The organism is Pseudoalteromonas sp. CF6-2 (genome assembly GCF_021729425.1).
In the GTDB taxonomy this organism is placed as follows: domain Bacteria; phylum Pseudomonadota; class Gammaproteobacteria; order Enterobacterales; family Alteromonadaceae; genus Pseudoalteromonas; species Pseudoalteromonas arabiensis.
The window spans coordinates 57,672-173,014 of sequence record NZ_CP091443.1; the positions used below are offsets into that span (position 1 = coordinate 57,672).

Here is a 115,343-nt window from a genome sequence, read left to right on the forward strand (position 1 = left end):
AATACCAATCGACACATTAATACAACCCACGGGTTCTATATAATATTCAGACACTTGCATTCTTAAGCGTTCAGCAAGCTGATAGGCACGTTTTGCCGTAACCTTTGGCATAATAACGATAAACTCTTCCCCACCTGTGCGAGCGACAACATCCCCTTCTCGCGTTGCATCAACCAATAACTTAGCCAGTGATTGCAGCACTAAATCTCCAATATCATGACCAAACTCATCATTGACGCGCTTGAAATGATCTATATCGATTGCTAATACTGCAAATGGGCATCGCTGTGCCATCAAATGGCTTAATCTGATATCCAAACTTCTTCGATTGTGTAGGCAAGTCAAAGGATCCGTCTGTGCTTCATGCCTCAGTAGGCCTATTTTACTTTGCAAAAGCCCCACTCCCTTGAGCATCGCATTTCTTAACTCGTTACTTTCATAGTACCAAGAGCGAAGTTGCTTAAGTTCTTGCGATGTTGTTGGTCTATCTAATGTGCTCGCTGTTTCTGCCAGCTGTTTAAGTGGCTGCGAAATAAGTCTTGCTAATACCCAGATGAGTAGAAAAGTAAACAAACCGATTGGAGCAGTACGTAAAAAGACCTGCCACATAAGCGTATCAAGCGGCGCAAGTGTACTTTGGAGGGGTCTTTGCGTGACGACTCCCCAGGGAGCCACCGACAAAGGTGCGTACCCAGCAAGCATTTCAATACCCTGACTATTTTTAACGACCTGTGTGCCAGCGTGACCACTTAAAACCGATTCAATAACTTCATTATCAAATACTTGCTCGCCTATACGATGTTTATTCGGGTGGTAAAGTAAACGATTATTCTCATCCACGACATACAAGTACGAGCCATCTTGATAGTAGTGAACTTGCAATAATTCATTCAAAATACTGGCACGTTTTAAATATAAAGTACCGCCAACATAGCCGATAAACTCCCCTGTTTTATCAAACAATGGCTGTGACATAAAAATAAGCAGATTACCAGCCATGGAAATGTATGGCTCACTTATCATTGGCCTACGGTATGATAACGCGGCTTTAGTACCAAAACTGTCGACCTTGAGGTTTTGTAAGTTTAATGAGGCTGGAGAAACGCCTAAAATATTGCCTTTTTTATTTACAATAATCGTAGAATTAAAACTATTGGTTTGTAACCTTAAGCGTTCGGTTTCAGCATTAATTAACCCTTGATTATTAAAATCTGCCTCTAATATTTTACCAACATAAGCAAGTTGTTGTTGAGCAGCTAGTAAAAAGTTATCTGTAGCTGACACCAGTTTAGCTGCATAAGCTTTATGGTTATTTAGAGTTTCATTGATAAGTTGCTGTTTTTGAACTTGGTAACTTGAATAATAACTGTTAAGGAAAGTAATCAGCGTTGCCGAAAACGCTAGCAACAAAATTAAACGATGCAGGTTTAAACCTGTTCTAAGACTATTAAGCACGGTATTTTTCTCACATTAAACCCAATATCCGTATCGGGTACATCTAATACCTTTATATTAGCAACTACTACTTTGTACCTCTATAGGACTTTTGTCATAATTTGATTTAGCGCAAGAAAAAGAGCAAATACTCTACTCGTTACTTTGCTGATCTAACAAATACAAAATTGACTGATAACTAACGCCACTGTGCTCAGTTAAACCAATTTCACAGCTACGACTATTTGACACGCCGCGACGACAGTTCTTTGGTACTTGTTGTTTAAGGGTTTTTAAGGCGTTGCTATTTAGTTCAGGCAAGTTAAAGCCCTTATCACCAGCAAATCCACAACACTCTATATCTGCTGGAATAATCACCTCATTACTACATGCCTTGGCAAGTGATACTAGGCTTTGTTCTTTACCTAATCGCTTTGAACTACAGGTAACATGAAGCATCACAGGCTCATTTACGGGCGTAACCTGTAAATTAGGCAATAAATGTAGAGCCGCAAAATCGGCACTTTCGTAAATTGTGAGTGCCGTATTTTGTGCGGCATTAAGAGTGGTGAGCGCACAAGGGCTGGCATCAAAAACGATTGGATATTGGCCCTTATTTGAAAGTGCCTCAAGCTCAGTAAGTAACTGCTCACTCTTATTTTTAGACTCTTTGTTAAAGCCTTTACTAGCAAATGGCATACCGCAGCAAAGTGAATCAGCGTGCTTCGGTAGCACCACATCATAGCCTGCTTTTGCAGCGAGTGAACAGATTACATCAAGCAGTGAACGCTTATCATCGGCAAGTTTATCAGCCGCAAAAACCCGACTTGCGCAGCTTGGCATATACACCAACTTTTTTGCTTGTTGGGATTGTTGAAACTGCCTATTAATTGGCTGCTCTGCTCTTGGCCATGCCGAGTAATACAGCGGCGTACTAAGCAACTTATTAGCAGATTTGCTCAGGCTTATTAGGTTACTACTGCCAATTGCTTTTTCAAGCACCTGCGTGACGGTTAAGCCAAACCGTGTACCAGAGGCAACAACCGCAAAATGCTTGCTGGCAAAACGTGATAATGACCGCGCAATCTTGTTTGATGAGGCTTGCTCAGCTCTGAGTGATTTTATAAATTCGCCCGTGTTTATCCCCACGGGGCATTTAAGGCCGCAAAGACCGGTTGCCGCGCACGAATCAATACCAAGGTATTTAAAATCGGCCTCAATAACACTAAGCTTTTGATTTAACTTCTGCTTGTTCGCTACATCGTCGGTTGTTAGTAATTGATTGTGTAGCTCGGTGCGATGTCGCCATAAAGTAATACGCTGCCTAGGTGTTAAGGTAAGTCCTTTTGATGGGCAAACAACTTCGCAAAAACCACACTCAATACAGGTATCAATAATATCATCACTTTTAGGCATAACTTTTAAATGCTGAGTGTGGGCATTTTTGTCGTGATTAATAATAACCCCAGGATTAAGAATATTCTGCTTATCGAATAATGCTTTAAGTGCAACCATCACCGCAAAGCCATCGTCTCCCCATTCAGTGGCAACAAACGGCGCCATGTTGCGGCCTGTGCCATGCTCTGCTTTTAATGACCCTTTTAGTTCAACCGCCACTAAGTTCGCCACATCAGCCATAAATTGCTCATATCGGTTTACTTGCTCGTGTGTGTCGAAGGCTTGGGTGAATACAAAATGCAGGTTTCCGGCCAATGCATGACCAAAAATAATGGCTTCATCATAATCATATTTGATAAATAATTGATGCAGCGCATTCACACCTTCAGCTAATTTATCAAGGGTAAAGGCAACATCTTCAATAATCACTGTGGTGCCTGTTTCGCGCACCGCACCAACCGCAGGAAACGTGCCTTTACGGATATTCCAAAGTGCCGCATTACGGGCAGTGTCTGCAGAAAACTCAATCACTGCCAGTTGGCTTTGCTTAAACTCGGCAAGAAGTTGCTCGGTGATCTTAGTGAGCGCATCAAGAGCCTGTGCATTTTCAGCTCTTAACTCAATTAAAAGTGCCGCTGACTGCTCTGGGTAACTGGCCACTTCTTTTGGCATTATGGCATGCTCAGACACCGACATCAGGGCGCGTTTATCTAGTAGCTCAACCGCAGCAACATCAAGTTCACTCAGCCTTTGTACCAGCTCACACACCTTGCTTATATCGTTAAAAATAAAGAAGCCTGTGTGCTTGTACTTATGCTCAACCACGGTGTGGTAGGTGATATCTGCAATAAAAGCTAACGTACCTTCAGAGCCAATAATTAAGTGCTTAATGATTTCGATTGGCTCAGCAAAATCCAGCAGCGCATTTAAACCATAACCTGTGGTATTTTTTAAACGGTATTTATGGGCAATGCGCTCACTCAAGTCTGGGTTTTGCTTCACACTGTCAACCAAACTCATTAACTCATCAACAAAGCGACTATGGCTTTGCAAGAAGGCATTACAGCTTTGACTATCAGCCGTATTAAGCACAGTGCCATCAGCAAAAATTAGGGTCATATCTTTTACTGTGTGGTAGCTGTTTTGCGCCACCCCACAGCACATACCCGATGAATTATTTGCCGCCATACCCGCTATTTTACAGCTATTAATTGAAGCGGGATCAGGGCCAATTTTTTTACCAAATGGGGCTAACACTTGATTTACTCGAGCGCCAATGATCGCCGGTTGTAAGCGTATTGCATCGGCATCATCAATAATCTCAAACTCGCTCCAACTATCGCACAATAAAACCAATACCGAATCGGTAATTGCTTGCCCAGATAAACTCGTTCCGGCGGCCCGAAACGTGATGGGGACTTGTTGCTCGTTGGCAGCCATGATCACGTGTCGTGCTTGATTCTGATTGCTAACTAATACAATTAACTCAGGGATTAATCGATAAAAGCTCGCGTCTGTGCCATACGCATACCGGCGCGAGTAATCTTCTATTAATGCAGACTCTGGTAAAAAAGGTTTAATTTGCTGTTTAAATGCGTGCAATCGAGCTAAAGCCATCTCGCCCCCGAGCTTGTCATATTTACGCTGATGAATATGGAATATATTATTACTTTAAATTGACCTAAAAAGCGACCCATTAAATTGATAAATTATCAACTTGCCAAGGTTTTTATCGGTATAAAGGGTTGGTTATTTAAGCCTATTAGCCCAATTTGGTGATCTAACTTAGCTTTTTGCAGTCGGACAGAAAAACCGCTAGGGTAGCAAAAAAATACTGTATTTATATTTAAAAACCCATTAATATCAAGAATAATTTATTCTAAAAACTAAATAAGCGTTTTGCTTTGGAGCTTGCTGTGTTAAATAAGTTTGCACTATCGTCACTGGTTATCGGATTAGGATGTTTCATGCCATTACAATCATCATTTGCTGAGTCTGCATTAACTTTAAAACAACAGTTAGGGCAAAAGCTCATGCTTGACCTGCGCTATTACTGTAAACAAGACCCAGGTGAGCAAAAATGCCGTACACCGGTGACAGAGCTGCCGGCCGATTTAGCGAATATCATCACTAAGCATAACATTGGTGGGGTGATTTTATTTGCAGAAAATATCGATACCGTGCCGCAGGTGATCAAACTTAATAATGATCTACAAAAAGCCGCTGCCAAGTCTGAGTTAGGCTTACCGCTGTTTATTTCAATAGACCAAGAAGGTGGTCGAGTCGCCCGTATTCCGCGTGATGTAGGCACGTCGTTTACCGGTAACATGTCGATTGGTGCAACCTATAAAGAACATGGTACATACTTCGCGACAGAGTCTGCACGTATTATCGCCGACGAGCTATTGGCACTGGGTGTGAATGTTAACTATGCACCGACGGTCGATGTAAACATGAATCCAGACAATCCAGTTATTAACGTGCGCTCTTACGGTGAAGACCCGCAATTGGTTGCAAAACTAGGTGCTGCACAAGTCGCAGGGTTCGAGAACAACGGCGTTATTTCATCACTAAAGCACTTTCCAGGGCATGGCGATACCAACGTAGATAGCCACACTGGCCTGCCAAAAGTAATGCATGATAAAGAAACTATTTGGCAGCAAGACCTACCTCCTTTTAAAGAAATTATTAAAAACCAACAACCGGGTATGATCATGACGGCACATATCCAATACCCAGCCCTCGATGACAGTACGTTTGTCAGTAAAGAAGGCAAAACCATGATCAAACCTGCGACGATGTCGCGCAAAATCATCACCGACTTACTGCGTGATGAACTCGGTTATCAAGGTGTTGTAATCACTGATGCATTGGATATGGCGGGGATCAGTCACTTCTTTGAACCAATTGAAGCGGTAGTAAATACCTTTGCAGCGGGTGTTGATATTGCCCTTATGCCAATCGAAATCAGAAGCCCAAAAGACTTAGCTGTACTTGAAGCCCTTATTGAGCGATTAGAGCAAGAAGTACAGCACGGCACTTTAAATGCCGACGAAATGAGTGCTTCTGCAACGCGTATTTTAAAACTTAAAGAGAAATTTAAACTCAGCTCTTCACTTGATGACGAAGCAGCCACCAAAAAAGCGCAGCTGTTACTTGGCGATCAAAGCCATAGAAAAGTAGAAGCAGAGTTAGCATTGGCTGCGATTACCGAAGTTAAAAACGAAAATAATACCCTGCCGCTTAGCATTAAGTCGGGTAGTAAAGTGCATATTATTATGCCAGATACACGCAAATGTTATGCCTTACAGCAGGCGTTAGTTGATAACACCAATAAGTTAATCAGCTTTAGTTGCACCAGTTTGCAAGGCTATGAAAAGCTTGCAACATTAAAAGAAATTAACGAAGCCGATATCATTATTGCTGCAAATGCGTCACCAAAACAAAGTGCTGTTGAAGTGGGCGGGATGGATGATTTAGCCGATAATCCAGAGTTTGCGATTGCTAAGGCTGATCAATCAGCCGCATTAGAATCATTGCTCAAACAAGCGAGGTTAGCTCATAAAAAGACCGTATTTGTAAGCTTGCGTGCCCCTTACGATATTGCTCAATTTGGACAATTTGGCGATGCAGTACTTGCCACTTATGCTTACAATATCGATGTAGACACTAATGAAAAGATTGCTGGCCCTGCTTTCACTGCACTGGCAAAAGTATTACTAGGAAAAGCCCCTGCAAAAGGACAGTTACCCGTTACTATAAATGATCTAAACTGAGTGTTATTGTAATAGCCTCAGCTAGGTTTTAATTTTCAAGGAGAGGCACTTGCAAAAAGATGCATCATTAACCACCCCAGCAGCTATCCGTAAAATGGTACGCGCGGGTGACTACAGTGGTAATACGTCTGGGTTTGCATCTGGGTTTGTACAAGCAAACTTAGTGATTTTACCTAAACAATACGCGTTTGACTTTTTGCAGTTTAGCCAAGCCAATCCTAAATCATGCCCGATTATAGCAACCAGCCGTTTACCAGGCGTTACCGATATGCCAACTGTTGGCGAAGACATTGATATTCGTAGTGATTTGCCGCGTTATCGTGTTTTTAAAAACGGACAAATGATTGAAGAAGTGACTGATATCAGCAACCATTGGCGCGACGATTTGGTTACTTTCTTAATTGGTTGCTCATTTTCATTTGAAGAAGCATTGATTGCCGCTGGCCTTGAAATTAGAAATATCAGCGAGCAAAAAAATGTGCCTATGTATGTGACCAATATAGCGTGTCAGCGTGCGGGGATTTTCCATGCTAATATGGTTGTTAGCATGCGCCCAATGAAACCCGCTGATGCTATTCGTGCAATCCAAATTTGCAGCCGTTTTCCAAGCGTACATGGTGCGCCAGTGCATTTTGGCGACCCTGCAGCAATCGGCATTAAAGACATCAACAAACCTGAGTTTGGCGATGCAGTGACCATTAAAGAAGGCGAAGTGCCGGTATTTTGGGCCTGTGGTGTTACTCCACAAGTTGCGATTGCCAATGCTGCACCTGATTTTTGTATTACCCATAGCCCAGGGCATATGCTGGTAACCGATATTCCTAATAGTAAAATGGCAGCTTTTTAAATGACGATGAAACTAAACTGCGACTTAGGCGAAAGCTTTGGTATGTGGAAAATGGGCCTAGACGAACAAGTGATGCCACATATTGATATGGCCAATATCGCTTGTGGCTTTCATGCGGGTGATGCCGATGTAATGGCAAGCACCCTCTCTCTTGCAAAGAAGCACAAGGTCACTATAGGCGCACACCCAAGCTATCCAGATAAACAAGGTTTTGGTCGTCGCTCGATGGCAATGAGTGAAAAAGAACTCACTAACTGCCTTCATTATCAAATTGCTGCAATTGATGGTATGGCTGCTGTGCATGGCTTAACACTGGAATACGTTAAACCACATGGTGCCCTTTATAACGATATGATGCGCGAAGAACATACGTTAAATATCGTTATGCAAGCAGTTGCTCGTTATCCTAAACCACTAAAGTTAATGATTTTAGCCACCAATCAAGCAGCCAAACACAAAGCGCTAGCAACTGAATTAGGTATCGAACTCATTTTAGAAGCGTTTGCCGATCGCCAATATACCGATGAAGGAAAGCTGGTCTCACGCGCTCTTGCGGGGAGTGTTTTAGAAAAGCCCGCTCTTTTGAAGCAAGTAAAACAATTAATTGAACATGGTACTGTTACCACTCAAAGTGGCCAGCAGCTCACACTCCATGCCGACAGCCTTTGTGTTCACGGCGATAATGATGCAGGCATTGCCCTGATTCAAGAGATCAACGCATTATGCCAAGTCTAAGTGATGAAGCACTCAGTCTAAAAATAGAAAGCATGATGGTCGAACTAAATCCACGAGGTATGCAGTCTTTATATGCCAAGCAAACCAAGGGCACTTATTTACGAGCCGCACAGTCACTTCACAACGCGCAACATACTATTCTGATTGGTACAGGCTTTGCGGTTAATAACACCTTTGAAACTGACGGTCCTGTTGGCGCTATAGCACTTTACAAAGTACTTGAAAAGCTCGGTAAACAGCCAATTTTGGTCACTGGCAACCCCCTTTACAGTATCCTAAAAAAAGACTTTAACTGTTTTGAGCTGCCAATTAACAATATTGATAATGCGCGCACTTTTAGCATTAAAGCCCTTGAGCAGTTAAAGCCTGATTGTGTTTTATCAATAGAGCGCCCAGGGCTTAATCAGCATCAACGTTATTACAATATGCGCGGCATTGATATTTCTGAACATTGTGGCTGCTTTGATTTTTTTGTGACAGAAGCACGTTGCCCCACTATTGCAATTGGTGATGGCGGTAATGAAATAGGCATGGGTAACCTTGCACAACATATGCAAGATCTTAGCATCACACCCTGTTTAACACCCTGTGATGAGTTGTTGTTGGCAGATGTGTCTAATTGGGCCGCTTATGGTCTCATTGGATTCTTAAGCCGCTGGCACAACACAGACTTATTGGCAGCTATTGAGCCTCTAGACATTCTACATTACCTAAGTGAGCGCGGTAGTGTTGATGGCGTCACCCATAAAAATGAGCTCACCGAAGATGGCTTGCATGCTATGCATGGTCAACAATTAATAACTCGGCTTCGCCAACTTGGCGGCTTTATTACACAGAATGAGGTTTAACAATGGGCACGGTATACCTAAACGGTGACTACCTTAGCGCTGATGAAGCAAAGATTTCACCAATGGATCGCGGCTTTTTATTTGGCGATGGCATCTATGAAGTGATCCCATCTTATAACGGTAAAATGCTAGGCTTTGGCGCACATATTGAGCGTATGAATAACGGTTTAAACGAGCTTGAAATTAAGCTCGATTACAATGCCGATACGTGGCGAAAAATCTGTAACGACTTATGCGAGAAAAACCAAGGTGACAACTTAGGGATTTATTTACACGTGAGCCGTGGTGCCGACACTAAACGCGCCCATGGCTACCCAACTAACATTACCCCTACGGTATTTGCATTTGCTTTCGAAATTCCAGCAGAACCTGTTAGTGACATCGATAATGCGACAGCATATACCGTATCACTTGAGCAAGATCGCCGCTGGCAACGTTGCCATATTAAATCAACTGCACTACTTGGTAACGTTATTCATTACCAACATGGTGCCGTAGCAGGTAACAAAGAAACGATTCTATTTAACCGCTTGGAAGAAATTACCGAAGCCAGTTCAAGCAATGTGTTTATTGTAAAAGAGGGTGTGATAAGCACGCCACCACTCGATAATCAAATTTTACCTGGGATCACCCGCTGGTTAATCCTCAATATTCTACACAGCTACAGTGACTTCAAAGTGCAAGAACGTATTATTAGTAAAGATGAGTTACTTGATGCCGACGAAGTATGGATCACCAGCGCCACTAAAGAAGTTGGCCCTGTCGTAAAAGTAAATGGCAAGTTAGTTGGTGATGGTAAGCCTGGTGCTGTTTGGCAACAAGTGCAAAGCTTGTTTACTAAACATAAGTTTGATTACTAGTTAAAATTAGAAATCTAAAAAACGCCTACTTAAAGTAGGCGTTTTTGTTTTATCTGCTTTTTGCTGCTATTTGTTGCTTTTCATCTCAAACGGCCAAGCCTGCAATAGACCGTCACTGGTTTGTGAATATAACTGCGTACCATCGTAAGCCACACTCAGTACTGACGTGCGCTGACGCTGCTGTTTAGCTTCGTATTCAGCGATTAATTCACCATCAGCAACGCGGTATAAACGCATCTTCATTTTTGGCGAGCCGGTTAATAGCCATTTGTCTTGGTTGATAAATTGCGATGCGGTGAACTCAATAAAGTTAGCGTATGAGTCCACTTCTGATAGCTCTTTTTTATTGACCAAATCAAAGAATACACGATCATCAACCGAATCAATTGCAAAAGCCAAGCTTGCTGATTTATTTAAAGTAACGTGATTCACTCTGGTCGCTAAACGCTCTTCAAAGCGAATGCTGCCATCACTCGTTGACCAAAGCTTAACGTACTTGTCGCTGGAGCCAGTAAACGCCCACTGACCATCAGCCGATAGCGCCACGCTATTAATATCTAAACGATGAATATCAAAACGCTTAGTATCACCTGTTCGGGTATTTATCACCTCAGCCTTGCCGCTACGATAAGCAATAACCAAGGTATCACCAGAGGCTGATATAGCGATGTCTCTGGCGATTTCCTGCCCGGTGAGCCAAGTGCCGATACTACGCCCCGTGCGAGTATCGTATAAAGTCACCGATAACCGATTTGAAATAAAAAAATGAGATTTGTTAGCACTAAAACCCACAAGCTCGACATGCTCAGCGCCCTGCCCTGTTATACAATCGTATAAACGCGCTTTTAACTGATTATCCCAAATACACACTTTAGATTGAGTTGCCACTAAAGCGTGACTCGCATCTTCGGTTAGCGCAGTGGCACTTAATAGCTCATCGCCATGAGCAAACTCATTGCTAGCAGATGCTGTAAACACCTCATTTGTGCCACATCCAACCAACGCTAATGTAACAACACATGAAAGTGACTTAAACAGTTTCGACATTATTCTAACTCGCTTATTTTTATAGTTATTTTTTATAGCTGTAGTTTAATGAAAATAGAGAGAAGTTGGTAGGTGTGCTTAAGAGCCTAATAAGACTTTCTATTCACTGATAATGCTTTCTTTGAGGGATGCATGTAGGCGCGAAATTATTTCGCGCGGGACTGCCTAGATATTGTGCGATGTTGCAGACGCGCCACGCAAGCATGACGCCAGCAATAAGCTACTGCTTGTCTGTTCTGCTAACAATTTCGTAGCCTTGGGCTTCATAATCGTTAATACATTTTTGAAATTTATTCTGAAGTTTTATTTCATCAAAAAAGCCAAACGAGTATGCATCACACTTTACTTTCATATGTTCACTGTTTTCCAATACTGCATTAAGTTTAAGCTCAGCAAAGCCAAATTTATAAGCTAATTCTGAAAATTGAGAGTACAAAACCAAAAGCAGTACAGCAAGAAGGGTAAGCGTTAAGGTATTTTTCATTTTTTATTTCCTTTAAAAGAGTTGTAAAAATAAAAAAAGCAATTAATGAACCAACAATATAACTTTATATAAATCAAAACAATGAGTAACTCACACAAAAGCAAGGTTAATATTTTCGCCAAAAAATAGTGAAAAAGGCAGTTTTTTTGAAAACAAATACAACTTTGGAATGTTGTGTATTTATGATGGGGCATGGTTCGAGAAAAGAAATAGGAAGGGCAAGATGCTAGATTTGAGAAGCAAGGGTTTAAAGTCAGATGCGAGTTAGGAGATGCTTTAGCTTCGAACAAGAATCTCCCGATTCACCACTTGAGTAAATTAATAGCATTCATGTAGGTGTGAAATTTATTTCGCGCGAGACTACCACATATTACGAGGTGTAGCAGGTGCAGCACTTGCTAACTTCCCTCACCCATGGGTAAAACAAAACACATTAAGTTTGTTACCGTCTAGGTCTCTGAAGTATCCCGCATAGAAGCCAGGCATTTCACGTGGGCCGGGTGCACCTTCGTCTGTGCCGCCAAGCTCTATGGCTTTTTTATAAAAAGCATCTACTTGGGCTGGGGTTTCGACTGCCAACGCAATCATGGTGCCGTTACCTACGGTCGCTTTTTCATCATTATAAGGTTTGGTTATCGCAAAACCAGGTTTATCTTGCCCAGTGTTCCATGCGACAAAGCGGTCAGTTTCTAAAAAGCGCTCGGCGTTTAGGGTGGCGAATAATTCATCGTAATACTTTACTGCTTTAGCTAGGTTGTTAGTGCCTAACATGATGTAACCTATCATTGTGTGTTCCTTACGTTTAAAAGTGTCTGTACTCAACATAAAAGGGAAATGACCATCTGTCTATTGATTTCTCCATTCATCGCAATGGACTGTATTTCGGGTGGTTGTTACTTTATAACAGGATAACAGGTTAAACACCGCTCACTAACAAGGAAATAAAATGAAGTTTAAAACGTCTTTAGCGCTGCTTGCAGCAGCTAGCTTTTACGGCCACGCCGAAGCTAGCAATACCTTTGAGCTTGAAAATGTTTTTGATCTTGAATACGCCAACCAAATAGAAATGACAAAAAATGGCGACACAATTTATTTTGTGCGTAACCGAATGGATATCAAAAGCGACCGTAAAGTTAGCAATATTTGGTCAGTAAACCCAGATGGCAAAACCATGCTACCGCTTACGTCTGGTGTACATATGGATTACTCACCAGTACTGTCGCCGGATGAAACTCGCCTAGCATTTATCTCGACTCGTGATGGTAGCAGCCAAATCTATGTAAAATGGTTAAAAACCGGTAATGTAGCGAAAATCAGTAACCTAACGCAAAGCCCTAGCGGATTAACTTGGACGCCAGATGGCAAACAATTGGTGTTCAGCCAGTTTGTGCCAGCTAAATCAGCAAGCCCAGTGTCTTTACCAGGTAAACCTGAGGGCGCAAAATGGGCGGAGCCAGCTACCTATATTGATGATACCTATTATCGCGCCGATGGCGGTGGCTACTCTGAAAAAGGTTATCGTCACTTTTTCATCATGAGTGCAACGGGCGGCAATGCCCGCCAATTAAGCTCAGGTGATTTTGATCACGGCGGTGCTATTAGCTTTAATGAACAGGGTGATGCGTTTTATTTTTCAGCTAATCGATATGAAAACAACGAGTTACACCCAACTGAATCTGAAATCTATAAACTTAGCTTAGCGGATCGTTCAATCAGCCAAATAACAGACCGTAAAGGCCCTGATTCAAGTCCTAAAGTCTCTCCAAATGGTCGTTATCTCGCTTACACTGGCTATGATGACAAAAAGACTAACTATGAAAATAACGATATTTATTTACTTGATTTAAAATCAGGTAAAAGCTCGGTACTCACTGCTGATTTAGATCGCAGTGTCGAAAGCATTAAATGGGATGATAGCGGCCAAGGCCTTTATTTTAGTTACGATAGCGAAGGTAAAACACACCTAGCTTACCAACCGCGTAGTGGTAAACATAAAGTGATCACCTCAGAGATTGGTAGTGTCGCCTTTGGCCGTCCCTATTCAGGTGGTGACTTTGACGTGAGCGAAGATGGTGAAGTTGCATTCACACTCGCTGATACACAACGCCCAGCTGATGTAGCATTAATTAAGCGCGGTAAAACGGCTCGTTTAACGCAATTAAACGAAGATGCACTGGGCGACAAAGAACTTGCCAAAGTTGAAGAAATTTGGGTTAAATCAAGCCATGACGGCTTAGCCGTTCAGGGTTGGATTGCATACCCACCGGGTTTTGATAAAAACAAGAAGTACCCTCTTGTTTTAGAGATCCACGGTGGCCCTGTTGCAAACTACGGCCCTCACTTTAGCCCTGAAGTGCAATTATACGCAGCCAAAGGTAATGTTGTACTTTATATGAATCCGCGCGGCAGTGACTCGTACGGTAAAGAATTTGCGCAAACAATTCATCATAACTACCCAAGTAATGACTTTGATGATTTGATGACAGGTGTTGATGCTGTCATCAATAAGGGCTTTATTGATGAGAGTAAACTGTTTGTTACCGGCGGCTCAGGTGGCGGTGTATTAACAGCATGGATTGTGGGTCATACAGACCGCTTTGCAGCAGCTGTTGTTGCTAAACCAGTCATCAATTGGATCAGCTTTGTACTAACTGCTGACTTCTATCCTTTCTTTGCTGATTATTGGTTCCCAGGTAAACCATGGGACAACATTGAGCATTATATGAAGCGCTCACCAATTAGCTATGTGGGCAATGTAAAAACACCAACTATGCTGTTAACTGGTGAATCAGACTATCGCACGCCGATTTCTGAAACTGAGCAATTTTACCAAGCGTTAAAGCTACAAGGTGTTGATACGGCTATGGTGCGTATTCCTAATGCCTCGCATGGTATTACTGCTCGCCCATCAAACCTGATGACCAAAGTAGCCTATATTCAATGGTGGTTTGATAAAAACAGTGGAAATGATTAACGACATCGAGCGAAGCGAGAACGTTTCATTTGCGCAAGGTGAACGGATTTCGTGACGCAGTTTCGTTTAACTTATCTCACATCGTATTTGGCGCGATTTTATATCGCGCCTAATCCGAAACATCATTTAATAAAACCATAACGCGGGGCAAACCCGCTGCTACTTGCTAACTTTACTCTTTCTTACTTCCCCCTTGCTAGCTCCCTCTCTGTAAACCCCCTTTACAGTTTAAATGTGAGTAACTCCTTACATATTTCTAGTAAATATCGGACATTAAATAAAAAGCAGTTAGTAAAAAATCGGTTTATAGCCAAAATCAGTAACTTGAGTTAGTAAAAAATCGGTTTGTGCCGCTAAAAACCTAGCTTCAGTTAGTAAAATTTTGGTTTGTAAGGATGTTGAGTTGGTAAAAAATCGGTTTATGGCTTAGGTGAGTTAATAAAAAATCGGTTTGTAAATCGCAATATTCTACAAAACAGCCCTAAATTACCGTTTGTATGACCTAATTTTAGCCATTCTAAAGGTGGTTTTTAGTCAATGAGTGCATATTTTCTGCTTATAAGACGAAGCTAGTTAAATCCTGATCTAAAATTCTGAGGCTGGTAAATGCGTGATCTGTATTTTTACAAAGCTAGTAAATGGCTGATCCAAAACTTAGTTAAACTCTGATCCAAATATCTAAGCCCGCACTCAAAAAATGAAAAAGGGCCCGAAGGCCCCTAACAACATTATTGAATAGCTATAAAGGTGTTACATCATTACTTGGTTAGAACTGATTCATAGTATTTGCTTCACCACCGGCTTTAAGCGCATTTTCACCAGAGAAGTACTCTTTATGAGTATCACCAATGTTAGAACCTGCTAGGTCTTGGTGTTTCACTGATGCTTGCTCACGGCGAATTTCTTGACGTTGTACGTCACGAACATACGCCAGCATACCTAGGTCGCCGAAATAGCCTTCTGATAGAATATCAGTACTTAGCGCCGCTGTATGGTAAGTTGGTAACGTGATTAGGTGGTGGAAGATACCCGCTTCACGTGCACCATCTTTTTGGAAGTTTTGTACAAGTACGTCTGCTGCCGCTGCAAGCTCTGTGTCATCCATTTCTGGTGCCATTAATGCTTTATTATCATCGATGCTTGGGTAAGCTGATAAGTCTTTACCTTGTTCTTGCCACTCAGCGTATACTTGCTCACGGAATTTAAGTGTCCAGTTGAACGACGGTGAGTTGTTATATACCAACTTAGCATTGGGTACTTGCTCTTTAACGCGATTCACAAGCTCAGCGATTTGTTTAACATTTGGTTTTTCTGTTTCAATCCACAGTAAGTCTGCGCCAGACTGTAAGCTAGTAACACAGTCTAGCACTACACGGTCTTTCTCTGTGCCTTCACGGAACTGATATAAACCATTATCTAAACGTGTTGGCTTGCAAAGCTGACCGTTGAGCTTCATTGCTGTGTCGCCTTCGTTTAAGTCATCAACACTGTTTACTGGTGTTGTTTCAAGGAACGACGTGTATTGGCTCGCAAGGTCACCTGGTGTTTTAGATACAGGCACTTTTTGAGTAAGGCTTGCACCTAATGAATCAGTACGCGCAACGATAATGCCGTTATCAATACCAAGCTCTAAGAATGCGTAACGAACTGCGTTAATTTTTGCTAGGAAATCCTCATGCGGTACAGTTACTTTACCCGCTTGGTGACCACATTGTTTTGCGTCAGATACTTGGTTCTCGATTTGGATAGCACATGCGCCTGCTTCAATCATCTTTTTAGCAAGTAGGTAAGTGGCTTCTTCGTTACCGAAACCCGCATCAATATCAGCAATAATTGGCACAACATGACTCTCGAAGTTATCGATTTTATTTAGTACGGCTTGAACATCACCGCCGTTTGCTTTCGCTGCATCTAGGTCTTTGTAAAGGTGGTCAAGTTCACGTGCATCTGCTTGCTTTAAGAAAGTGTAGATTTCTTCGATTAGCGCTGGAACAGACGTTTTTTCATGCATACTTTGGTCAGGTAATGGACCGAACTCAGAACGAAGTGCCGCAACCATCCAGCCGCTTAGGTATACATAGCTGCGTTTAGTTGTTTTGTTATGACGTTTAATTGCCATCATCATTTGTTGTGCAGTGAAACCATGCCAACAACCTAATGATTGTGTGTATTGGCTGTGGTCAGCATCGTAGGCTGCCATGTCTGCACGCATGATGTCTGCAGTGTATTGAGCAATGTCTAAACCCGTACGAAAACGGTTTTGTAAGCGCATACGGCTTGCGTATTCTGGGTTGATTGACTGCCACGTTTTGCCTTGTGTTTGACATAAAGTAGCTAGGTTATCTGTTTCGCGTTGATATGTTGTCATAATAAAAATCCTTCGAACGGGTTATCTATTTTTTGTTAGTGAGAGTGGCTACTTGGCGTTCGCTTCGTAGCGCTTAATCCAACATTAGGCGGATTTTTTGGATTTAGTAAATTTATAGTTGTTATTGCCACTATATTTTTAGTGAATGGTAAATAACCTGCTTATTAGCTTTTTTTACGATATGGTTAGGCCATGAATGATCACATTAAGCTCGTTTAAAGGACATTACTATGACCACTCTCTCACTTAACGGTTTAAGCGTTGATCAACAACTAGCACAGTTTGTTGAACAGCAACTTTTACCAGGAACAGGTATTAGCACAGACACTTTTTGGCAAGGTTTTGCTGATATCGTCACTGAGTTAACGCCAATCAATCGTGCGCTTTTAGAAAAACGCGAACAACTGCAAGCAAAGATTGATGACTATCACAAGCAACAACCGGTATGGGATGCAGCTAACTATCAAGCATTCCTAAAAGACATTGGCTATCTCGTTCCTGAGCCAGCTAGCTTCAGCATAGAAACAGAGCAAGTTGAGCCTGAAATCGCAAGCACTGCGGGGCCGCAGCTCGTTGTGCCAGTGAGCAATGCACGATTTGCCTTAAACGCAGCGAATGCCCGCTGGGGCTCACTGTATGATGCGCTATACGGCACTGATGTATTAAGTGAAGATGACGGCGCTGAGAAAGGCGCTACATACAACCCTGTACGTGGCTTTAAAGTCATGGCTTATGCCCGCCAGTTCCTAGATAAAGCATTGCCTTTAGCAAATGGCTCGCATATCGAAAGTACCAGCTATTCAGTGGTTAACAATGAACTTTTAATCACATTACGTGACAGCAGCCAGGTTCGTTTAGCTAATCCTGAACAACTTATTGGTTACCAAGGTGAAGCGCAAAATCCGAGCGCTATCTTACTGAAAAATAATGGCTTACATATCGAACTGCAAATCGACCATCATCATCCAATAGGTCAAGCAGATAAAGCAGGCCTTAAAGATGTGCTACTTGAAGCAGCCCTCACAACGATTATGGACTGTGAAGATTCCGTTGCTGCTGTTGATGCACAAGACAAAGTAAACGTCTATCAAAACTGGCTTGGTTTAATGCAAGGTAACCTAGTAGAAGCATTTAACAAAGGCGGTAAAACCATTGAGCGTCGTTTAGCACAGGACCGCCAATATCAAGGTGTGAATGGTGAAACACTGACGCTAAAAGGCCGTAGCATGATGTTTGTGCGTAACGTTGGCCACTTAATGACAAATCCAGCTATCCAAGATAGTGAAGGCAATGACGTGTTTGAAGGTATTATGGATGCCATTATCACCAGCACCGCAGCACTTCATGACTTAAAAGGTACAAGCAGCCTTAAAAATTCAACGGCCAATAGCATTAATATTGTTAAACCAAAAATGCATGGCCCAGAAGAAGTGGCCTTCACCAATACCCTATTTACCCGCGTTGAGCAGCTATTAAGCTTACCTGAAAACACCATTAAAATGGGGATTATGGATGAAGAGCGCCGCACTTCAGCTAACTTAAAAGCGTGTATTTTCGAGGCTAAAAAGCGTGTTGTATTCATTAACACAGGCTTCTTAGACCGTACCGGTGACGAAATTCATACTTCAATGCAAGCAGGTGTTGTACTACCAAAAGGCGCTATCAAACTTGAGCCTTGGATCAGCGCATACGAAGACCGCAACGTAGATATTGGTCTTGCTACAGGACTCAGTGGCAAAGCACAAATTGGTAAAGGTATGTGGCCAATGCCAGATAAAATGGCGTTAATGATGGAACAAAAAAGTGGTCACCCGAAAAGTGGTGCAAATACCGCGTGGGTGCCCTCTCCTACTGCTGCAACGCTACATGCAATGCATTATCACGATATTGATGTATTTGCTTGTCAAAAAGCGCTGATGGACCGCAAAGAAGCAAGCCTTACTAGCTTACTCACTCCACCGCTTATGAAAGATGCCAGCAGCTTAAGCAAGGAAGATATTCAAGCCGAACTTGATAACAATGCACAGGGTATTTTAGGCTATGTTGTGCGTTGGATTGACCAAGGTATTGGTTGCTCAAAAGTACCTGACATCAACCATGTCGGTTTAATGGAAGATCGTGCCACACTGCGTATTTCAAGCCAGCACATGGCCAACTGGCTGTATCATGGTGTTTGTTCTGAAGAGCAAATTAGAAAAACCATGGCGCGAATGGCAAAGGTTGTCGATGGTCAAAATGAAGGGGATCCGGCCTACAAGAATATGGCTGATTCAGCCGAAACCTTAGCACAAAGTATTGCTTATCAAGCTGCGCTAGCCCTTGTATTAGAAGGAGTTAAACAACCTAGTGGCTATACTGAACCATTACTGCATGCGTTCCGTATAAAACATAAGTCGTTAAATTAAGCACAATTTAACTCCCTTCGAGTTTGATGTGTCGTTCCTAGCAGCCTTTGGCTGCTTTTTTTTAACTAATATCAATTGATACCAATCCGCAATAATTCTTAATTATTTTGAGGGATTAAACCTGTCGCTACCTGCGTTAAAAATTTCTGATTTAGAACAACTAAATAACGAAATTTTTGCCTTGTTATCAACGAGGTTTTATTGCCTCAAAATAGACCACTAAATTAAGCGTATTGGTATAAACTCATAACGACAGTGAATACTCATCATTCACAGCATAATAAAAATCTATTAAAAAAGGGCATTTGTTACCAAATGCCCCTTTTTACAAATTAGCTTTTGACAATCGCATTGTGATAAACGTTTTGAACGTCATCACAGTCATCAAGCATAGAAATAAACTTTTCAAAGTTTGCTATGTCATCTGGATCAGTGATGTCTGTATGAACTTGTGGAACAAACGTAATCTCGTCTACTTCAAAGTTAATACCTTCAAATGCTTCTTCAAGTGCTGTTTTTGCTTTGTAGTACTCAGTGTGAGGAGCGAATACTGATACTTTGCCGTCTTCGACTTCTACATCAGTTACGTCTACATCAGCCATCATTAGCGCTTCAAGTACGACTTCGTCGTCATCACCTTCAAAGCCTAAAACAGCTAAGTGATCGAACATATGCGCTACGCAACCGGGTGTGCCAATTTTTGAATCTGTTTTTGTAAACGGTAAACGTACATCTTTAATAGTACGGTTAGGGTTATCAGTTAAACAGTCAACAATAACCATACAGTTACCTGGGCCGTAGCCTTCGTAACGTGCTGGAGAGTAGTCTTCCCCTGCCCCACCGGCAGCCTTTTTGATTGCATTATCAATTACATGTGCTGGAACTTGATCTTTTTTTGCACGCTCAATAATACGTTTTAGCGCTTGGTTAACTTCTGGATCTGGTTCGCCATTTTTAGCAACAACGTAGATTTCTTTACCGTACTTAGAATTTACTTTTGTTTTTGCATTGGCTGTTTTAGCCATGGCGTTTTTGCGGACTTCAAATGCTCTGCCCATCTTATGCCTCTATGAATACATTTGATAATTGCCGATATTTTAACAAGTCATGACCGCTTGGGCTAGTACTAGGGCGTGTTAACCTTCAGGATTAAAATTTGTTCACTCTAGGGACGATTTTATTAACACCTTGGGATGTATAACCGATTAGGTAAAGTAAAAAATGAGCAAAGATCAAATCGTCCCTAGGAAACTTAAAAAAATAAAAAGCTAACAATTAATATCAGGAAAAATAAAAAACAAGGCTATTTAACATAACACCTTACTTTCTTGGAATGAATCAACCAAAATTGGCAGTTCTGAAAAATGATGCAGTACATAGTCTGCTTGATTTGCATATTCAGGAATTTCATGTGGTGCGTATAAACAAGCTCGCATGTTAGCGTTGTGGGCTGCTTGTATGTCAAATAAATAATCACCAACATAAAGTAACTCTGACTGGTCAAGTTCCCAGAGTGTGGCAATGGCATTTAAAGCACTTGGGTCAGGCTTGGCTGGCGCATCTGAGCGAGTCAAAACCGTTTCTATCGGCAGAGGATTATTTTTTAGCTTAATGGCAGCTGCACGGTCGTAATTACGAGTCACAATGGCCATTGGAATATTACTTTCTTTTAGCTTGGTAATCGCATCAGCCACACCAGGCAATAAATGTGCGTGCTGCGCATCAATAAGCTCATGTTGATGGACAATATTCATCGCCTCTTCGCGCATGTAAGGCGAGGGAAGCGTGGCAATATACGCCAACAAATCCTCCTCAAGAGGACAACCCACTTGTGCTTTGATCAGTGAGAAATCCAGCTCTGACGATACCAAAGTGCCGTCTAAGTCAAAAATCACACCACGAATATTGTTATCATAAATACTCATATAAATCCTTGTATATGGCGATTGGGAAATGTTTATACCCACTAATAAGATAGTGTACGATATAGCTTTATTAAAGGATCAAAGGATTAAAAAGCCAAGTTTTTTAATCCTTTTGTATAAGTCTATTGAGGTTCTAACGCCTCAAACTTAGCTTCAAGCCAGGTATCATCTTGGCTAAAGGTCAGTGTTTTTACTTTCCCTTTACCCTCAATATTTACCATATTCACTTGTGCAGGCCAAAGGTCGCGAAGTGCTCCGTTGCTCATACGAATGCCATGAATTCCCTCTGGGATCGTGACTTCCTGATAAACCCAAAAGAATTTACCATCAACTTGTGCACCCACTTTTTTAAGTTCAAGTGGCTTACCATCTAAAGTTTGCAGGGCAATATGTGACTCAACATAATCAGCAAAACGCTTTTGGTCGTCTTTATTACTTAAGATATCAGCATTACCGTCGAACAAATATTCAACAGCATGCTCCGTATCATGCAAATAAAAGCGATGCATAAGCTCTATGTTGTTTGTACGTTTATTAAACAGCACAGTTGTCACAGACGCTTTTAACTGGTGCGCCATACTAGGCGCACTCAGTAATAAAGCAAAAACAATGGCTACAAAGCGCATTATTGTTGCTCCTGGGCATCTTTTTCATCCCCCTTTTTCAGCTCTGTTTTAATATCTTGCATGATATCGCGGCTGACTTTCGCTTTACTCTTCTCACGCTTATACACTTCAATACGTGATGGAATAATACGACGCGGGTAGTTATTGTTTTCTACATCTACATCCGCAGTTTCCCAACGAGGGTCAACCGCAACAGACACTAGGTTTTTACCCTTCTCAGTTACAATTAGCTTTTGAACATGCTTATGGTTACGACGCCAAATTTCAGCCGGAATGTACTGCTCTTCTTTCGTACCATCTTCATAAGTAAGCTCTAGTAAGATAGGCATTACTAAGCCCCCCAAGTTTGAGAACTCAAGTACGTAGTAGTTCTTATCTTCTTTGATTGCACGCTCAAATGTTTTACGTTCCCAAGGCTCTAGGCCTTTTAGGAATTTATTGTACGCGTTGCGCTCTTTATTAGTTACCGTAAAGCGGTCGTTTTCATCATAGAAGTCAGTGACATCTGGGTTTTCTTCAACCCACAGTTTTTTACCTTCTTCTTTATTACGTTGTACGAATAATGGCATTGGCTTGTCAGCTTCGATGTCACGCAAACGGTTAAAGTCGATATCAGGGTTTTTGGTGTCTAAACGTAACTGATAAACTTTATCTAACGAGATATCAACGTGATCTGTGGTGTAGAACCAACCACGCCAGAACCAATCAAGGTCAACGCCAGACGCTTCTTCCATTGTACGGAAAAAATCAGCTGGAGTAGGGCGTTTGTATTTCCAACGCTGCGCATACTCTTTAAATGCAAAGTCAAATAACTCACGACCAAGGATCACTTCACGTAATATGTTAAGTGCGGCAGCAGGCTTAGTATAAGCATTAGGGCCTAAACGTAATACACTGTCTGACTGTGTCATAACCGGCACTTGGTTTTCTGACTTCATGTATTCAACGATATCGCGAGGCTCAACACCCCAAGGAATTGTGTGGTCCCACTCACGACCAGCAACACCATCTAAGAAGCTGTTAAGACCTTCATCCATCCACGTCCATTGACGCTCATCAGAATTCACCACCATTGGGAAATAAATATGCCCAACTTCATGGATAACAACGCCGATTAAGAAGCGTTTTTCTGCTTGAGAGTAGGTACGTGTTCCGTCATCTTGCAAGTCTGTGCGCGGACCATTGAAGGTGATCATGGGGTATTCCATACCACCGACAGGGCCATTAACTGACTGTGCCACAGGGTAAGGGTAGTCAAATGAGAAGCGCGAATACACTTCCATCGTATGAACAACAGCTTCTGTAGAGTATTTCTTCCAGAGATCGCCACCCTCTTTCGGGTAGAAAGACATCGCCATCACTAACGGCTGGTCTTTACCACCTTGATGGTAGCCCTTAGCATCCCACATAAATTTACGTGATGAGGCCCATGCAAAGTCACGGACATTTTCAGCTTTAAAATGCCATGTTTTAGTTTTGTCTGTGCCTTCTTTTTCGTTTTCGAGTGCCTCTTCTTCAGTCACGATAAAAACAGGGCGTTTGGCATCTTCAGCTTGCTCTAAGCGTTTACGCTGCGTACTAGTTAGAACGCTGCTCGGGTTATCCAGCTTACCTGTTGCAGATACAATGTGGTCTGCAGGAACCGTTAATTCAACGTCGTAGTTACCAAATTCAAGGGTAAATTCACCACTCCCTAAGAACGCTTTGTTCGTCCAAGCTTCATAGTCAGTATACGCAGCAAGACGAGGGAACCACTGCGCTAATAAGAAGATATCGTTACCATCTTCTTCAAAATGCTCATAACCCGAGCGTGCACCAACGGCATCTTCTTCAACAATGTTAAAGGCGAAGTCCATGCTGAACTCAACGTCTTTACCCGGTTTAAGCGGTTCGTTTAAGTCGATACGCATTAATGTATCTACTACAGTAACTTTAAGCTCTTTTCCGTCTTCGTCTTTAACATTGGCGATTTGATAACCCAGCTCGTTGTCGGCCATGAATTGCTGACGACGTAACTGTCCTAAACTCAATTTAGTTGATTTTGGCTGAGGGTCACCTTGCAATGTTTTACCATTAAAAGTCGATGTCATTTCAGCAATTGAGTCAGATTTAAAGATATTTTGGTCTAGTTGTAACCAAAGGTACTTTAAAGTGTGAGGCGAGTTATTTTTATATTCAATTGTTTGGCTTGCTGTTAAACGGCGTTTCTTTTCATCAAGCTTAGCATCAATATCGTAGTTTACCTGTTGCTGCCAGTAGTTTTCGGCAGGGGCACCCGCCGCACTTCTATATACATTTGGGGTAGGGAGTGCTTCATCTAACTGACGAAACTTATCAACAAACGAGCCTTTAGTTTGCTCTACCGATGACGCCATGACTGCTGAAGACACTGCCAAAGGCAATACCAAAGCACTCAAATGGAGAACTGCTTTTTTCATTGTTAATCCTGTAAATTAAGTGTAAGCCTACCATCTCAAACAGCTAACAAGGTTGCAATAAAATCACGATAAAATGCTAGTTTTTCAGGTTAGTATTCACCTTTGTGCAATGAACTATTTTTGCAGCTACATATCCCTACTTTCAGGCAATGTAAAGGGGGTTTACAGACGCATTGGTTATTTTTAATTCAGCACGAATTCATTACAAAGTATTACAGTTAATTTTAAGCCAACTTGGTCAAATTTTGTTTAACAGTAATAAAGGTGATTAGATGAAGTTTTATATTGTAAAAAAAGACTCTCGTTTAGCCGCTATTCCTGCGCAAGAATCAATTTTAAACGAGTACAAAGAACGTGGCTTTGAATATATTGAAGTGATCAACGCATGTGATGAAGACGATGCGTTAGCACGTACATCTCCCAGTTCAAAATGGACTAAAAAAGGACTGTTTTTAGGCTCATCTTTAGTAATTTTGACTCTAATTTTCATTATTTTCGCAATAAATTAATTTTTGCGGCATTTTCTATTGAAATTTACTGCCATTTGTATTTAAAATCGCCCACTTTTTTGATTTTGGGTCAATGCAGAAGCTGTATTTATCCCAAAAATGTGTCGGTAAACAGCTTAGAATTCGGTGGGCTTATGGATTTCTATATCCTAAAAAAACAACAAGAACTAATTGCAATTCCAGCGGACGAACAAAATTGTAAACAGTACCTAGATTCAGGGTATTTTTATATTGATAAAGTAGCGGCATGTAACGAAACGAATGCCCTAAAGATTTTACAAGCAAAACAAACTAAAGCGCTTAAAGTTCCATTGATTATGGCGTTGCTAGCTCTACCTATGGTGTTTTTTGCTTGGTATAGCTTAAGTTAACAAACCAAGCTGGGCATCTTGGCTCAGCTTAGGTATATTGGCGCTCTTAATAAATAATAAGAGCGTTTAATGAAAGTCCTTCATACATCTGATTGGCATTTAGGCCAACAATTCTACGAGCACTCCCGATTCGATGAGCATCAAGCATTTCTAGCTTGGTTAACCGATACGCTTGTCTCAGAACAGATCGACTTATTACTGGTTGCGGGTGACATTTATCATACGGCAACGCCACCTACCAGCGCAGAAAACCAACTCTACCAATTTATTAAAACCACTAAGCATCATTGCCCTGACTTACACATAGTGATTATTGCTGGTAACCATGATTCAGCAAATCGAATTATGGCGGCAAAGCCTTTATTGGCTCAGTTTGATACGCATGTTGTTGGCCGCTTTGATAGCAATGCTCCTCATGAAGTAGTCCTGGCAATCAGCACAAAAAACGGCGATGCGAATGTTGTTGCCATGCCATTTTTACGTAACAGTGATTTAAGCAGTTATAACCGCCAACAAAAGCAACCGTTAAGTTACAACCAAGCCGTTGCCCTTGCCTACAAAGATGCATTACAAGCAGCAAGCGAATTACCAAACGCGCCATTAATTGCCATGGGCCACCTGCATGCAAAAGGCGGAGACATCTCATCTGATTCTGAACGTAACTTAGTGATTGGTGGTGAAGATGCGATATCGGCAAGCATATTTACTGATCAACCCGATTATGTCGCGCTAGGGCATCTTCATAAGGCTCAAACCGTCGCGAAGAAAGAGACCATTCGCTACAGTGGCACGCCAATGCCAATGTCATTTTCTGAAAGACGCTATCAGCATCAAGTTGTGCTAGTCGAGCTTAGTGACTCAGGAACTTCTGTAAACCCCCTTTACATTCCTAGCTTTTGTAAAGTCATGTTGCTACCGGAAAAAGACTGTGTGCCACTAAACGAACTCTGTGAGCTTATAAAACAGCTCGATTTAACAGATGAAGATTTAGCGCCATACCTGCGGGTTAAATTGAGCGCCCATGACACTGACACCACTTTCAGAGAGCAAATAGAACAAGCCCTTGAAGGTAAGCAGGTTAAGTTCTGCGGCATTGAAAGGGTGAGACAGCAGAGTAATCAGCAAGACGATGAGCAAACCCTATTTGAAGATGTCTCGCAAATTGAAGCGCTAAACCCACATTCACTTTTAGAGCAAGCATTTGCAAACAATAAAGATATGGCAGGGCAGGCGGTGCCAAAAGAACTAGAAAGCTTATTAAGCCAAGTGATCGATGAATTGAATGCGGAGGATCTACTATGAAAATTTTAGCAATTCGTGTTCATCAACTCGCCTCTATCTTAGACGCCGAAGTCGACTTTAGCACTTCGCCTTTAAAAGAGGCGGGACTATTTGCCATCACAGGTGATACTGGCGCGGGTAAAAGTACTTTACTCGATGCCGTTTGCTTAGCACTGTACAACAAAACCGCACGACTACGAGGTGATACAGGCAATAAAATTGACTTTAATGGCGACAACATCAAACTCAATGACTCGCGAAACTTATTACGCCGCGGGGCAGGGCAGGGGTTTGCCGAAGTCGACTTTATAGGCCAAGACAAACAGCTTTACCGTGCAAGGTTAAGCTTTAGCCGCGCTCGTAATAAAGCTGATGGTAAATTACAGCCCGCACAACATAGCCTCTATTTATTACCTGATGAAGCCCTCATCGCTGATAGAAGCGCAGCAGGTAAAGAAATTGAACGTATTATTGGTTTGAGCTTTGAACAGTTCTCACGAGCTGTACTGCTTGCACAACATGAATTTGCCGCCTTTTTAAAAGCAACCGGTGATGAACGTGCGCAATTACTTGAATGTTTGACAGGCACCGATAAATTTAGCCGTATTGGTCAGCGAATTTTTGAACGCCATCGTGAGCAGCTGCAAGCATTAGAGCAGTTAAAGTTAAGTTTAAGTAATTATCAGGTTTTAAGCCCTGAAGAGGTCGAAACTAAACAAGCAGAACACAAAGCGCTTGAGGCTAAACTTGCTGAGTTACAAAAACAAATAAAACAATTTGAACAGTTCCAAGCGTGGTATAAACAAGCATTGCAGCAGCAACAACAGCTAAACCAAGCTGAGCAAGCAAAGCAAGAGTTACAGCAACAAATGCACGCGCTTGCTGAAAAAGCCACTGAAGCAAAACAAGCCCAGCAATGCTTAGAAATAAAGGATAACCGTGAACGCGTCACTTCGATTACAGCTCAACATGGGCAACTTATTAAAAACCGGGAGCAGCTTTTAAACGTTGACCATAAAACACTAATCAAAGACGCTGAGCAAACGCTTGAGAAGCAAACTGCGCAACTAAACCAAGCAAAGCAAGCACAAAAAGACGCGCAACCTATTATTAGCCAGGCCCGTGAGTTAGATAAACAACTTGCGGTTTTAAATCAGCAAGCAGCGGTGCAAAAAGTACAAGCAGAAAAAGCAAAGCACCATTATCAAGAGCTGACTAATACACTAAATAGCCATAAAGCCGAGCAGCAAAAACAGCTTAAGCAGCAAGCGCAAATCAATGGCTATTTAGAAACACATGCACAATGGCAACCATTAGCAAAAGACTGGTCATTCTATAAAAGTGAGTTAAGCCGCTTTAGCCAGCAACAGCACACAATTAGCCAATCACAGCAAAACGTAAAAGCTCTTCAGCCTAAGATTGATGAGCAGCAAACGGCCGCGCAGCAGTGCAAAACTCAATACCAAGCCCTTGAGCAAGAAATTAAGCGCTTAAATGAACAAGATGCCGCCTTTAAATCGAGTTTAAATACCCAATCAATGGCGGATATTGATGCGGGGCTTGAGGCGATTAAGCACCTGATTGAAAAGCGCCAAGTGTGGCAAACTAATCATCAGCAGTTAAAAAATTGGCAAACCCAGCTAAAGGCATTAAGCCAAACTGAGCAGCAACTACAAACCGCACTAAAAGATGCGCAGCAAGGGGCAGAACAAGCACAGCAACAGGTTTCGCTTTGTGAGCAAAACTTACAGCAAGTGCAATTAAGAGCCAGTGAAGGAGTCAGCCAGTTACGTGCCACCTTAAAAGCAGGGGAGCCGTGCGCGGTATGTGGCTCAAAAGAGCACCCATTTATGCATGAAGAAATGGTGAACGAGCAATTTAGCCAGCTTATTAACGACTTTACCAAGGAGCTAACTAACGCCAAACAGCATTTAAAAGCTCAGCAAATATTACAGCAAGCTAAAAGTAATGAGCTGGCGGCATGCAGCCAACAGATAAGCTCATTAAACGGGCAAATCTCAGAACTGAGTGCTCAACAACAGAGCCTCAAAGAAACTATGGCAGCAAGCCGTACTGAGCTAAATGATTTAACCGAAGCTCAGTTAAACGAGCGTCAGCAACAACTGAGTCAGCAAAAACAGCAATACTATAAAACCCTTGAGCAGCAACAACAGCTGCAAAATACGCTTGCGACTAAGCAAGCTGAGTACAATAAGCAAGGGCAAACGCTGCATAGTAAAGAGCAGCAACTAAACGAATTGCAGCAACAGCTAAATAATCTGCAAACACGCTTAAATGAGCTCAATGATGAGCATCAGCAGCTACATGCCACACTGAATCAACAGTTCACCAGTGCACCTTGGTGGCAGGCACTCAATACACAAAACATTTCTTTAGAGGTCATTGCAGAGCACGTTGAGGCTTATCAGGCGTCGCTGCAAACTGCGGATGAGCTTAAAGCTAGTTTAAAAGCCATTGAGCAGCACCTTGCGCATGTAACACCGCAGCTTAACGAAGCACATACCTCTTTAACTCAGTGCAACGAGCAACTAAGCCAAACTCAAACCGAATTAACGCAGATACAATCAAAGCGCGAGGGCTTATTGAGTAACGCAGCAATATCGGTAGATGAGTTTATAGCAGAGCTTGAAAAGGCGGTAGATTCCGCGCAGCAGGCACTGCAACTTGCCCTGACAACCCATAGTAATGCGGTGAAGGCGCGTGACGAACAAGCCATTCAAATAGCAAATCTTGACGAACGTGAAAAAGAACTAAACGCTGAACATGCGGCACTTAATGAACGCTTTAGCCATTGGTTTAGCGATTTTAAAGCGCAGCACCCAAGTTTGGATGAACAAGCAGTTAGTCAGCTATTAACGATAAACCCAACTGAGATCAAGAAAACATTGGCTGATCACCACACTGCCGAGAGTAGCTTAAAAGACGCTGAGGCACTGTTAAAACAGTTACAAAAAGCTCAAGCTCAGCACCAAAAAGATAAACCTGCACTGAGTGAAGATGAGCTGCAAATACAGCTTAATCAAACAACAGAGCAACAAGTGCAAGCTAATAACGCATTATTGCAAGTTGCGACGGAGCTTAAAACCCATCAACAAAATAGCCAAGCGCTGGCAGATAAACAAAAGCAATTAGTAGAGCAGCAAAAAAGCTATGAACACTGGCATCTACTCAATAAGGTATTGGGGGATGCCAGCGGCAAAACGATGCGTAATTTAGCGCAAACGCAAACCTTAAAAATACTGTTGCACTACGCGAATAGTCACTTACAGACACTAAATAAACGCTACAAATTAACCGCTATAGGACTAACCCTCGATATCGCAATTATCGATAGAGATATGGCCGATGAGCAGCGCTCTGTTAATACGTTATCGGGTGGTGAGTCATTTTTGGTGTCGTTAGCCCTCGCATTAGGGCTTGCCTCCTTATCGTCAAATAAAGTGCAAATAAACTCTTTGTTTATCGACGAAGGTTTTGGTACGTTGGACAGTGAAACGTTAAGCATCGCGATGGATGCTCTTGATTCTCTGCAAGCACAGGGCCGCAAAGTCGGGGTGATTTCTCACGTCTCAGAAATGACCGAACGCGTTGCCACCCAAGTGCATGTGGCGAAAAAACCAGGTGGTTATTCGACCATCTCAGTTATTTAAAGGATTAGCATGCCAACTTTTAATCATGAAGAAGCAAGTCACTACGACGAACGTATTTTGCGACTAGTTCCAGGTTATGAGCTATTACATCAAGCAACCGCAGCCCAATTAGCAACAACGCTGAACGATAATGCGTGCATTTTAGTGGTTGGTGCCGGAACAGGTAAAGAAATCATTGAATTAGCGGCGTTAAAACCAGGCTGGCAGTTTATTGCTCAAGATATCTCACAAGACATGCTCGATATTGCCGAGCAGCAGTTTGGCCAGCATAACATCAGCGACCGAGTAACAGTGCATTGCGGTGATATCAACGGCATCGACAGCCAGTGTGACGCCGCACTGTGTTTACTAGTCATGCACTTTGTTGAAGATAACGGCGATAAAAAAGCACTATTAAAAGCGATTCACAGCAAGCTCAAAAAATCGAGCAACTTATACATTGCCGATTTAATGCGCCCAGAATCTGCTTTTGAGCGCGAGTCACAACTACAGCTTTGTTCACAGTTAGGTTTGACTGAAGCCGGCACAGAGCGCATGCGCCACAACCTAGAGCACGAGTTTTACCCATTAGACCGAATTCGTTTTTCTGAATTAGTAAATGAAACTGGATTCAGCACCCCTAAACAGTATTTTAAAGTGCTTGGTTTTACAGGGTATGTGGTTGGGAGTTAATAGCTGTAGGCGCGATTTTGCATCGCGCCACATGCCAAGCAGCATATCAATAATTACACGGTAAACCCGCTGCTACCACGTCGAAATTTGCTCTCTTAAGGGGTTCAATCTTAGAGCTCAAAGCTTGTAACTTTACTTGATCTGCCACATTTGATTATTAGAGTTGAATCTTACCGAGAATAACAGCTTTGTGCCTTGAGTCGACGAACTCATTTCTGGACAAAATGTTTCAGAGCCGAATGACGGCTCTATACCAGACATTGGTAACGTCCATAGTTGTTTGGGGTCGGTTGCCTTTGCTTGTTAGTGGTTATCCAGCTTTTGCATCAGTACTAAAAGCTCATTTAAAACCAGTTCTGGCTCATCAATCTGCACAAAATGACCACTTTTTCCAGTCAACACAGATTTACCCTGTGGGAAAGCACTCGCCCACTCCTGCCATAGTTCACCCCACATTTTTCTGCCCTGATCCGTGAAAAACAAATTGGCTGGTCTTTCTACTTTTCTTACAGAGGTAATCACTGTTACGGGCATATCTTTGATTTGTGGGTAATCAGGTAGCGGTCTTTTACTCCAGAAATCTAGATATTGGTTCGACATACCATCGGCCATGTCATCCAGTTTGATCTGAGCAATTTCTCGATTAGCTTTTTCTAAATCAATAGCACGCAATATATCAACATCATGTTCGGAAGACGGGTCTAACATTAACAGTGCTTTTATTTGTTTTGGGTAAGCTGCGGCGAACTCTCTCGCAACGCTGCCACCATATGAATGAGCAACTAAAATGACCGGCTGGTTAACATCTAATGCAACTAAAAACTCGCTGGCGTATTCTGCATAATCACTTGATGTAAAATGCCTCTTAATAGCTGTGGAGTTGCCATTTCCAACTCTAGAATAACGAATAACCGTGGCATGCTCAGCTATTTGGTTAAAAACGGGCTCCCAGTCAGACATGCCAGCACTACCACCGGCCTCCAAAAGAACTATATGCTTACCATTACCTGCAACTTCATACTCAAGTTCAAATTCATTGACGTTGATAAGTGTCGGTTGAGCTGAAACAGTAAAAGATAATGCGATACCAATAAACGTGATTAACTTCAAAACTACTCCTTAAAACATTAACATTTTAGCTTTTATGCGGCACGCAGTTTGTGTTGCATAATCGCTTGTTGGATTGAGGCGCTACCTGCTCGGTGTGTGAGAATTGGTGTTTTTATGCTATGGGAATTTGCTTTTATGACCTAAGCTACACCAAGCCTGCTTAATCGGCGCGCCTGTCGCATCTATGCTGTCCCTATATTGCTCAGTGTTTGTCATGTTGTTATTACAACTAAATTAGGCTTTATAAGCAACCACTATAGGCTATTTCAGTATTAACTTATTTAATGAGTTTATTCATGACTTGCCTTCCAGTAATGGAATAACCCTTAGGTAAGTGTGGCTCAAATGTCCTGAGTAGGCTCTCCACATAGCGGCTAAGTTCAACAACTCTCTTAAATGACTGGTTCTCGCTCAGAGCCGACCTATAGAGTAATTACGCTAACGCACTTTGGGGCAAAATGCGTTACAAGAACGTCCGCTTTATAAAATAAAGTCATTAGCACTAACTAGCTGTGACCGCCTTTTATCCGCTCATAGCCGCCTGTTAGACGAGGTTTATACCTTCTCACCTAAACTGTAAGATCTGATACGAGCTAAGACACTTAATTCACAACCTACTAACTTGTTGGGTATCACTCCTCTCTACCCAACCCACGAGCTATGAATCATCGCGCGAAATAAATTTCACGCCTACGCGATGTAAAATCGCTGCGACCTCAAAGCTCGTAATATTACTCTTTATCTTTATAACTCGCTAACTTGCGAGCCTAATACCCAGCTGCTTGACCATCTTTACGGGTTTCAGATGCACCATAATAAACACCGGTTTTAGGGTCTTTCAATATAGCTTGATAACCACCATAGGGGCCAACGGCGTCTTGCAAAGTGTGGCCTTTCTTTATTAGCTCACGGCGGGTTTCCATTGAAAAACCTGACTCTAAGCTAACAAAACCACCATCCTCCATGATTTCACCAGTTGGTTGCGATGACCCCGTATGCAGAATACGTGGCGCATCACCGGCTTCTTGCAGATTCATGCCAAAATCAATCATGTTGATAAGTATTTGAGCATGCATTTGTGGCTGCGTCGCACCGCCCATCACGCCATAACTCATATATGGCTTACCATCTTTGGTGACAAACGCAGGAATGATTGTATGAAATGGTCGTTTACCTGGCTCATATTGGTTCATGTGCCCTTTTTTAAGCGCGAACATTTCGCCCCGGTTTTGCAATACAAAGCCTAATTTAGCAGGTGTCATACCAGAGCCCATACCACGGTAATTACTTTGAATAAGCGAAACCATGTTGCCGTCTTTATCGGCGGTCGTCATATAAATAGTATCGCCTTCTACTGGGCCTGCATGGTCACGTTTTGCGGCCTTGTTAGGGTCTATCAGTTTGCGTCTTTGGTCAGCATACTGCTGCGAAATAAGTGTTTGTACAGGAATCGTGTTAAACGCTGGATCCGCGTAATATTTTGCACGATCTGCAAAAGCGAGCTTTTTCGCCTCAACAAAGGTATGGACGTATTCTGGGCTATCAAAGCCCATTGCTTTGATATCGTAACCCTCAAGAATATTAAGAATTTGCTGTGCAGCAATACCTTGGCCATTTGGTGGCAATTCCCAGAGCGTATACCCTCTATAATCAGCGTTCACAGGTTTGACCCACTCGCTATGGTGCGCAGCTAAATCTTCATAGGATAAGTAGCCGCCGTTTTCTTGCATGTAGCGACCAATTTCTTTAGCAATATCGCCTTTATAAAAGGCATCGCGGCCGTCTTTGGCAATTTTGCGATAGGTGCTTGCAAGGGCTGGGTTCTTAAAGATTTCCCCTTTTTCAGGCATGGCCCCATTTGGCATATACACATCTTTAAAGCCCGGATATTTGCCACGAGCAGCAACACTTTTTTGCATGTAATAGGCAATCAGTTCAGACACTGGGAAGCCATTTTCAGCGTAGTCGATAGCAGGTTGGAGTAAGGCTTTCATTGGTGTTTTGCCAAACTTTTTATGTAACTCAAACCAACCATCGACAGCACCAGGAACCGACACTGGTAACGGCCCATAAGCAGGAATGGTGTCGCCTTGTGCTTTTAAGGTATCGAAAGACAAGCTTTGTGGTGAACGACCAGAGGCATTTAAGCCGTATAGTTGCTTGCTTTTATTATCCCAAACAATGGCAAATAAATCCCCACCAACTCCACATCCAGTCGGTTCAACAAGGCCAAGCACTGCGTTTGCCGCAATCGCCGCATCAATGGCATTACCACCATCTTTGAGTACTTGTAAGCCAACCTGCGTAGCTAACGGCTGTGATGTTGCAACCATACCTGATTGTGCGATGACTTCTGAACGGCTAGCAAAGTTATGGCCTGTGATGCGATCGTAAGCTTGGGTAGAGCCTGCTGTAGCTAAGCATAGAGCTAACACTATCCTTTTAATGAGTGGAGTTGGTTTCATCGTTATTGCCCTTTTATTGTTTTATTCACTATAAAAAGCAATTTAAAGCTAAGCAAAAGCTTTGCGTCCGAAGACCAAAAAATACGACTATTGCCAACAACCGAGCTAAATTAGACTTTCATTAAGAAAAACTAATAAATAACGTTACCGGTAAAACACTCTTTTAACATAGCGGATGCATAAGGGTGGCTTTGCTGAGCCGAAGGTATAAACTGACTAACAATATCGTCAACTTGCTCGGTTGCTTTTAACTGCTTTAAATGACTTTGTAACTCTTTTACGGTTTCAATTGATGTGCTTTTATTCAGAGCTAAGTAGTTTCCAGCCAGTGCAGGATGGTTAAGCGCAAATACGGGGGCTAGCTGTTCGGGACTTAACCCCACTTTTTCTAATTGAGAAGCCAGTGTTAAGGCCGAGCCAATTAATAAGTCGTGCTCGCCTCTTTTAAACATTTTTAGCTCTTCAAATTTTTTTGAGTAAGTTAAAAAATGCTGACCTTCTTCCAGATTTAAATCCATTAAAACTGAGTGATATACATCTCCCCGTGCCACACCTACGGTGTAATTTCGTAAAGACGCCATACTATTCACAGTTATATCTGAGCGAGTCGCTAACTTATAAAAACATGTTTGCCCAGAAGCTAATGGACCAACCCAATAAAACTTCGATTCTCTTTGTGCTGTGCGTGAAGTTGAAAAGATGCCACTATTGGCTCTCGTTGAAACTAGTTGCATCGCTCTTTTCCAAGGGTATAAGTCAATAGTACAGTGTAAATTTGCGTTTTCGCAAAGAAGCCGAACAATCTCTGTGTTGATTCCCGTAATTTGGTCTTCTTTTTCGAAATTATAGGGAGGGAAAGACTCAGTATACAGTGTCAGTGTTTTTTGTTTAGCAAGCACATCCCCTACAAACATAAAAAACAACACGCTTAGCAGACGTATTAACATAGTCAACTCCACACGAAACCTATCACTTTAGTCATGCTTAACAATGCGGCTCAGCTGTTTATTTAGGGTATTCAGGCAAAATGGTTTAATAATAAAGCCATCAACTTTAGCACTAATCATATCTGTCACGGTCTCTTTACTGTCTTCGCATGTGACCATTAAAACAGGGATACTCTTAAAATCAGGTGTATCTCGCATTTGCATAAGTAAGCATTTACCATCCATTTTTGGCATATGCAAATCAGTAATGACTAGGTCAAAATGTTGCTTTCCTAATAACTCAATAGCTTGATTGCCATCTGTTGCTTCTGTGATGTCATCATAATCAAGGCGGCGCAACATGTTTATTAAAACATGGCGCATTAAAGGCATATCATCGACAACAAGAATTTTCATACTAAGCACACTAGCTTTTATAATATCTTAAGCTTAGTTTGCATACTCAATAACGCAATGGAGTATTCAAGCTAAGATATCAGCCACTAATTGGCTTAGTCGAGCAATCTTACTATTACTCAATTGCCGATAATCGAAGTAAGGGCATACGATAACCTTATCACTCTTGCTAATGGCAAACTCATCATCTATCCAAGTTAGTGGTGAATTAAGCTGCCCTGATTGAATCAGTTTTTTAGCATGAGTACGACCCGCAATAATATGCAATTGGTTACTTACATCTAAAAGTGGCGGACTAAACAAAAGCGCAGTGCAACTGTTAGCTTGCAGTAATAAATCATCTCGGAAGGTTTGCCAGTCACACGCTTGCTTTGCAAATTTAAAATGCTCACTAGGCAGAGCAAATAACACCTTAGCATATACGTTAAAAACTTTTCTCCAGCCATTGCCGCAAGCTTGATTTATGCTATTAATTTCGCCTGCTTGCATTGCATGCAAAAAATTGAGTGTTTGCCACGGCGCCATGGGTGGGCGCTTTTCAATATATACTGCAACAGTGAATTTGCTGTCTCCAAAACCCTGTAGCCGTTTCTTTGTGTCCATCATAATTTTTTTGCAAGAATGCGATCTAAATTATTGGCAAAGTTTTGCCTGTCGGCTTGGCTAAGAGGCGGTGGCCCTCCCGACATTTCAACTCCACTAGAACGCATTGTTTCCATAAAATCTCGTACGTTTAATCTAGAGCGAATATTCTCCGTGGTATACAGCTCTCCACGAGGATTCAGCGCTTGTGCATTTTTTTCTATTACTTCTGCAGCAAGTGGAATATCACCCGTGATAACCAAATCACCCGCTTCAACACGTTTCACAATCTCGTTATCAGCAATATCAAACCCTGATGAAACCTGTATACGCGAAATAAACTTTGAAGGTGGGATACGCATCGCATGATTAGCAACCAGCGTTGTAACTGTTTGCGTGCGCTCTGCTGCGCGAAATAATATCTCTTTAATAACAGTAGGACAGGCATCCGCATCAACCCAAATTTTCATAGCACTCTCGACAGAATTTTTAAGTATGAGATAGTTTACCGTAATTGAACTTATTTACCGCTATTAACGTATTAAAATATTTGATTTTAAAAGGAGCTTTACGTGCGCAACTTCCATAAACTTCTCATTATAGCAATTACCTCTACGATACTCTCTGCGTGTACTGGCACTCCAGAGAACATAAAACCTGTTGAGAACTTTGAACTCAATAAATACACAGGTACTTGGTATGAAATTGCGCGGCTAGATCACTCTTTTGAACGTGGCTTAGAAGGAATAACAGCTCAATATTCAGTAAACCCTGATGGCAGTGTAAAAGTAATTAACAGAGGCTACAATCTTGAGGAACAAGCATGGGAGCAAGCCCAAGGCAAAGCTAAATTTGCGAGCAAACCTAACATAGGTCATTTAGAGGTTTCTTTCTTTGGCCCATTCTACAGCTCATATGTGATTTTTGAATTAGATAAAGAAAATTATCAATATGCATATATCACCGGCTACAACAAAGAATATTTATGGTTCCTATCAAGAACACCCAAGGTGAGCGAAGCACAATTAAAAGACTTTAAAGACACAGCTAAAAAATATGGCTTTAAAACCGAAGAATTAATTTTCGTTGAGCATGACAACCTGTAAAGGGGATTTACAGGTTGTCTTTAAAACATCATGGATGTGTAACACAACTGTCATTGAACCAAGGCAAACTCTGCTTTATTAAATTGAAGCAACATGTGATCCCCCAATTTAATTCCCTGCTCGGGTAGGCTATGCCTACCCATTTTTTTCAGATCAGTTTTTTACTAACTAAGCTAGAAAATCATTACCGAAAAGCAACTTAACAGTAAAATTGATAAATTGAGTATACTGATATGCTTTACCCATGAAACAGTAAAACTATATAAAATCATGAGCATAAGTACACTTAGCGCCATATAACCGCAAAACAATAATGCACCATATCCACCTTCGCTCAGTACAGATAACACTAAACTTAGTAAAATAGTGATCCAGCCTGTAGCTAAAAAGCTATGTCGTTGTTTATCCGTTAGCTTCTTTTTAAAAACTTCACGAAAATGGTTAAACTTTGCTAAAGCAAAACAATTAAATGCCATAAAGCACAAACTAAACTGCAGTAATTCCATCATCCTTGTTGCTCCTTAAGGTCCTTGGGCTTTTGAAAACGGCGAGTACTTACTTTTTTGCTAGCAGTACGTAATTTTTTGCCCTGTAAAATAAACAGGCTTCCCGCAATAATGAAACCAAAATCAACGCAAAACAGCGTCCATTTTTGAGTTAGTAAATAACTGATCCAATTTCCCTCGGTTGTCATAGCATTTACTAAAGGAACAGCAAAACATACCAATGCGTTAAGCCACGCTGCTAATTGCCATTGACGTTTAGAGCTACTTATTATTGCCAACACAGTCATTGCTAACCATGCGAGGAAGAACACGAGTATTTCTTTATCGGCACGCGCTACCATCTCTAAAGGTAATAATCGATTAGCAATAAAAAATGATGCCGTTGCAAATGGTAACCCCATCAGGGTAGCTAGATTTAACGTTTCTACTAATTTCAAGCCAACCCCAGCTTGCTGCTGCGGCTTTAAACGCTCCCTTAAACGTTTAGCCCACATAATGCAGCCTGTAGCAATCATTGCGCAGCCAGCGATACCACATAAGAAATATAGCCAGCGTAATAATGGGCTAGCTAGTCGCCCTGCGTGTAATGCTGTCATCGAATCATAAAAGCGTGCTGATGCCGACCAATCTTTACCTTGCTCAGCGAGTAGTTCGCCAGTACTACCTGAAAATAAAAATGCCGCCCCATTATCCACGACCTCTTTACCTGTGTTCAAATACACACTCACGCGTGATGACTCTTTGTTTGCATCGCGAATAAAGAAGAAACCTATATCGGCATCAGGTGACTTAGTATAAACCTGATCTAAAATAGTATTCATGCTAACCAGTGGCGCAGGAACATCACTCGATTCGACACGAGCCCTGATAGGACTTGCCTCATTAAACATTTGTTGTAGCCCCTTCTCATACACCGTTTGAGCAGGGTAGGGGAAAACCATAAATATTAAGGTTATCAAGCCTGTATACGTAATCATAATATGAAATGGTAAGGCTAATACCGATGATACATTATGAGCATCAAGCCAACTGCGACTTCCTTTGTTTTTTCTAAAGCTAAACATATCTTTAAAAATACGCTTGTGAATAACAACACCAGTAATCAAGGCAATCAGCATAAATAATGATGCTAGACACACTAGCCAACGTGCCGTTCTGACATCGATGTAATGCAAATCAAAATGCAGTCGATAGAAAAAATACCCGCCTTTGGTCTCTCTAGGCGGCGCAATTTCCTCATTGGTAGTAGGGTCTAAATAAGTCTCAGTAAATTTAGCGCGTCGTTGCCCTGACTGCTTAGGCTCAGCATAACTATAGGTATATAAAGGGTTACGAGGCTCAGGTAAATAAATACGCCATGATGATGAGTCTGCTGCTTTATTTTGCAACTGCTCTACAGCATAGTTAATTTGCTGTCTTTGCTTAGCTAGGCGGTTATCTTGATGAGTAACAGTGTGCGTTTCTGGCTCGAACCAATAAGTAATCTCGTCTTTAAAAAAACTGATGGTGCCAGCAAAAAAAATTAAAAATAATAACCAACATACTAACAAACCAACCCAAGTATGTAGCCAGGTCATTGAACGAAAAAAGTTCTCTTTCATAACCAACCCTTAATCAACGAAAGAATTACAAACTGGACACCTGTAGTTAGTAAAATAGTGATCCAGACACGCTTTAATGACTTAACTGCAAACACCCAAATAAAAACACAACTATAAAAAAATACCGACAACGTAGTGGTTAATAACACACTGTCTAACTGATTCAAGGGAAGCAAGATGGCTAACAAAGAGATAAGTACACTGGTAAATACATAGCCCCCAAAGATGGCAGCAACAAACCGAAAGAATACCGATATTCGGTAAGATATGCTCACAGAGCGCTTTTTAAACACATTTTTAGGACGCTGCGAAGACACTGCATCAATGGATTGTGAATGCATGATAATCCTTTAAATAAACACGAATAGAAAGCGCACTATTATAAACTGACAAAATAAAAAAGATAGTGATTATCATTTGCGTAACCATGAAGAATAAGTAAATTTATCGAGTACTCTCTAGTTAGTAAAATAATGATCTACTGGCTTTGCGAAGCCTAATATCATAAGGTGATATAAAAACCGAATGGGGTGCTTGGATGCGAACAATAGGATTAATTGGCGGTATGAGCTGGGAGTCAACGCAAAGTTATTACCAGCTTTTAAATCAAGGTGTTAAAGAAAGCCTTGGTGGACTTCATAGTGCAAAAATAGTACTGGTAAGCTTAGATTTTGCCGAAATAGCAAGATTACAACAGCAACAAGATTGGCCACAGATGGCAGAGATACTGATCAAAGCAGCCAAGCAAGTGGAGGCTGCAGGTGCGAATTATTTATTAATTTGTACCAATACAATGCACAAATTAGCTGAGCAAGTACAAGCTGCGATTTCAATTCCTTTATTACACATTGCTGATGCAGTTGGTGAAAACCTGATCCAAAATAATCATAAAAAGGTCGCTTTACTTGGAACCCAGTTCACTATGGAACAGGATTTCTATAAACAACGACTAGCAGATAAATTTTCTATTGATGTGTTAGTCCCAGCAGCACAGGAGCGAGCCATCATTCATAATGTTATTTATAATGAATTATGCAAAGGGATTATAAAATCAGAGTCTAAAGCTGCGTACTTAGCAATTATTGATAAACTAAAACAGCAAGGAGCTGAGGCAGTAATTCTAGGTTGTACAGAAATCGCATTACTAGTACAGCAAGCTGATACTTCAATGCCGCTGCTTGATAGCACTACGCTACATTGTGAAATGGCCCTTGAGCATAGCCTTAATGAGGAATAAATAATGTCAAACCATCATACTTTAAATTACGTTGAATTTGCTGCGAGCGATTTAACAGCAACTAAAGCTTTCTTCCAGCATGTGTTTAAATGGCAGTTTACTGACTATGGACCTCAATACACCGCATTTAGCTGTGAATCTGCAGGCCTAGACGGGGGCTTTTATCAAGCACCATTAAAATGTCTATCAACGAATGGTGGGGCGTTGTTAGTGCTTTACTCAAACAACATTAAGGAAACTCAATCACAGGTTGAGAGCCATGGCGGTAAAATAATAAAACCTCTTTTTAATTTTCCGGGTGGTTATCGCTTTCATTTCACAGAGCCAAGCGGTAATGAACTAGCTGTTTGGTCAAAACAAGCCTAGATCATATTTTTACTAACTCATGAATACAAAACTTTTACTAGAGCAAGTTAGTAAATGCGTGATCTGTGAACCTCATTTACCACTTGGCGCACACCCTGTTATCCAGTTTAACAGTAACGCTCGTATTTTAATTGCAGGCCAAGCGCCCGGAGTTAAAGTTCATCAAACAGGTCAGCCGTTCAATGATGCAAGTGGCGATAGACTTCGAGAGTGGCTTAATGTAAGTACTGATGAATTCTACGATGAACAGAATTTTGCTATTTTACCTATGGGTTTTTGTTATCCAGGAAAAGGCAAATCAGGTGATTTACCGCCAAGAAAAGAATGCGCTATTGCATGGCGAGAGAAGCTTCTGGCGCAATTAAATAATATTCAGCTTACTATTGTGCTTGGCAAGTATGCGCAAGCTTATCATTTACCACAAACAAAGAAGCAGCCATTAACAGAGTTAGTAAAATCATGGCGTGACTATTGGCCAAGCCATCTTCCGTTACCTCACCCAAGCCCCCGCAACAATATATGGCTAAAGAAAAATCCTTGGTTTGAACAACAAGTACTGCCTGAGCTTGGCACAAAAGTACGCTCCATACTTAAAGGCTAATAATGCAAAACCGCTATTATCAACAATATGGTTATTACCATGTAAAGGGCCTTTACAATGACAAGAGCCTATCAAAGGTTCGCCCAATTCTAGATAAGTTTCATAATAACTGGTTACAGGAAAACCAACATTTTTACAAAACTAAAGGTATCAATAGTTCAGGGCTGACCGCAGCACGATGTTTAACGGATGACGAAAAATTAATTTTATTTAAGTTCATTAATTCAGATACTTTGCTCAACCATGTAAGACCAATTATTGCTGCACCATGCTTTATGAATACCCAACTTTTCTTTAACCCTTACAAAAAAGAACAGCGTAATTATTGGCACAGAGATATGCAGTACCATTTAAACCTAACTGAGCAAAAAGAAGCGCTTAAGGGCCCAGAGGTTTTGCATTGTCGAGTGGCTTTTGAAGATGAACTTGGTATTGAAGTCATTCCTGCAAGCCATAAACACTGGGACTCAAAAGAGGAGTTAACAGTTCGGCTAGAGGAACAGGGGGCTTCAAATAGTAACGCACTAAAGAATGGAAAAACGATTGCTCTTAAAAAAGGGGACTTACTAATTTTTTCTGCAAATATGATTCATAGAGGCCTATATGGCTTAAATCGGTTTGCTTTTGATATTTTATACTTTGATCGTCATCCCAGTATTGAGCAATTTTTACAAACCGATTTTTTACCAACTGAAAATCAGAAGCTGCAACTCGACAACCCAGATGCCTTTATTTGGCCACAAAAAAACGGCTAGTTAGCCGTTTTTTATTGAATGACAAGATTACTGTAACATCGCAAATAGTTGTTTTAGTTGTGGCATATATTCCTTAACCAAATTCACATTGCCTTCGTTCACGTTAGTGCTTGATTTTGCCCCTTCTAATGCACCTGCCAACGAGCGTGTGCCCGAATTAGCCGAAGAAGCGCCGAAACTTTGTAAGCCTGTTACAGCTTGATCAACACGCTTTTGATTGTCACTAGACAAGCTACCTTTTAAATTAGCTAAATAGGCCATTGATACTTCAGAACCAACGACAATTAACTGCTCTGGCGTAAAACCATATTGCTCAGTTAAGCCCGCAAACTCAGTATATAGCTCGTGTTGTTTTATTTGATCAAGAAACCCCATCATTGATGAGGTATTCGTTGCCTCAGAACCACTTAACATACTTCCTAAGTCAACGTTTTTAAGCTCAGGCTGATTCTGCGACCAATTAGCCACTGCAGGTAACGCTTTAATATAACTTTGAAGTTGGTTTTCCGTAATATCTTCTGCGAAGCTTGAAAAACTCATTATGAGTAAACTCAATGATATAAGTAACGCTTTCATCAGATTCTCCTTGTGTACAAGTTTTAGCCACCAGTTAGTTTTAACGGGTTATTATGATCAGCTAATTACAAATGTTAGAATATAGTTTTTATCACAGCTAACTGAACCTAATGTTAATTATTTCCAATACTGTAACAATCGATGAATGGGAGCTCGATATAAGCGCTATCCGTTCTCAAGGAGCGGGTGGGCAAAATGTGAACAAAGTGGCGAGTGCTATCCATTTACGCTTTGATATTAATCGTTCCAAACTTCCTGACTTTTACAAACAACGACTGTTAAATTTAAATGACTCTCGAATCACAAAAGAGGGTGTTGTTGTAATAAAGTCGCAAAACCACCGTACTCAAGAACTTAATAAAGAGGATGCACTTAACCGCTTAAAAGAACTTATTATAAGTGCGACACAGGTTCAAAAGAAACGCAGACCAACCAAACCAAGTAAAAACTCTCAACGCAAGAGGATGGACAGCAAAACAAAAAGAGGACAAACAAAAGAGCTAAGGAAAAACATAAAATTATAACTTTATAATTACGACTTAGTATCAAAATTAAGCAGAACTGTAAAGAAGTGTAACTTGTTAACAAAGTTAATTGATGGTTAATCTAGCAAATACTATAATAATAATACTATCTCACTTTTGAAGGAGCCGTATATGGGCTACAAAACACGCTGTTTTGCAATTGCAATGATAACGCTGTCAGTTTTACCTATGTCTAGTTTTGCGGTTGACTCTTGGCAAGCTGGTAGCGCGTACCCGCAAGGGAGTGAAACCTGCTACAACGAGATTTTATACAAGGCTCGATGGTGGGCCACCCCTGGTGAAGAACCTGGTAGCTCACAGTGGGGAGCATGGGTTGCAGATGTTGTCTCAAAAACCTGTGTGCAAAATGTGGTGAAACAAGATGAATTATTGAAATCATTACCCACTATTTTTGAAGCGAACAATAAAAAAGGGAGTTCATCAGATTAACTCCCTTTTTATTAATCAAATGTATGATGCCGTGTTACAGCAAAACGATTAAGTATATGATGCATAATATACACAGCACATAAACTAACAAGAATCGCTACTGATACTGACGAAAACCGATATAAGGCACTGTAAACCAAGTCCTGCCCAGGTCCTAACGATTGACCAAACAAAATACCAAACGTAGTAATAATACCGAAGCCAACCCCCGGAATGCCGCCAGAAATTATATGATATCGACTAAAGATGAACGTCAAAATCCATAAGATAAGCGCAGGAAAAATCAATATATCAGTGTGATTGTATAAAAAGAGCTGTGCAACTAACGCTAAATTACAGCCAATTAATGTGCCAACTGCACGCTGCCACGCCGCCATACCAGCCGCTTTCCAGCACAATGAAAATAAGATCAATACAGATGCCGCTTGTGCGGAGATAGAATCTTGTAAATCAAATACCTGAAATACCACAAACGATAAGGTTGCCACTGTTGAACAAAGTAATACTTCATGGCGTACACTTTCTTTCGCTTTTTCGGGCATTACACGTGCTTGACGCGGTGCAACATCAGGAAACAAACCATGCATGAGCATCGAAAAAACAACAGTAACCACAACAGCAACAGCGTTACTAATTATCAGAGGATAGATACTTACTCCTCCACCTGTGTAGGTCGAAAAGTGCAATTGAATTGACAAACTCACAACCGTAGTGGCACCAAATAAGAAATTAGCGCCACGGCTCATTTGATAAAACAAAAAAGCAAATGCGACAAAACTCATCATTGTCATAACAACGGGTAAGTGGGAAAACAATCCTTGTACCACAAGCACAAACAATGCACTGAATACAGCACCAGCGTAAAACTGACGAATAATATGCATATTAAGTACAGGGACTAAACCGAGCAATAACATAGGGTAAACAGTAAAAAAGATGCCATTAGGCCAGTTCATCAATTTTGCCAGTGCGAACCCTAATGCTGAGCCCGTGGCAATGCGTAGCGCTTGGCGCAAGCCATTACCATCGAGTTGCAATACTGACATAACTTACCCTGCCTTAGTAAATGAAGTGCAGAACACTGATAAAGCGAATTTGCATGCTCGCAAACCAACTGCCAACGCTCGAATCAGGCAAAAGCTGAACTGTAGCACGAGCTCCGCTTGGAAATTTAGCTAACATTTGGTGCTCATCCAATTGAATATGAATACGTTGACGCTGCGCATCTCGTACCCAGCGATTGCTACTTTCAGTGGCACTGAGTAAACCGTTAGCATTAAGCTGGCCATCACTGACTCCCGCTTCAAAGCTAACAATTTTGCCAGTAAATACTTTGCCGGGTAGCGCATCAAAGCTTACTTTCGCAGTACTGCCAATTTGCACGTGTACCAATGACTTTTCACGAAAATCAGCAACAAGGTCAGCTTTATTAGCAACAATCGCCATTAAAGGTTGCCCCTTATTCGCATATGTACCTGCTGTCACTTGTAAATTTGCAGTTTTACCATCGGTATCGGCCGTTACTGTTGTATAAGACAAGTTGAGTTTAGCCTGTTCAAGCTGGTTCAGGGCATGGCGTAATGCTAAGTTATCATCCCCCATTTTACCGCGAGCAAGTTTAGCTTCGCTAAGCTGAGCTTCAATTGCCGCTACATTTGCCTTACTTGATTGGTAATTTGCATTAATTGTTTCGTATTCCTGCTCTGAAATAGAACGTTTTTTTAGTAACGATTCACCACGTTCAAACAATAATGTTTGCTCATGCAGTTTTGCTTTCGCTGCCGCGAGCTGCGCCTCAATTGCTTTCACACTGCTATCTAAACGTTGGTTTTGAAGTTTAGCATCATCATAAGCAAGCTCAGCCTGTTGAACAGCCAACTCAAACGGTTCATCATTAATCTTAAACAATGCTTGGCGCTTTTCGACAGCTTGATTGTTCGTTACTAAAACCTCCGTCACGCGGCCGCTTACCTGTGGTGTCACTTGCACAACTGGGTGGTATACACGGGCCTGTGGCGTCACTGGCATATAAAGGTCAGCAATTACAAAATACAGAAATAGAACAATGAAACCCACTAAGGAAATTTTTACATAACGGGCAAATTTTTGATCCGGTGTCATAAAGTTATTTATCTCCTGAGTAGTGATTAATACATTGACGGGCATTTTTTTCCATCTGAACAAGGCCATGTGCCATAGTATCTAGCTGGTTTGTCGTTAAATCTGCATAAAGGTTTTGTTTTACATCAGCAATGATCACACGCAAGGTCTCCAATAAGTTTAGACCTTGTTCAGTAAAATACAGTCGCTTACTGCGTTTATCCTCTGCATCCGCTTCACGTACAATAATCTGTTGTTGTTCAAGCTGCTTGATAGTGCGTGTTAAAGACGGCATTTCAATACCCAAGCTATGCGCCAACTCTTGCTGGGTACAACCCTGATTTAAGTGAAACAAATGAATCATAACAGTCCAACGAGACTGAGTTAGACCAAGAGGTTCCACCGCAAGCGTGACGGCATCACGACACAAACGATGTACACGACCCATGCTCCCGCAGAGGGTTAAATCTAACGTTTCATGAAAGGGGATAGTGGAAGACATAATGCACTCCAATTACTTAGCATGCTAACTATTATATTTTACTTAGCATGCTAAGTAAATATTAATGCATTTTATAAAATAAATAGGATCAATCGGAAAAAACGAAAAGCTGCGAAACTTATGCAGAAGCAAATTCTTTGAAGCAATACCCTTTCAGTTTTGCCCCTTTTTAATAAGTTTAGTCCAGCCAAAAGCGGGGATAGATGGGTATCGTTGCTCTACCAAAAAGCAGAGCAACTAAATTGGCCTTATCAAAGAGTATGTGTTTACTAATAGTTTAACAGGTTTGCAGGCGAGTATTGATCCGTCAGTACTTTCGTATCTGACGGCCAATTCTGATTATCTTTGGTGTAGAGTAAATGCTCGCTCAATGAATGTATATCTACATCATATGGCGCTAATTTTACCGCTAATTGCTTTACACGCTTTGCTATTTGCTGATCACTTGGCATCGCATTTAACCCTGCCAAGATTATGCGGTTTGAGTTCTTATCTGTCACAACATTCACAAAGTCACCAAACACATCATAATAAGTAGCCGACTCATGCTGATAAAGCTTACTTGAAGAAAAAGTATTAGCAGCAACAATCCCCCCCTCAGCAAGCACACTTTTTACCTCAGCAAAAAACTCCTTAGTCAGTAAGTGCTCAGGAATGTAGTCACCATTAAAAGCATCAAGAATAATCCAATCATACTTCTGTTTTTTTAATGCGGCTCGTTTAATGAAAATACGCCCATCTTGTACTTTAGAAGTCACTTTATCGGTTTCTATAAATTGAAAGTAATCACGCGCAACTTTTATCACAGCGGGATCTATCTCAACGTTTTCTATACTTGCGTTAGGATAAAGCTCGTGAATAGTATTGGATAATGTCCCACCGCCTAAACCGATAATGAGGACATTTTGGGGATTATCGATAAAAAGTAAACTCGCAAATGTCATTTTTGTGTAGTTGAAGACTAGCTTTTTGGGTTTACTTTTATACATGCAACTTTGCGTACTTTTGCGGGTTTTTTCATTGAATTTTAAACACAACAAATCACCTGACTCTTCAACTAATATATTGCGATATAACGAACGTTCCTTATGTATTACCTCACTGTAGACACCGAACGACAATATCAAAATTACACACCCTATCAAGACTCTAAACATACTGTGCGCTCCTTAGCACGTGTTTGACTGACGGCAATAGCAAGTAGGCCTAACGCACCGAGTACCGATGCAAATGTTTTTATAATATCGTTTACATCAAAAGCTAACACCATGTAGAAAGATGTGATGATAGTCCCAAGAGCACTACCTAAAGTGCTAACAAAATATAAACCACCGGCAACCTGACCGCTTTTTTCATGATCGGTAACCAATAATCGCACTGAATAAGGCGAAATCATTCCGAGAATAGTCGTTGGAATAAAAAACAATGCTGTTGAGGCAAGTAAAGAGCCGTAACGGCTGTCTTCAATATGGCTAAAAATAAAAGCCATAATAGGCTCAGCAAATAAAACAATGGGGATGACCATAATACTGGCGATAAAAAAGATAACGCCATATTTAGCTAAGGAGGGGTTATGTGTAGACAGCTTTCCGCCTAGTAGATAGCCAATCGATAGACTCAGCATAAATACAGTAATTATACTGCCCCAAATATGTACACTGCTACCAAAATAGGGGGCCAAAATTCGCCCTCCTAAAAGCTCAATCCCCATGATACAAAAACCACTACTAAACGCGAGAAAGTAGATGAGAGCATTGATTTTATTCATAAAAACACCTGCTAATTTTATTTTAATTTAAATTCATCTTAACCTGATGGTGATTGCGATACTATGACTATTTTTTAGCCTGTTAGATACATCCATAACGCTCAAGACTAAAATTTTTCAAAAAAGCTATATATCTAATCCAAAATTCTGATATTTTATAGGTACAAAACACACAAGGAAAAAACGCTATGGATCAGCAGCAAGCACATATCACTATCAATAACTCCACCACATTATTTGGTTTAAAAGTTCGCACTTGTAACAGCAACGAAATGAGTGGTCGGGGCGCTAAAATAGCGACGTTATGGCAGGAATTTTATGCCAATATTGCGCCGGAACTATCTCGTGAAAGCCAAGTTTATGGTGTATACACACATTACGAATCAGATGTTACTGGAGACTTTGATGTCTATGCTTGCACCAATACCCCTGTACAATCAGCTAATACAGAATCAATAGACCTTGCAACGGGGAAATATCTTCGCTTTAGCGGTAAAGGAGCTATGCCTCAAACGGTTGTCGATGTATGGGGGCAAGTATGGCAATACTTTAGTAATGAGCACTGCCCATATATTCGCGCTTATAAAACTGACTATGAGTTTTACAAAAATAGTGAAGAGGTCGAGGTGTTTATTTCTGTAGAATAAATACCTCTAAGCTCCCTGCTATGACAAGCTTATGGGAGCTTAATTGAAAAGCATTACTGTAACTGTAAGCGATCAACGAAAAAGCGCTCACTATTATGCGCACCTCCCCATAGACAACTTTGAAGAGGGCTCATTTGACCATCAGCATAAGTAAAGTGATGCTTTCGATCTTTTAACACTAACAGTGGCCCATCCAAATCGACATAACGAGCTTGTGATGCAAGTAATGAGGCTGGTGCCATCGCTAGAGAACTGCCCACCATACAGCCAAGCATTATATCAAACCCCATCTTTTGGGCTTTACTGGCTAACGAACAAGCTTGTGTTAAACCTCCTGTTTTATCGAGTTTAATATTGACAACTTGATATCGTCCCTGCAAATAAGGAAGATCATTTTCAGTATGGCATGATTCATCAGCACAAAGAGGGATTGGCGATGTGAAGTTAATCAGTTGCTCATCCTCACCAGCGGGTAGGGGTTGCTCAATGAGTACAACATTAAGTGCTTTTAGCGCCTCTACATTCTCTTCTAAATCACGAAAGCACCAATCTTCGTTTGCATCTACGATAAACTGACTATGAGGCGCAGCGTTTGCAATAGCCGTCATCCTAGCGATGATATCTTGTTTATCTAGTTTTACTTTCACTAGGGGAGGGGAATTCATCGCCAATACAGCCTCTTGCATGGCTTTTGGTGTATCAATGCTAAGTGTGTGCGCGCAAATACTCGTTATACTGGTTTTACTCAATATCTCTGCAACTGGTCGTGTACTTTGTTTGGCCTGAAGATCCCACATAGCACAATCTAGTGCATTACGGGCAGCGCCAGCGGGGAGTGTATTAATTAACTCGGAAAGTTCCATTTTGCGAGTGAAGGAACGATCACAAAACAATGCTTTAATTTGTTTTGTCGATGTACTTATCGATTCATCATAACGCGCATAGGGGACCGATTCAGCCCAGCCGTAAAATTCTTTGTCTGCAATCACAACCACAATCACATCTGCGCTCTTTTTTGTTCCTCTAGAAATTTTAAAGTCTGATTTCAATGGTATTGATTGATGAAAAACAGAGACAGTGTAGACGCTCGACAACGTTTCTAAGGATATATTGAACAATCTTTCTGTTAGCATAAGTTGGCCACTATTGAATCGACGCCATCACGTAAGGGATCAACACATGGCACACCAAATGTCTGACTCAGACGCTCACAAATTTCATTTCCTTGTTCAATACTAACACTGGATGTATTAACTGAAATACCGACCACCTGAACATCAGGGTTCGTTAATTTCGCCGCAGCAATATTTAACTCTATCGTCGTTTCAATACTAGGAAAGGAAGTATGGAGTAAGCCACGCATATGGGTTCTATTTAAAGCATGACATATCACTAACGCATCAGGCTGAGAACCATGTAACAATCCCAAGCTAACTCCAGCAAAAGCAGGGTGTGACAGTGAACCTTGCCCTTCGATAATATCCCAATGCGTTTCCTCTGCATCAGGACTTAATGATTCTGCAGCACCGGAAATAAAATCAGCAATAACGCAATCTATCGCTACACCACTGCCTGAGATTAAAATTCCGCATTGCCCCGTAGCCCTAAAGTCGACATCTATATTTTGTTCTTTCATCGCTTTCTCTAGGCTTAAGCTTGTATACATTTTACCTACAGAGCAATCTGTTCCCACAGTAAGTAATCGCTTACCTTTGCGTTTATATCCCTTGCCTGTTGCAAATGCTGTACTTGGATGACGAATATCCAATAAATTTGTATTGTGCTTTTGCGAAAGACTGACCAGCTCATCAAAGTTAGTGAGCTTATCGTGAAGCCCACTTACGATGTTCATTCCGTTCTCTATTGCCTCACTAATAATTGGCAACCACTTTTTGTCTAACACACCACCACTATTAGCAAAACCTAGAACGAATGTTTTTGCGCCTAACTTAGCAGCTTCACAGATGCTACATTGATTGAGACCAGTACTGACTGTACAACCGTTAACGCTCAGCTCGCCTACACAAAGTTCAGCGCGCCAATCAGCTAAACTTTGTGCCATTTTAATTGAGAGTTTATCGGTCGCATCACCGATAAATAGTAAATAAGGAGGCTTAATTTGCATAATATATCTCTAATTTAGAAAGAAAAATTGACTAAACAGAGCATATTATTTTTTAAAATTTAGAAAAGAATGAAGAATTATTGCACCTATAACCTATGTTTATAACCAGAAAAAATACCCTTTAAATACAATTAGATAACTCATTTAAAAAGGCGTCTAAAACATGTGATAAAACTTTATTTTCTAAATGAAGAGCACTCACGTTGAAAAATAAAGGAGGGCTGAATGAGGCGATAGCAATGTCATCTGACAAGTTTCCCATAGCAGTATACTTATCAACGATACATACACCCACTCCCTGTGCTACCAAGCGTGCAGCAATAAAGTAAGTTTGCACTTTAATTGTAGAGTCCAGTACGATATTTTCCTCAAGCATGCGCTTCCACAACAGGTGCCCTAAAGGGCCACTATCACTTATATCAATAAATTCTGCCCCTTCAAGTTCCTGAAAGGTCAGCTGAGCAGGTATAGATGGAAATAAACGTTTAGGAAATACCGCAACCAGCTCTGACTGTGCAATTTTAATAGCTTTAACGCCTGGCATCGCACTCGGCGAAAAAACAACAGCCAAATCGCACTTATGTTCAAGTAATGCTTGCAATGCTTCATTGTTATGAATCGTCTGCACATTAAAGTTAACTTTTGGATACGCGTGATGATACTTTGCTATTGCACAGGGAAGTGCATCGAAACCTAAGGCAGGTGTAACACTTAAATTTATATTGCCAAACTCAGCTTTTTTTATATTTTCAGCTGTGTTTTTAATCGACCGCATTTGCTGGTAAATTTTGTCAACTTCGTTGAATAGCATCGACGCCTCCTCAGTTGGAATGAGACGTCCCTTTACCCGCTCAAATAACTTAAAACCTAATTGCATCTCCGCATGCGATAAAACTTTACTAACCGAGGGTTGTGATACATGTAAAGCTTTAGCGGCATTCGTGATTGAACCCGTTGTATAGATTGCATGGAACACTTCGATATGTCGCAGTCGCATTTATTAACTCCTAAAGTTAGGCAAAAAAGTAAACAGTCAAAGTCCAAAGTAAACCTGCCAGACCAGCTGCGATTGATGCAGGAACAAGCTGCGACTTAACATGGTCCATCAGATCACACCCTGTGGTCATAGCGCTTAAAATCGTTGTATCTGAGATAGGTGAGCACTGATCACCAAATACGCTCCCATTTAAAACCGCAGCAAAGCATACAGCCATAAATAACTCTGGATGTGCGAGTTCTTGTGATTGACTAATAGCCCAAGCAAGTGGCATTGCTAAAGGAAATGCGACAGCATAGGTTCCCCAACTTGTGCCTGTTGAAAAAGCTATTGCGAGCGTGATCAGCTGTAGAAGTATTGGCAGCAGCCAAAAGGGCAAACCATCCCCAAGTAAAGATACAAGGTACAAACCTCCACCAATTTGTTTACTAATGGTTCCTATAATAACCGCAAGCATTAAAATAACAGAGGCAACAACAACCCCCTTTAAGCCTGTTGCAAACCCGTCCATCAGGTCACTTAACGACATACCTTTACACAACGCAATAAACGCAGACATTAATAACGCAACCCCAAATGCCCAATTAACTTCAGGCGTACCACTGTATAAAAAAGTAATAATGGCGATACTAATCAAGCTTATCAAAGGCAATAAAAACTCTAATACATGTGGCGAGTAATGAGAAGGGACATGGGTTTGCTGTAACTCTTTTGCACTCAATGGTGTTGCATCTGGGGCATCAAGCTGTCCTGTTGATAATGCGCGTTGATGAGCATCTCTAATCCGCTTGCCAGAAAAACGCGTAATATTCATGGTCAACAAAAATGTGCCTAAAACGGCGAAAAAACTATAAAAACTAAATGGAATACTTGAGAAGAAAAATTTAATTCGCTCTGACTCTGTGGCAAGAAAAGAAACCCCAGGTACAAAAATTAGCGCTTGAATATAAGCAGGCCATGCATTAAATGCGAGGATTGATGCAATAGGGGAGGCTGTTGAATCAACAATATAACTCATTTCTTCATGGCTCACTTTTGCTTTATCAGCAAGGGGGCGCACTGTGGTGCCAACTAAGGTTGTACTCATGGTACCGCCTTGAAAGAAAATAACGCCTAAAAACCATGAAATTAATTTGGCTGAGCGCTGCCCTTTCACAAAGTGCTTTGTCATAAAGTTTGCAAACGCTTGAGCCGCCCCTGTTCGAGACCAGATACCAATCAACCCGCCTAATAACCACAAGTAAAGTAATAACAAAGCAGCGCTACTTTCAGTTGCTAAATTCACAATGATAACGTCATTGGTTAAATCATAGTGACCAAGTAATAAAGCCCCAACAACAATACCACTAAATAGAGACGTAAGTGGCTCTTTGGTAATCAAACACAATAAAATGGTGACAAATGCAGGCAGCAGTGACCATAAGCCATAATGAAAGGCAGGTTTAAGTAAGCGTACCTCGCCATCATCAGTCATAACCCATTGCTCTTCTAAACTCGGAGTTTGTTTACTCGCATCTAAAGAGGCTTGATTTAAAGGTGAGTCTTGATATGCCACAACTGAGTTTATAGTGACTTCTTTTCCTTTATACATATAAGCATACTGATTATGCTCAGTTTGATATGTATCGTATAAATAAGATTGCTCTAACCATGTTGGAGTGACAAAAAAGTTCACATACAATGCACTTGCAATGGCACTTAAAAGGATCAGAAAGGGTAAAAGTTTATTGTTGCTTATCATTTTATTGTCTTTTTTTGAAATGCAAATGAACACCCAACTTGAGCCCGAAGTCGAACGCTTGGGGCTCAAAAATGCACACTATCTGGGCGATACGAATAACTTTGAAAAGAATAAGCTATTTAAAAATAGCTTCTCTGTTCCATAAAAGTAGCCTCTAAAGTTTGGATCATCGGCAAATAAAATAACACTTCCTTTTCCTAACCTTTGTGCAACTAAACTTGTTTTTCCTGCTAGTTGCTGTTGATTTTCAACTGAAGCAAACCCTGTTAATAACGGTTTTTGAGCTATCTGTACAATAGACGCGTAAGGGTTTTTTGGCATTTCAAACACCAGTAAGCCACTTCGGTGACTGGCAACCTCTCTTCTTACATAGCCGTATCCAAGCGGGTGGGTAATGTCTAAGTCTCCTAACATGACTGCACCACCAATAATATCTTGCGCTTCAAGGTGTGACTTCTGGCCATAATTGATTCTTTCTCGCTGATTCTCAATACCCGGGCTAATCTCGACCGTAACAAGGTCTAGCAACTCTTTGCTGGCCCATTTTGCACCGTCAGCTATACCAATAAATGTCCCTCCCGAGCGGGTCCAAGTTAATAACTTATCGGTGGTTTTCTTATTAATATTTGCGTGTTGACCGTCAACAAGCACAATGTGGCTGTAGTTATTTAGATCTAACTTTTCTAACTGTGATTTAGTCACTAAAACACTAGGAATATTCATGCGCTTATCAAGTAGATGCCAAACTTCTCCAGCTTGATACTGTGAAATTGAAGGCCCAATAACAAGTAATACGTGAGGCTGTTCAATTGCTTCGATGTTATTACTACCCAAATCCATGCCAATACTCTGAGTATGCGATGATTGCAATGCGTAGCTAGCTATCGCATCTTGCTCCGCAGCCTGGCTCATTAATGAATGTAATTTACTTTTATCTTGATTCGATACAGGCACCACCACTGTACCGCGCATAAATGTTTTTTGCCCTTGGTCTGTTTCTGCTTGAAAGCCATTATTAGCAACACGGGGACGAAAACCTTCTTGCAGTAATTGATACATCAATTTAGGGGCGTAATAATTGCTCCATTCAAATGCATAAGCAACCTGAGCCTCGCTTGGGGAGGGTTGGCGAGGAAAAGTAACCGCAAGCACTTCACCTACTTGGTAATTACTTTGTTTGAGCTCTTCATATTCAATGCCAAAAGCTAACGGCATCGTCCAGCCAGATACATCATAAAATGTATTATTTTCAAAGCGCGTTACTTTTGAGAACAAACCTTTAAGCATGGGATAACTCGCTTGAGCTGATTCAACAACGTATGCTTGATTTGCAAAAAATGATTTACCGTTAACGGTCATGTCTTTTGTCAGGGGCTTAACGTCTATTTTATTGCGGCTAAGTAGCTGTAAGAAATGAAAGATCTTTGCAGGGTCTTCTGGTGCTGAAAATACATACCCTTTTACACTATCGTTCTTCGCGGTTTCTTTAGTCTCTTTAGAAAACTGATACTGATAATTAAGTAAGGCCTGTTTTTTGTCTACAGCATTATTAAGAAGCGCTAGGCCTACATGATAATACGTTTTAATATTTTCTCGAAATGACAACAGCCCTCTTGGTGTTTCCAAAACCCCAGCAGAACTGGCCTGTTCAAATAGAATACCTAAACTGCCGTATAAATGTGGATAAGTCGCTCCTTTACCAAGGTAGAAATTATCATAGGCCTCTTCATTAAAAAACAAAGTAGCAGCGCTATCTAGATACGCGCGAGGTTGCTCGACAACATCCGATAACAACCCCATAGCCTGCTTATTGATTAATGGATGAACCCTATCAGGTGCGCCTGGGTGAAAATAAAACGATTTATAAGAGCGCATTTCATGAAAATCAGCCACGATATTTGGTCGCCAGTCATGGAACTTTTTCACCCAACTCACGGGCTCTGGATGTTGCTGCAACATCCACTGCCGATTTAAATCAAACCAATAATGATTGGTTCTCCCTGACGGCCATGGAGAACCATGTAAAGCATGCGCAGGGTCGCTAATAGCTACCTCTGATTGATAACGTAAATTCCAAGAGGCTTCACGACTATTGCCATCAGGGTTCATACTAGCTGTTAACAAAATAACGCTATTTTCTAATAGCTTTTCTGTTTCTTTACCTTGTGCAGCTGCAAGGTGGTAGGCAATAGGTATCGCAGAGTCTGTTGAGCTTACTTCACTGCCATGAACACCAAAGTTAATCCAACTTATCACTGGCATATTTGAAGTATTTAATGCATTACCTTGCTGTAAAAGCATATGCTTTTGCTGTATTTCGGGCAGCCTTTTTAGGTTTGCTGGCGAGCTAATTGTCAAAGTAATTATTGGCCTGCGCTCGTGACTATAGCCAATTACTTCAAAACTAACGCGTTCTGATTGTTCTGATAACATCTTAAAGTAAGCAACTAACTGATCATTACGAACCATTTGCTCACCTAGTTGATGACCCAAAAAGTTCTCTGGGGAAATTATATCTGTATTAAAATTCGTTGCTGGACTATAAAAGTTGCTCGCGGCGCTAGAAAACACATAACAAGAAGAAAACATGATGAGACAACAGAAAAGCGCCTTAAAAAACATTTTCATAATGACTACCTTAGTGATTGATTTTGTCGAATAGTTTGGCCTGCCAATACATTTAACACTTTGCCATTATCAATAGCTAACTGGCCGTTTATCAGCATCCATTGCACACCAGAACTTAGCTTTTCTGGGTTTAAATAATCTGCATTAGCAGCAAATTTTTCTTTATCAAAAATAACAATATCAGCGACATTTCCCACAACTAATTTTCCTCGATTAGTTAAACCAAATGTCTCTGCGGTTAGCGTGCTGCTTTTATGTATAAACTCAGCTAGATTTAGCCATTTTTTTTGATAAACATATTCATGATATTTTTTTGGGAAAGAGGCGTACTTTCTTGGGTGACCAGGGCTGCCATCGGATGAAGTCATCACCCATGGAGCTTGCATATACGCTTTAATATCGTCCTCAGACATATTAAAACTGGCAACCCGCGCATTACCTGAAATAATTATTTTTTTTGCTGCGTCAATTGCATCCAACTGCCAGTCTTCAGCGATTTGAGCCAGTGTCTTACCACGTATATCAGGGCGCGTAGGGTCACTTATCAATAAAGAATCAGCTCCGCCTCTGCGCCTTAAGTTTTCTAACATGGCTGTACGAATTGTAGGCCATTGCGAAGCGTCTTGTAATCTTGCTAAATACTCTTCTTTGCTACCGGCAAGCACTTCACGTGGTACTAAACTACCCGCAACACTGGTTCCTGAGGCTCGCCAAGGATACTGATCCGCAGACACCTTAATTCCCCGCGCTCTCGCATTATCTATAAGTTTAATAACTTGCTCACTTTCTCCCCACACGTCGGTTCCTAACGCCTTAATGTGAGCGATGTGAACGGGCAACCTTGCTTCTTCACCAATTGTTATAACTTCTTCAATAGCGCCTATAAGACCAATACTGTAAGAGCTTTCATCACGAATGTGGCTATCATAAACACCACCATGCTCTGCTGCGACTTTAGCCAGCTCAATAACCTCCTCGGTTGTCGCATAGTTACCAGGCACATAATAAAGCCCTGTTGATAAACCCAATGCTCCCGCGTTCATTGCCTCTTTTACAAGCTCTCTCATTTGCTCAAGCTCGCTGTTGCTTGGCGCGCGATTTACGCGTCCCATTACCGCCTTACGGACTGAACCATGACCAACATAAAGCCCAACATTGGTGCCAATACCTTGCTGCTGGTAATCTTGCAATGTTCCCGCAACATTAACATCGCCACCGCCATCGACGTTACAGAATACGGTGCTGACACCTTGCGTTAAGTAGTTTGCATTTAGATTTGTCAGCCCACCTTTAAAATCGTTACACGCATGTGTATGAGGGTCAATAAAACCAGGTGCGATGATAAAATCTTGCGCGTTAATTGTCTTTTTTGCTTTGATATCAGTAGGTAGATGTTTTTGAACGAAGACTATATTGCCTTTATCAATACCAATCACACCAGAAAACGGAGTTTCAGATGCTCCGCTATAAATAACCTCTCCAATAATAATTGTGTCGATAGATTGCAGGGTTCCCTTAGTACAACCCGCCAGTAAAATAACACTCGCGATGATGCTTGTTAGTTTATTAATTCGCATTTTTTATCCCATAAAGCAGATGAGAAGCACACAACTTCTCATCTAATTGAATGATTATTTATTCAAAACTAAAACTAAAGTTAGCGTATAAATAACGCCCCTCTGCATTGTGCAAGCTTGCGTTATAACCGTATGTTTCATCTGCTAGAGGTGGCTCTCTATCAAACATATTTCGCATACCTAAACGAACGCGAGTACCAGAATCAAACGTGTATTGACCATACACGTTAAAAGTACTCCAACTACTTACATGCCAATATTCACCGGTTTCATCATGAACGGCGCTCGTATCATAAAAATCACCAACATATTTACCATACAAGCCTGCTCCCCAATTGTTATAGCGCCAAGTTAAAGTACCGGTTGCTTGCCACTGAGGACGGCCGTCCATTTGAATTAAATCGCCCACATCTTCAAGAGGTAAACCTAATGCAGCTAACTTTGCCGATTCACTATCAACACTTTGATATGCTTTTAGTAATTTTGCCGCGTTAAGTTTTATATCAAAATCACCAAAGTCAGTATCAGCTAAGCGATAGTTGATGCTTAAATCGAGGCCCTCAGTAACACGAGAGTCTAAGTTTTCATATAAACCAACAACTTCAACCATGTCGCCTACCGCTGCCAAACCAGAACCGTCAAAAAAAGCGATATCATCAGCAGTTGCCTGTGAGCGAATAACATTTGGGTTAGCTGCGCCATTTAAACGGTAGAAATAATCTAAGTCAGCGATATTTTGATAGGAGCGTATACCGATCAGGTCTTCTTGTTCTATACGCCAAAAGTCGGCTGTAAGCGTTAGGTTGTCAATAAATTCGGGTGTATAAACTAGGCCTAATCCATAGTTGTAATCATTTTCTGGTTTTAGTTTTGTGTTCCCTAAGCGAATATTAGAGACGCTGTCGCTGCCATTACATTCACTTAAGTTGCTCAACTCCCCTTTATTTATTCGCGCTTGGCATCGATAGTAATCTGTTGGGTAATTAACACGAGTTGTACTGGCGGTATGAAGTTGCTCAAGATTAGGAGCTCTAAAACCTTCTGAGTAAGAGCCTCGTACTTGTAAACTAGAGGTAGGATACCAGCTGAGTACTGCTTTTGGCTTAAATACACTTCCTACGTCATTGTACTGCTCAAAGCGACCAGCAAGCTGAAAGTTAAGCTTCTCGACTAGAGGGATTTCCATTTCAGGACTGATCAGCGCTCCTGCAAACTCAACAAACGCCGACGCTACATTACGTGAACCATCAGCATTTGGTTGACCACTAGAGCCCATAACATCAGAAGCATAATTACTCCCCGTTACAGTATCTGTGTAGGTTATAGTGCCATTTAATCTGTCATCATAAGTGTTTGCGAAACTTTCATAACGCCACTCAGCTCCCATTGCTATACCAACATCACCAGCAGGTAGTGAAAATAAAGCAGGATTCGACACTTTAAAATCGACTAATGCGAGTTCTGTTTCACCCTCACGACTGATATCGATTAAAAAGCTATCAATCGTCTCTTGAGAGTTACAAGATGCATTACAAAAAGGGTTATATGCAGAGCTGTCTTGGCGGTTTACACTGTCTTGAAAGAGACTTAAACTTATACGGTTATTCGTTTTATCAACTGTTTTAGCTTTGGAATAAAGTACCGCACTGTCCCAACTCCATGCATCAAGATCACCTCGGGCACCCGCTAAAGCACGATAAGATTTATTGTCCACATTAATCCCTCTAGCACCAGCATCAACAACACGGTAAGCATCAATAGTGACATCGAGTCCTTGTGCGGGAATCCCAAAACCAGACACTTGATTAATACCACTCCCTAGCGGGTTCCAATATGCATCACTTGAGATTGTCACCGGTGCAGAGGTTAACGTAGCGGTTTCACCTCGCTGTGAGTTTGACTCGGCTTGGTAATAACCTAGTTCACTGTATAACTCGGTACCTGAGCTTAGTTCATGATTAATAAAAACAAATGAATTTAACCGTTCAGTTTCAGGAATAAGCGTACGGCTACTATTGGTGTTATAACCTTGAGTGTCACTTGAAATGCTGCCACTATCAATGCACAAGCCATTGCTTAATACACATCGCTGATTTGAATCACTGGCATCCACATCTTCGATATGAAACCGTCCGGCTGAACTTGTCAGGCCGTCAACTGCTTGACTCGCATCAAAACGTCCCCAAGGAGTTGTTGTTGAGTTATTTCTAAAGTTAGAATCTCCCTCCCAACGCGTGCCCTCTAAGAATGGTCTTAAATCATTATTGCGTGAAAACTTCGTTTCTGAAGCCATAACCTCAGAACCATGATAGTAATTAACTGAGGCTGTTATATTGGTTGAACCATCATTAACATCCCAGCCAGCTAGCGCATTTAAATTGAGCTTTTCACGACTCGTATTTTCAGCCTGGCCATACTGCATATCAAAACGGTAACCGCTAAAATCCTTTTTCATTTGCGTATTAACGACCCCTGCAACCGCATCGGAGCCATAAATAGCAGCAGCGCCATCATGTAAAACTTCAACAGCATCAATCCCCATTACTGGAATCGAATTCATATTAACGGTCGTTACTGGCACTGAGTTTTCTGTTTGCGAGCCTGGGTGTTGTACCAAACGTCGCCCATTCAACAATACAAGTGTGTTACCCGTACCAATACTACGTAAGTTAATTGATGCTACATCCCCTCGTGACGCATACACACCACTCACTACATCGTTACCATTAAAACTTACTGTTCCATTACTAGGTATCGATGCAAACAACTCACTTCCTGAAGTCGCGCCAATTGCGTCAACATCATCAGAATCAATAACAGACACAGGGAGCGCCCCTTCAATATTAGCCCCTTTGATCATTGAGCCAACGACACTGATAATCTCTAATTCTTCATTTTCAGGTGTCTTAACTTGTTTCTTGTCAGCTTGCTGTGCTGCAACCTCAGATATATGGAGTAGATTAAGAGCAATTAATAAGGATAAACTGACTTTATTTAATGGGTATTTTGTTATCTTTTGCGAAGGCATTTTCTTCATCCTGTTTTATATTTTTAATTATTCCATTCATTACCTTGCACAATTAACTTAACCTAAACAATTGACAAAAAAGCTTTAAATCATAGCCTTGGGTTATAGGCTGAAACTATTGGATAAATGTTCTAACTTTAAGCTGTTCTAAAGAAGATCTAATGAGGTAAAGCAAAATCTTTGAATAGTGATTTGTTACCAAGATGAACAAGTAAAAACCAAAAAGTGAGAAGACGTTAAGAAAGTGGTGATATGAATTTTAACTCTCGTCGTATCTGTAAACCCCCATTACAAAAACTAAATAAGCCGCATCAAGCGGCTTTCTTTATTTATATTGAGTGAATGCTAATTGCTCAGCTTTCGCGTAAGCATTGGTAAGTGAACGCTGATGTCTATCATCTTTAAACTCTTGGTATTCACAGGCAATTTCGTCAATTTTATCGACTCCTAAATACTGACTTAAGGTGCGAAGGTGAGGCACCAAATGACTCATATGTTCACGTATTCCACCTTGTTCAAAACCAAACTCTCCTGTGGAGGTAATGATCACTAATCGTTTCCCTTTAAGCAGCGGTTTGAGAGGAAAATCTCCTCGTTCTAAATCAAAATCAAAGGTTTCGTTAATTCTTACAATTTGATCAAACCATGCTTTTAATTGTGCTGGCATGCCGTAGTTATACATAGGCGTTGATATCACAATAGTGTCGGCTTTTGCCACTTCACCAATCAACTCGTCAGATTCAGCTAGCAGTGTCTGCTGCTGTATAGTCCTTTTTTGAACAGGGGTGAACACAGCCTCTATCCAAGCTTGAGTGATAAAAGAGGGAGGATGTATCCCTACATCACGATAGATATACTCAGCTATAGCATTATTTTTTTGTAAGGTATCAATATAATATTTAGCAATATTTTTAGAAATAGAGTTATGATTTGGATTATCATTTTTCACTTCACGTACACTAGCATCAATGTGTAAAAGAGTAGTCATAATTAAAACCTTATTAGTTAATGTATAGATATCATCAACAAATTGAGACGTTTTAGCAAACGAGTTAAAATTCACTATAAATAAGTTTTACTCAGCTATAAATATAAGTGAGTTTAGTTATGCATATATCATTACAAGCTTTAAAAGCCTTTGAATCAGCAGCCCGCCTTGGAAGCTTTAAAGCTGCGGCAACTGAACTTGCCATTACGCCTACAGCGGTTTCACACCATATCGCAAATCTAGAAAGCCGGTTAAATACTGATTTATTTCATCGCGAAGTGAGAAAGATAACTTTAACTCCATCAGGAAAGTACCTGAGTCAAAACACAACTAGCGGCTTTAAACTTATTTTTGCGGCAATTGAACAGTTGAGCCAAGCAAATAACCAAGTACGCATCACCACAACATCTTCTCTAGCAGCCCTAAGAATAATACCCGCTTTAGAAGAGCTGAATAACGCAAAACCACATTTACGACTTGATATATCAACTAGTGAAACTTTAGATAAGCAACTGCATACCCTGCCTGTTCGACTAGGAAATAGTGAGGAAGTAAACAAAGCAGATATCATCAAATATGAGCGCTATGATATGTTTGCGGCAAACGCAAAACAAAGCGCTCCTAGGCTTGATAAACAGATTGCTTTATATACAAGCCAATGGAAAAATAATGCCCTTCCAGCCCCACCATTAACGCAGTGGCTTAAAATAAATAACCTAAGTGATTCATGTTTCAAGATAAAAACATTTGATCAAGAGCTATTTGGAATAAACCAGGTACTCGCCAATAAAGGTGTGGTGTTTTGCTCAAAAACCTTAGTACAACCTTATCTAGATGCGGGCTTACTAACATCATTTAATAACCAAGAAGTTGAATCAAAACTGTGTTACTACATTCCCGAAAAGTCTCGCTTCGAAACATCTACACATAAAGTTGTGATTGAATGGCTTGAGCAGTTACTAACTTAATGATGTAAAAGTAAACATCATTTAAGTTACTATTGATTACAAAGTTTTTTAATGAACCATAAAAAGCTGCTAGAAACAGAATTAGTTAATTGATTTAACGCCTATTTGTAGCTTTGCTTTTCGTCATTACTGAGCCATATCAAAATGATTAAAAGCCCCATCTAGCGCACTGCGAACGGATTGTTTTGCGTTTTGTTCATGGTCAGCTCCTTTGTTGATGTGGTGCTGCCAAGTAAGGTCGTTTGGTGCATGCTTTTGAAGAGCATTCACTAAGCCATTAAATGCACCAGTTATGGTTGGATTCTCATCACCACCTAATGTGATATAAAAATAATGAGTGTTGCCAGCTGTATTAGGTAAGCTTTTACTGAACTGTTTTACGACAACATTATCGTCATACCAAGCCGCAGGGCTAAAAGCAAAGTATGCATTAAATAACTCTGGTTTAGTAACCATGGTATATAACACAAAGCTACCTCCTGCCGAAAACCCTGTAAGTGTGCGCTGCCCGCTAATACGATACGTTCCCTCTAAGTAAGGTAATAACTCTGTTTCTATAAACTTTAAAAACACATCAGCTTTACCAAATATTTCTCGCTGATTTTGATTAAACGGGCGCGCTTTTATCGCCACATCCTTACGAGCGTAAGGTGGCACTAAATCACGATTTCGAGTGTCATGCCAAAACAGGTTAGGGATGGCCACTAGAATAACCTCATTCTTGTCATCGGTGCTTTCAAGAATACTTAAAGCGTCATCCCAAGTATCAAGGTTAAAGTTGCCGTCAGTTTTAATTATGAGCGGATAAGCTTTGTTAGAGTTGTAGTTTTTGGGCAAGCGAATGAAAACTCTGCGCATTTCTGCAAGCGCGTTCGACTTGATATCTATATCAATAAAGCGTGAGCTATAGAGCTGTTGGTATTTCACTGCGATATACAAGCCTGTAGCTGTCAAAACGAATGTAATAAACCAAGCTAGATACTGAATTTTAAATTTTAATAATGCCATTTCATATCCTTAATCAATAACTTAATGACACTACTTCAATTATAAAGATTAGTTAATAAGACAATTGTAACAGGGTATTGTTAACTCCGTTCACCGACTTGACTGGGATACAGGATATTCATTAGATAATCCAAAAGCTCGCAGCCGCCATTGCCAGCACTGATAGTTTACTTCAAACATTTGATAGCTTTCTTGTGTAACGGGGGTTTACAGTTTGCATAAAAAAACCGCAGTTTAATATCTAAGCTGCGGTTTATTACTGAAGCATATTTACTTGTTAAGTAAGTGCTTTTCGAAGAAGTTAGCCATCATAGTGTGGTAGTGCAGGGTCGTGCCTTCACCTTCACGTAGGCTGTGAGAACGGTTCGGGTAAGAGAAAAACTCGAACTGTTTATTGTGCTTAACTAATTCGTTAATTAAGCGCTCTGAACCTTGGTAGTGAACGTTATCATCTCCAGTACCGTGGATCAGTAGCAATTTACCTTGCAGGTCTTTTGCAAAAGTGATCGGAGACGTGTTGTCGTAACTATCAGGATCGGTATTTGGGTTACCCGCATAGCGCTCTTGATAGATGGTATCGTACAAGCGAATATCGGGCACTGGGGCTGAGGCAATCCCCACTTTATATTTATCACCATGGCGGAATAACAAATTAAGTGTTGAACTACCGCCACCTGAGTGGCCCCATACACCAACACGGTCGGTATCAATGACATCCCAACGTTTCGCCATTGCATCAAGGGCATCAACTTGGTCACGCACGGTAATAGAGCCTATTTTTTTGTAGATAGACTTACGCCAATCTCTGCCTTTAGGTGCGCGCGTGCCGCGGTTATCAACAGAGGCAACAATAAAGCCTTGCTGAGTTAAATACGATTTGTATAAGTAACTGTTACCTTCCCAGCGGTCTTGTACTGTTGAGCCCCATGGCTCACCATAAACATAGAAAACGATTGGGTATTTTTTGCTTTTATCCATATTCGCTGGGAACATGATGTAGCCATCAAGCTCAACACCATCACGGGCGTTTACCGTAAAGAACTCGTGAGTCGGTAACTGCTCAGTTGCTAATTTTTCTTTTAATGCTTTGTTCTCAACTAAGGTTTTCACATTACTGTGATCGCTTACTTTAATGATCTCTTTCATTGGCGGGGTGCCAAATTTAGAGAAGGTATGCATCGCCCAAGAGGTATCTTTAGACATGTAATAGCTGTTTGAACCATCGAATGACTCAGGCGTTACGCGCATCGGTTTAGAGCTGCCATCTAGCGAGGTACGGAATAAATAACGCTGGCCAGGATCATCCGGTGATGCAGTAAAGTACATAACGTTTTTATCTTCGTTGAGCGCTAACATATCAATGATGTCATATTCACCCGGCGTTAAATCAACAATCGTTTTTCCATCGCGAGATACACGGTATAGATGACGCCAGCCATCACGCTCGCTATGCCAAATAAAGAACTTACCGTCTTTTGACCAGTTTGCTTTATAAAACCACTCAATAAAGGCATCGTCTTTATCTTCAAGAATTTTAGTCAGCTGTTGTTTTTGCCAGTCGAATAACCAAACCTTGTTGTGGCTTTGCGGGCGGTTAAGATCTTGGATCATCAAAGATTCACCAGTGCCAGCCCAGCTAATACGTGGAATATAACGATCGCGATTATCGCCACCTAACTCAGCCCAGCGAGTTTTCTTGTCGCTAAGACTGACCACACCCACTTTAACCGCTGAGTTCATCTCGCCAGCTTTTGGATACGGGAATTCTTTAAGGGTAGGGTAGAGATCATCGGTGTTATTGATCATAGTGAAGTATTTCACGCCACTAGTATCAAGCTGCCAATAGGCAATTGATTTGTTGTCTGGACTCCAGCGGAAACCATCACGAATAGTAAATTCTTCTTCGTATACCCAGTCAAAATTACCATTAACAATAGTGTCGTTACCATCAGTGGTTAAAGCAGTCACTGCCTTGCTACCCACTTTTTCCATGTAGATGTTGTTATCACGCACATAAGCTACTTTAGAGCTATCAGGTGAGAACTTAGCAAACATCAGCTTTTTCGCTTCAATGTTTTCGCCACCTAACTGATATAGCGAATCGGTTTCAAGGTTTAAAAGCCAAAAATCACCGCGGCTTCGTGAGCGCCACACTTGTTCACCATTGGTAAAAACCATCAGCCATTTACCATCTTTAGACCATTGATAGCTTTCAACGGTGAGAGGCTCTTTCTCACCTTTGGGGATCAGTTTTTCGTAACTAACAAGCACCTTACGCCCCGTCCCATCGGCATTATAAAATACAATATCATTGCCTTTTACGCCGTGCTCATCGTCTTTAGCTTTGTCGTCTTGGTTGTTTTTATTGCTTTCGCGCTCTTCAAGTACGGTATAGCCGGTACCATCATCGAGCCACGTAAAATAGGTACTACGCTCAGCTTTAAAGTCTTTTTCTTTATAAATTTGTTCAAGCGAAAGCGGATTAGCCGTTGCGTTCACTGTTGCTGATGGCGTGTTCGCTTGCTCTGTACTTGAGCATGCTTGCAAACCTAAACCCGCAACCACAGCAAACGCAAGGGTTGATGTTTTTATTAAGTTCATTTTTGTTATCCCTTGGTTTTAACCAATCAAGCGTAACAAATTAACTTAATAAAATCTTAACATTTATCGTGAAAACAATGTGTTTAAACTTAAAATCAATCGTCCCACAAGAACATACTGGCTTGCTTATTGGCAATACTTAGTTCGTAAATATCACTACAAGGGCGCATCGCCGCACCATAGCAAACATGTAATGGCAATAAATGCTCTTCTCTAGGATGACTAAAACGCGCCGCAGGGGCCATTTGCCATTCTAATAACTTAGCTTGTCGCTGTTGTTCACTCAGCTCAGCATTACCACATACATCAACTAGCCATTGCTCAAAAGCCATATTTTGCGCTTTAATTTCAGCGCTTTCAGGGGTGAAAAATGCGCGCATATTATGAAAAGTAAAGCCAGAACCAATGCTCAATAAATTATCGTAATCAAGTTGTTGTAAAGCCTCACCTATCGCTAGGTGTAAGCTTGGCTCAAGGCTTGGATGTAACGACAATTGCACACAAGGTATATCTGCTTCTGGATACATAATTTTCAAAGGCACATACATACCGTGATCAAAGCCACGAGATGGGTTTAATGTGCTATCGATATTAGCCTTTGCCAATGCCTGATGTACTTTTTCGGCAAGGACAGGTTCGCCAGGACTTGGATACTCGATACTGTAAGCAGGCTCAGGAAAACCATAGTAATCATAAATTAGCTTAGGAGCAGCACTCGAAGTGATGCTAATAGGGTTCGCTTCCCAGTGTGCACTCACCATCAAAATAGCTGACGGCTTTTGAATTTTTGCAGCAATAGATTGCAAACAAGTTACCATATCAGCATGACTTGGATCGCCAAGTAAAGGCATAGGACCGCCGCCATGAGAAACAAATAAAACGCGTGGCTTTTGCATAAATGTGCTCCTTAAATACGCTTTCTTTTCATACCAATTCGCTTTTAACTATGGTGCACGCACAGAGATACAATAACCAGCCACAAAAACGCACAACTAGGGTGTGAATTTACACACCGCTAGTTTGTAAGTACTAACTTAAAAACCAAGCTACGTTCATGGCAGGGACTTGCCCTTTTAAGCCACCTGCGAGGGGTTCTTTACACAGTAATGTGAGTTGATAAAAAGCATCATAGTGCTGATGTAGCTCATCGGCGACCACACTAAACGGCGGACCCGAAAACTCACTTTGCTGATACTCAAATACCACCACTAATTGTTTAGCTCTATTGGTTAATTCAAGTAAATGCTGGGTATAGCGAATGCGTACAGGCTTTGGCAGCGCAACTAAGGCGGCACGGTCATAAACCGCGTTGATAGTGCCAAGTTCATTCGCGGTAAGTGCAAAAATATCGCCTACCCAAACGGTTAGATTTGCGCCTTGGTAACGTAATAGCTCGCCGTGTTGGCTGATTTCGGGTTCTAGTTTTAACTCATCAAATAATTGCTTAATGGCAATCTCACTAAGCTCAGCCCCAACAACACGCATACCTTGCGCGAGCAAATAATGAATGTCGTGAGTTTTGCCACACAGTGGCACAAAAACAGTATCGCCTTGCTGTAAATTTAAGTTAGTAAAATAATGATCTAGGTAACGGTTAACGTCTCCTTCATGAAAACCTATTTCGTTATTCTCCCAACGTTGATGCCAATGCTTTGCGTCCATTAACGACTCCTAAATAAATTGCATAAATTGAGCGGATAAATATAATCCGACACCAAAAAGTAGGTGAGTTACACCACTTTTTAAGCGGGCTTGAAATGGGTTTGCGCTTTTCGTAGCCATTATCCCCATGCCTAAAGCTGGCTGCATAACAAAAAATGGTATACATACGCTCGCTAATCCAAATACACACGCAGCGATTAAGGTGGGTTGTTCAAGCCAAGCAACACCGACCAGTAATATAAATAGAAACGAAAATAAAACACCAATAAAGTAGTGTAAGCACCAGCCAAACACGCACTCAAAATGCTTAACAGGGCTAGCTACTATATTCAAGTGCATAAACTTTCCATCTAATAAACCCAAGCACCAACGGCCAACTAAACACAAGTTTAATGAAGGTATCTTAAACACTTTAGCCAGCAGAAAAGCATAAAGATCAATGAACAAAGTCGCCGCTACGCCTACAAAAGTTATCATATAAATATCATTTACACTCATAATTAGATGCTCTTAAATGATTTAATAAAAGACATGATATCTAATTGCAAAAGTGCTAAAAATAGTAAGATAAACAAACTATGATTGCATAAATGAGAACATGATTGACGATATCGCTCTATTCATACAGATTGTTAAACAAGGCGGCCTAAGTAATGCGGCTCAGAACTTGTCGCTGCCTACCGCAACAGTGTCGAGACGCTTACAACGACTTGAGCAACGCTTAGGTGAGCAGCTATTAAATCGCTCAGCAAGGCAATGCACGTTAACGCAAGCAGGGGAGGTATACTTTCAAAGTTATGTTGAATTAATAGAGCAATTTGAACAAACTCACCGCCAGCTTAATGAGCAAAAAGCACAATTGTCAGGAAAGCTTAAAGTTTTAGCACCTCTGAATATTAGTCATGGTTTCTTAAAGCCGATGTGGCTCGCATTCACTAAACAGTACCCTGATATTCAACTTGAGCTACTGCTTAATAACCAACTTGAAGATCTCAGTAAAAGCCAAGCAGATATAGCAATAAGAGTAGGGCCGCAGGCTGATTCTATGCTCCATCAAAAAAAGTTAGGAACTGTTGATACTTTATTTGTAAGCACAAGAGCATATCTTGATTCGGCACCTGCCTTAGAAGAGCCAGCAGATTTAAAACAACATAGATTAATTGGTACCACTTTGAGAAATAAGTGGCAGCTAACCAATACGCAAACGAATGCAACTTATACTCACATGTGCCGATTTGCTACTACTTTTAATGATACTGGATTTGTAAAATACTTAGTTTGTGATGAGCAAGGTATCGCTTTGTTACCTCGGTTTGAGGTAATAGATGAATTAAAATCTCAGCAGCTAGTTCAAGTACTGCCACACTGGCGAGGGGAAAACCGCGACATTTATGCTATCTGGCCAAGCGCACGTTTACTGAGTAAAAAGGCTGCCTGTTTAAAGCAGTTTATAACCAACTATATTGCTGAACAATTATAAAGTCTGCCATTGATATTCCATCTGTTTAGCGGTCAGTAAGGCGTGTTCGTAGCTAATAAACTCAGCGACTAACGCTAGGCTCATATCAATGCCAGCAGAAATTCCCCCTGAGCTGGTAAACTTATCGTCGGTGACCCAACGAGTATCAGCAATCACATTGAGATCAGGAAACATAGCAGCCAATTGAGATTGATCTTGCCAATGAGTAGTCACATTTTTCCCGTTTAAAAGCCCAGTTTTAGCAAGCAAAAATGCCCCTGTACAAACACTGGCAACACGCTTGGTGTTAGTGGCAGTGTCTTTTAACCACGCAATAACCTCTGCTTTTTCAAGTTCTCGAGTATGGTCACCACCAACCACAACAAGTAGATCAAGCGAAGGGCAGTCTGTGAAACTGTAATGGGGGTTTACACTATAACCACCGCGGGCAAGAACAGGACGAGTAGTTTCGGCAATTAAACTCACTTGCCAGTCATTATACGCTAGGCGCTCAGCGGTACTAAACACCTCAAATGGACCTGACAAATCGAGCACTTCGGCATCATCATATATATAAATTCCAATATTCATACAATTGTTCCTATTATGTGGATTTATTTCTTAAGTAAAAAAACGTACTATGCCATTTTTGCAGTTCGTTAATGACATATTATTAAATTGCGCACTGTATACAAACAAAACTTCAAGGCATTGTTAATGCGTTTTTTATTAATATTGAGCGTACTGCTGGTTGGTTGTAAAACAACACAGCAAAGGGTCGCTGAAATCAGTGAGGTATCGCCAGGCACTATTTATTTTCAGGGCGAAACATCTAAGCAAAATGTTGAAAAGTTCGAACAATTATTAGTAACTAGCAGCCAACAAATCAACACCTTAATTATTAATAGCCAAGGTGGTGATGTGATGGCTGGTCTTCATTTCGGAGGCTTAGTTCATGAATATCAACTCAATGTTGTGGTACGCGAGTTTTGTGCATCCTCCTGCGCCAACTATGTACTTACGGCAAGCCCGCATGTCTTTGTTGAGGAACAAGCCGTTATCGGCTGGCGTGGTGGCTCATTACAGCCATTATACGTGCCGATGGATCAGCCACCCGAGGTCGCTAGCTATATAGCAAAATGGCAAACCGCAGAACGACAATTTTTCGATATCATTAACGTTGAACAAGCGGTTACTATCATAGGAGTGATGCCAGGCATTAGCGAAAGACATGATTCCGCTATTTATAGTTACGATGCCCAAACCCTGAAGCGTTTAGGGTTACATATCGAGTTTGCAGGTGCGCAAACAGGAATGTCAGCAAATGGCGAAAAAGTAGCGCATGTATTCGAGCTTGAGGAGTCTGTACTTAACCACTTTTTACTGCTCAACGATATCGTTTCAGCTGAACTTATTAACTAATAAAAAGCCAACATGACGTTGGCTTTTTTGATAGATATTAATCTAACTCTAAGTGGGCTTTTTCAACACTGTCCGCGGGTAACTCTTTTTGAACAGACACACCCAACTCTTTGAACTCAGAGGCCTGCTTAATCAAGTTTCCTTTACCACGATACAGCTGAGAAAACGCTTTATCGTAACTTTCTTTGGCGCGGTCTAATTGCTTACCAACCCCTTCCATACTGGTTAGGAAACCATTGAGCTTGTTATAAAAACGCTCAGCGCGGGCGGCAAGCTCTTTTGAGTATTTAGTTTGCTCTTCAAAACGCCACAGTTGTTTTACTATGTTCAAGCTGGTCAATAAGGTCGTTGGAGTTGCGACTAAAATGTTTTTCTCGATAGCTTGCTGATAAATATCACTTTGGTATTTAAGTGCTTCAACAAATGCTGACTCAATCGGTACAAACATGATCACCACTTCAGGTGAGTTAATACCAGGGAGTCTGTCGTAGGCTTTGCTTGCTAACTCATTAATACGCGATTGCACAGCGGTTACATGCTCTTTTAGCGCCTGCTGCGCCTCAAGCTCTGTATCAGCATTTACATAGCGTGTATACGCGTTTAAAGAGGTTTTAGCATCGATAACTAAATGACGTTGCTGAGGTAAATACACCACCACATCAGGGCGTAAACGACCGTCTTCGGTGTTAAACGATACTTCACGTTGATAATCTACCCCTGCACGCAGCCCAGCGCTATCTAGTACATTTTCAAGCATTAACTCCCCCCAATTACCTTGGGTTTTCTTTTGCCCTTGTAATGCGGTGCTCAGCCTATCAGCTTGTTCAGTGATAGCTTGGCTTTTAGCCTGTAAATGCAATAACTCAGTTTTAAGTGCAGCACGCTGCTTAAGATCTTCAACGTGGATCAATTCCATTTTATCGCGAAAGCCTTTTAGCTCACCTTGAACCGGCTTTAATAGTTGCTCAATACTCTCTTGGTTTAAGGTTTTAAAACGCTGCGATTTCTCTTCAAGGATTTGATTAGCGAGATTTTCAAACTCTTTTTTGAGTTGCTCTTTGCTTTCTTTGATATGACTAAGCTGCTCTTTAAAATGCAGTTCTTTTTGCTCTATCGTGCTTCGTAAGGTACTTAAATCAACATCCCGCTGATTAAGTGAAGCTTTAGTGTCAGCAAGCTCAGCTTCAACTTGACGCCAAAATTGGTTGTATTGTTGTGCTTGTTTTTCTTGTTCTACAAAACGAGTTTTAAAGTGTTGAGACTCATCACGTTGTTCAGCGTAATCTTGCTGTAACTGAGAAAGCGTCTGTTGGCTTTGTTCAAGTTGCAGCTGCTTTTGTTGTAAATGATTTTGCAGGATTTGCTGGCTATTTTGCAGTTCAGTTAACTGATTTTTTAAGCGACTTTTTTGCAGCGCAAAAATAACACCACTTGCAACAGCACCTACAGCAGTACCAAGCACACCACTTTGCCAATTAATCTGTGTAATTAGCTCTGTAATCATAACGAAAACTCAATAACTTAAAGACACATCATCATAACGAATTAGTGCTCAGCAGAGTAGGGGGTTTAGGCATAAAAAAAGCCAGCTCAAGGTGAGCTGGCTCTAACATTACTAAAATTTAGTAACCAAATGGGAAATCAACATAATGCTTATGTAAACTGCAATTTAACAACAAGCATAATAATAGACGCCCTAAAATTTGATTAGTTCAAAAAAACTTTAAAAAAATTTAATTTTTTATCAGTGCGAGCATTTGTTCTTCATCAAACTGAGTGAAACTCATTGATTTTTCTGTAAATAATGCATCAACAAGGGCTTGCTTATGCTGCTGCATTTTAAATACTTTTTGCTCAATTGAGTTAGCCATAATCAATTTATAGACAAACACAGGGTTAGTTTGGCCAATTCGGTAGGCACGATCTGTCGCTTGTTTCTCAACGGCAGGGTTCCACCAAGGATCAAAATGAATCACAGTATCTGCTTGAGTTAGATTTAATCCCGTACCGCCGGCTTTAAGACTTATTAAAAACACGGATGTATCACCTTGAGTAAACTCTTCGATAACACGGTCGCGGTGTCTTGTTTGCCCTGTTAGCATACTAAAGCGGGTGCCTAGCTCATTTAATCGCTCTGCTATCACATCAAGTGCCATAGTGAATTGACTAAATATAATTACCTTACGACCTTCGCTTAGCATGATAGGCAAATGCTTAGATAACCACTCAAGCTTAGCGCTGCCAGCCTGTGAACTAGGGTCGATCAATTTTGGATGACAGCAAATCTGTCTAAGCTTTAATAATGCATCTAAAAATGCCAGCTTACTTTTTTGCACACCTTGCTGGGCAAATAGATCGACCAATTTCTGCTCTAATGATTCAGTTATGCCGTTATAAATTTCTTTTTGTTTAGTTTCAAATTCAAACTCTTTAACTAGCTCGGTCTTCTCTGGGAGCTCTTGCGTTACCTGTACTTTAGTTCGGCGTAAGATAAATGGCATGATCAACGATTTAAGTTCATCTGCACGGGCAACATCGTTATCACGCTCAATAGGCATTTGAAAATAGCTCTTAAAATGTGTTTGCGAACCAAGTAAAGAGGGCATTGCAAAATCGAGCAAGGATTTAAGCTCAAATAAGTTATTTTCGATAGGGGTGCCGCTTAAGCACAGCTTGAAGTCTGCGTTAAGGCGCTTAACTAAGCGTGAAACCTGTGCGGCATCGTTTTTGATATATTGCGCCTCATCAAGAATGATGTTTTCAAAATACAGCGGCGAATAAAAGGCAATGTCGCGCTTAAGCAGTGGGTAAGTTGTTAAAATACAATCAGCTTGCGACAACTGTTGTAATTGGTCGCTGCGTGCAGCACCGAAGACGGTAGTGATTTTTAAGTTACTCGCAAACTTATTGATTTCACTTTGCCAATTACCAACCAAGCTGGTTGGGCAAACAATTAACGTAGGGCCTGCTTGAGGTGATTGCTTGGCATTCGCTAAAAAGGCAATAACTTGCAAGGTCTTACCTAGCCCCATATCATCTGCCAAAATACCACCAAGTTGGTGACGTTTTAAAAAGTTAAGCCAATCAACACCGTGTTGTTGATACTCACGTAATTGCACACCTGGGTTTAAGCCTTGAATATCGGACTTTTTAATAAGCTGTTGTGAGCTATTTAATTCAGCTAAGTAAGCATCAAGCGCATCGTCAACAATATTAACCTTAATTGCTTTTTGCTCGATAAGCTTAGGCAAAAACGATAAAGGCATTAAGATTTCGTCACGAGTTTTAATGTACTCAAATCGCTTGCGATAGTCATTTAATTGTGTGATTGCATTTTTTTCTACTACAGCAAAACGCTTCCCTACGTTGAAATAATAAAACAGTTCACTTTGTCGATTGAGAGATTGGAAGTCGGGATTATCTGTCGTAAATAGTTGTAGCGTTTTGACTCCCGAGATCACGATTTTACTAACTATTTGATGACCTTTACCACGCTGGACTTGAAGTGATACTTGCTTCAACCCTTTGCTGACGCTTAGCTTATCGTCTATTTTCCAACCACGTTTCAATAAGTTAGGAACTATTTCATACTTAAGCCAGTGCCCGTGAATCGCCGAGTTTCTATTAAAAATGAGCTCAGTTTGTAAAGCCCCTTTACAGAGTTCAAAACCGAGATTTGTTAGCTCATTTACAACCGTATTCTCAAGCGACTTGTTCAGTATATCAGCAGGTGCCTGACCTAAATCATACAGCGAATTATGATAATTAAACTTTAAAGAGAGTGTGATTACGTTCTCATCACTATTGATACTAATGACAGGAAAAACTGTACGGGAGTTATTTTTCTTACTTTGCTTAAAAGCGTGGGGGATAACACCTTCACCAAAGTTATCATTAAGTTGCTGATAAACGCGGTCAAAGTTCTCTGTATGAATAGCTGGCATATTTGCAAGTAAAGCAATCTCATCAGCGGTTAACGGAGTACGTATACGACCTACTTTTAATTTATCAGGATCGAGGTAAGTAGGAGGGGTTGTTTTTAACAATAACCAATTATCTTGGCCTGCAAGTTTCATATTTAATGAGGTTAAGTCTTTGTGTTGTGTCCAACCAAACTCTAAAGCTTGCATGCTGTCTGCTTTTATAGGCTGACGAGAGCGGCCTAAAAACAAACGTTGAGTTGCAATTAGCTGTTGCAGTGCAGCGAAGCCCCATTGACCTTTAAGCTCAAGTTTACCGAGTGCATTTTGAGAACGGATCCAGCTATATAAACGAAAATCCGATTCTAATAAATCAGTAGGAGTTACAAAGCTATTTAATTGCTGCTCAGTTAGGTTTCGACCCAATGTATAGTCGTGTTCTGAGTCATAATTAGCAATTTTTGGGGTGAGGGTTACAACAGATTTCTCTACATCGAGGACAAATAATAGAACTTGTTTAGCAGTATTAGTGGTATTTTGCTTTAGCGTTTTAAGTTCACTAAACCAATCATTAATGATGTAGTCTTCACCGTAGTCACCAGAGTGTTCTATTTTCAGCTTAAGAAGCACAGCTGCAACATGCCGGCATTTAGTTTTAGAACCACAAGTACAATGTGAATCAACCGAAAAGCCACTTGGTAATTTACTGATCTCAATATGTTGAGTGAAGGTATTACCTTCATTACCAAACATTGATGCATCGATAATACTAAAGTCACTGTTATGCTCTAACCAGTTGATTTGACCGTTCTGGTGGTATTCTTTTGCTTTACTTAGCACATGTGGCTTAAATAGCTGTTTAATGAAGCGCTCAGATAAAGGAAACTGAGTTTCTTGCTCTTGTTTGATTTCTTCAAAGATAGCTAATAAGTCATTTTTAGATAAGTTAGCAGACATAACGTTTTTGACAGTAAAAACAAAAAATAATTCTGCCAGTATATGATCTATCGACCAAGAGCTAAAGCACTATCGAGGCATTTTGGACTGGTTGGAGCTGATTACTTAGTAAAAAAATGCTCCTAGGTAAGATCAGAGCAGAAAAAGACCAGTACGTTCAATTAACAAACAACAATTGCACACGTTATAAACAGGTTAATCACAAAAGAGGGGCTTTACAGATCGCTATTTTACTAAGCAAACAAGATTAAGAGGAAAAGAAGCCTGTAAAGGGTGCTTAGTTAGTAAAAAACTGATCTAAGAGGGTGAAACCAGCATAATTTGAATGTTATAGATCACTATTTTACTAACAAAATGAAATTATAGATCACGCTTTTACTAACTATAAAAGCGTGAGAGATCGTTATTTTACTAACTAATTGAAGCTATTTAAAAGCTTAGTTAACTGCTCTAAGCGTTTGTCTGTCATCACTTTATTATCGATTTTGACAGATAAATCACCGCTTTTGATGTTACGCTGTACACTCACAAATTCACTGTCGATCAGCGCTTCACGACGACTTGGCGCGGCTGGTTCAGCTGTTAATAGTTTAGTAATTGCTAACGCACGTTTATCATCACTACTAATTAGCGCGATATCTGCATCATTGCTTACATTATCGACTAGCTTTGCAAATAGCTTTTCATCACGCTCCTTAGCGCTAATAAGTTTTTTCGCCACTTCTCGACCAACATGATTTGCCGTAGGATACAGGCTTAAAACCTCAGAAGGTAGGTTCTCATAAGCTTTGATAGCATCGGCAATTGCTGTGTGAGATACCCCCTCAATAGCCGCTATCTCACGATAAGAGCCTTTTTTTCCTTCGGCGATAAGCTCATCACGGGTTTGTTGATATGCTTGGCCAAGCTCCCACAGACTCGGAGCAATGTATTGATCTGATGACACCGCAAGAATTTTAGCATCTTGATCTGTGAAATCTTCAGAGCTTAAAACTAAGTAATCGGAATTACTTAAAATACATGCTTTACGGCGACGGGAGCCTGCTAAAACAAGCATTTCGTCACCTTTATCCCAACATAGAGCAGGGTGCTGGTTGCGGCCGTCTTCAGCAATTGCAGGAAGGATATCGGCAACCGACTTTTCATTTAGTAATGATTGTACACGGCGATTTTTGCCATAGACCTTTGTTCTAGATTCAATTTCAGAGCTAGGGATAACCTTACACACTAAAGTAATTAAGCGAGTCGGATCGCTAGGAGCAGGCATACTAACTACATCTCCAGCTGTTGCCTGTTCTAGTAATGCATCTAAGCTACTGCTTTCAATTGATGTTGAAAATGGGTCTAAGCTGGTATCGTTCTTACGTTTTTTAGCCATTTTTATTATTAACCTTACTTAGCTGGATTAAGAGAAGATTGGGTTGATTGCCAATTAGAACGAATCAACATTTCTAGTTCATCAACGACATCTTTGATATTTTCTTGAGCACGAAGGAGTGACTCTCGACTAGCTAAGCTATCTGATGTTTTTTGATCAAAAATAGTGTTAAAGGATGATGAGCTGGCAGTAATAGCCGAGCTATGATTAATTGGATAACTCATGACTTGGCGACCAAATGCACTACGTACATCTTTTACAATGTCACGCTGTGAGTGATTTCCTTTTACATAGTTAGTTACTAAGAACTGCATAAAGTCCCAGCCTTGGTGGCCTAGTGCTGCAACTGTATGATAAATTTCACCCAATCGTTTTAAATATTTATTGTTAGCATCAAAATCTACAGCTTCAGGATGAACCGGAATAAGCATCGATGTTGAAGCCATTAATGCATTGTAAAACATAAAGTTAAGAGAAGGTGCGGTATCTATTAAAATAAGATCGAATTGGTCTTTTACTGGTTCAATGACTTTTTCAAGTAACTTATGATAATGACGCGTTTTATCATAGCTTGAGCTGTCTTTTAATAATGTTGCAGTTTCATGCTCAAAGTAAAAATCATCCATCCCAGAGGGTAAAATACGAATATTAGGGATATGAGTTGGTAGAAAAGAATTAGTAACCAATTCATCCCAGGTTTCGTTTTCTTCAAGTTCAATACAATCACGCATTAAGTCACCGACAGTGATCGGATCTGGCTCGCTCGGTGGAAAGAAACTAGATGATGAACCTTGTGGATCGAGATCAATAATACCAATTCGATAACGTTTAATGTTAGTAGTAGCCAATGCTGCAGCAATATTCACCATACTTGTTGTTTTACCACAACCACCTTTTAGTGAATTGATAACAATAACTTGTAATTTGTCATCTGCAGTACGGTGATCAGGCTTAATATCCATAATGTCAGCCATAGCGAAGATATTAACTAAAGTATAAGCATAATGACCGTTGGCACCGCGTTTGATGTTAAGTTCATCAAAATCACCATTATCGTGACGTCTTTTTAACGTACGATTATTACAGCCTAATAGATCTGCGGCTGCTTTTTGAGTGTAGGTTCGTAGTTCTTTTTCTTCTGATTTTAGATGAGCACGATAATGTTGGATACGTCCTTCTAACGATTTTTCAGCAACTTCTGCTGTCGCTTTTAGTAACCTATAAGTGGCTAGCGCATTATTATTGATAGACATACTTTCTTCCTCAAAGTTATGGTTTAAGTATAATGTCCATTCAAATTGCTGTAAACAAGTATTTAAGGCGACATACCTTTTATTTATAAGACATTTAATAAAAAATTGGAACTTTAGTGAAACTAAGTATAAATAAATAAGATTAATATCGGTTAAATATATAGGTATATAAGGTTAAGATGCTAAAATATTGAAGTATATAACTGATTTTATTGAATATTCTTAAAAAAGTCAGATCGTAATTTTACTTGGTAAAGATCAGATCTCTTAATACTCACAGATCAACTTATTACTAAGCAAAAACTAAGCACCTAAGTTATTCACAGTTTAATCACTGATTTGCTCACATTTTTAACTGTGCGGATCAAATTTTTACTAACTAAATTAGAAAGTTATACACCGACATAGTTGCTATTTTAATTAAATAGTTAGTATGGATCTGATCTGTAGTTGGTACAGATCAGATCTTTGCTAACTAGAACTAGATTTATCCACATGCCGTTTTAAAAATGAGATTTATGTCGTGTTAATTTAGTAAAAAAACTCGTTTAACAGGACATAATTTAAACTGAGTTAGTAAAATCTGCACCTATGAACTATACCTTAGTAAAAATCTGATCTGAAATTTAGCAACCGCGAGTTAGTTAGTATAAAGCTGATCCTTAGAAATTAATTATGATCGGATCAAGTTTTTACTAACTTAAACATTTAACTTTTGTGGTTTTATGTGTTGTTATTAACTGTCGAAGAAAAATTGGAAATAAGAACAATGAGCCGAAAGGTCAACATCTCGGTTGATAATTTACCCGATACCTTACGCGGGCAGATCCACGGGGTGGAAAGTGCAATAGATAATGAAAGTCTTGCACTCTTTACAGACAACAAAGATGTGCGCGTTTCAATTGAAAATGCTGCGCATGGTTTGAGAGCTTACTCAAATACATTTAATCATTATGATTTATGGGGACGCTTTGTCCGTTCTGGTCATAAAAAGCTTCCGGTTGAAGAAGCACCTAAAAAAACCATCGTTACCAGAAGAATTTCAGAAAAGGTTGACGGTATTCTTTATGACGGTGAAATTAAAATTACACCTGCGGTCGTTAGCACTAGAAAAGATGGAGAGGATGTAGAATATCTTGTTTGGCCATCTGACCGAGAAGAAAAAGTCGAGCGTGCCCTTATTCGCCTAGCGTCTAAAGGTAAAATTGTAAAAATTAATTTTAAATCGGGTATTCAGTACGCGGTTGTTTTTTCAATGAATGAATTAGCGCAAGAATTAAAAGCCGTTGGTCAATCAATGCCGTATCCGCAAATCAAAGAATCTTTAGAAGCATTACAAGGGTCTAAACTTTCTTTTAAATATTCAGCGACTGATACTCGTAACACTGACATTGATGATTCTTTTTACGAATCGAATATGAACTTTTTATCGTCACTTCATTTTAGTGGCAAAAAAGGTCAAGGTGGTAATGTGAAATGTGTAGCGTGTTTGAACGCATTTGTTCATAACATGATCGACAATCTTGAATATAAAGGTTACTACTTTAATAGTGCGCAAGAATTAAAACGTGGTTTATCTCGTTGGATGATGCTTCGCTTGTATCATTTATGGCGTTATGCTGCACCAGGAAAAACATACCACTTCCGACTTTTATCAATCATGGAAAAATACGGCTCTATTTATTCGACAGATGAAATTACAGAAAATAAATTAAAAGCATTACGTCGTGATATGACGACCACAATGAAAGATTTAATAGAGAAAGGTGCTATTTCAGAATATAACATAACTAATGTTAAAGACGATAAAACGGGTAATATTATTGATTACACTTATGAGATGCATCCATCTGATCAATTTTGTGATGAGATTCTTACACTAAATAAGCATAACAAACGAATCGAAATTCAAGGTGGTAAACGCATTGTTGAGAATGCTGTATTAATCGATGAAGATAAAATTGAAGAAATAGTAGAAGACTAATCTCTTCAATACCCTCACAACTATATTGAAAAGGCCACGCGAGTGGCCTTTTTAACATAATCAATCTGTTACTTGTTCTAAGTAAAGTCTATCAACCAAGAAATCATATTCTCTTTTACGAGGATGACTCTCGGGTTTTTTATAATCAGGTAATGTACCAAGTTTTACATCGGGTTCTGGGTTTATCAAAATAAATGGTAAAGCAGCACTAACATGATATCGGTTTTGAGCTGTGTATCTTACGTTAACTTGCGGGCTCACTCTTGTTGGCCTACGAATTCGTAACTTTTCTTTATCACCTAAACTTGCAACACGACTTTGCTCTTGTGCAACTAGTGCTTGCCAAGAATGCTGATCGATCATTCTTGGATTAGAGTAACCAGCCGATTTATCCAACATTGCTAAAGCCATCTTTTTTGTAAGTGTTTTGGTTGCGTGTTTATGCATCCAAGTGAAACGGACGGAGTAGGGTGACTCGGTCTCAAAATGGACTTTTCGATAAGCGGCTAATGTAATTAAATTTGGTACAGCATTATGAACAGCTTCAAAGCGAGCATCATTATTGTCGATAGCTAATACACAATTTTTAAAATCAGCCTTCGCTTTATTTAACTGATTTATTCTCGCTGTAAAATGTGGCTTATCAACATCCTTCAAAATTAACAAACCTGGATGTCTTTTCAAAACTCGACTACTTAGACCTGATTTTTTATAAAAGTCACCAAAGGAATTTAGAATTAATTTGTGGGCTTCATCTCCATCAACTTTTTGTACAGCAATAGTGGATGGGATTTTCTTTTCTTCATTTATATCTATATCAGGTAACTGATAAAATGTTGCTTTATGGAAAGCAACTTGCCTTAATTCTTCACAAAACAAATGGGTTAATTCACTTACCAAATCAAACTGACTGCGAATATGTAGTTTTGAACTCATAAGAACACATCGTACTTAAACATAAATAAAGTCTAACCTTTTGCATTGATTATTTAAAGTAAATATTTACTCAGATGTTGACCTGACTTATGTATAAAATAAAGTATGATGTGTTCTTTGCGGTAGATGCAGCACATTATTTTTATTTTTCAATATGATGTTTAAAAATGTTTTTTAGTTCTGTAAAGATGAGGGTACAGTAAAGGCAGCGTATAGTAAGATGTGTTCTTATGTGATAACTTCTATGTCTAACGTATTATGGTGAGTTAACTAACTGTTTTACAAAATATAAATAAATAGCTAAGAAACTTTCATATCTAATATATTTATCAAATAACTAAATAATTAAAAATAGCTGAATATTGTCCTTGAACTTAGTACGTGCAATAAGTTAGTTTTCGTTAACGGTCTATGTTAGGAATGAGGAAAGAACATGCAATCGTGGAACCCGGACAGCTGGAGAAAACTGCCGATACTTCAGCAGCCAGAGTACCCAGATCAAGAAGCCCTTAAATCAGTTGAGGGACAATTAAAAAGCGCACCACCTTTAGTATTTGCTGAAGAGACGCGTAGCTTATATAAACAACTAGAAGCTGTATGTGAAGGCAGAGCTTTCTTATTACAGGGTGGTGATTGTGCAGAGTCATTTAGTGATTTTAATGCAGCAAATATCCGCGATACTTTTAAAACACTTTTACAAATGGCCGTTGTTTTAACTTATGGTGGTAAGTGCCCTGTAGTTAAAATTGCGCGTATGGCTGGTCAGTACGCTAAGCCTCGCTCATCAGATTACGAAACGATAGACGGTGTTTCATTACCTTCGTACCGTGGTGATATCATCAATAATTTCGAGTTCACAGAGCAAGCACGTGTACCCGATCCACAGCGTTTGATGACGGCATATCATCACAGTGCAGCAACGCTGAATTTATTACGTGCATTCGCGCAAGGTGGTTTAGCCGACCTACACCAAGTAAACCGTTGGAACATGGGTTTTGTAGCTGCAAATCCACTTAAAGAGAAATACCAGCAGTTAGCCGATAGAATTCAAGATGCCCTTGAGTTCATGGAAGTGTGTGGTATTGACTCAACAGTGGCGCCAAGTTTAAAAGAAACCGACTTATTTACGTCACATGAAGCGTTACTATTAGGCTACGAAGAAGCACTAACACGTCGTGACCATTTATCAGGTGACTGGTACGATTGTTCTGCACACTTTGTTTGGATTGGTGAGCGTACACGTCAGCTTGATCACGCACACATCGAATTCTTTAAAGGGATTAAAAACCCAATTGGTGTAAAAGTTGGCCCAGGTATGGACCCAGATGAGCTAATCAAACTTATCGATGCCGTGAACCCAGATAACATTCCAGGTCGCTTAACGTTAATTACCCGAATGGGTGCAGATGTACTGCCTGAGAAACTACCGGCACTAGTACGTAAAGTACAACAAGAAGGCCGTAAAGTTATTTGGAGCTCAGATCCAATGCATGGCAATACAGAAAAAGCGAGCTCAGGTTATAAAACACGTAGCTTTAATAATATTCTTCGTGAAATTAGTCAGTTCTTCGCTGTACATAAGGCTGAGGGTTCATATCCAGGTGGTGTTCACCTTGAGATGACAGGCCAGCATGTAACTGAATGTACGGGTGGTGCTTATGGTTTATCTGATGAAGATTTAGCGCAGCGTTACCGCACACAGTGCGACCCACGTTTAAATGCAGATCAAGTTTTAGAACTTGGTTTCTTAGTTGCTGATTTATTAAAAGATGCACGTAAGTAACACTAAGTTATCCAAAAAAGGCTGCACATTGCAGCCTTTTTTAATGTCCGATACTAAAATAAGTTAGTACTTACGTCTTTCAAGGCCAGTATCAGATATAATCTTTGCAGAAATTTCTTCAACTGAATGATGAGTCGAATTTAAAAATTGAATTTTTTGCTTTTTATAAAGCATTTCTACTTCACGCACTTCAATTCGACACTGTTTTAAAGAGGCATATTTAGAATTCGCCATACGGCGCTGGCGAATATCGGCAAGGCGAACAGGGTCAATTGTTAAACCAAATAGTTTATGTTTATAAGCCTTTAGACATTCAGGCAGGGTGCCTCTTTCTAAATCATCTTCAGTTAACGGGTAATTAGCTGCTTTAATACCATATTGCAAGGCTAAGTATAAACTCGTTGGTGTTTTACCGCTTCGGCTAACGCCCACTAAAATGATGTCTGCTTCAGCGTAGTTTTTAATATTAGCGCCATCATCATTGGTCAACGCATAGTTAACTGCATCAATTCTAAAATCATAACTCTTTTCATGCATAGAGTGAGTTCTATGGACTTTTGGTACCGGCGCAACTTTTAACTCTTGAGAAATTTTATCGCTATACTGCGATAAAAAGTCATAACATACAGCACATGACGATTTAATAATTTCACTCAGCTCATGATTTACAAATGTAAAAAATACTAGAGGCTGCTCACCATCTCGCTGCGCTGTCGAATTTATAAGATCTTTAATCTCATTTGCTTTTTTTTCTGTTTCTACAAATGGGATAGTTTTGTGGTTGAAGTCAACTGGAAACATAGACAATGTTGCGTGGCCAAATACTTCAGAGGTGATCGCTGTTCCGTCAGAAATATAGAATGCAGTTCTCATAATTAACCTTTTTATTACCTTTATCTGCAAAATAGGGGGTTCACGGTTTACGTGAGGTCTGTTGCCAGTGTAGAATGAAGCCGACCTTTTTAGAAGGTTTTCTTTCTTAACTCTCACAGTTAGTACTACAATTTGTTTTATGGAGAAAGATCCGTGCAAGAATACGTTCTCTGGTATCAAGAGCTTGGTATGCAAGATGTTCCACGTGTTGGCGGTAAAAACGCTTCACTGGGTGAAATGATCTCAAACCTAGCTAACGCTGGTGTTCAAGTGCCAGGTGGTTTCGCTACAACCGCTGATGCATTCAACGAGTTCCTTGAACAATCAGGGCTAAACTCAAAAATCCACGATATTTTAGACACACTGGATGTGGATGATGTAAATACACTCGCTAAAGTCGGTGCACAAATCCGCCAATGGATTATCGATACACCGTTCCAACCTAACCTAGACCAAGCCATCCGCGACGCATATAGCCAATTACATGGCGACGCATCACAAGATGTTTCATTTGCAGTTCGCTCGTCTGCTACAGCAGAAGACATGCCAGACGCTTCATTCGCAGGACAACAAGAAACGTTTTTGAACGTACGTGGTATAGATTCAGTAATGACTGCAATCAAACACGTGTTTGCCTCACTATTTAATGACCGCGCAATTTCTTACCGTGTTCACCAAGGTTATGACCACCGTGGTGTAGCCTTATCAGCTGGTATCCAACGTATGGTTCGTTCAGATAAAGCAGCTTCAGGTGTTATGTTCAGTATTGATACTGAATCTGGCTTTGAAGATGTTGTATTTGTAACTTCAAGCTATGGTCTTGGGGAAATGGTTGTACAGGGTGCTGTAAACCCAGATGAATTTTATGTTCACAAACCAACTCTTGCTAACGGTAAACCAGCAGTAGTTCGCCGTAATATCGGTTCGAAAGCAATCCAAATGATTTACTCTGCGGATGAATCACATGGTAAGCAAGTCGAAATTGTTGATGTAGATTCATCACTTTCAAACAAATTCTCAATCACAGATGCTGAAGTTCAAGAACTTGCAAAGCAAGCTGTGATCATCGAAAAGCACTACGGTCGTCCAATGGACATCGAGTGGGCAAAAGACGGTAACGACGGTAAACTTTACATCGTTCAAGCCCGCCCAGAAACAGTTCGCTCGAACGAAGACGCGAACGTAATGGAGCGCTTCCAATTAAACGGTACAAGTTCTGTTGTAGTAGAAGGTCGTGCAATCGGTCATAAAATTGGCTCAGGTACAGTTCGTGTACTAGATTCAATTGATGAAATGGACAAAGTACAACAAGGTGACATTCTAGTTACTGACATGACTGACCCTGATTGGGAACCTATCATGAAACGTGCAGCTGCGATTGTTACAAACCGTGGTGGCCGTACTTGTCATGCAGCAATCATTGCTCGCGAATTAGGTATTCCTGCCGTTGTTGGTTGTGGTAATGCAACTGATTTAATTAAAGCGGGGCAAGATGTAACAGTATCATGTGCCGAAGGCGACACAGGTTATATCTACGAAGGTATTTTAGATTACGAAGTACTTACTTCGCGCGTTGATGAAATGCCAGAATTACCAATGAAAGTTATGATGAACGTGGGTAACCCTGATCGTGCATTTGACTTTGCACGCTTACCACATGCTGGTGTTGGTTTAGCGCGTGTAGAATTCGTAATCAACCGTATGATTGGTGTTCACCCTAAAGCACTTCTTAACTTTGATGCACAATCAGACGAGCTTAAAGCTGAAATCTCAGAAATGATGGCAGGTTATGAATCACCTGTAGAATTCTATATTTCTAAGCTGGTTGAAGGTATTGCAACACTGGGTTGTGCATTTGCACCTGAGCGTGTAATTGTTCGTATGTCTGACTTCAAGTCAAACGAATATGCAAATCTTGTTGGCGGCCAGCAATATGAGCCGGAAGAAGAAAATCCAATGATTGGTTTCCGTGGTGCAGCACGTTATATCTCTGAAGATTTCCGCGACTGTTTCGCGTTAGAGTGTGAAGCAATTAAACGCGTTCGCAACGAAATGGGTATGACTAATATCGAAATTATGATCCCATTTGTTCGTACACTTGAAGAAGGTAAGCGCGTTATTGAATTACTTGAAGAACATGGCCTTAAACGTGGCGAAAATGGTCTTAAAGTGATCATGATGTGTGAATTACCATCAAACGCGTTACTAGCGGATGAGTTCTTAGAGTATTTCGATGGTTTCTCTATCGGTTCAAACGACCTAACTCAGTTAACATTAGGTCTTGACCGTGATTCAGGTCTGATTGCTCATCTATTTGATGAACGTAACCCAGCAATCAAGAAACTATTATCAATGGCTATTCAAACAGCTAAAGCCAAAGGCAAATACGTAGGTATTTGTGGTCAAGGTCCTTCAGATCATGAAGACTTTGCAGCTTGGTTAGTTGAGCAGGGTATTGATTCTGTTTCTCTTAATCCTGACACCGTATTAGAAACGTGGCTATACCTTGCTAAGAAATTAGCAGACTAAGCGCTTTATTTGTCTAAATTAAAGTATCTAATATAAAAAATGCCAGCATCTAGCTGGCATTTTTGTTAGTTCTAAGGGCATGTTGACCTTTAATTCAACGAGCAAGTTTTTTATCAATATAAGCACATGACTTAGTCAGTGCCTTTTGACACAGGGTTAAATAATCACGCGCTTTAGGATAGTAAAAAGATAAACAGAAAAGCCCAGCAATAAAGAAGATCAACGATGGGCCAGGTATAATCACAAACACTAAACCCAATAACATACACAAGGCACCTAAACTGATTAATGCAAATTTTTTCATATGGCTATCTCATTTGCTGCTTTAATACACAGTATAAAAGTATTGCACCCGAAATCGATAAAAAGAGTGTTACAAACTGTAAAATCTTCAATTTATCTTAGCTATTAGCATGATATAATTTGTAAAATGCCTTAATTTATCACCGTCATGATAGCAACAATAAGTCAACAACAAGCCGCCACAGAACTCGTCTCTAATTTCTTAGAGACTATTAAAAATCAAGGGTTTAGTGGTGATACTGATGCAAGCTTTTCAACACGTTTAAGTTTATCGACTGATAACAGCGTATACCAACAAGTTCCACAAGGTGTCATCTTCCCTAAGTCAGCAAAAGACATACAACTGGCTATGCAAATTGCTTCACGTGATCCGTTTTTATCACTGACATTTGGTCCACGCGGGGGTGGTACAGGTACTAACGGACAATCGCTAACCCCTGGAATAGTTGTTGATTTATCTCGCTATATGCGTGAAATCTTAGAAATCAATGTAGAAGAAAACTGGGTGCGCGTTCAAACTGGTGTAATAAAAGACCAATTAAATGACTTTTTACGTCCTTACGGTTTTTTCTTTGCACCTGATCTATCAACTAGTAACCGAGCAACAATTGGCGGAATGGTAAATACAGATGCATCGGGTCAGGGATCTTTAGTTTATGGAAAAACCAGTGATCATGTTTTAGGTCTTACAACTTACCTTGTTGACGGCACTGAAATGTCAACGACTCCCATACCTTTAGAAAAAGCTAAGGTAATTGCTGAACAAAACACGACAGTGGGTAAGTTATATAAAACAGTTATCGATATTGGCCTTGAGAACCGTGATGCTATTTTAGAAAAATTCCCGCGTTTAAACCGTTTTCTTACCGGCTACGATTTAGAACATATTTTTTCTGATGATTTACAAACCTTTGATATGAGTCGATTAATTACTGGCTCAGAAGGTTCTTTAGGTATAGTTACTGAAGCAAAACTTAACATTACACCCATTGCTGAGTTCAAGACTTTAATCAATATTAAATATGATAGCTTTGATTCTGCTCTTCGTCATTCACCATTCTTAGTCGCAGCAAATGCGACTTCTGTAGAAACAGTCGACAGTAAAGTACTTAACCTTGCTCGAGAAGATATTATTTGGCACTCAGTATCGGACTTAATAACCGATGTTGAAAACAAAGATATGCAAGGGCTCAACATGGTTGAGTTTAATGCGGTTTCACCAGAAGACATAAAGGATAAAGTAGATACTCTATGTAAGTTACTTGATGAGTGTGTTGAAAAACAAACGAATGGTGTCATTGGTTATCAGTTAACTAATGACAAAGCTGATATTTTAAAAATTTATGCAATGCGTAAAAAGTCTGTGGGTCTTTTAGGCAATGTAAAAGGCAGCCAAAAACCGTTAGCTTTTGCCGAAGATACTGCAGTTCCTCCAGAAAACTTAGCAGATTTTATTGTTGAGTTTCGTGAACTTCTCGATAAACACAATCTTCAATATGGTATGTTCGGCCATGTTGATGCTGGCGTATTACATGTTCGACCTGCTCTTGATATGTGTGACCCTGAACAAGAAAAATTACTTCGTCATATTTCAGATGAGGTCGTTAAATTGACTGCCAAATATGGTGGTTTAATGTGGGGGGAGCATGGCAAAGGGTACCGTAGTGAATATGGCCCTGAATTTTTCGGCGAACATCTATTTACACAATTAAGAAAAATTAAAGCGGCTTTTGATCCAAATAACCGAGTAAACCCTGGTAAAATCTGTACTCCACTCGAAAGTAAAGACTCACTAGTTTCTGTTGACGATCAAAAACGAGCTTGGTTCGATAAAGAAATTTCTATCAATGTTAAAACAGAATTTAATAACGCTATGACCTGTAACGGTAATGGCCTGTGTTTTAACTATGACGAAACATCACCAATGTGCCCATCTTATAAAGTTACTGGTGACCGCCGTTATTCGCCAAAAGGGCGCGCAAGTTTAATGCGTGAATGGCTACGACTTCAAGAGTCAGAAAATATTGATTTGCTCAATGTTGAAAAGGAATTGATCAATGGCGAAGTGATCACTTGGTGGGAACGCTATCAACATAGTCGTGATAAGCAAAAGGGCGTTTATGATTTCTCCCACGAAGTGAAAGAATCTATGGACGAATGTTTAGCTTGTAAAGCATGTACCACTGCATGCCCAATCAAAGTGGATGTGCCAACATTTCGTTCAAGGTTTTTAAATTTCTATCACAGTTATTATGCACGACCTGTAAAAGATTACTTAGTGGCAGGCATCGAGCAAACTGCACCTGTCATGGCAAAATTTGCTAAAGTTTTGAATCCAATAGTAAACACTAAAATTGTTTCAGGTTTAATTAAAAATACCATTGGTTATGTTGATACGCCAACTTTGAGCGTCCCGCAACTTTCTAAACGTATTTCAAAAAGTCAGCAATTCAATTTTGAATTACTTAATTCGCTTTCAAAAGAAGAGCAAGCCGAGTATGTTCTGATAGTACAAGATCCATTTACTAGTTTTTACGAAGCCGAATTAGTCGAAAGCTTTATCAAAGTCATTAAAGCGTTAGGCAAAAAACCAATGCTATTACCGTTTAAACCAAATGGTAAAGCACAGCATGTAAAAGGCTTTTTAAATGAATTTAAAACGACAGCAAAAAATGCAGCGGAGTTTTTAAATTCACTTTCTGAAATCAACGCACCACTAGTTGGGCTCGATGCATCCTTGGTTATGTGTTACCGAGATGAATATGTATCGATTTTAAAAGATGACCGTGGCGATTTTAAAGTTGAACTTGCACATGAATGGCTTCAAAGCCAAAACTTTAAACAGGTTTCACTTGCCACTAAAAACGATTCACCATTTAAATTGTTAAGTCATTGCACTGAAACAACAGCCATGCCAAATGCATCTAAAGTTTGGCAATCTATTTTTGCTGATCTAAATTTACAACTAGACACTACCAGTACGGGTTGTTGTGGTATGGCAGGAACGTATGGCCACGAAAAACAAAACCAAGAAAATTCACGCGCTCTTTATGAAATGAGTTGGCAACCAATTATTTCTAATAATGAGCCTGAAACTATTTTAGCAACTGGGTTTTCTTGTCGTAGCCAAGTAAAACGCTATGAAAAGTTTAAACCAAAACACCCACTGCAATTAATTGCAGAGCTACTTTAAAAATTAAAGTGTTATTAAATTCATAAAAAATAAAGGCGCTTAACGCGCCTTTATTTTTGGTAACTTTTTGCAATGGGCTTGGTACTCATGCCATGAATAAAAACACTAAATAAAATTGTTGTTAAGGTTACTGTAGCAATTTGCTCTTTGTTCACAATATCTGTGTCCATCACCATTAAAGTGAAAACGATAGACGCTAAACCTCGTGGACCAAACCAAGCAAAAGTAAATTTGTCTTTGAGATTTAAATTAGTGAATAGAAGTGAAAGTAACACGGGCACAATTCTAAAAATCGTCACGCTTAATAGCGCATAAAAAACAATTGGCCAAGTAATGTCATTCACAATTAAGTGACCACAAACAAAGCCAAATAAACACCAGATTAATAGTGCAACAAATTCCGCGATATGTTCTGAGTCGTTGACTAATGTTGAACGAATTTTTCTAGGAGCTAAGTAATCAAATAATAGTCCCGCTACAAAAACGGCAATAAAACCACTACCATGAAAATTTTGTGTCAAAGAGAAAATAGCCATTACTAAACCAATCAATAAAAATGGACTGCTATTATTTGCAAAGTAATGACGTGCTAATGCAATTTTTAAAAGTGGAATAAACACTGCTATCGACACACCAGCAATAAAAAGTGCAACACCCAACTCTCTTGCAAAAACGAGTAGGGTATCAACGGTAGTTACCGCACTTTCTGGATTTTGAGCTAATAAAAGTAAAACTAAAAAAATGGGTACGCAAAGGCCATCGTTCAAACCACTTTCTGTATTTATCCCTTCGCGAACTTTTTCTGGTACCGCCGTAGATTCCAAAATACCTTTACTAAGGGCTGCATCAGTCGGCGTTAAAATAATAGCAATCAAAGCAGATTGAAAAAGTGATAACTCAGAAAAGAAAAACAACGCACCTGCAACACCTAACAGTAATGTCATTGGCAAAGCGACAAAGAGTAACAGGCTAGGGTACTGATAACTATGTTTTAATACTGTCAGTTTTGATTTTGCTGCATCGGTAAATAAAAAAATACTTAGAGTTAATTCAACTAAAGGTAAAATTTCACTAAGCCCTGCTTCGCCTAATTTGAACTCACTCGGTAAAAAGTAAGACATTGCAATTCCAACCAACACAAAAAACATTGGCCCGGTTATTTCTGTTCGTTCTAACTGACGAATTGTCAGTGAGTAAAATAACAAAGCTAAACCAACTAATGTGAGTATGGTATATTCCATTAAACTTTCCTTTTAATTCCAGACTTTGCGCGTTCTTTTATATTTGTTTGAATATAAATTTGATCAGTCGTAGCAATTTTTGCATGACCTAAATCTTCCGATAAGTGTTTAAGCGGTCTTGTTTGAGCATCATGAGTTGCACCTGTATGCCTTAACCAGTGAGCAGTTGCCGCTTCAAGTTGTTCCGCATCGTCTTTAAAACCATCATCTAATAATGATTGTTTTGCTAAATCAAAACTTTGCTGTACTAACCGACGAATTTGTCGAACAGTCATGCCACCTTTTCCACGAATTTTGTGTACTAATGGTTCGGCCTCATCAACACGGGGGAGGGCAGGTAAGCCTCGGTATAATCTGTAACGTTTGAGGTAAGTGATAAAATCTTCACTTAAAGTTACATCACGTAATTTGTTACCTTTACCCATAATTCTTAAAAACCAAAAGCCATCATTATCTTGCCAAAAATGTGACATAACCGGCGACCACTGTGGTCTTTCAGATAACTCAGAAATACGTAAATACAAACCTTTCAAACAAGCTAGTGTAAATAAATTTCTTTCTAAATCAGGCTGCTGATCACATAGGTCACGCGTTACACCAAATACATACTCCCATTGAATATCACTGAGTGTATCGGGGATTTTAATTTGCGATTGTACAACTAAGTAAGGACTATTCTTTTTGACAACCGGCACAAAATTAGCAAACGTTTTTTCTTCTAAAATAGCAAACTTATAAAACACATTTAATGCTGTAAACATAGCTGCTAAAGTTTGTTGGCTTGCTATATTTTCTTTATTAATGAAAGGGCGCCAATTAGTATTTAGTTTTCTAATACCTTGTTCATCTTTATAACGCCATTGTACTGAGTTCGATAACCACGCTGAATCTGGTTCAACCATAAAATCAACATAGGCTTCAATATCGTCACGCTTTAGATCAAAAACCGATTTTTCAGCAATCAACCATGCCCATAAACAGAATCGTTCAAGTTCATTTCGAAAGCGATTAAATGTTGCTTCTGATTTTCGGCCATACACATACAAAAATTGATATAGAAAAGTTAAGTCTTTTCTTGATTCAGCAACAGTCAATCCAACTTGATGTATAAAGTGAGCAAGTTCAGGATATTCTGTAGCAAGAGTATCATCTTCAAGATGGGCAATTTGGTAGCGCAATTGTTTAAGTGTATCGACGAGAGCAACGAGCATAATGATTAAATATCTTGTAAAATAACAAGTTATAAGACTAACACAAAGTCCGATACTGTCTAGTATTGGACTTTAAATATTTTTTTATTAGTCTATATTTATCCTAACCATTGCCATACAAATATTCGAGGAATATGTATGAAAAATTTTATTACTATAAGTTTCATTTTAGTTACAACCATCCTTACAGGTTGTGCTACTACAGGTAGTGCATCTCCCGATGAGAAACGTGCTCTAGTACAAAGCATGAAAAATAATACATTAAGTGAGCTTTACGCACAAAAGCCTGATGTAAAACAACAAATTGCTAACTCTGCAGGTTATGCCGTTTTTGATAATGCCAATGTAAATGTTGTTTTAGCTAGCTTTGGTGGCGGCTATGGTGTAGTTAAAAATAATCTGACAGGTAAATCAACTTACATGAACATGGGTGAAGCTGGTTTAGGCTTAGGTTTAGGCGTTAAAGACTTTAATGTAGTCATGGTTTTTCATAACCAAGCCGCAGTAAATCGCTTTATTGAACACGGTTGGGCATTCGGCGGTAACGCTGATGCTGCAGCTAAATATGAAGAAAAAGGTGGTGCTTTAGTTGCGGAAGCAATTGCAGACCAAGTTACGGTTTATTCTTTAACCGAAAATGGACTTGCACTACAAGCAGTATTAAAAGGCACGAAATTCTGGGTAGATTCTGAGCTAAATTAACCTTTAAAAAACCCTTCTAAAAGTGGGCTAGTTAGCAACTTAACTCCCACTTTTAATTATTCTCACCAATTTAACATAACGTAATTTATGGGCTATCTACGATACCGCAAAGGCGGGGTCGCTACTTGACCAGTAAGACTCGCAGCTGCAAGGATTCCCGCAATACACGCAGCGCTAATCTTTTTTACAATATCAGACCAAACTTTACTTTCTTCCTTGGTTTTTGATTTTTCAATAGCCAAATTCAATAAAGCTTCTTTTTGATCTATTCCAACTTTATTAGCCAGAAAAATACACTGATTTGCAGTTAAGTGCCTTTCACCCCGTTTGATTTGGGATAAAGAACCAGACGTAACACTATCCAAATCAGCAACAACTTGTTTGTCTTGTGAATAGCCCATGAATTCTTTGTATTTTTCAATAAGTTGGTAACTAAATGACATATATATCTCCTCTATAAACTAATTATAGCGCACAAAAATGTAAAATATATTCTTGACGTTGCACAATATTGTGCGCTACATTTTGCGCCATTGCACAACTTTGTGCATTAAGTTTAACAAGGAATACGGATATGAGTTTCACTAAATTACATGAGCTAAACCAAACTTTATCTCAATATTTACTCGATTCATTCTCAATCGATATTCCTGACCCTGCCTATTTAACGATTTATCTCGGCTTTTATTTGTTTTTAATTATTACTGCGCTTTTGGCTATTAACGCAATTACTAAGAGCACTTATTTAGATACGTCTGGGAAATAAGCACATGACGGCACTATCATCTAACCAATACGCTCAAGTTTTCCCGTTAAATGCAGCAATGAATTTAACGGCAAATTTGCACCCAGCAAATACAGCAAAAGACGTTTTCGAGAATTTATCTAAGCCAATGAAAGAACGTTTTTTCGACTATCAAACTTGGCGAAATCGTATATTTGAACGCCATTCTAACCTTGCTCACATGCTGAGTACGGGCTATTTTTTAGCTGAAAAATTCAGCAATTTAGCCGATGCAAACGCCCGTTTGAAGCGTGCAGATGAAGTGTTAAAACTGGGAAATGTGAAGTTTGGACACATCAATTTATCGGTTTCAGATGATGAAATTTGCGATATTGCAGAAAAAAAAGCGCGTTATTGTGAGCTTAAAATCGCTAAAAATGGTCATAACTTACATGTATTTACACAATTAAAAGAATTAGCAAATTCATTTACGATTGATGCACCGGTACTTGTTTCACCTTACTGTTCAAACCTATCAGCAACATCATTAGTTGGGGCGCTTAACCGTTTTGCAGACCCTATTTGGTGGCGTAGAAAACTGCGCAAAATCCAAGCTGTAACCATCGAACAATTAGCGCGTGATTTAAGACTCGTACATAAAAAAGCAAGTGCGTATGTCTCACAACCAACCATTCAAAACCGCCGTGATAGAAAACGTAAATCAGAGCAAATTATGTCTGATTTATTTGTTGTTCCAAATGATTCAAACCCGTTTGAAGAGTTTGAATCATTGCAATCAATTGTTGAACGCTCTCACACTTCGGGCAAACAACAAGCAGCCGAACTTATGGTTCGTATTCGTGGCTTTGAAGAACTGGCGGACATGCATGGCCACCGTGGGGAATTTTATACAATCTCAGCGCCTAGTCGTTTTCATTCGGTACACCATACAGGCATACCAAACAAAAAATATAACGGCTCAACCCCTCAAGAAGCACAAGAATATTTTAACGATATTTGGAAACGTGCCCGCGCCCTATTCGCTAAGCAAGATTTAAGACCATACGGTTTTCGTGTTGTTGAACCACATCATGACGGTTGCCCACACTGGCACATGCTTTTATTCATGGAAAAAGGCGAAGCAATACAAGTGCGTAAAATATTACGCAAGCTTGCAACACACGATTCACCTGATGAATTTAAAACAACATCAACCCGCTTCAAAGCCATTGCCATTAACAAGAAAAAAGGCTCTGCGGCTGGTTACATTGCTAAATACATCACTAAAGCGGTAACGGGTGATTGCATTGATAAAGTCACTTGCTCACAAGCGGGTGAAATGAAGGTACTCCCTGCTGATGCTGCAGAACGTGCATCAACATGGGCAAGCACATTTAACATTAGACGCTTTCAGCAAATAGGTGGTCCATCTGTCAGTTTATGGCGTGAACTTAGACGACTAGGCCAAGGCGAACAAGGCAAATGCGAGGTTGCAAACGCAATGAAAACCACACTAGATACAGTATCAAAATACGCCCTTGAAAAGGTTCGCCAAGCAGCTGATTCATCTGATTGGAAAGCCTTTTGTTTAGCAATGGGCGGAGTTCAAGTTAAACGTAAAGACCAAACGTTAAGACTGCACTATCAAATCCCTGACATTGTTGACCAAATCACAGGGGAAATAAGCCGAAGCGAAACCAAATCTCCCTACTTTGCCACCAAATACGGCGACCAACCAGCCAACCGTATTTTGGGCGTGGCATGGGATGCCGTTGTTGTTATCACTCGTCGCGGTACTTCACAGATTTTGACTGAAACCGACATTAAGGCTCAGCGCAAAATCATGATAGGCGTATCAGAGCAGATTCAAGGCTGGCATGACGATGGACGTTTATTCGAGCCGACCAAAGAAGAAATGCAATTCTTAGAAGCCTGTGTTTTAGAGGACTATCAAAACATGTGCCTGTTCATGGATTACGAAGCACTGGCAGGCAACATTATGAGCGATGAAATCGCGAACTTGGACTTGTGTCATTAACTGTAACTTTTAATTTTAAGACCACTGATTAAGGAAATTTATTATGAATATTGAAGGCGCTATCACAGATTTAATCCCTGTTAACCGTACTGACGATAAAGGCGCTTCACTGCCTACAACCGCAGAGTTTAAGCTACACACTAAAAACCCTGCACAAATTCTGTCTGTGAAAGTTTCAGCAGATCAATACGCAGACGGTACATACAAGCAATTAGAACACATGCAATCAGACCCTAACGGCTGGGGCTTAAAGCCTGTCTTACTCAATATCGAGTATTACGAAGGGGCAAACGTTGCTCGCCAGATGGATTGGAAAGGCTTCCGCTTACATAGCCTACCACCTGAAACAAAGCAGGTTAAAAGCTAGTAATGCAATGTATTTATCTCAATGCTGACGGCACACTCAGCCCAACCGCTGAAACACTAGAGCAATGCACGGGTTATGTGCTTGTGCCTAGTCATGATGCGGCGGCCTATGTCGAAAGCATTCAGATAACGGCTCTTGAAATTGGAGAGTCATTCACGTGGGGTTTCGGCCTCGTCATTTTTTTCGGGTTTTTGTCTTACAAAGTAAAAGCGGCTCGAATGGTTATAAATAAACTTTAAAAAGGAAATCAACATGACTGATATTTTCGCAGCAGTAGATATGGCAGGCGTTGCAACGTTCGTAGGTGCAACAGGTGTTTTAATCGTTGGCGTTGCACTGGCTTACAAGGGTATCACTCTTGCCAAGCGTGCAGTTGCTAAAGCTTAAGGCATAAACATGGGCGGCCTAATAGTCGCCCTTATCTATACGCTTTGCGCAATGATAGGGGCAATCGCTGGTTACATAGTTTGTAAAAATTTCGGTTGGGGATAGCAGCCAATGAAAATAACTCTTTATGCAATGGCGCTTTTTAGCGCTTTTTTTGTTTATGCCGATGAGCCTGATTTAGATACGTTAGTACCTGCAAAGGTAGATACGGTTCCCTGCTCTGGTTATTATCGCGCTGGTACTTCTTACGATGGTACAACAAAAGTTTGTGGCCCAACAAAATCTGAAAATGATTTAGCATCTTGTGAATTAGCCGTCTCTCAAGTACCACAAAGTGAGGTTCGCGGGGGTTATTACACTACATATTACAAGGACACTTTTTGCAGGTTAGAGAATGGTACGGTTCAGGGTTACCAAAATGTACAAACTGTTTTTGATGACCCTTCAACTCCTGATTCCGTATATTCATCCAAGCTAAGCCTTTATGCTGCAAACCTTTCAGGCGAAGAAACTTATTTCTGTCCTCCTGATAATTACCCAGAGCACACAATTAAAGTTGAAAACCAGTGCGCAAAACCAAAAGCCCCAGAACCAGAAGAACCTGACCCAAGTGATTGTGATGAATTTGGAAATAATAGTTTCTTACCACCTAACGATTCTTTGAACGTACCTGCTGGCGGCTCAGTTTGCTATACAACAGCTAGCGGCTCTCAATGTAAATTTAAAAAGAACCCTTTCGGCTCTGGCTATGAACAAACAGGCGAGCAATGTACTGGTGAAGAACCGCCTTATCCTGAACCTGATATAACACCGCCAGATAATCCAGATGATCCCAATGCATGTGCCACTGTTGGCACAACTGACCCCCATGCAGTTTGCCCTGTTAACCCTAACGATGTTTGCAATCGTATTATTGTAAAAGGCAGTGCGGGTGACAAAGTGATGAATCAATGCCCTGCTGGATGTGGCTCTGTGAATGGTCAATATGTATGTGCTTACCCTGATAAAAACGGGGATGGTATACCTGATGAAAATCAAGACCCACAAAAAGGCAATGACACAAAAGACCCAAACGATCCGAATGATGAAACACCCGATTCAACAAAAACAAATAACCTACTGTATGGATTAGATAAAAAAATAGGTATTGGTAATTCTCGATTAACGGGGATTAAAACAGGTATCGAGGGCATGACTAAAGAGCAAATGAAAGGCAACGGCTCACTAGCGGCCATTGCATCGAATACCGCTAAAACAGCCAATAACACATTAGGCATATCTGAAAATACAGCTGAAATTCTTAAATCCATTTCTGAGACTGAGATAAGTGATTCCTTTAACCCTGAAAACTCAGCAAGCTTTTATGAATCTTCTTATGAAGAAGGTTTCACAGGGGTTTGGCAAGAAAAGTCAGCGGAATTTAAACAAACAGAAGCCTATCAGTTTTTACAGCAATTTAAATTCAACGGCGGCGGTTCAGCACCCGATACACGAATTTGTTTTAACTTGGGTTCAAACATGGATTTTGGTTGTGCTGAACTCCCCGTTCCTGATGCTGGCCTGTTAGCCATTCTTAAAGTGTTTATTTTAATTTCAGCGGCTTTCCTATGTCGCCGTATTATTTTTGGAGGTTAGCATCATGCTTGATTGGTTACAGGAAACATGGAACGAAGCAAAAGAATTTGCTTACAGCTTACTTTTAACAATTGTTGAATTTTTAAAAGACATTGCCATTTGGATTTTTGAGCAATTCATGGATTTATCAATATTAGCAATACATGGATTGGACAGTGTTTTTTCAGGGTTAGACATTGCATCGCACATCAATTCACTACCGCCAGCTGTCTCGTTTTATGCCTCATCACTCGGTTTATCGCAAGCAATGAGCATGATTATTATCTCGTTAACACTGCGGTTCTTATTACAACTTATTCCATTTACGCGCTTAGGGAGCTAATCATGATACACGGTATTTCAGGTAAAACGGGCGGCGGTAAAAGTTATGAAGCGGTCGTTCGTCATATCATTCCAACGGTAACAGAGCATAAACGAAAAGTAGTCACAAATTTACCGCTTGATGTAGACCACTTTTGTGCTGTGTATGGTGAGCATTGCCGCGACTTAATCGAAATCATTGACGGTGAATTTCACAACTACGGCGGTCAACGCCCATTTTCTAAAAAAGAGCACTATTTACAGTATCAAGATTGGCAAAACGAAGAAGGTAATCGCGTTTACTTCTTTGTTAATGAATGTCATTTAGCCCTTCCTCAACAAGGCACTGATAAGGAAGTTAAACAGTTCTATGATATGCATCGTCACTACGGTTTCGACATCATGTTGATTACGCAAAACTTTAGGAAAGTAGATAGAGACATACGCGACTTAGTGGCCAATCACTACCGCGCCATTAAAAAATCAATGATGGGTCAGGATGATAAATATATTTTAAAAGTGCATGATGGTTCGGCAGCATCCAATGCAACGGTCGTTGCTACTCACGAACGTGAGTACGAAGCCAAGTATTTTAAGTTTTATAAGTCGCACACTAAAAGTGACCAAAGCGTAAAAGAAGCCGCACCCAGTGATATTAAAAAATGGTATGACAACTGGTTCATAAAAGGATCTATTGTTTTCTTTATCGTTGCCCTATTCCTTTTATACCTGGGCTTTAAAAAACAAACCAAAATAGATGAACAAAACAGCCATGCTATTTCAAACTCAGGCATGACAGTCCAATCTGAAAACCATGCGTCTATTCCAGCAAACGCTGCAACTGGACAAACGCAACCACCTGTTACAAGCCAGATACTTGCACAGCAGCAAGAAATCAAAGCCATGCTAGATAAACAAGAAAAAGAGCAGGAAGCAGAAGAGAAAAGACACCCATTTTATAAGGTCGGGCTTCATATTGCTGGCTGGGCTGAGTACACCGAATTAGGGAAAATTACTAAGAACTACTACATCAGCGCCAGTCAAAACGGGCAGCATGTATTCGATATATCACTGCGAGACTTAATCCTTGCAGGCTATACCGTAGCAGTACGCTCTAGTTGTGTTATCGAAATTAAGTACCGCAAATACCATGACTTCATTACTTGCGATTCCCCAAAGGTTGGTGTTTTTGATGAAGCACCGGATGAACTAACAGAATAGCTGGGAGGGACCCGCAACGCGGGAGGGGCTTAGCTATTCTGTTAGCAATCACCTTACTGTTACGTAATAAATTACGTAATTTCATACGTGGTACGTAATATTGCATTCAATTATTACGTACCGACCATCTTTGCGGCCTCAGTTCTTGGAGGATGGCGAAGCCATGTCATGCATTCCAGAAAATCCACATCTTATCGCTTATCGGTTTCCATTTTATAGACTGTTTATTAGGGTCGGGTATCAATTCAGTGAGAAAGCCAATCGCACTCACTGCCCTAGTCTGTCTTTAAAAAAAGTTGATTGCCTTCTGATAAACCAAAAAAAGTTAAATGGAGTGCGCATTGTGATTTTTAATAAAGGAGTAAATCACAATGGGCAACTTTAAATTGCAGTTTGTTACGCTATTCGGATATGACTACGCAAAGGGAGCTAAAGAACTCGGAGTAAGTGAACGTCAAGTAAGAAGATATGTAAAAGCGAACAAAGCGAGTAAACCAGTCGAAAAGTTACTTTGGATAATGTATCGCGGCTATTTACCAGACACAGGCCCGTGGGCAGAATGCAGTATTTCATATCACAACAACGTGATGACTACACCTTGGGGTAAGGTAAAACCATCAGACGTACAATTTGTTCATCGCTATAAATGGTCAGCAAAGGAACATGAATCTATGTATAAAAAGCTAAAATTTGAAACCAAAGTTCAAGACAAATATTTATTTGATCTTCAAGAGCAATTGTTAGATATTGTTGGAGAAATATCAGAAAAAACTGCTATTTAATTATCACTATAGGGCATTTTGCTCTTTTACTTTAAGGGGGCATTTTGTCTTTTTCAAGAGATATCTCTGAGTCAATTTTTAGTTGTAATGTTTCATTTCGAAATTTACTTGATTGTATACGTCGAATTGAATCACAATTGCCAGAAGGTAAAGTTTTAATCATACACACTGCATTAAAAGATGGTTCATCTAACATATTAGATTCTTCAAGTGATTTGGAAGAATCTGATGATGTAAAAAACATTGGGATTCAGAGTATAAGCATATCTTGCAGTGGTATGTTTTCAATACGTCTAGGTGTAGATTATTCTGAAGTAATCTATAATTCAACTTCAATTTTAGGGCAAGCTATTGCCACTTTTGCAATAAGCTCATTAAGTTTAAATACAGGAAATTGGTTTACTTCTTTTAATAACCATCCAATCAGCTTTGGGGTTTATTACATTCCATCATCTTTCTTAGTCACTTACAGTGCTATACTTTATGGTTTCTCAATTTACACTTTTTTGACGGTATTTTTTTCTTTTTTACTTATTATCCTTTCATTTAAAAGCAATCAAAAAGTCAAGATTATTATGAAAAATGATACTGATAATTTTTTTATACGAAAAAAGGAAGATTTGGCTACGAATTCATTTTTCACGTTTGCTGGTCTTATTCTAGGTTATTTTCTCGGTAAATTATAATTTGAAACTTTACTAAAGGACTAGTTATGCAATTAAATTACTTAAAATTATATGCCTGTTTAACTTTATCCGGTCTTACCATTTGGTTTGTTGACCAAGCTTGGACTATGTATCAACTTAAACTTGTTTCAGATGCTACAACTAATGCTTTTAAACAAGTTTCATTGTCTAAAAAGGTTCAGGCTCCAAGTTATAAACCTTCCTACAAACCACCTGCGAAACCAAAACCATTTGAAATAATTAAGTATCATGACAAAGTTTGTAAATTTTTCACAGATGAATATCGTAAAGAGCCAACAGAAAGTAATCGATTGAAAATGAGAGAGTATTGTCCCATCTTGCCAAATTGAGAGTATGACAATGCCAAACTGTCAAAAGTGACAGAACCTATAACTAAATAATAAAAAAGGGCTTTTCGCCCTTTTCTTCATTGTTACGTACCGTAATTTATGAGCTATCTACGATACCGCAAAGGCGGGTCGCTAGTTAACAAATCAAGTTACCAAGTACCATACTAGTTTTCTGAAAACCTAATTAATATTACCCGTTTTAGTTACTAACTGCATTCGTTTTACGTTACTTGATTAACGAGGTTTTTTAAAATGGATCAATTTAGACACTGCGTTTCCCCTCCCGCCAAAATGAATAAATATGCAAACCAACATTAAGTTTGACTAATATTAATACTCTATCACTATAGAAATATATGAAAGAAGGAGCAGTTTCAAAAAGAGACTCTTAAGTAATATTTTTTATCATTAATGGCTTTTTATGCATGCAAATTTCATCAAAAGTATTAGCAAGTCGCTCAGTTTCATCAAGCACTTGTTGCCAATATTTAATCCGTGTATCAGCATCAAGCTCAGTAAAGTCTTTACGATCAGGGATTTTTCCATAAGGTAGTGTATCAATAAATTCGGCTGATGGAGTGATCATCACCACGTTATCATAGTTACTCGGGGTTATACCGCGCTTTAAGCTTTTATCAAACCACCCTGCTTTAGGGTTGTTATTAAAATGTGGATATAAAATAAGTCCGTCATTATGAATAGTTAGGTCAAAGTGATAATCGATGATACCACCATCACGATATATACCAGGCGGTGTTCCTATTATATTTTTAATGCCTTGCATAACTAACGGGATTGACCCCGAAGCAAGTAAAGCATCGGCTAAATTATCTTCGCTGAGTTCAATAGTATGGGTATTGAAAGTATTGTTATCTGAAAACGATAACTGACTATCCGCCGCTTGAAACACATAACGCTCGTATTGCTTACTTAACAAACGCCTATTCATTCTATTGACTAAGTAGCTTTTAGATAAACCCATTAACTGAATCACTTTGTTTTCTGATGCTGTAAAACCATTCGATTTTGCAACTATAAAGTGGGCTTTAAAAATAGGGTTATGAATGATTTCATGAATACCATCTTCAGCAAATACATAACGTAATAACTCACGAGCTTTTGTAGTTATTTCTTCGGGTTTTGCTTTATTTGATGAGTATCGTGTTTCAGAGTATGACTTTGCTAATCGAGATATTGCAGCAACAGGGTCATTTTGTGCAAAACAGGCAGATCTAAATGCACCAGCGCTTGATCCTAATAAGTTTAAAGGCGTGCTACGGTCTTTAAAAAATTCACCAAATAGATATTTATCCAAACCAAATAATGTAAACCATTTGGGTCCGCCACTTGGCCCTAAAAAGGTATTAAACAAATCGGCAGACAGACCTTGCTCTTGAATTACTTTTGCAGCAGTTGGCCCAGCGTAAATATCTATCATGGTTACTTTTCTCGTTGTTGTTTTAGATTACTTTCGCCAAATACCTTGCTCTGTTTGACCTTGAACCTGTACTTTTTCAGAATCAAAAATGGGTTCTTGGCCTGCATCACGTTGACTATGGTAGTCTTTTGTCACAGATAAGATGGTTGGCGTTAAGCGTATGATAGCGATAACGTTCACCACTGTCATTAAACCTAATGCAATGTCGGCAAGATCCCACACTTGTTTAATGGTGGCCGATGCGCCCCAAATCATCATTGATAAATATAAACAGATATAAATACCACGGCCGAGTTTATTATCTAGTTTAAATAAATGAAGGTTACTTTCTGCATAGGCATAATTTGCAACCACAGAAGTAAAGGCAAATAAACAAATTGCAGCTGCTACAAAGTAAATGCCACCAGCGGCCATATGTGCTGTCATAGCAGATTGAGTTAAGCGTATTCCTTCCATTTCACCACTAATATCAATATCAGCTAATAAAATAATCACCGCAGTACAACTACACAGCACAATGGTATCGAAAAACACCCCAAGCATTTGAATGTATCCTTGAGTGACCGGATGATTAGGTACTGGTGAAGCACAGCCTGATGCATGGGGCACACTACCCGCTCCGGCTTCATTGGAGTAGAGCCCTCGCTGAATACCATTTTTAATTGCTGCGCCCATAGCCCCTGCACCGGCTTCTTGTAAGCCAAAGGCTGAAAGTAAAATATCTTCGATCATTGCAGGCACTTTACCAATATTCATTAAAGTAATTATGATTGCGGCGAGTACAAATAAAATGCCCATGATTGGTACAATCCGTTCAGCAAAGCGGGCGATTGCTTTAAAGCCGCCTAAAATAATAGAGCCTGCCAGTATTGTGATCACAATACCTGAATACAAAGTTGGAATTTCAAATGCATAATTGAGAGCATCGGTAATAGTATTCGTTTGCATGGCACTGAATGTAAAGCCATAACCAAGGAACAAGCAAAAGGCAAAACACACCGCAAGTGCTTTGCTGCCTAATCCTTGTTGAATATAATAAGCAGGCCCGCCTCTAAACTCGCCGTTGGCATCCCTGACTTTATAGACTTGCCCAAGTACGCTTTCGGCAAAGCCAGTAGCCATGCCAAGAATGGCAATCACCCACATCCAAAATATTGCACCGCTGCCACCTAACGAAATAGCAACGGCAACCCCTGCAAGATTACCTGTTCCAACACGGGCTGAAAGACCAGTACATAAAGCTTGAAATGAGCTAATTGAGTTTTTGTCTGTATTACTACTCGACTTTAATAAGCTAAACATATGGCGAAACTTAACCAACTGAATCGCTTTTAGCCTTACCGAAAACCAGATTCCGGCAAACAGAAGAATATAAATAAGAATTTGGCCCTCTCCCCAAAGAAGACCATTGATTGTTGATACAGCGGTGTTAAACATGGCAGCCTTTATTGTTCTTATTAATAAAAAATCACAAAAAGTGAATAGCTAACCACTTTAACTTTATTTACAGATATCTCAAGTAGGCAGTGAGATTAATTAACCAAGTATGCTCTCTACTAATTTAGCAATTGTTGTTGTAGAAATGCACGGCCTGCTGCTAAACCTAATTTATGATCATAACGAAGGTCTGAATCTGTACTACCTAGTAGCTTACTGCGTAGTTTATCGCCTGCAAAAATTTGTGTGATACGGGCATCATTTGGCGGCTTTGCAATAAAATCAAGCTCATCTTGATATGCTTGTTCGTGCTGAACAAGGTAATCAAATGTTTTGGGGCAATAGCCTGATACGCGAACGAGTGTCTTTAGCTTATTAACCCATTCAGATTGCACTTGAAAGTTTTCATCAACAGTACGAATAACCACAATATCGCGGGCACCACGATTATAGGCTTCTTTCACGGGTAAAGGTGCAGCTAGGCCACCATCTAAATACATATCATGCACTAAATCAGTATTAGAGCTTTGAATAATGGCATCATTTGCGGCTTTGGTTGTTAACCAAGGAGTTAAGTTAACACCATCTTTATATAAAAAAGGTAATGCGCTTGATGCTTTTAGTAGGGCCAACCATTGCATGTCTTCACCATTTGGACTCAAGTAATAGGGTTTACGGTCAGCGGCATTAGTCGTTGTGATCAACAGCTCGCGATTACCTAGGCTTTGTGTTGCTGTTTTAAAATCTAAGGCACGGTTTACTTCTTTGGTTTTGTCAAAATACCAATCAAGATCGACAATGCTTTTACCAAACAGCCCGCGGCCAAGTTGAAAAAAACGTTTATGACGAGAAAGCCCTCTGATCAAACGTTTTGCGTAGCCTTTTTGACGCGCTAAATAACTTGTTAAGTTTTGTGAGCCTGCTGATGTGCCGATGAATAAATCGAATGGGTCATAATTATTTTCTAACCACGCATCGAGTACACCTGCGGTAAAAATCCCTCGTTGCCCACCACCCTCAGCGATTAATGCTGTTTTTGTTTGTGGTTCTACTGCGGCAATTTTTTGAGATTTCACGGTGCACCTTCCTAGGGTAATGGTTAATAAATGTATTGTATAAAGTTAAATTCAATCCTTAAAACGGAATAATTAAATTGATTCAATCTATAAAACCGTTTACAAAATGAGTGCTAGGACTTAAGTAATGCGCATAAAATTCATTACACGCATTCACTATTTGGCCAATCCGTATTAGTGCATGATACTTGCTAATAACTCCAGCGCATGTTGCCTGTCACTCAATTCATACAGGTCATTTGTAAAGATAAACTCATCAACCTGTAGCGTTTGTTTAATCATACTCAGCTTATGCTTAACACTCGCTTGATCACCGACAACTGAAAGCCCTAAAAAGTTTTCAACTTGCATTTTTTCTTGTGCTGTCCATAACCCTTCCATAGTTTGAACAGGTTCTTTAAGCCAAAGTGGTTTGCCGCGCATAAGTGCTAAAATACGTTGTTTTGCGGTGGTTGCTAAAAACTGTGCTTGTTCGTCAGTATCAGCTGCAACAACCGGTAAGCCAAGCATAACGTATGGCTTATCTAACACCTTCGATGGTTGAAACTCTCTGCGATACAAAGCTATGGCATCTTCAACAAAGCGCGGTGCAAAATGACCTGCAAATGCATATGGCAACCCTTTTTTAGCTGCAAGCCCAGCACTATAAAGGCTTGAGCCCAGTAACCAGATAGGGACATTGGTGTTTTCACCTGGAATTGCGCGTACAGGAGAATCACCTTTATATGGGCCAAGTAAACCTTGAAGTTCAGTTACTTCATCATTGAAGTGCTCAGCGCGTTGTTCGTCACGACGTAAGGCACGGCTGGTAATTGGGTCACTACCTGGGGCACGGCCTAGACCTAAATCAATGCGACCTGGGTATAAACTTTCTAGGGTACCAAATTGCTCAGCAACAACCAGCGGTGGGTGGTTAGGTAACATCACCCCACCCGCACCTACGCGAATATTCTGAGTTTTTCCTGCGATGTGACCTATCAATACTGAGGTTGCAGCACAAACGATACCACGCATATTGTGGTGCTCTGCCATCCAAAACCGATTAAAACCAAGTTTGTCGGCTGTTTGTGCATAACTAACACTATTAGCTAGTGTTTGCGAAACTGTTTCGTGCTCTTTCATTGGGCTCAGTTCAAGCAATGAAAAAGGCGTGTTGGTAAGGTCTGACATTCACTCTCCAAAATCTAACTCTTTATAGTTAGTTAATGAGAGCGAACGGCTATTTTTCAAATGCTAATTAGGCACGGCTTTGTTGCTGTTTTTCCACCTTTAGGCCATCAGCATCAATTCCACGTTTCCAATAGGCCGATGCAACAATGTGTTCACGGTCAATTTCAAAACTACTTGTCACTAAACGGCGAATTGCCTTAACCAAGTTTGCTTCTAATGCCATAAACACCATAGGTTGCGTGTTATAACCTGCACATAAGCGTGTTACTTGGTCGAGCAGATCGGTTTCTGGCTCATCTGTAACTAACCATTCAACACTATGTTGGGTGTGTGCTTTAATTTGCTCAAGCTCAATGATATCTGCTTTATCAGCTACATGAATAATGGCATCGACAGTGGCATCTTGTGGAAAGGCTTGTAAATAACCATTGATTGCATTTACAGAGGTTAAGTCTGCCAGCATTAAATAATGTGTTTGCGTAAAATCAGTGAGTTTTTTAAGCCCTGGGCCTGCAATACCTACCTCGTCGCCTACTACCGCACTTTGTGCCCAGTTGGTTCCAACACCCTGATGTTGGTTAACCACAAAGTCGAGAGTAATGGCACCGTTCACAGGGTTAATATCGCGGATAGTATAAGAGCGCATTAATGCAGGGTGTTCAGCGTGTAAATCAAGTTCAACCTTAGATTCACCGGCATGCGGGAATAAGACCTTTACATACGCACCTTTTGCATCTTGAGGGAAATCTGCAAACTCGTCTGAGCCAACGACAATTCTTTGTAGATGCGGGGAAATACGTGTAGTACTTAATACGTTTGCACAACGAACTTTTCTAGCCATGTTAGTCTCCTAGCTGGTTAAATTGCACAACGCCCCAATAGTTGATATAGTCAACTATACGCTTTTAATTGACTTTGTCAACTAATTACAACTAGGTGGACCATGCCACAAACCTCTCTTTCTTCTGCTTTATTTACACTGGCACAAAGTTACCGTGTTACTGTACGTGAAGCAATTAATGCCAATGAGCTTGGCCTTAACGCATTGCATGTACGCTGCTTGCACATTATTGCTGAAACACAGCACTGCACTGCGAACGATATTGTTGCCAAAACGGGGCGTGATAAAGCGCAAATAGCACGCTTGGTAAAAGAGCTTATAAAGCTAGAATTGGTGTCTAAATGTGCCGACAAAAATGATAAGCGCTGCTTGATTTTGTCGTTTACTGAGCAAGGTAAAACCCTGTTTTCACGCTTACAAATTGCAGAGAAACAGGTTGATTCCAAGCTTTGTGAAGGATTAACTGAAACACAAATAACTGAATTCATATCAACAGCGACAACAATGATCAACAATATTAAAAACTAGATTAAATTATTACTTAAAAATTTGCGTATTGACCTCGCGTTAAAGTCATAAGATCTTTTGGATTTAAGGCAATCTCTAACCCACGTTTACCTGCGGATACATAAATGCTTTCAAAGCTTTTTGCGCTAGTGTGAATATAGGTTTTTAGTTGTTTTTTTTGTCCAAGCGGACTTACTCCACCCAGAATGTAGCCAGTTGATTTTTCAACAGCTTGTTGCGCAGCCATCTCTATTTTTTTTACTCCCGCAAACTTAGCTAACATTTTTAGGTTAAGCTGTTGGCTCACAGGCACCACGGCAACGAATAGGTTCTGAGTATTGTCTTCGACAACTAAGGTTTTAAAAACCTGTGCTGCGGGTAAATTTAATTTCTCAACGGCTTCTAGTCCAAACTGCTTTTGATTTGGCTCATGCTCATAAGAAAGCACATCAAATTTAATTCCTTTTTTCTTCAACAAGTTGATTGCTGGTGTCATTAATTCTAGTCCAAAAGTTACTCTGTAATCATTTTGTTCAACATAACATAAAATTCTTAATAAAGAACGAATCGTACTAGGATATGAATTTTATAATCAACTAGACTAATAGAACCAATCGTTTTAGGACAATTGTCATGTTGAAATCACATACTCTGTATTGGTTAAAGCAAATATTCATTCTTTTAACTTTTTTCTTCGCTATTAACTTTGTGTGCAATGAATATATACGATGGAATGCTTTTGTAGATTGTCAGAATAAATGTCAGTTACTCGGAATTGAAAAAGGCAGAATACAAAAAACTCAATATGATGACGACGTAACACTTTGCAGATGCTTAGCTAATAGCGACTACTACGTGGTTCTAAATTGAATATTTTAAACTACTAGATTAATTTTTTAGTAATAAAAAAGGCGCTTATCAGTAAGCGCCTTTTTATTAACTAACCAAATTTATTTAGTTAAATCATCAAAAAACTTCTTCACACCGTCAAAGAAACCTTTCTCTTTAGGGCGGTTTTTCGAACCATCTTTCCCCATGCTTTGCTCAAGCTCTTCAAGCAACTCACGTTGACGATCGTTTAGGTTAACAGGCGTTTCAATGACCACTTTACAAATCAAGTCGCCTTGCGCACCACTGCGAACCGATTTCACACCCTTACCGCGCATACGGAACATTTTGCCCGTTTGGCTTTCTGAAGGGATCTTAAGTTTTGCTCGACCATCCAGTGTGGGGACTTCAATTTCGCCACCTAATGCAGCCGTGGTGAAACCAATAGGGACTTCACAATAAAGATTATTACCATCACGTTGGAAAATTGGGTGTTCACGAACAGAGACCTGAACATACAAATCACCTGCTGGGGCACCATGCATACCTGCTTCACCTTCACCAGATAAACGAATACGGTCGCCCGTATCTACACCCGCAGGGATCTTAACAGATAAAGTTTTGGTTTTTTCTACGCGACCTTGACCATGACAGCTGTCGCATGGATCAGAAATAATCTGACCTGTGCCCTGACAAGTTGGACACGTTTGCTGCACAGCAAAGAAGCCTTGACGCATTTGAACTTGACCAGCACCATGACAGGTAGTACAGGTTTTTGGTTTAGAGCCCGCTTTTGCACCGCTGCCATCACATGGTTTACAGCTAACCCAAGTTGGCACTTTAATCTCTACATCTTTACCACGAACTGCCTCTTCAAGGCTTAGGTCCATGTTGTAACGTAGGTCAGCACCACGTTGTTGGCGAGATTGACGGCGGCCACCGCCACCAAAAATATCACCAAACACGTCGCCAAAAATATCACCAAAGTCACCGTGACCGCCACCAAAGCCACCATGACCGCCACCGCCATTTTGATCAAAGGCGGCGTGACCGTATTGATCATACATTTGACGTTTTTGCGGATCAGTCAGTACTTCGTAAGCTTCTTTTACTTCTTTGAACTTTGATTCAAGTTCTTTATCGCCCGCGGTACGGTCTGGATGATATTTCATCGCTAAGCGCTTATACGCTTTTTTGATGTCTCGTTCGCTTGCATCTTTGCTTACGCCGAGAACTTCATAATAATCGCTTTTTGACATATGTATCACACTACTCTTTTTAATGCAGTTTTACTGCATGAGGGCAAACAGAGTTTACCATCTATATACATGCAAAAGGCGCGTCAAGCGAATTCGCTGGCGCGCCTCAATGATTCATCCTAACTTAAATAGCACAACAAAGCAGCTAGTTTTAAATTAGGCAGAAGCGTTACGAGCAATTACTTGTCGTCTTTCACTTCTTCGAACTCTGCATCAACAACGTCATCATCTTGCTTAGTAGATGATTGTTGCTCACCAGCATCTGCACCGCCTTGCTGTTGCGCTTTAGCTTGTGCAATTTCCATTAGCTTTTGTGATTTTTCAGCAAGAGCTTGAGTTTTCGCTTCAATCTCTTCTTTATTATCACCTTTAATCGCCGTTTCTAGCTCTGTAAGCGCAGCTTCGATTGCTTCTTTATCTTCAGCTGGTAACGCGTCACCTGCTTCTTCGATTTGCTTACGTGTACCGTGAACCATTGCATCAGCTTGGTTACGAGTCGCTACTAGCTCTTCGAATTTTTTATCTTCTTCAGCATGTGCTTCAGCATCACGAACCATTTTCTCTACTTCATCATCGCTTAGACCTGAAGAAGCTTGGATTGTGATCTTCTGCTCTTTACCTGTATCTTTGTCTTTTGCAGATACATGTAAGATACCATCAGCATCAACATCAAAAGTTACTTCGATTTGAGGTGTACCACGTTGTGCTGGGCGGATACCTTCTAGGTTAAATTGACCTAGAGATTTATTATCGCTTGCACGCTTACGCTCACCTTGTAGTACGTGAATCGTTACCGCTGATTGATTGTCTTCCGCTGTTGAGAAAACTTGCGATTTCTTAGTAGGAATCGTGGTGTTTTTCTCGATTAGAGCTGTCATTACTTGACCCATAGTCTCGATACCTAGCGATAACGGAGATACGTCAAGTAGTAGTACGTCTTTAACGTCACCAGCTAGTACGCCACCTTGAATCGCTGCACCTACTGCAACTGCTTCATCTGGGTTAACATCTTTACGTGGGTCTTTTCCAAAGAACTCAGCAACTGTTTTTTGTACTAAAGGCATACGTGTTTGACCACCAACAAGGATGATGTCATTTACGTCGTTTACTGATAAATCAGCATCAGCTAGTGCGCGCTTAAGTGGCTCAATTGACTTAGTGACTAAGTCTTCAACAAGTGACTCAAGTTTTGCACGAGTAACTTTAACGTTCATGTGCTTAGGACCTGTTGCGTCAGCAGTCACGTACGGTAAGTTAACTTCTGTTTGCTGTGCAGAAGAAAGTTCAATCTTCGCTTTTTCAGCCGCTTCTTTAACACGTTGCATCGCAAGTGGATCAGTTTTAAGGTCGATACCTTGGTCTTTCTTGAACTCTTCAACTAAGTAGTTGATAACACGGTTATCGAAATCTTCACCACCTAAGTGAGTGTCACCGTTAGTTGCTAGAACTTCAAACGTGTGCTCGCCTTCAACTTCGTCGATCTCGATGATAGAGATATCGAAAGTACCACCACCTAAGTCGTATACTGCAACAACGTTTTCACCTTTGTTTTTATCCATGCCGTATGCAAGTGCAGCGGCAGTTGGCTCATTGATAATACGTTTAACTTCAAGACCCGCAATACGTCCAGCATCTTTAGTAGCTTGACGTTGTGAGTCATTGAAGTATGCAGGAACTGTGATTACTGCTTCAGTAACCGCTTCACCTAAGAAATCTTCTGCTGTTTTCTTCATTTTTTTCAGCACTTCTGCCGAAATTTGTGGTGCAGCACGTTTCTCGCCACGTGCTTCAACCCATGCATCACCGTTATCAGCTTTTACAATTTTAAAAGGCATGATACCGATATCGCGTTGTACTTCTTCGTCTTCAAAACGACGACCAATTAGACGCTTGATTGCAAATAATGTGTTAGTTGGGTTAGTTACTGCTTGGCGTTTTGCAGGTTGACCAACTAATGTTTCACCGTCTTGCGTGTATGCAATGATCGATGGTGTTGTGCGATCGCCTTCCGCGTTTTCGATAACGCGTGCTTTATCACCGTCTAGTACTGCTACACAAGAGTTAGTAGTACCTAAATCGATTCCAATAATTCTACCCATGAATCTTCTCCAACTTCAAAATTCGTTAAAACGTTCGATGACTAGTAAATAGGGGTGCAACAAACTGAATTCAACTATTAAAATGAAAAAAATTTACTTTTTTTTGAAATATTTTCCAAATGGGCATTTTTTCCTCAAAAAGAGGTGTTTTCTTAGCTTCATTGCAGGGAAGCAAACTGGTCTGATCACTTTTGCTATGCTATAACCAATAATATAATAATAAATGTTAAGGAAAGTTATGCATTTTGAACAATTACTCGCCAAAGCAAGTGAACTAGGCTGCGACAAAACAAAAGTAATGCAGTTCCCAGAAAACTGGTGTCAGGGTCGTACAGCCTTTGGCGGGTTATCAGCCGCTTTATTATATCAAGCGATGCGTCAACATATTAATAGCTCTCGTCGCTTACTGTCTTTAAGTACTAACTTTGTAGGACCTTTAATTGCTGATACTGATTTTTCCATTGATGTTGAAGTTTTGCGCGAAGGTAAAAACAGCGCACAAGTACTTGCTCGAATAATCCAAGATGGTGATGTCTGTATTATTACTCAAGCCTGTTTTGGTGCTAAGCGCCAATCCACTGTACGTGTTGATGTAACTAAAACTATGCAGCTTAAACCTGTCGATGAGCGTTTTGCCCTGCCTTACAAAGAAGGAGAAATGCCTGCATTTTTTCAACATATAGCACTGTGCTTACAAGACGGTAATATGCCGTTTTCTGCTGCTGACACCTCGCATTTAAGTGGCTGGATGAAATTAAAACATACACCCGAGCAAATGAATGAGGCACAAATCATTGCCCTTGCTGATGCTTGGCCACCAACCCTATTACAAATGTATAAGCAACCTGCACCAGCAAGTAGTATGTCATGGTACCTTGAATTTGTTGAGGAACCGAACATCGCGCATGATGCGTGGATTGGTTATGAGGCAATCACTCACCACAGTAAAGATGGTTATGGCCTAGAAGATGGTTGTATTTGGAGTCAGGACGGAAAACTCATAGCGCTAAGTCGCCAAACAGTTGCTTTATTTGCGTGATTCAGGACGGAGTAACTGCGCATATTCAGTGCCATCTAGGCGGATAATTGCTTGATATTCGCCTGATGCAATAATCTTATCTAAACCAAGATTAAAGCTATCTTTAAGTGCTTTGTTAGAAAAGTATGCCGGTCTTGGGGCTTCTTTAAATATAGGGTGAACAACAAAAGGAAGCACCTTGTTGGATTGTTTATACTTTTCTAAGTAAAAGAGAAATACGCGTCGATCCATTATTATAACATCAACCCACCCCTTCATTAGATGATCGACTTGTGCCTGTTGGTTTACTACTTCATCATAGGAAGCCAAGTTTTCTGTTACCGACTTAAACGGTTGCTCGATAAAATTAACAGCATTTTGAAATGCTAAGACACTCTTACCTGCAAGATCAAAAATTGATTTAATAATAAATTCGTTGCTAGCCAAACTAAGAGCTACATTCTGATACATAACAAGCGGCTCGCTTTTATGGATCCCCGCTATTGCCATCGGAGGAAAGTTAAGAACAATATCAACCTTACCTTGCAATAACAGCTGCTCAGCGCGTTTGTTAGACATATAATGTATATCGAGTTCAGTAATACCTTGTGCTTGTAATGCTGCTTTTAGAATCTCAATTTGAATACCGCTGTTCGATTGTTTAACAATGTAAGGAGGTAAAAATGAGCTTGCTGCGACAATAATCTGCTTTTCATGGCTCTGTTGAGAGACACTCTCAGTTGTAAAACAGAACAAAAATAACAAAAGTATTAACGTACGACTCACTTTCCACCTTAAAGTTTTAGTTTAGAATATTTTCAACGGCTTAAGATAGATACTAGCCCATAACCAAGAAGCTTGCATTTGTATTTACAGGATAATTGGTGCAGAATTAACTAAGTTCTTGTTTAAGAGTAGCAAAGTTTGCAAACAGCATGTCCAAGTTGTGATCTTGTCATCGAGATACCGTACCTTAGTGCTAAACAAATGGCTGTATGCCCTCACTGTAATACTAAACTGTCAGTTTCAAAAGCCAATCAAGACAGTAGTGTTGTAGCGCTTAGCTTAAGTGCTATTTTGATGCTTCTCAGTAGTATGTTTTACCCTTTTTTATCATTTAGCAGCAGCGGTATAACACAAACAATTACTCTTCCTGACGCAGCTCGCATTTTATTTAACTACGACAATGACTTCTTAGGACTCTTTATTGATACAAGTATCATTGGCCTACCTATGTTACTTTTAGCTTTGATCATCCCCTTACACTTAGGTTTACTTAAAGCTTTACCCTATCTATGGGGAAAACGTTTGTTAAAAGTTACCTTTGCTCTTGAACCTTGGATAATGTCAGAGATATTTTTGATAGGTGTTATGGTCAGCATGGTGAAGATTATGTCGATGGCAGATATCGCATTTGGCGTTAGTTTCTGGTCTTACGTTGCTTTTGTTGTCTGCTATGTTGCAGCAACGACACGTATAAACAAACAGCGCTTATGGCAACAATTAAAAGAACCTATTTATATTGAGCAAACACAACCTAATACCAGAGCCATTGATCAAGGCCTTAAAGCCTGTCATGTCTGTGGTCAATTATGTAATACAGAGGTTTGTTCTCGCTGCCAAACTAAAACATTTAGCCGCAACCCTAACAGCATTCAAAAAGCGGCTGCATGGTTAATTACCTCTGTTGCGTGTTATATACCCGCCAATGTCTACCCGATTATGTATACGACTAGTTTAGGAGATGAAACACCGTCAACTTTGATTGGTGGCGTTATGATTTTATGGGCGAGTGGTTCATACCC

100 protein-coding genes (2 of these 100 cut by a window edge) are annotated in these 115,343 nt (G+C 40.2%); 42 read left to right on the forward strand and 58 right to left on the reverse strand.

Going from position 1 to position 115,343, the window contains the following annotated elements; genetic code table 11:
• Together L3Q70_RS17010 and L3Q70_RS17015 are read right to left on the reverse strand one after the other, a co-directional pair.
• Positions 1–1,455, reverse strand: the 5' portion of a protein-coding gene (locus L3Q70_RS17010; RefSeq protein WP_237115515.1) for a sensor domain-containing diguanylate cyclase. Its footprint begins 159 nt before the window's first position; 1,455 of the gene's 1,614 nt are visible here — the first part of the coding sequence; it begins with the start codon at positions 1,453–1,455; the stop codon falls past the left edge of the window.
• Positions 1,456–1,587: 132 nt separating this feature from the next.
• The gene (locus tag L3Q70_RS17015) at positions 1,588–4,449 is read right to left on the reverse strand and encodes an FAD-binding and (Fe-S)-binding domain-containing protein (protein ID WP_237115516.1); all 2,862 of its coding nucleotides are present in this window, start codon (positions 4,447–4,449) and stop codon (positions 1,588–1,590) included.
• 350 nt (positions 4,450–4,799) lie between these two features.
• On the opposite strand from L3Q70_RS17015, the gene L3Q70_RS17020 reads away from it, so the two are divergent.
• Genes L3Q70_RS17020 through L3Q70_RS17040 form a run of 5 tightly spaced genes read left to right on the forward strand, consistent with a single transcriptional unit; the run spans position 4,800 to position 9,898 of the window.
• A complete protein-coding gene (locus L3Q70_RS17020; protein ID WP_237115517.1) occupies positions 4,800–6,608 on the forward strand; it encodes a glycoside hydrolase family 3 protein in 1,809 nt (602 codons plus the stop codon).
• 49 nt (positions 6,609–6,657) lie between these two features.
• Entirely contained in the window at positions 6,658–7,455 is a 798-nt protein-coding gene (locus L3Q70_RS17025; protein ID WP_083515249.1) for a putative hydro-lyase, read from the forward strand.
• Positions 7,456–7,461: 6 nt separating this feature from the next.
• Complete coding sequence (locus tag L3Q70_RS17030) at positions 7,462–8,190, forward strand: 5-oxoprolinase subunit PxpA (RefSeq protein WP_062568164.1); 729 nt, start codon at positions 7,462–7,464, stop codon at positions 8,188–8,190.
• Positions 8,178–9,038: a glutamate cyclase domain-containing protein gene (locus L3Q70_RS17035; RefSeq protein WP_062567812.1), complete on the forward strand. Its 861-nt coding sequence runs from the start codon at positions 8,178–8,180 to the stop codon at positions 9,036–9,038. Before L3Q70_RS17030 ends, L3Q70_RS17035 begins: the two co-directional genes overlap by 13 nt.
• A 2-nt stretch (positions 9,039–9,040) precedes the next feature.
• Positions 9,041–9,898 (forward strand): aminotransferase class IV, encoded by an 858-nt coding sequence (locus tag L3Q70_RS17040; protein ID WP_062567813.1) that lies wholly within the window; start codon positions 9,041–9,043, stop codon positions 9,896–9,898.
• Positions 9,899–9,964: 66 nt separating this feature from the next.
• On the opposite strand, the gene L3Q70_RS17045 is transcribed toward L3Q70_RS17040, so the two are convergent.
• The 3 genes from L3Q70_RS17045 to L3Q70_RS17055 form a co-directional block, all read right to left on the reverse strand.
• The gene (locus L3Q70_RS17045) at positions 9,965–10,945 is read right to left on the reverse strand and encodes a WD40 repeat domain-containing protein (protein ID WP_237115518.1); all 981 of its coding nucleotides are present in this window, start codon (positions 10,943–10,945) and stop codon (positions 9,965–9,967) included.
• Between the two features lie 220 nt (positions 10,946–11,165).
• Positions 11,166–11,429 carry a hypothetical protein gene (locus L3Q70_RS17050; protein ID WP_062567815.1) on the reverse strand — a complete coding sequence of 88 codons (264 nt, stop codon included), beginning with the start codon at positions 11,427–11,429 and terminating at the stop codon, positions 11,166–11,168.
• A 408-nt stretch (positions 11,430–11,837) separates the two neighbouring features.
• Positions 11,838–12,215, reverse strand: coding sequence for a VOC family protein (locus L3Q70_RS17055; RefSeq protein WP_062567816.1), 378 nt, complete (start codon positions 12,213–12,215; stop codon positions 11,838–11,840).
• A gap of 160 nt (positions 12,216–12,375) precedes the next feature.
• On the opposite strand from L3Q70_RS17055, the gene L3Q70_RS17060 reads away from it, so the two are divergent.
• Positions 12,376–14,403: a S9 family peptidase gene (locus L3Q70_RS17060; RefSeq protein WP_237115519.1), complete on the forward strand. Its 2,028-nt coding sequence runs from the start codon at positions 12,376–12,378 to the stop codon at positions 14,401–14,403.
• Positions 14,404–15,169: 766 nt separating this feature from the next.
• On the opposite strand, the gene L3Q70_RS17065 is transcribed toward L3Q70_RS17060, so the two are convergent.
• Positions 15,170–16,771: an isocitrate lyase gene (locus L3Q70_RS17065; RefSeq protein WP_237115520.1), complete on the reverse strand. Its 1,602-nt coding sequence runs from the start codon at positions 16,769–16,771 to the stop codon at positions 15,170–15,172.
• Positions 16,772–17,001: 230 nt separating this feature from the next.
• Between L3Q70_RS17065 and L3Q70_RS17070 the strand changes: the two genes are divergently transcribed.
• Positions 17,002–19,176, forward strand: a complete 2,175-nt coding sequence (locus tag L3Q70_RS17070; RefSeq protein WP_237115521.1) for a malate synthase G — start codon at positions 17,002–17,004, stop codon at positions 19,174–19,176.
• Positions 19,177–19,508: 332 nt separating this feature from the next.
• On the opposite strand, the gene L3Q70_RS17075 is transcribed toward L3Q70_RS17070, so the two are convergent.
• From L3Q70_RS17075 to L3Q70_RS17090, 4 genes are all read right to left on the reverse strand, one after another.
• Positions 19,509–20,234, reverse strand: a complete 726-nt coding sequence (locus tag L3Q70_RS17075) for a YebC/PmpR family DNA-binding transcriptional regulator (RefSeq protein WP_058584380.1) — start codon at positions 20,232–20,234, stop codon at positions 19,509–19,511.
• 249 nt (positions 20,235–20,483) lie between these two features.
• Positions 20,484–21,101 carry an HAD family hydrolase gene (locus tag L3Q70_RS17080; protein WP_130152010.1) on the reverse strand — a complete coding sequence of 206 codons (618 nt, stop codon included), beginning with the start codon at positions 21,099–21,101 and terminating at the stop codon, positions 20,484–20,486.
• 122 nt (positions 21,102–21,223) lie between these two features.
• Positions 21,224–21,727 (reverse strand): DUF6702 family protein, encoded by a 504-nt coding sequence (locus L3Q70_RS17085; RefSeq protein ID WP_062567821.1) that lies wholly within the window; start codon positions 21,725–21,727, stop codon positions 21,224–21,226.
• Complete coding sequence (locus tag L3Q70_RS17090; RefSeq protein WP_062567822.1) at positions 21,727–24,165, reverse strand: M1 family metallopeptidase; 2,439 nt, start codon at positions 24,163–24,165, stop codon at positions 21,727–21,729. The genes L3Q70_RS17085 and L3Q70_RS17090 overlap by 1 nt, the downstream gene beginning before the upstream one ends.
• Before the next feature lie 272 nt (positions 24,166–24,437).
• Between L3Q70_RS17090 and L3Q70_RS17095 the strand changes: the two genes are divergently transcribed.
• The 5 genes from L3Q70_RS17095 (at position 24,438) to L3Q70_RS17115 (ending at position 30,669) form a co-directional block, all read left to right on the forward strand.
• Positions 24,438–24,674 carry a hypothetical protein gene (locus tag L3Q70_RS17095; RefSeq protein WP_062567823.1) on the forward strand — a complete coding sequence of 79 codons (237 nt, stop codon included), beginning with the start codon at positions 24,438–24,440 and terminating at the stop codon, positions 24,672–24,674.
• A 134-nt stretch (positions 24,675–24,808) separates the two neighbouring features.
• Positions 24,809–25,045 (forward strand): hypothetical protein, encoded by a 237-nt coding sequence (locus tag L3Q70_RS17100; RefSeq protein ID WP_237115522.1) that lies wholly within the window; start codon positions 24,809–24,811, stop codon positions 25,043–25,045.
• 69 nt (positions 25,046–25,114) lie between these two features.
• Entirely contained in the window at positions 25,115–26,347 is a 1,233-nt protein-coding gene (locus L3Q70_RS17105) for an exonuclease SbcCD subunit D C-terminal domain-containing protein (protein ID WP_237115523.1), read from the forward strand.
• Positions 26,344–29,997: an AAA family ATPase gene (locus L3Q70_RS17110; protein ID WP_237115524.1), complete on the forward strand. Its 3,654-nt coding sequence runs from the start codon at positions 26,344–26,346 to the stop codon at positions 29,995–29,997. Before L3Q70_RS17105 ends, L3Q70_RS17110 begins: the two co-directional genes overlap by 4 nt.
• 9 nt (positions 29,998–30,006) lie before the next feature.
• Complete coding sequence (locus L3Q70_RS17115) at positions 30,007–30,669, forward strand: class I SAM-dependent methyltransferase (protein WP_237115525.1); 663 nt, start codon at positions 30,007–30,009, stop codon at positions 30,667–30,669.
• Between the two features lie 303 nt (positions 30,670–30,972).
• On the opposite strand, the gene L3Q70_RS17120 is transcribed toward L3Q70_RS17115, so the two are convergent.
• The 6 genes from L3Q70_RS17120 to L3Q70_RS17145 all read right to left on the reverse strand — a co-directional run bounded on the left by L3Q70_RS17120 (position 30,973) and on the right by L3Q70_RS17145 (position 36,639).
• Positions 30,973–31,770 carry an alpha/beta hydrolase gene (locus L3Q70_RS17120; RefSeq protein ID WP_237115699.1) on the reverse strand — a complete coding sequence of 266 codons (798 nt, stop codon included), beginning with the start codon at positions 31,768–31,770 and terminating at the stop codon, positions 30,973–30,975.
• Positions 31,771–32,546: 776 nt separating this feature from the next.
• Complete coding sequence (gene ggt, locus L3Q70_RS17125) at positions 32,547–34,244, reverse strand: gamma-glutamyltransferase (RefSeq protein ID WP_062567829.1); 1,698 nt, start codon at positions 34,242–34,244, stop codon at positions 32,547–32,549.
• Between the two features lie 131 nt (positions 34,245–34,375).
• A complete protein-coding gene (locus L3Q70_RS17130; protein WP_237115526.1) occupies positions 34,376–35,191 on the reverse strand; it encodes a transporter substrate-binding domain-containing protein in 816 nt (271 codons plus the stop codon).
• 27 nt (positions 35,192–35,218) lie between these two features.
• On the reverse strand, positions 35,219–35,587 hold the full coding sequence (locus L3Q70_RS17135; RefSeq protein ID WP_062567831.1) for a response regulator: 369 nt from the start codon (positions 35,585–35,587) through the stop codon (positions 35,219–35,221).
• A gap of 66 nt (positions 35,588–35,653) precedes the next feature.
• Positions 35,654–36,190 (reverse strand): hypothetical protein, encoded by a 537-nt coding sequence (locus tag L3Q70_RS17140; RefSeq protein WP_062568165.1) that lies wholly within the window; start codon positions 36,188–36,190, stop codon positions 35,654–35,656.
• Positions 36,190–36,639 (reverse strand): YaiI/YqxD family protein, encoded by a 450-nt coding sequence (locus L3Q70_RS17145; protein WP_062567832.1) that lies wholly within the window; start codon positions 36,637–36,639, stop codon positions 36,190–36,192. Before L3Q70_RS17145 ends, L3Q70_RS17140 begins: the two co-directional genes overlap by 1 nt.
• 102 nt (positions 36,640–36,741) lie before the next feature.
• Here L3Q70_RS17145 and L3Q70_RS17150 point away from each other — a divergent pair, with 102 nt between their 5' ends.
• A complete protein-coding gene (locus L3Q70_RS17150; protein WP_062567833.1) occupies positions 36,742–37,275 on the forward strand; it encodes a lipocalin family protein in 534 nt (177 codons plus the stop codon).
• Between the two features lie 173 nt (positions 37,276–37,448).
• Here the strand turns inward: L3Q70_RS17150 and L3Q70_RS17155 are convergent, their stop codons facing one another.
• Genes L3Q70_RS17155 through L3Q70_RS17165 form a run of 3 tightly spaced genes read right to left on the reverse strand, consistent with a single transcriptional unit; the run spans position 37,449 to position 39,723 of the window.
• Complete coding sequence (locus L3Q70_RS17155; protein ID WP_062567834.1) at positions 37,449–37,784, reverse strand: DUF3325 domain-containing protein; 336 nt, start codon at positions 37,782–37,784, stop codon at positions 37,449–37,451.
• Positions 37,781–39,382: a PepSY-associated TM helix domain-containing protein gene (locus L3Q70_RS17160; RefSeq protein ID WP_237115527.1), complete on the reverse strand. Its 1,602-nt coding sequence runs from the start codon at positions 39,380–39,382 to the stop codon at positions 37,781–37,783. Before L3Q70_RS17160 ends, L3Q70_RS17155 begins: the two co-directional genes overlap by 4 nt.
• Positions 39,379–39,723 (reverse strand): hypothetical protein, encoded by a 345-nt coding sequence (locus tag L3Q70_RS17165; protein ID WP_237115528.1) that lies wholly within the window; start codon positions 39,721–39,723, stop codon positions 39,379–39,381. Before L3Q70_RS17165 ends, L3Q70_RS17160 begins: the two co-directional genes overlap by 4 nt.
• A gap of 197 nt (positions 39,724–39,920) precedes the next feature.
• On the opposite strand from L3Q70_RS17165, the gene L3Q70_RS17170 reads away from it, so the two are divergent.
• Genes L3Q70_RS17170 through L3Q70_RS17185 form a run of 4 tightly spaced genes read left to right on the forward strand, consistent with a single transcriptional unit; the run spans position 39,921 to position 42,341 of the window.
• Positions 39,921–40,619 (forward strand): aspartate/glutamate racemase family protein, encoded by a 699-nt coding sequence (locus L3Q70_RS17170; protein ID WP_237115529.1) that lies wholly within the window; start codon positions 39,921–39,923, stop codon positions 40,617–40,619.
• A gap of 3 nt (positions 40,620–40,622) precedes the next feature.
• On the forward strand, positions 40,623–40,985 hold the full coding sequence (locus L3Q70_RS17175) for a VOC family protein (protein ID WP_062567837.1): 363 nt from the start codon (positions 40,623–40,625) through the stop codon (positions 40,983–40,985).
• A gap of 19 nt (positions 40,986–41,004) precedes the next feature.
• Positions 41,005–41,586 carry a uracil-DNA glycosylase family protein gene (locus L3Q70_RS17180; RefSeq protein WP_062567838.1) on the forward strand — a complete coding sequence of 194 codons (582 nt, stop codon included), beginning with the start codon at positions 41,005–41,007 and terminating at the stop codon, positions 41,584–41,586.
• A 2-nt stretch (positions 41,587–41,588) separates the two neighbouring features.
• Positions 41,589–42,341 carry a phytanoyl-CoA dioxygenase family protein gene (locus L3Q70_RS17185; protein WP_237115530.1) on the forward strand — a complete coding sequence of 251 codons (753 nt, stop codon included), beginning with the start codon at positions 41,589–41,591 and terminating at the stop codon, positions 42,339–42,341.
• Between the two features lie 27 nt (positions 42,342–42,368).
• On the opposite strand, the gene L3Q70_RS17190 is transcribed toward L3Q70_RS17185, so the two are convergent.
• On the reverse strand, positions 42,369–42,917 hold the full coding sequence (locus tag L3Q70_RS17190) for a hypothetical protein (RefSeq protein WP_062567840.1): 549 nt from the start codon (positions 42,915–42,917) through the stop codon (positions 42,369–42,371).
• 110 nt (positions 42,918–43,027) lie between these two features.
• Here L3Q70_RS17190 and arfB point away from each other — a divergent pair, with 110 nt between their 5' ends.
• The gene (gene arfB / locus L3Q70_RS17195) at positions 43,028–43,441 is read left to right on the forward strand and encodes an alternative ribosome rescue aminoacyl-tRNA hydrolase ArfB (protein ID WP_062567841.1); all 414 of its coding nucleotides are present in this window, start codon (positions 43,028–43,030) and stop codon (positions 43,439–43,441) included.
• Positions 43,442–43,573: 132 nt separating this feature from the next.
• Positions 43,574–43,891, forward strand: coding sequence for a hypothetical protein (locus L3Q70_RS17200; RefSeq protein WP_062567842.1), 318 nt, complete (start codon positions 43,574–43,576; stop codon positions 43,889–43,891).
• An 11-nt stretch (positions 43,892–43,902) separates the two neighbouring features.
• Here the strand turns inward: L3Q70_RS17200 and L3Q70_RS17205 are convergent, their stop codons facing one another.
• From L3Q70_RS17205 to L3Q70_RS17225, 5 genes are all read right to left on the reverse strand, one after another.
• The gene (locus tag L3Q70_RS17205) at positions 43,903–44,937 is read right to left on the reverse strand and encodes a DUF2955 domain-containing protein (protein ID WP_062567843.1); all 1,035 of its coding nucleotides are present in this window, start codon (positions 44,935–44,937) and stop codon (positions 43,903–43,905) included.
• Positions 44,938–44,950: 13 nt separating this feature from the next.
• On the reverse strand, positions 44,951–46,012 hold the full coding sequence (locus L3Q70_RS17210) for an HlyD family secretion protein (protein WP_237115531.1): 1,062 nt from the start codon (positions 46,010–46,012) through the stop codon (positions 44,951–44,953).
• Between the two features lie 4 nt (positions 46,013–46,016).
• Positions 46,017–46,493: a MarR family transcriptional regulator gene (locus L3Q70_RS17215; RefSeq protein ID WP_062567845.1), complete on the reverse strand. Its 477-nt coding sequence runs from the start codon at positions 46,491–46,493 to the stop codon at positions 46,017–46,019.
• A 269-nt stretch (positions 46,494–46,762) separates the two neighbouring features.
• Positions 46,763–47,650, reverse strand: coding sequence for a fused MFS/spermidine synthase (locus tag L3Q70_RS17220; protein WP_237115532.1), 888 nt, complete (start codon positions 47,648–47,650; stop codon positions 46,763–46,765).
• The gene (locus L3Q70_RS17225; RefSeq protein WP_062567847.1) at positions 47,635–48,261 is read right to left on the reverse strand and encodes a fused MFS/spermidine synthase; all 627 of its coding nucleotides are present in this window, start codon (positions 48,259–48,261) and stop codon (positions 47,635–47,637) included. Before L3Q70_RS17225 ends, L3Q70_RS17220 begins: the two co-directional genes overlap by 16 nt.
• A 188-nt stretch (positions 48,262–48,449) precedes the next feature.
• Between L3Q70_RS17225 and L3Q70_RS17230 the strand changes: the two genes are divergently transcribed.
• The gene (locus tag L3Q70_RS17230) at positions 48,450–48,908 is read left to right on the forward strand and encodes a GyrI-like domain-containing protein (RefSeq protein ID WP_237115533.1); all 459 of its coding nucleotides are present in this window, start codon (positions 48,450–48,452) and stop codon (positions 48,906–48,908) included.
• A 53-nt stretch (positions 48,909–48,961) separates the two neighbouring features.
• Here L3Q70_RS17230 and dgcA read toward each other — a convergent pair whose 3' ends face one another.
• The 8 genes from dgcA to L3Q70_RS17270 form a co-directional block, all read right to left on the reverse strand.
• Positions 48,962–50,041: an L-Ala-D/L-Glu epimerase DgcA gene (gene dgcA / locus L3Q70_RS17235; protein WP_083515250.1), complete on the reverse strand. Its 1,080-nt coding sequence runs from the start codon at positions 50,039–50,041 to the stop codon at positions 48,962–48,964.
• Positions 50,035–51,033 carry an N-acetyltransferase DgcN gene (dgcN, locus tag L3Q70_RS17240; RefSeq protein WP_237115534.1) on the reverse strand — a complete coding sequence of 333 codons (999 nt, stop codon included), beginning with the start codon at positions 51,031–51,033 and terminating at the stop codon, positions 50,035–50,037. Before dgcN ends, dgcA begins: the two co-directional genes overlap by 7 nt.
• 121 nt (positions 51,034–51,154) lie before the next feature.
• The gene (gene dgcR / locus L3Q70_RS17245) at positions 51,155–52,030 is read right to left on the reverse strand and encodes a LysR family transcriptional regulator DgcR (RefSeq protein WP_062567850.1); all 876 of its coding nucleotides are present in this window, start codon (positions 52,028–52,030) and stop codon (positions 51,155–51,157) included.
• 16 nt (positions 52,031–52,046) lie between these two features.
• Positions 52,047–53,771 (reverse strand): Na+/H+ antiporter NhaC family protein, encoded by a 1,725-nt coding sequence (locus tag L3Q70_RS17250; RefSeq protein ID WP_237115535.1) that lies wholly within the window; start codon positions 53,769–53,771, stop codon positions 52,047–52,049.
• 78 nt (positions 53,772–53,849) lie between these two features.
• Entirely contained in the window at positions 53,850–56,240 is a 2,391-nt protein-coding gene (locus tag L3Q70_RS17255) for a M14 family zinc carboxypeptidase (RefSeq protein WP_237115536.1), read from the reverse strand.
• Between the two features lie 164 nt (positions 56,241–56,404).
• Positions 56,405–57,976 (reverse strand): amidohydrolase family protein, encoded by a 1,572-nt coding sequence (locus tag L3Q70_RS17260; RefSeq protein WP_237115537.1) that lies wholly within the window; start codon positions 57,974–57,976, stop codon positions 56,405–56,407.
• A gap of 58 nt (positions 57,977–58,034) precedes the next feature.
• The gene (locus L3Q70_RS17265; RefSeq protein WP_237115538.1) at positions 58,035–61,004 is read right to left on the reverse strand and encodes a TonB-dependent receptor; all 2,970 of its coding nucleotides are present in this window, start codon (positions 61,002–61,004) and stop codon (positions 58,035–58,037) included.
• A gap of 325 nt (positions 61,005–61,329) precedes the next feature.
• On the reverse strand, positions 61,330–61,992 hold the full coding sequence (locus L3Q70_RS17270; RefSeq protein WP_130152041.1) for an NAD(P)H-dependent oxidoreductase: 663 nt from the start codon (positions 61,990–61,992) through the stop codon (positions 61,330–61,332).
• A 119-nt stretch (positions 61,993–62,111) separates the two neighbouring features.
• On the opposite strand from L3Q70_RS17270, the gene L3Q70_RS17275 reads away from it, so the two are divergent.
• A complete protein-coding gene (locus L3Q70_RS17275; protein WP_237115539.1) occupies positions 62,112–62,960 on the forward strand; it encodes a LysR family transcriptional regulator in 849 nt (282 codons plus the stop codon).
• Positions 62,961–63,086: 126 nt separating this feature from the next.
• Here the strand turns inward: L3Q70_RS17275 and L3Q70_RS17280 are convergent, their stop codons facing one another.
• From L3Q70_RS17280 to L3Q70_RS17300, 5 genes are all read right to left on the reverse strand, one after another.
• A complete protein-coding gene (locus L3Q70_RS17280; RefSeq protein WP_237115540.1) occupies positions 63,087–63,968 on the reverse strand; it encodes an alpha/beta hydrolase-fold protein in 882 nt (293 codons plus the stop codon).
• 270 nt (positions 63,969–64,238) lie between these two features.
• Positions 64,239–66,569, reverse strand: a complete 2,331-nt coding sequence (locus L3Q70_RS17285; protein WP_237115541.1) for a S9 family peptidase — start codon at positions 66,567–66,569, stop codon at positions 64,239–64,241.
• A gap of 95 nt (positions 66,570–66,664) precedes the next feature.
• Positions 66,665–67,465, reverse strand: coding sequence for a class III extradiol ring-cleavage dioxygenase (locus tag L3Q70_RS17290; protein WP_062567858.1), 801 nt, complete (start codon positions 67,463–67,465; stop codon positions 66,665–66,667).
• 133 nt (positions 67,466–67,598) lie between these two features.
• Positions 67,599–68,231, reverse strand: coding sequence for a thiopurine S-methyltransferase (tmpT, locus tag L3Q70_RS17295; protein ID WP_062567859.1), 633 nt, complete (start codon positions 68,229–68,231; stop codon positions 67,599–67,601).
• 9 nt (positions 68,232–68,240) lie between these two features.
• Entirely contained in the window at positions 68,241–68,708 is a 468-nt protein-coding gene (locus tag L3Q70_RS17300) for a DUF2938 domain-containing protein (protein WP_237115542.1), read from the reverse strand.
• A gap of 121 nt (positions 68,709–68,829) precedes the next feature.
• Here L3Q70_RS17300 and L3Q70_RS17305 point away from each other — a divergent pair, with 121 nt between their 5' ends.
• On the forward strand, positions 68,830–69,711 hold the full coding sequence (locus L3Q70_RS17305; protein ID WP_062567861.1) for a LysR family transcriptional regulator: 882 nt from the start codon (positions 68,830–68,832) through the stop codon (positions 69,709–69,711).
• Here L3Q70_RS17305 and L3Q70_RS17310 read toward each other — a convergent pair.
• On the reverse strand, positions 69,706–70,281 hold the full coding sequence (locus L3Q70_RS17310) for a DJ-1/PfpI family protein (RefSeq protein ID WP_237115543.1): 576 nt from the start codon (positions 70,279–70,281) through the stop codon (positions 69,706–69,708). The genes L3Q70_RS17305 and L3Q70_RS17310 overlap by 6 nt on opposite strands.
• Positions 70,282–70,407: 126 nt before the next feature.
• On the opposite strand from L3Q70_RS17310, the gene L3Q70_RS17315 reads away from it, so the two are divergent.
• Entirely contained in the window at positions 70,408–71,112 is a 705-nt protein-coding gene (locus L3Q70_RS17315) for a hypothetical protein (protein ID WP_237115544.1), read from the forward strand.
• Positions 71,113–71,149: 37 nt separating this feature from the next.
• Here the strand turns inward: L3Q70_RS17315 and rmuC are convergent, their stop codons facing one another.
• From rmuC to L3Q70_RS17335, 4 genes are all read right to left on the reverse strand, one after another.
• The gene (gene rmuC / locus L3Q70_RS17320) at positions 71,150–72,616 is read right to left on the reverse strand and encodes a DNA recombination protein RmuC (protein WP_062567864.1); all 1,467 of its coding nucleotides are present in this window, start codon (positions 72,614–72,616) and stop codon (positions 71,150–71,152) included.
• A 229-nt stretch (positions 72,617–72,845) separates the two neighbouring features.
• Positions 72,846–75,989 carry a DEAD/DEAH box helicase gene (locus L3Q70_RS17325; RefSeq protein WP_237115545.1) on the reverse strand — a complete coding sequence of 1,048 codons (3,144 nt, stop codon included), beginning with the start codon at positions 75,987–75,989 and terminating at the stop codon, positions 72,846–72,848.
• A 415-nt stretch (positions 75,990–76,404) separates the two neighbouring features.
• Positions 76,405–77,367 carry a transcriptional regulator gene (locus L3Q70_RS17330; protein ID WP_237115546.1) on the reverse strand — a complete coding sequence of 321 codons (963 nt, stop codon included), beginning with the start codon at positions 77,365–77,367 and terminating at the stop codon, positions 76,405–76,407.
• A gap of 14 nt (positions 77,368–77,381) precedes the next feature.
• Positions 77,382–78,620: an AAA family ATPase gene (locus L3Q70_RS17335; protein WP_237115547.1), complete on the reverse strand. Its 1,239-nt coding sequence runs from the start codon at positions 78,618–78,620 to the stop codon at positions 77,382–77,384.
• A 769-nt stretch (positions 78,621–79,389) separates the two neighbouring features.
• Between L3Q70_RS17335 and L3Q70_RS17340 the strand changes: the two genes are divergently transcribed.
• Positions 79,390–80,604 (forward strand): hypothetical protein, encoded by a 1,215-nt coding sequence (locus tag L3Q70_RS17340; RefSeq protein ID WP_062567868.1) that lies wholly within the window; start codon positions 79,390–79,392, stop codon positions 80,602–80,604.
• Positions 80,605–80,664: 60 nt separating this feature from the next.
• Here the strand turns inward: L3Q70_RS17340 and L3Q70_RS17345 are convergent, their stop codons facing one another.
• Positions 80,665–81,540 (reverse strand): DNA replication terminus site-binding protein, encoded by an 876-nt coding sequence (locus L3Q70_RS17345; RefSeq protein WP_237115548.1) that lies wholly within the window; start codon positions 81,538–81,540, stop codon positions 80,665–80,667.
• A 433-nt stretch (positions 81,541–81,973) separates the two neighbouring features.
• On the opposite strand from L3Q70_RS17345, the gene L3Q70_RS17350 reads away from it, so the two are divergent.
• Positions 81,974–83,323, forward strand: a complete 1,350-nt coding sequence (locus L3Q70_RS17350; RefSeq protein ID WP_054563102.1) for a 3-deoxy-7-phosphoheptulonate synthase class II — start codon at positions 81,974–81,976, stop codon at positions 83,321–83,323.
• Between the two features lie 63 nt (positions 83,324–83,386).
• On the opposite strand, the gene L3Q70_RS17355 is transcribed toward L3Q70_RS17350, so the two are convergent.
• Positions 83,387–84,196 carry a pyruvate, water dikinase regulatory protein gene (locus tag L3Q70_RS17355; protein WP_062567870.1) on the reverse strand — a complete coding sequence of 270 codons (810 nt, stop codon included), beginning with the start codon at positions 84,194–84,196 and terminating at the stop codon, positions 83,387–83,389.
• A gap of 153 nt (positions 84,197–84,349) precedes the next feature.
• On the opposite strand from L3Q70_RS17355, the gene ppsA reads away from it, so the two are divergent.
• Positions 84,350–86,725 (forward strand): phosphoenolpyruvate synthase, encoded by a 2,376-nt coding sequence (gene ppsA, locus L3Q70_RS17360; protein WP_062567871.1) that lies wholly within the window; start codon positions 84,350–84,352, stop codon positions 86,723–86,725.
• Between the two features lie 94 nt (positions 86,726–86,819).
• Here ppsA and L3Q70_RS17365 read toward each other — a convergent pair whose 3' ends face one another.
• A complete protein-coding gene (locus L3Q70_RS17365; RefSeq protein ID WP_062567872.1) occupies positions 86,820–87,029 on the reverse strand; it encodes a PGPGW domain-containing protein in 210 nt (69 codons plus the stop codon).
• 147 nt (positions 87,030–87,176) lie between these two features.
• Here L3Q70_RS17365 and L3Q70_RS17370 point away from each other — a divergent pair, with 147 nt between their 5' ends.
• Positions 87,177–90,221: an FAD-binding and (Fe-S)-binding domain-containing protein gene (locus L3Q70_RS17370; RefSeq protein WP_237115549.1), complete on the forward strand. Its 3,045-nt coding sequence runs from the start codon at positions 87,177–87,179 to the stop codon at positions 90,219–90,221.
• Between the two features lie 50 nt (positions 90,222–90,271).
• On the opposite strand, the gene L3Q70_RS17375 is transcribed toward L3Q70_RS17370, so the two are convergent.
• Both L3Q70_RS17375 and L3Q70_RS17380 read right to left on the reverse strand, forming a co-directional pair.
• The gene (locus L3Q70_RS17375) at positions 90,272–91,462 is read right to left on the reverse strand and encodes a cation:proton antiporter (protein ID WP_237115550.1); all 1,191 of its coding nucleotides are present in this window, start codon (positions 91,460–91,462) and stop codon (positions 90,272–90,274) included.
• Positions 91,462–92,673: a tyrosine-type recombinase/integrase gene (locus tag L3Q70_RS17380; protein WP_237115551.1), complete on the reverse strand. Its 1,212-nt coding sequence runs from the start codon at positions 92,671–92,673 to the stop codon at positions 91,462–91,464. Before L3Q70_RS17380 ends, L3Q70_RS17375 begins: the two co-directional genes overlap by 1 nt.
• Before the next feature lie 138 nt (positions 92,674–92,811).
• On the opposite strand from L3Q70_RS17380, the gene L3Q70_RS17385 reads away from it, so the two are divergent.
• Positions 92,812–93,375 (forward strand): YSC84-related protein, encoded by a 564-nt coding sequence (locus tag L3Q70_RS17385; RefSeq protein ID WP_237115553.1) that lies wholly within the window; start codon positions 92,812–92,814, stop codon positions 93,373–93,375.
• A gap of 92 nt (positions 93,376–93,467) precedes the next feature.
• Here L3Q70_RS17385 and L3Q70_RS17390 read toward each other — a convergent pair whose 3' ends face one another.
• Entirely contained in the window at positions 93,468–93,818 is a 351-nt protein-coding gene (locus tag L3Q70_RS17390) for a DUF3693 domain-containing protein (RefSeq protein ID WP_237115555.1), read from the reverse strand.
• Between the two features lie 131 nt (positions 93,819–93,949).
• On the opposite strand from L3Q70_RS17390, the gene L3Q70_RS17395 reads away from it, so the two are divergent.
• The 11 genes from L3Q70_RS17395 (at position 93,950) to L3Q70_RS17440 (ending at position 101,865) form a co-directional block, all read left to right on the forward strand.
• Positions 93,950–94,141, forward strand: a complete 192-nt coding sequence (locus L3Q70_RS17395) for a hypothetical protein (RefSeq protein ID WP_237115556.1) — start codon at positions 93,950–93,952, stop codon at positions 94,139–94,141.
• Positions 94,142–94,145: 4 nt separating this feature from the next.
• Positions 94,146–96,137 (forward strand): replication endonuclease, encoded by a 1,992-nt coding sequence (locus tag L3Q70_RS17400; RefSeq protein WP_237115557.1) that lies wholly within the window; start codon positions 94,146–94,148, stop codon positions 96,135–96,137.
• A 43-nt stretch (positions 96,138–96,180) separates the two neighbouring features.
• Positions 96,181–96,504, forward strand: coding sequence for a hypothetical protein (locus tag L3Q70_RS17405; RefSeq protein ID WP_237115558.1), 324 nt, complete (start codon positions 96,181–96,183; stop codon positions 96,502–96,504).
• A 2-nt stretch (positions 96,505–96,506) separates the two neighbouring features.
• Positions 96,507–96,743 carry a hypothetical protein gene (locus L3Q70_RS17410; RefSeq protein ID WP_237115559.1) on the forward strand — a complete coding sequence of 79 codons (237 nt, stop codon included), beginning with the start codon at positions 96,507–96,509 and terminating at the stop codon, positions 96,741–96,743.
• A gap of 13 nt (positions 96,744–96,756) precedes the next feature.
• Positions 96,757–96,891, forward strand: a complete 135-nt coding sequence (locus L3Q70_RS20355) for a membrane protein (RefSeq protein WP_008467240.1) — start codon at positions 96,757–96,759, stop codon at positions 96,889–96,891.
• Positions 96,892–97,002: 111 nt separating this feature from the next.
• Positions 97,003–98,526, forward strand: a complete 1,524-nt coding sequence (locus L3Q70_RS17415) for a hypothetical protein (protein WP_237115560.1) — start codon at positions 97,003–97,005, stop codon at positions 98,524–98,526.
• A gap of 4 nt (positions 98,527–98,530) precedes the next feature.
• Complete coding sequence (locus tag L3Q70_RS17420; protein WP_237115561.1) at positions 98,531–98,848, forward strand: VSK receptor; 318 nt, start codon at positions 98,531–98,533, stop codon at positions 98,846–98,848.
• Positions 98,849–98,850: 2 nt separating this feature from the next.
• Entirely contained in the window at positions 98,851–100,047 is a 1,197-nt protein-coding gene (locus L3Q70_RS17425) for a zonular occludens toxin domain-containing protein (protein WP_237115562.1), read from the forward strand.
• A 371-nt stretch (positions 100,048–100,418) separates the two neighbouring features.
• Complete coding sequence (locus L3Q70_RS17430) at positions 100,419–100,829, forward strand: hypothetical protein (RefSeq protein ID WP_237115563.1); 411 nt, start codon at positions 100,419–100,421, stop codon at positions 100,827–100,829.
• A gap of 44 nt (positions 100,830–100,873) precedes the next feature.
• A complete protein-coding gene (locus L3Q70_RS17435) occupies positions 100,874–101,515 on the forward strand; it encodes a hypothetical protein (RefSeq protein WP_237115564.1) in 642 nt (213 codons plus the stop codon).
• Between the two features lie 26 nt (positions 101,516–101,541).
• On the forward strand, positions 101,542–101,865 hold the full coding sequence (locus L3Q70_RS17440) for a hypothetical protein (protein ID WP_237115565.1): 324 nt from the start codon (positions 101,542–101,544) through the stop codon (positions 101,863–101,865).
• 388 nt (positions 101,866–102,253) lie between these two features.
• Here the strand turns inward: L3Q70_RS17440 and L3Q70_RS17445 are convergent, their stop codons facing one another.
• The 5 genes from L3Q70_RS17445 to L3Q70_RS17465 form a co-directional block, all read right to left on the reverse strand.
• A complete protein-coding gene (locus tag L3Q70_RS17445; RefSeq protein ID WP_237115566.1) occupies positions 102,254–103,303 on the reverse strand; it encodes a patatin-like phospholipase family protein in 1,050 nt (349 codons plus the stop codon).
• 27 nt (positions 103,304–103,330) lie between these two features.
• Positions 103,331–104,740, reverse strand: coding sequence for an alanine/glycine:cation symporter family protein (locus tag L3Q70_RS17450; RefSeq protein WP_237115567.1), 1,410 nt, complete (start codon positions 104,738–104,740; stop codon positions 103,331–103,333).
• A 119-nt stretch (positions 104,741–104,859) separates the two neighbouring features.
• Complete coding sequence (locus L3Q70_RS17455) at positions 104,860–105,816, reverse strand: patatin family protein (protein ID WP_237115568.1); 957 nt, start codon at positions 105,814–105,816, stop codon at positions 104,860–104,862.
• Positions 105,817–105,990: 174 nt separating this feature from the next.
• On the reverse strand, positions 105,991–106,986 hold the full coding sequence (locus L3Q70_RS17460) for an LLM class flavin-dependent oxidoreductase (RefSeq protein WP_237115569.1): 996 nt from the start codon (positions 106,984–106,986) through the stop codon (positions 105,991–105,993).
• 67 nt (positions 106,987–107,053) lie between these two features.
• Positions 107,054–107,827, reverse strand: a complete 774-nt coding sequence (locus tag L3Q70_RS17465) for a siderophore-interacting protein (RefSeq protein ID WP_237115570.1) — start codon at positions 107,825–107,827, stop codon at positions 107,054–107,056.
• Positions 107,828–107,929: 102 nt separating this feature from the next.
• Between L3Q70_RS17465 and L3Q70_RS17470 the strand changes: the two genes are divergently transcribed.
• The gene (locus L3Q70_RS17470; RefSeq protein ID WP_062567895.1) at positions 107,930–108,355 is read left to right on the forward strand and encodes a MarR family winged helix-turn-helix transcriptional regulator; all 426 of its coding nucleotides are present in this window, start codon (positions 107,930–107,932) and stop codon (positions 108,353–108,355) included.
• 13 nt (positions 108,356–108,368) lie between these two features.
• Here L3Q70_RS17470 and ybaK read toward each other — a convergent pair whose 3' ends face one another.
• The 3 genes from ybaK to dnaK form a co-directional block, all read right to left on the reverse strand.
• Positions 108,369–108,830, reverse strand: a complete 462-nt coding sequence (gene ybaK / locus L3Q70_RS17475; RefSeq protein WP_237115571.1) for a Cys-tRNA(Pro) deacylase — start codon at positions 108,828–108,830, stop codon at positions 108,369–108,371.
• Positions 108,831–109,284: 454 nt separating this feature from the next.
• Entirely contained in the window at positions 109,285–110,421 is a 1,137-nt protein-coding gene (dnaJ, locus tag L3Q70_RS17480; protein ID WP_062567898.1) for a molecular chaperone DnaJ, read from the reverse strand.
• A gap of 179 nt (positions 110,422–110,600) precedes the next feature.
• Positions 110,601–112,520 carry a molecular chaperone DnaK gene (gene dnaK / locus L3Q70_RS17485; RefSeq protein ID WP_062567899.1) on the reverse strand — a complete coding sequence of 640 codons (1,920 nt, stop codon included), beginning with the start codon at positions 112,518–112,520 and terminating at the stop codon, positions 110,601–110,603.
• 238 nt (positions 112,521–112,758) lie between these two features.
• On the opposite strand from dnaK, the gene L3Q70_RS17490 reads away from it, so the two are divergent.
• Positions 112,759–113,559: a thioesterase family protein gene (locus L3Q70_RS17490; RefSeq protein ID WP_237115572.1), complete on the forward strand. Its 801-nt coding sequence runs from the start codon at positions 112,759–112,761 to the stop codon at positions 113,557–113,559.
• Here L3Q70_RS17490 and L3Q70_RS17495 read toward each other — a convergent pair.
• On the reverse strand, positions 113,548–114,324 hold the full coding sequence (locus L3Q70_RS17495) for a transporter substrate-binding domain-containing protein (RefSeq protein ID WP_237115573.1): 777 nt from the start codon (positions 114,322–114,324) through the stop codon (positions 113,548–113,550). The genes L3Q70_RS17490 and L3Q70_RS17495 overlap by 12 nt on opposite strands.
• 138 nt (positions 114,325–114,462) lie before the next feature.
• Between L3Q70_RS17495 and L3Q70_RS17500 the strand changes: the two genes are divergently transcribed.
• Positions 114,463–115,343: the 5' portion of a paraquat-inducible protein A gene (locus L3Q70_RS17500; RefSeq protein WP_062567901.1), read on the forward strand. The gene runs 358 nt beyond the window's last position; 881 of the gene's 1,239 nt are visible here — the first part of the coding sequence; the start codon lies at positions 114,463–114,465; the stop codon falls past the right edge of the window.

Coding starts and splice junctions, on each gene's coding strand:
- L3Q70_RS17015 (WP_237115516.1), bottom strand. CDS start 4,449: ATGGCTTTAGCTCGATTGCACGCATTTAAACAGCAAATTAAACCTTTT.
- L3Q70_RS17020 (WP_237115517.1), top strand. CDS start 4,800: ATGCCATTACAATCATCATTTGCTGAGTCTGCATTAACTTTAAAACAA.
- L3Q70_RS17030 (WP_062568164.1), top strand. CDS start 7,462: ATGAAACTAAACTGCGACTTAGGCGAAAGCTTTGGTATGTGGAAAATG.
- L3Q70_RS17035 (WP_062567812.1), top strand. CDS start 8,178: ATGCCAAGTCTAAGTGATGAAGCACTCAGTCTAAAAATAGAAAGCATG.
- L3Q70_RS17040 (WP_062567813.1), top strand. CDS start 9,041: ATGGGCACGGTATACCTAAACGGTGACTACCTTAGCGCTGATGAAGCA.
- L3Q70_RS17045 (WP_237115518.1), bottom strand. CDS start 10,945: ATGTCGAAACTGTTTAAGTCACTTTCATGTGTTGTTACATTAGCGTTG.
- L3Q70_RS17050 (WP_062567815.1), bottom strand. CDS start 11,429: ATGAAAAATACCTTAACGCTTACCCTTCTTGCTGTACTGCTTTTGGTT.
- L3Q70_RS17055 (WP_062567816.1), bottom strand. CDS start 12,215: ATGATAGGTTACATCATGTTAGGCACTAACAACCTAGCTAAAGCAGTA.
- L3Q70_RS17060 (WP_237115519.1), top strand. CDS start 12,376: ATGAAGTTTAAAACGTCTTTAGCGCTGCTTGCAGCAGCTAGCTTTTAC.
- L3Q70_RS17065 (WP_237115520.1), bottom strand. CDS start 16,771: ATGACAACATATCAACGCGAAACAGATAACCTAGCTACTTTATGTCAA.
- L3Q70_RS17070 (WP_237115521.1), top strand. CDS start 17,002: ATGACCACTCTCTCACTTAACGGTTTAAGCGTTGATCAACAACTAGCA.
- L3Q70_RS17075 (WP_058584380.1), bottom strand. CDS start 20,234: ATGGGCAGAGCATTTGAAGTCCGCAAAAACGCCATGGCTAAAACAGCC.
- L3Q70_RS17080 (WP_130152010.1), bottom strand. CDS start 21,101: ATGAGTATTTATGATAACAATATTCGTGGTGTGATTTTTGACTTAGAC.
- L3Q70_RS17085 (WP_062567821.1), bottom strand. CDS start 21,727: ATGCGCTTTGTAGCCATTGTTTTTGCTTTATTACTGAGTGCGCCTAGT.
- L3Q70_RS17090 (WP_062567822.1), bottom strand. CDS start 24,165: ATGAAAAAAGCAGTTCTCCATTTGAGTGCTTTGGTATTGCCTTTGGCA.
- L3Q70_RS17095 (WP_062567823.1), top strand. CDS start 24,438: ATGAAGTTTTATATTGTAAAAAAAGACTCTCGTTTAGCCGCTATTCCT.
- L3Q70_RS17100 (WP_237115522.1), top strand. CDS start 24,809: ATGGATTTCTATATCCTAAAAAAACAACAAGAACTAATTGCAATTCCA.
- L3Q70_RS17105 (WP_237115523.1), top strand. CDS start 25,115: ATGAAAGTCCTTCATACATCTGATTGGCATTTAGGCCAACAATTCTAC.
- L3Q70_RS17110 (WP_237115524.1), top strand. CDS start 26,344: ATGAAAATTTTAGCAATTCGTGTTCATCAACTCGCCTCTATCTTAGAC.
- L3Q70_RS17115 (WP_237115525.1), top strand. CDS start 30,007: ATGCCAACTTTTAATCATGAAGAAGCAAGTCACTACGACGAACGTATT.
- ggt (WP_062567829.1), bottom strand. CDS start 34,244: ATGAAACCAACTCCACTCATTAAAAGGATAGTGTTAGCTCTATGCTTA.
- L3Q70_RS17130 (WP_237115526.1), bottom strand. CDS start 35,191: ATGTTAATACGTCTGCTAAGCGTGTTGTTTTTTATGTTTGTAGGGGAT.
- L3Q70_RS17135 (WP_062567831.1), bottom strand. CDS start 35,587: ATGAAAATTCTTGTTGTCGATGATATGCCTTTAATGCGCCATGTTTTA.
- L3Q70_RS17140 (WP_062568165.1), bottom strand. CDS start 36,190: ATGGACACAAAGAAACGGCTACAGGGTTTTGGAGACAGCAAATTCACT.
- L3Q70_RS17145 (WP_062567832.1), bottom strand. CDS start 36,639: ATGAAAATTTGGGTTGATGCGGATGCCTGTCCTACTGTTATTAAAGAG.
- L3Q70_RS17155 (WP_062567834.1), bottom strand. CDS start 37,784: ATGATGGAATTACTGCAGTTTAGTTTGTGCTTTATGGCATTTAATTGT.
- L3Q70_RS17160 (WP_237115527.1), bottom strand. CDS start 39,382: ATGAAAGAGAACTTTTTTCGTTCAATGACCTGGCTACATACTTGGGTT.
- L3Q70_RS17165 (WP_237115528.1), bottom strand. CDS start 39,723: ATGCATTCACAATCCATTGATGCAGTGTCTTCGCAGCGTCCTAAAAAT.
- L3Q70_RS17170 (WP_237115529.1), top strand. CDS start 39,921: ATGCGAACAATAGGATTAATTGGCGGTATGAGCTGGGAGTCAACGCAA.
- L3Q70_RS17175 (WP_062567837.1), top strand. CDS start 40,623: ATGTCAAACCATCATACTTTAAATTACGTTGAATTTGCTGCGAGCGAT.
- L3Q70_RS17180 (WP_062567838.1), top strand. CDS start 41,005: ATGAATACAAAACTTTTACTAGAGCAAGTTAGTAAATGCGTGATCTGT.
- L3Q70_RS17185 (WP_237115530.1), top strand. CDS start 41,589: ATGCAAAACCGCTATTATCAACAATATGGTTATTACCATGTAAAGGGC.
- L3Q70_RS17190 (WP_062567840.1), bottom strand. CDS start 42,917: ATGAAAGCGTTACTTATATCATTGAGTTTACTCATAATGAGTTTTTCA.
- arfB (WP_062567841.1), top strand. CDS start 43,028: ATGTTAATTATTTCCAATACTGTAACAATCGATGAATGGGAGCTCGAT.
- L3Q70_RS17200 (WP_062567842.1), top strand. CDS start 43,574: ATGGGCTACAAAACACGCTGTTTTGCAATTGCAATGATAACGCTGTCA.
- L3Q70_RS17205 (WP_062567843.1), bottom strand. CDS start 44,937: ATGTCAGTATTGCAACTCGATGGTAATGGCTTGCGCCAAGCGCTACGC.
- L3Q70_RS17210 (WP_237115531.1), bottom strand. CDS start 46,012: ATGACACCGGATCAAAAATTTGCCCGTTATGTAAAAATTTCCTTAGTG.
- L3Q70_RS17215 (WP_062567845.1), bottom strand. CDS start 46,493: ATGTCTTCCACTATCCCCTTTCATGAAACGTTAGATTTAACCCTCTGC.
- L3Q70_RS17220 (WP_237115532.1), bottom strand. CDS start 47,650: ATGTTTAGAGTCTTGATAGGGTGTGTAATTTTGATATTGTCGTTCGGT.
- L3Q70_RS17225 (WP_062567847.1), bottom strand. CDS start 48,261: ATGAATAAAATCAATGCTCTCATCTACTTTCTCGCGTTTAGTAGTGGT.
- L3Q70_RS17230 (WP_237115533.1), top strand. CDS start 48,450: ATGGATCAGCAGCAAGCACATATCACTATCAATAACTCCACCACATTA.
- dgcA (WP_083515250.1), bottom strand. CDS start 50,041: ATGCTAACAGAAAGATTGTTCAATATATCCTTAGAAACGTTGTCGAGC.
- dgcN (WP_237115534.1), bottom strand. CDS start 51,033: ATGCAAATTAAGCCTCCTTATTTACTATTTATCGGTGATGCGACCGAT.
- dgcR (WP_062567850.1), bottom strand. CDS start 52,030: ATGCGACTGCGACATATCGAAGTGTTCCATGCAATCTATACAACGGGT.
- L3Q70_RS17250 (WP_237115535.1), bottom strand. CDS start 53,771: ATGATAAGCAACAATAAACTTTTACCCTTTCTGATCCTTTTAAGTGCC.
- L3Q70_RS17255 (WP_237115536.1), bottom strand. CDS start 56,240: ATGGTTCGTAATGATCAGTTAGTTGCTTACTTTAAGATGTTATCAGAA.
- L3Q70_RS17260 (WP_237115537.1), bottom strand. CDS start 57,976: ATGCGAATTAATAAACTAACAAGCATCATCGCGAGTGTTATTTTACTG.
- L3Q70_RS17265 (WP_237115538.1), bottom strand. CDS start 61,004: ATGCCTTCGCAAAAGATAACAAAATACCCATTAAATAAAGTCAGTTTA.
- L3Q70_RS17270 (WP_130152041.1), bottom strand. CDS start 61,992: ATGACTACTCTTTTACACATTGATGCTAGTGTACGTGAAGTGAAAAAT.
- L3Q70_RS17275 (WP_237115539.1), top strand. CDS start 62,112: ATGCATATATCATTACAAGCTTTAAAAGCCTTTGAATCAGCAGCCCGC.
- L3Q70_RS17280 (WP_237115540.1), bottom strand. CDS start 63,968: ATGGCATTATTAAAATTTAAAATTCAGTATCTAGCTTGGTTTATTACA.
- L3Q70_RS17285 (WP_237115541.1), bottom strand. CDS start 66,569: ATGAACTTAATAAAAACATCAACCCTTGCGTTTGCTGTGGTTGCGGGT.
- L3Q70_RS17290 (WP_062567858.1), bottom strand. CDS start 67,465: ATGCAAAAGCCACGCGTTTTATTTGTTTCTCATGGCGGCGGTCCTATG.
- tmpT (WP_062567859.1), bottom strand. CDS start 68,231: ATGGACGCAAAGCATTGGCATCAACGTTGGGAGAATAACGAAATAGGT.
- L3Q70_RS17300 (WP_237115542.1), bottom strand. CDS start 68,708: ATGATAACTTTTGTAGGCGTAGCGGCGACTTTGTTCATTGATCTTTAT.
- L3Q70_RS17305 (WP_062567861.1), top strand. CDS start 68,830: ATGATTGACGATATCGCTCTATTCATACAGATTGTTAAACAAGGCGGC.
- L3Q70_RS17310 (WP_237115543.1), bottom strand. CDS start 70,281: ATGAATATTGGAATTTATATATATGATGATGCCGAAGTGCTCGATTTG.
- L3Q70_RS17315 (WP_237115544.1), top strand. CDS start 70,408: ATGCGTTTTTTATTAATATTGAGCGTACTGCTGGTTGGTTGTAAAACA.
- rmuC (WP_062567864.1), bottom strand. CDS start 72,616: ATGATTACAGAGCTAATTACACAGATTAATTGGCAAAGTGGTGTGCTT.
- L3Q70_RS17325 (WP_237115545.1), bottom strand. CDS start 75,989: ATGTCTGCTAACTTATCTAAAAATGACTTATTAGCTATCTTTGAAGAA.
- L3Q70_RS17330 (WP_237115546.1), bottom strand. CDS start 77,367: ATGGCTAAAAAACGTAAGAACGATACCAGCTTAGACCCATTTTCAACA.
- L3Q70_RS17335 (WP_237115547.1), bottom strand. CDS start 78,620: ATGTCTATCAATAATAATGCGCTAGCCACTTATAGGTTACTAAAAGCG.
- L3Q70_RS17340 (WP_062567868.1), top strand. CDS start 79,390: ATGAGCCGAAAGGTCAACATCTCGGTTGATAATTTACCCGATACCTTA.
- L3Q70_RS17345 (WP_237115548.1), bottom strand. CDS start 81,540: ATGAGTTCAAAACTACATATTCGCAGTCAGTTTGATTTGGTAAGTGAA.
- L3Q70_RS17350 (WP_054563102.1), top strand. CDS start 81,974: ATGCAATCGTGGAACCCGGACAGCTGGAGAAAACTGCCGATACTTCAG.
- L3Q70_RS17355 (WP_062567870.1), bottom strand. CDS start 84,196: ATGAGAACTGCATTCTATATTTCTGACGGAACAGCGATCACCTCTGAA.
- L3Q70_RS17365 (WP_062567872.1), bottom strand. CDS start 87,029: ATGAAAAAATTTGCATTAATCAGTTTAGGTGCCTTGTGTATGTTATTG.
- L3Q70_RS17370 (WP_237115549.1), top strand. CDS start 87,177: ATGATAGCAACAATAAGTCAACAACAAGCCGCCACAGAACTCGTCTCT.
- L3Q70_RS17375 (WP_237115550.1), bottom strand. CDS start 91,462: ATGGAATATACCATACTCACATTAGTTGGTTTAGCTTTGTTATTTTAC.
- L3Q70_RS17380 (WP_237115551.1), bottom strand. CDS start 92,673: ATGCTCGTTGCTCTCGTCGATACACTTAAACAATTGCGCTACCAAATT.
- L3Q70_RS17385 (WP_237115553.1), top strand. CDS start 92,812: ATGAAAAATTTTATTACTATAAGTTTCATTTTAGTTACAACCATCCTT.
- L3Q70_RS17390 (WP_237115555.1), bottom strand. CDS start 93,818: ATGTCATTTAGTTACCAACTTATTGAAAAATACAAAGAATTCATGGGC.
- L3Q70_RS17395 (WP_237115556.1), top strand. CDS start 93,950: ATGAGTTTCACTAAATTACATGAGCTAAACCAAACTTTATCTCAATAT.
- L3Q70_RS17400 (WP_237115557.1), top strand. CDS start 94,146: ATGACGGCACTATCATCTAACCAATACGCTCAAGTTTTCCCGTTAAAT.
- L3Q70_RS17405 (WP_237115558.1), top strand. CDS start 96,181: ATGAATATTGAAGGCGCTATCACAGATTTAATCCCTGTTAACCGTACT.
- L3Q70_RS17410 (WP_237115559.1), top strand. CDS start 96,507: ATGCAATGTATTTATCTCAATGCTGACGGCACACTCAGCCCAACCGCT.
- L3Q70_RS20355 (WP_008467240.1), top strand. CDS start 96,757: ATGACTGATATTTTCGCAGCAGTAGATATGGCAGGCGTTGCAACGTTC.
- L3Q70_RS17415 (WP_237115560.1), top strand. CDS start 97,003: ATGAAAATAACTCTTTATGCAATGGCGCTTTTTAGCGCTTTTTTTGTT.
- L3Q70_RS17420 (WP_237115561.1), top strand. CDS start 98,531: ATGCTTGATTGGTTACAGGAAACATGGAACGAAGCAAAAGAATTTGCT.
- L3Q70_RS17425 (WP_237115562.1), top strand. CDS start 98,851: ATGATACACGGTATTTCAGGTAAAACGGGCGGCGGTAAAAGTTATGAA.
- L3Q70_RS17430 (WP_237115563.1), top strand. CDS start 100,419: ATGGGCAACTTTAAATTGCAGTTTGTTACGCTATTCGGATATGACTAC.
- L3Q70_RS17440 (WP_237115565.1), top strand. CDS start 101,542: ATGCAATTAAATTACTTAAAATTATATGCCTGTTTAACTTTATCCGGT.
- L3Q70_RS17445 (WP_237115566.1), bottom strand. CDS start 103,303: ATGATAGATATTTACGCTGGGCCAACTGCTGCAAAAGTAATTCAAGAG.
- L3Q70_RS17450 (WP_237115567.1), bottom strand. CDS start 104,740: ATGTTTAACACCGCTGTATCAACAATCAATGGTCTTCTTTGGGGAGAG.
- L3Q70_RS17460 (WP_237115569.1), bottom strand. CDS start 106,986: ATGTCAGACCTTACCAACACGCCTTTTTCATTGCTTGAACTGAGCCCA.
- L3Q70_RS17465 (WP_237115570.1), bottom strand. CDS start 107,827: ATGGCTAGAAAAGTTCGTTGTGCAAACGTATTAAGTACTACACGTATT.
- L3Q70_RS17470 (WP_062567895.1), top strand. CDS start 107,930: ATGCCACAAACCTCTCTTTCTTCTGCTTTATTTACACTGGCACAAAGT.
- ybaK (WP_237115571.1), bottom strand. CDS start 108,830: ATGACACCAGCAATCAACTTGTTGAAGAAAAAAGGAATTAAATTTGAT.
- dnaJ (WP_062567898.1), bottom strand. CDS start 110,421: ATGTCAAAAAGCGATTATTATGAAGTTCTCGGCGTAAGCAAAGATGCA.
- dnaK (WP_062567899.1), bottom strand. CDS start 112,520: ATGGGTAGAATTATTGGAATCGATTTAGGTACTACTAACTCTTGTGTA.
- L3Q70_RS17490 (WP_237115572.1), top strand. CDS start 112,759: ATGCATTTTGAACAATTACTCGCCAAAGCAAGTGAACTAGGCTGCGAC.